General features: G+C 60.0%; 95 protein-coding genes and 29 pseudogenes. 52 read left to right on the top strand and 72 right to left on the bottom strand.

Going from position 1 to position 112,627, the window contains the following annotated elements; translation table 11 throughout:
- The first annotated feature begins 19 nt into the window (after window positions 1-19).
- Entirely contained in the window at window positions 20-466 is a 447-nt protein-coding gene (locus EN786_RS38870) for a hypothetical protein (RefSeq protein ID WP_246688789.1), read from the top strand.
- On the opposite strand, the pseudogene EN786_RS31245 reads toward EN786_RS38870, so the two are convergent.
- A pseudogene (locus EN786_RS31245) lies at window positions 371-1,144 on the bottom strand (IS481 family transposase); the annotation flags it as partial. The gene EN786_RS38870 and the pseudogene EN786_RS31245 overlap by 96 nt on opposite strands.
- A gap of 98 nt (window positions 1,145-1,242) precedes the next feature.
- Between EN786_RS31245 and EN786_RS31240 the strand changes: the two are divergent.
- The 4 genes and pseudogenes from EN786_RS31240 to EN786_RS31225 all read left to right on the top strand — a co-directional run.
- A complete protein-coding gene (locus EN786_RS31240; protein ID WP_348642255.1) occupies window positions 1,243-1,494 on the top strand; it encodes a group II intron maturase-specific domain-containing protein in 252 nt (83 codons plus the stop codon).
- Window positions 1,495-1,575: 81 nt separating this feature from the next.
- Window positions 1,576-2,063: pseudogene (locus tag EN786_RS31235) on the top strand (IS630 family transposase); the annotation flags it as partial.
- A gap of 16 nt (window positions 2,064-2,079) precedes the next feature.
- A pseudogene (locus tag EN786_RS31230) lies at window positions 2,080-2,311 on the top strand (IS21 family transposase); the annotation flags it as partial.
- 141 nt (window positions 2,312-2,452) lie between these two features.
- Window positions 2,453-3,200 (top strand): annotated as a pseudogene (locus EN786_RS31225) (IS110 family transposase); the annotation flags it as partial.
- 454 nt (window positions 3,201-3,654) lie between these two features.
- On the opposite strand, the gene EN786_RS31220 reads toward EN786_RS31225, so the two are convergent.
- Entirely contained in the window at window positions 3,655-4,443 is a 789-nt protein-coding gene (locus tag EN786_RS31220) for an IclR family transcriptional regulator (protein WP_135909380.1), read from the bottom strand.
- A 680-nt stretch (window positions 4,444-5,123) separates the two neighbouring features.
- Between EN786_RS31220 and EN786_RS31215 the strand changes: the two are divergent.
- A pseudogene (locus EN786_RS31215) lies at window positions 5,124-6,238 on the top strand (IS110 family transposase).
- 292 nt (window positions 6,239-6,530) lie between these two features.
- Here EN786_RS31215 and EN786_RS31210 read toward each other — a convergent pair.
- Both EN786_RS31210 and EN786_RS31205 read right to left on the bottom strand, forming a co-directional pair.
- Window positions 6,531-7,026: pseudogene (locus tag EN786_RS31210) on the bottom strand (IS630 family transposase); the annotation flags it as partial.
- A gap of 365 nt (window positions 7,027-7,391) precedes the next feature.
- Window positions 7,392-7,787: pseudogene (locus EN786_RS31205) on the bottom strand (transposase); the annotation flags it as partial.
- Window positions 7,788-7,806: 19 nt separating this feature from the next.
- Between EN786_RS31205 and EN786_RS31200 the strand changes: the two are divergent.
- A pseudogene (locus tag EN786_RS31200) lies at window positions 7,807-8,027 on the top strand (ISL3 family transposase); the annotation flags it as partial.
- 21 nt (window positions 8,028-8,048) lie between these two features.
- Here the strand turns inward: EN786_RS31200 and EN786_RS39355 are convergent.
- The 7 genes and pseudogenes from EN786_RS39355 to EN786_RS37935 all read right to left on the bottom strand — a co-directional run bounded on the left by EN786_RS39355 (window position 8,049) and on the right by EN786_RS37935 (window position 12,062).
- Window positions 8,049-8,234: a transposase zinc-binding domain-containing protein gene (locus EN786_RS39355; RefSeq protein ID WP_281405022.1), complete on the bottom strand. Its 186-nt coding sequence runs from the start codon at window positions 8,232-8,234 to the stop codon at window positions 8,049-8,051.
- A gap of 101 nt (window positions 8,235-8,335) precedes the next feature.
- A complete protein-coding gene (locus tag EN786_RS38865) occupies window positions 8,336-8,401 on the bottom strand; it encodes a recombinase family protein (protein ID WP_246688787.1) in 66 nt (21 codons plus the stop codon).
- Between the two features lie 193 nt (window positions 8,402-8,594).
- Window positions 8,595-9,002 (bottom strand): annotated as a pseudogene (locus tag EN786_RS38860) (recombinase family protein); the annotation flags it as partial.
- Window positions 8,983-9,156: a hypothetical protein gene (locus EN786_RS37940; RefSeq protein WP_189524327.1), complete on the bottom strand. Its 174-nt coding sequence runs from the start codon at window positions 9,154-9,156 to the stop codon at window positions 8,983-8,985. The gene EN786_RS37940 and the pseudogene EN786_RS38860, both read right to left, overlap by 20 nt.
- A 308-nt stretch (window positions 9,157-9,464) precedes the next feature.
- Window positions 9,465-10,142: pseudogene (locus tag EN786_RS38855) on the bottom strand (site-specific integrase); the annotation flags it as partial.
- Between the two features lie 98 nt (window positions 10,143-10,240).
- Window positions 10,241-11,158 (bottom strand): IclR family transcriptional regulator, encoded by a 918-nt coding sequence (locus EN786_RS31180; protein WP_135909378.1) that lies wholly within the window; start codon window positions 11,156-11,158, stop codon window positions 10,241-10,243.
- 742 nt (window positions 11,159-11,900) lie between these two features.
- Window positions 11,901-12,062, bottom strand: a complete 162-nt coding sequence (locus EN786_RS37935) for a hypothetical protein (RefSeq protein ID WP_189524326.1) — start codon at window positions 12,060-12,062, stop codon at window positions 11,901-11,903.
- Here EN786_RS37935 and EN786_RS39540 point away from each other — a divergent pair.
- From EN786_RS39540 to EN786_RS31160, 4 genes and pseudogenes are all read left to right on the top strand, one after another.
- Window positions 12,037-12,384 (top strand): annotated as a pseudogene (locus EN786_RS39540) (IS21 family transposase); the annotation flags it as partial. The gene EN786_RS37935 and the pseudogene EN786_RS39540 overlap by 26 nt on opposite strands.
- Before the next feature lie 96 nt (window positions 12,385-12,480).
- On the top strand, window positions 12,481-12,927 hold the full coding sequence (locus EN786_RS31170) for a transposase (protein ID WP_246688782.1): 447 nt from the start codon (window positions 12,481-12,483) through the stop codon (window positions 12,925-12,927).
- The gene (locus tag EN786_RS31165) at window positions 12,924-13,835 is read left to right on the top strand and encodes an IS3 family transposase (RefSeq protein WP_135909376.1); all 912 of its coding nucleotides are present in this window, start codon (window positions 12,924-12,926) and stop codon (window positions 13,833-13,835) included. Before EN786_RS31170 ends, EN786_RS31165 begins: the two co-directional genes overlap by 4 nt.
- Window positions 13,836-14,027: 192 nt before the next feature.
- Window positions 14,028-14,339: pseudogene (locus tag EN786_RS31160) on the top strand (sigma factor-like helix-turn-helix DNA-binding protein); the annotation flags it as partial.
- Between the two features lie 107 nt (window positions 14,340-14,446).
- On the opposite strand, the gene EN786_RS31155 reads toward EN786_RS31160, so the two are convergent.
- From EN786_RS31155 to EN786_RS31145, 3 genes are read right to left on the bottom strand one after another with little or no spacing between them, the layout of a single operon-like run.
- Window positions 14,447-15,442 (bottom strand): tyrosine-type recombinase/integrase, encoded by a 996-nt coding sequence (locus EN786_RS31155; protein ID WP_135909374.1) that lies wholly within the window; start codon window positions 15,440-15,442, stop codon window positions 14,447-14,449.
- Complete coding sequence (locus tag EN786_RS31150) at window positions 15,432-16,376, bottom strand: tyrosine-type recombinase/integrase (RefSeq protein ID WP_135909372.1); 945 nt, start codon at window positions 16,374-16,376, stop codon at window positions 15,432-15,434. Before EN786_RS31150 ends, EN786_RS31155 begins: the two co-directional genes overlap by 11 nt.
- Window positions 16,373-17,599, bottom strand: a complete 1,227-nt coding sequence (locus EN786_RS31145) for a tyrosine-type recombinase/integrase (RefSeq protein ID WP_135909370.1) — start codon at window positions 17,597-17,599, stop codon at window positions 16,373-16,375. The genes EN786_RS31150 and EN786_RS31145 overlap by 4 nt, the downstream gene beginning before the upstream one ends.
- 72 nt (window positions 17,600-17,671) lie before the next feature.
- Here EN786_RS31145 and EN786_RS31140 point away from each other — a divergent pair.
- Window positions 17,672-18,168, top strand: a pseudogene (locus tag EN786_RS31140) (IS21 family transposase); the annotation flags it as partial.
- 9 nt (window positions 18,169-18,177) lie between these two features.
- Here the strand turns inward: EN786_RS31140 and EN786_RS31135 are convergent.
- From EN786_RS31135 to EN786_RS37930, 3 genes are read right to left on the bottom strand one after another with little or no spacing between them, the layout of a single operon-like run.
- Window positions 18,178-20,262 carry a recombinase family protein gene (locus EN786_RS31135; protein WP_246688781.1) on the bottom strand — a complete coding sequence of 695 codons (2,085 nt, stop codon included), beginning with the start codon at window positions 20,260-20,262 and terminating at the stop codon, window positions 18,178-18,180.
- Window positions 20,252-20,524: a hypothetical protein gene (locus EN786_RS31130; protein ID WP_135909368.1), complete on the bottom strand. Its 273-nt coding sequence runs from the start codon at window positions 20,522-20,524 to the stop codon at window positions 20,252-20,254. Before EN786_RS31130 ends, EN786_RS31135 begins: the two co-directional genes overlap by 11 nt.
- Before the next feature lie 19 nt (window positions 20,525-20,543).
- Window positions 20,544-20,726: a hypothetical protein gene (locus EN786_RS37930; protein ID WP_189524329.1), complete on the bottom strand. Its 183-nt coding sequence runs from the start codon at window positions 20,724-20,726 to the stop codon at window positions 20,544-20,546.
- Between EN786_RS37930 and EN786_RS39535 the strand changes: the two genes are divergently transcribed.
- The 4 genes and pseudogenes from EN786_RS39535 (at window position 20,656) to EN786_RS31115 (ending at window position 24,112) form a co-directional block, all read left to right on the top strand.
- The gene (locus tag EN786_RS39535) at window positions 20,656-20,982 is read left to right on the top strand and encodes a transposase family protein (RefSeq protein WP_348642254.1); all 327 of its coding nucleotides are present in this window, start codon (window positions 20,656-20,658) and stop codon (window positions 20,980-20,982) included. The two genes, EN786_RS37930 and EN786_RS39535, sit on opposite strands and share 71 nt — an antisense overlap.
- A 67-nt stretch (window positions 20,983-21,049) precedes the next feature.
- Window positions 21,050-21,451 (top strand): annotated as a pseudogene (locus EN786_RS39530) (transposase).
- A 277-nt stretch (window positions 21,452-21,728) separates the two neighbouring features.
- Window positions 21,729-22,214 (top strand): transposase, encoded by a 486-nt coding sequence (locus EN786_RS39525; protein WP_292070640.1) that lies wholly within the window; start codon window positions 21,729-21,731, stop codon window positions 22,212-22,214.
- 1,301 nt (window positions 22,215-23,515) lie between these two features.
- Complete coding sequence (locus tag EN786_RS31115; protein ID WP_135909365.1) at window positions 23,516-24,112, top strand: hypothetical protein; 597 nt, start codon at window positions 23,516-23,518, stop codon at window positions 24,110-24,112.
- Between the two features lie 77 nt (window positions 24,113-24,189).
- On the opposite strand, the gene EN786_RS31110 is transcribed toward EN786_RS31115, so the two are convergent.
- Entirely contained in the window at window positions 24,190-24,375 is a 186-nt protein-coding gene (locus EN786_RS31110) for a hypothetical protein (RefSeq protein ID WP_135909363.1), read from the bottom strand.
- A gap of 638 nt (window positions 24,376-25,013) precedes the next feature.
- Here EN786_RS31110 and EN786_RS31105 point away from each other — a divergent pair.
- The 4 genes and pseudogenes from EN786_RS31105 to EN786_RS31090 all read left to right on the top strand — a co-directional run.
- Window positions 25,014-26,222: pseudogene (locus tag EN786_RS31105) on the top strand (IS256 family transposase); the annotation flags it as partial.
- 7 nt (window positions 26,223-26,229) lie between these two features.
- Window positions 26,230-26,451, top strand: coding sequence for a tyrosine-type recombinase/integrase (locus EN786_RS31100; RefSeq protein ID WP_135909360.1), 222 nt, complete (start codon window positions 26,230-26,232; stop codon window positions 26,449-26,451).
- Window positions 26,452-26,511: 60 nt separating this feature from the next.
- Complete coding sequence (locus EN786_RS37925; protein WP_189524325.1) at window positions 26,512-26,943, top strand: hypothetical protein; 432 nt, start codon at window positions 26,512-26,514, stop codon at window positions 26,941-26,943.
- 207 nt (window positions 26,944-27,150) lie between these two features.
- A complete protein-coding gene (locus EN786_RS31090; RefSeq protein ID WP_135909358.1) occupies window positions 27,151-27,615 on the top strand; it encodes a hypothetical protein in 465 nt (154 codons plus the stop codon).
- 546 nt (window positions 27,616-28,161) lie between these two features.
- Here EN786_RS31090 and EN786_RS31085 read toward each other — a convergent pair.
- Window positions 28,162-28,353 (bottom strand): annotated as a pseudogene (locus EN786_RS31085) (transposase); the annotation flags it as partial.
- Between the two features lie 246 nt (window positions 28,354-28,599).
- Between EN786_RS31085 and EN786_RS31080 the strand changes: the two are divergent.
- Window positions 28,600-29,686 (top strand): annotated as a pseudogene (locus EN786_RS31080) (IS110 family transposase).
- Between the two features lie 133 nt (window positions 29,687-29,819).
- On the opposite strand, the gene EN786_RS31075 reads toward EN786_RS31080, so the two are convergent.
- Together EN786_RS31075 and EN786_RS38850 are read right to left on the bottom strand one after the other, a co-directional pair.
- Window positions 29,820-31,148: an aspartate aminotransferase family protein gene (locus EN786_RS31075; protein WP_135909356.1), complete on the bottom strand. Its 1,329-nt coding sequence runs from the start codon at window positions 31,146-31,148 to the stop codon at window positions 29,820-29,822.
- A 228-nt stretch (window positions 31,149-31,376) separates the two neighbouring features.
- A pseudogene (locus EN786_RS38850) lies at window positions 31,377-31,485 on the bottom strand (iron-sulfur cluster assembly accessory protein); the annotation flags it as partial.
- Between the two features lie 344 nt (window positions 31,486-31,829).
- Here EN786_RS38850 and EN786_RS31065 point away from each other — a divergent pair.
- Together EN786_RS31065 and EN786_RS38310 are read left to right on the top strand one after the other, a co-directional pair.
- Window positions 31,830-32,588 (top strand): annotated as a pseudogene (locus EN786_RS31065) (IS256 family transposase); the annotation flags it as partial.
- Between the two features lie 236 nt (window positions 32,589-32,824).
- The gene (locus tag EN786_RS38310; protein WP_135909352.1) at window positions 32,825-33,244 is read left to right on the top strand and encodes a hypothetical protein; all 420 of its coding nucleotides are present in this window, start codon (window positions 32,825-32,827) and stop codon (window positions 33,242-33,244) included.
- 274 nt (window positions 33,245-33,518) lie between these two features.
- On the opposite strand, the gene EN786_RS31055 is transcribed toward EN786_RS38310, so the two are convergent.
- Entirely contained in the window at window positions 33,519-33,911 is a 393-nt protein-coding gene (locus EN786_RS31055) for a hypothetical protein (RefSeq protein WP_246688780.1), read from the bottom strand.
- A 754-nt stretch (window positions 33,912-34,665) separates the two neighbouring features.
- On the opposite strand from EN786_RS31055, the gene EN786_RS31045 reads away from it, so the two are divergent.
- Window positions 34,666-35,193 (top strand): helix-turn-helix transcriptional regulator, encoded by a 528-nt coding sequence (locus EN786_RS31045; RefSeq protein WP_135909350.1) that lies wholly within the window; start codon window positions 34,666-34,668, stop codon window positions 35,191-35,193.
- A gap of 212 nt (window positions 35,194-35,405) precedes the next feature.
- On the opposite strand, the gene EN786_RS31040 is transcribed toward EN786_RS31045, so the two are convergent.
- Both EN786_RS31040 and EN786_RS31035 read right to left on the bottom strand, forming a co-directional pair.
- Window positions 35,406-36,431, bottom strand: coding sequence for an alpha/beta hydrolase family protein (locus EN786_RS31040; protein WP_135909348.1), 1,026 nt, complete (start codon window positions 36,429-36,431; stop codon window positions 35,406-35,408).
- The gene (locus tag EN786_RS31035) at window positions 36,421-38,034 is read right to left on the bottom strand and encodes a hypothetical protein (protein ID WP_135909346.1); all 1,614 of its coding nucleotides are present in this window, start codon (window positions 38,032-38,034) and stop codon (window positions 36,421-36,423) included. Before EN786_RS31035 ends, EN786_RS31040 begins: the two co-directional genes overlap by 11 nt.
- A gap of 132 nt (window positions 38,035-38,166) precedes the next feature.
- Here EN786_RS31035 and EN786_RS31030 point away from each other — a divergent pair, with 132 nt between their 5' ends.
- Entirely contained in the window at window positions 38,167-38,511 is a 345-nt protein-coding gene (locus EN786_RS31030) for a hypothetical protein (protein WP_135909343.1), read from the top strand.
- Here EN786_RS31030 and EN786_RS37920 read toward each other — a convergent pair.
- Genes EN786_RS37920 through EN786_RS31020 form a run of 3 tightly spaced genes read right to left on the bottom strand, consistent with a single transcriptional unit; the run spans window position 38,508 to window position 39,827 of the window.
- Window positions 38,508-38,672 carry a hypothetical protein gene (locus EN786_RS37920; protein ID WP_189524324.1) on the bottom strand — a complete coding sequence of 55 codons (165 nt, stop codon included), beginning with the start codon at window positions 38,670-38,672 and terminating at the stop codon, window positions 38,508-38,510. The two genes, EN786_RS31030 and EN786_RS37920, sit on opposite strands and share 4 nt — an antisense overlap.
- A complete protein-coding gene (locus tag EN786_RS31025; RefSeq protein WP_135909341.1) occupies window positions 38,669-39,169 on the bottom strand; it encodes a thermonuclease family protein in 501 nt (166 codons plus the stop codon). Before EN786_RS31025 ends, EN786_RS37920 begins: the two co-directional genes overlap by 4 nt.
- Before the next feature lie 37 nt (window positions 39,170-39,206).
- Window positions 39,207-39,827: a hypothetical protein gene (locus tag EN786_RS31020; RefSeq protein WP_135909339.1), complete on the bottom strand. Its 621-nt coding sequence runs from the start codon at window positions 39,825-39,827 to the stop codon at window positions 39,207-39,209.
- A gap of 89 nt (window positions 39,828-39,916) precedes the next feature.
- On the opposite strand from EN786_RS31020, the gene EN786_RS31015 reads away from it, so the two are divergent.
- The 12 genes from EN786_RS31015 to EN786_RS30960 all read left to right on the top strand — a co-directional run bounded on the left by EN786_RS31015 (window position 39,917) and on the right by EN786_RS30960 (window position 52,991).
- Window positions 39,917-40,594 carry a transglycosylase SLT domain-containing protein gene (locus tag EN786_RS31015; RefSeq protein WP_135909337.1) on the top strand — a complete coding sequence of 226 codons (678 nt, stop codon included), beginning with the start codon at window positions 39,917-39,919 and terminating at the stop codon, window positions 40,592-40,594.
- A gap of 18 nt (window positions 40,595-40,612) precedes the next feature.
- On the top strand, window positions 40,613-40,927 hold the full coding sequence (locus EN786_RS31010) for a TrbC/VirB2 family protein (protein ID WP_189524323.1): 315 nt from the start codon (window positions 40,613-40,615) through the stop codon (window positions 40,925-40,927).
- A gap of 4 nt (window positions 40,928-40,931) precedes the next feature.
- Window positions 40,932-41,225 (top strand): VirB3 family type IV secretion system protein, encoded by a 294-nt coding sequence (locus EN786_RS31005; protein WP_066991233.1) that lies wholly within the window; start codon window positions 40,932-40,934, stop codon window positions 41,223-41,225.
- Window positions 41,222-43,624, top strand: a complete 2,403-nt coding sequence (locus EN786_RS31000; RefSeq protein WP_135909333.1) for a VirB4 family type IV secretion system protein — start codon at window positions 41,222-41,224, stop codon at window positions 43,622-43,624. The genes EN786_RS31005 and EN786_RS31000 overlap by 4 nt, the downstream gene beginning before the upstream one ends.
- Window positions 43,608-44,768, top strand: coding sequence for a lytic transglycosylase domain-containing protein (locus EN786_RS30995; protein WP_135909331.1), 1,161 nt, complete (start codon window positions 43,608-43,610; stop codon window positions 44,766-44,768). The genes EN786_RS31000 and EN786_RS30995 overlap by 17 nt, the downstream gene beginning before the upstream one ends.
- Before the next feature lie 9 nt (window positions 44,769-44,777).
- Complete coding sequence (locus tag EN786_RS30990) at window positions 44,778-45,512, top strand: type IV secretion system protein (protein ID WP_135909329.1); 735 nt, start codon at window positions 44,778-44,780, stop codon at window positions 45,510-45,512.
- Window positions 45,513-45,724: 212 nt separating this feature from the next.
- Complete coding sequence (locus tag EN786_RS30985) at window positions 45,725-46,732, top strand: type IV secretion system protein (protein WP_135909327.1); 1,008 nt, start codon at window positions 45,725-45,727, stop codon at window positions 46,730-46,732.
- Window positions 46,733-46,801: 69 nt separating this feature from the next.
- Entirely contained in the window at window positions 46,802-47,521 is a 720-nt protein-coding gene (locus tag EN786_RS30980) for a type IV secretion system protein (RefSeq protein ID WP_135909325.1), read from the top strand.
- On the top strand, window positions 47,518-48,321 hold the full coding sequence (locus EN786_RS30975; RefSeq protein ID WP_189524321.1) for a TrbG/VirB9 family P-type conjugative transfer protein: 804 nt from the start codon (window positions 47,518-47,520) through the stop codon (window positions 48,319-48,321). Before EN786_RS30980 ends, EN786_RS30975 begins: the two co-directional genes overlap by 4 nt.
- Before the next feature lie 81 nt (window positions 48,322-48,402).
- Window positions 48,403-49,794 (top strand): type IV secretion system protein VirB10, encoded by a 1,392-nt coding sequence (gene virB10, locus EN786_RS30970; RefSeq protein WP_189524320.1) that lies wholly within the window; start codon window positions 48,403-48,405, stop codon window positions 49,792-49,794.
- On the top strand, window positions 49,791-50,813 hold the full coding sequence (gene virB11, locus EN786_RS30965) for a P-type DNA transfer ATPase VirB11 (protein ID WP_135909319.1): 1,023 nt from the start codon (window positions 49,791-49,793) through the stop codon (window positions 50,811-50,813). Before virB10 ends, virB11 begins: the two co-directional genes overlap by 4 nt.
- 12 nt (window positions 50,814-50,825) lie before the next feature.
- Window positions 50,826-52,991, top strand: coding sequence for a type IV secretory system conjugative DNA transfer family protein (locus tag EN786_RS30960; protein ID WP_135909317.1), 2,166 nt, complete (start codon window positions 50,826-50,828; stop codon window positions 52,989-52,991).
- 228 nt (window positions 52,992-53,219) lie between these two features.
- On the opposite strand, the gene EN786_RS30955 is transcribed toward EN786_RS30960, so the two are convergent.
- The 4 genes from EN786_RS30955 to EN786_RS30940 form a co-directional block, all read right to left on the bottom strand.
- Window positions 53,220-55,178 (bottom strand): relaxase/mobilization nuclease domain-containing protein, encoded by a 1,959-nt coding sequence (locus EN786_RS30955; protein WP_189524319.1) that lies wholly within the window; start codon window positions 55,176-55,178, stop codon window positions 53,220-53,222.
- 293 nt (window positions 55,179-55,471) lie between these two features.
- On the bottom strand, window positions 55,472-55,885 hold the full coding sequence (locus EN786_RS30950) for a MobC family plasmid mobilization relaxosome protein (RefSeq protein WP_135909313.1): 414 nt from the start codon (window positions 55,883-55,885) through the stop codon (window positions 55,472-55,474).
- A 497-nt stretch (window positions 55,886-56,382) separates the two neighbouring features.
- The gene (locus EN786_RS30945; RefSeq protein WP_135909311.1) at window positions 56,383-56,793 is read right to left on the bottom strand and encodes a hypothetical protein; all 411 of its coding nucleotides are present in this window, start codon (window positions 56,791-56,793) and stop codon (window positions 56,383-56,385) included.
- Window positions 56,790-57,668 carry a ParA family protein gene (locus EN786_RS30940; RefSeq protein WP_135909309.1) on the bottom strand — a complete coding sequence of 293 codons (879 nt, stop codon included), beginning with the start codon at window positions 57,666-57,668 and terminating at the stop codon, window positions 56,790-56,792. The genes EN786_RS30945 and EN786_RS30940 overlap by 4 nt, the downstream gene beginning before the upstream one ends.
- A gap of 100 nt (window positions 57,669-57,768) precedes the next feature.
- On the opposite strand from EN786_RS30940, the gene EN786_RS30935 reads away from it, so the two are divergent.
- Window positions 57,769-58,200 (top strand): hypothetical protein, encoded by a 432-nt coding sequence (locus EN786_RS30935; protein ID WP_246688779.1) that lies wholly within the window; start codon window positions 57,769-57,771, stop codon window positions 58,198-58,200.
- A gap of 289 nt (window positions 58,201-58,489) precedes the next feature.
- Here the strand turns inward: EN786_RS30935 and EN786_RS30930 are convergent, their stop codons facing one another.
- From EN786_RS30930 to EN786_RS38845, 3 genes are read right to left on the bottom strand one after another with little or no spacing between them, the layout of a single operon-like run.
- On the bottom strand, window positions 58,490-58,837 hold the full coding sequence (locus tag EN786_RS30930) for a hypothetical protein (protein ID WP_135909307.1): 348 nt from the start codon (window positions 58,835-58,837) through the stop codon (window positions 58,490-58,492).
- Window positions 58,838-58,863: 26 nt separating this feature from the next.
- Entirely contained in the window at window positions 58,864-59,178 is a 315-nt protein-coding gene (locus EN786_RS30925; RefSeq protein ID WP_135909305.1) for a single-stranded DNA-binding protein, read from the bottom strand.
- Window positions 59,179-59,233: 55 nt separating this feature from the next.
- Complete coding sequence (locus EN786_RS38845; RefSeq protein ID WP_246688778.1) at window positions 59,234-59,503, bottom strand: hypothetical protein; 270 nt, start codon at window positions 59,501-59,503, stop codon at window positions 59,234-59,236.
- Window positions 59,504-59,838: 335 nt separating this feature from the next.
- Between EN786_RS38845 and EN786_RS30915 the strand changes: the two genes are divergently transcribed.
- A complete protein-coding gene (locus EN786_RS30915; RefSeq protein ID WP_135909303.1) occupies window positions 59,839-60,363 on the top strand; it encodes a helix-turn-helix transcriptional regulator in 525 nt (174 codons plus the stop codon).
- Between the two features lie 92 nt (window positions 60,364-60,455).
- Here the strand turns inward: EN786_RS30915 and EN786_RS30910 are convergent, their stop codons facing one another.
- Together EN786_RS30910 and EN786_RS30905 are read right to left on the bottom strand one after the other, a co-directional pair.
- Window positions 60,456-61,205, bottom strand: coding sequence for a hypothetical protein (locus EN786_RS30910; protein ID WP_135909301.1), 750 nt, complete (start codon window positions 61,203-61,205; stop codon window positions 60,456-60,458).
- Window positions 61,206-61,631: 426 nt separating this feature from the next.
- Window positions 61,632-61,955 (bottom strand): DUF736 domain-containing protein, encoded by a 324-nt coding sequence (locus EN786_RS30905; protein ID WP_135909299.1) that lies wholly within the window; start codon window positions 61,953-61,955, stop codon window positions 61,632-61,634.
- 562 nt (window positions 61,956-62,517) lie between these two features.
- On the opposite strand from EN786_RS30905, the gene EN786_RS39350 reads away from it, so the two are divergent.
- Both EN786_RS39350 and EN786_RS30895 read left to right on the top strand, forming a co-directional pair.
- Entirely contained in the window at window positions 62,518-62,640 is a 123-nt protein-coding gene (locus EN786_RS39350) for a hypothetical protein (RefSeq protein WP_281405021.1), read from the top strand.
- A gap of 10 nt (window positions 62,641-62,650) precedes the next feature.
- Entirely contained in the window at window positions 62,651-62,905 is a 255-nt protein-coding gene (locus tag EN786_RS30895; RefSeq protein ID WP_135909297.1) for a WGR domain-containing protein, read from the top strand.
- Window positions 62,906-63,101: 196 nt separating this feature from the next.
- Here the strand turns inward: EN786_RS30895 and EN786_RS30890 are convergent, their stop codons facing one another.
- From EN786_RS30890 to EN786_RS30870, 4 genes are all read right to left on the bottom strand, one after another.
- Window positions 63,102-63,392: a DUF982 domain-containing protein gene (locus EN786_RS30890; RefSeq protein ID WP_135909295.1), complete on the bottom strand. Its 291-nt coding sequence runs from the start codon at window positions 63,390-63,392 to the stop codon at window positions 63,102-63,104.
- Between the two features lie 809 nt (window positions 63,393-64,201).
- Window positions 64,202-64,513, bottom strand: coding sequence for a DUF736 domain-containing protein (locus EN786_RS30880; RefSeq protein ID WP_095482589.1), 312 nt, complete (start codon window positions 64,511-64,513; stop codon window positions 64,202-64,204).
- Between the two features lie 657 nt (window positions 64,514-65,170).
- The gene (locus EN786_RS30875) at window positions 65,171-66,034 is read right to left on the bottom strand and encodes a hypothetical protein (protein ID WP_135909293.1); all 864 of its coding nucleotides are present in this window, start codon (window positions 66,032-66,034) and stop codon (window positions 65,171-65,173) included.
- A complete protein-coding gene (locus EN786_RS30870) occupies window positions 66,034-66,960 on the bottom strand; it encodes an ArdC family protein (RefSeq protein WP_135909291.1) in 927 nt (308 codons plus the stop codon). The genes EN786_RS30875 and EN786_RS30870 overlap by 1 nt, the downstream gene beginning before the upstream one ends.
- Window positions 66,961-67,279: 319 nt before the next feature.
- Here EN786_RS30870 and EN786_RS30865 point away from each other — a divergent pair, with 319 nt between their 5' ends.
- Window positions 67,280-68,464: an MFS transporter gene (locus EN786_RS30865; protein ID WP_135909289.1), complete on the top strand. Its 1,185-nt coding sequence runs from the start codon at window positions 67,280-67,282 to the stop codon at window positions 68,462-68,464.
- Window positions 68,465-68,553: 89 nt separating this feature from the next.
- Here EN786_RS30865 and EN786_RS30860 read toward each other — a convergent pair whose 3' ends face one another.
- Complete coding sequence (locus EN786_RS30860) at window positions 68,554-69,141, bottom strand: hypothetical protein (RefSeq protein WP_135909287.1); 588 nt, start codon at window positions 69,139-69,141, stop codon at window positions 68,554-68,556.
- Window positions 69,142-69,648: 507 nt separating this feature from the next.
- On the opposite strand from EN786_RS30860, the pseudogene EN786_RS30850 reads away from it, so the two are divergent.
- A pseudogene (locus EN786_RS30850) lies at window positions 69,649-69,941 on the top strand (alkylphosphonate utilization protein); the annotation flags it as partial.
- Between the two features lie 13 nt (window positions 69,942-69,954).
- Here EN786_RS30850 and EN786_RS30845 read toward each other — a convergent pair.
- The 4 genes and pseudogenes from EN786_RS30845 to EN786_RS30830 all read right to left on the bottom strand — a co-directional run bounded on the left by EN786_RS30845 (window position 69,955) and on the right by EN786_RS30830 (window position 73,438).
- Window positions 69,955-70,203: a hypothetical protein gene (locus tag EN786_RS30845; RefSeq protein ID WP_246688777.1), complete on the bottom strand. Its 249-nt coding sequence runs from the start codon at window positions 70,201-70,203 to the stop codon at window positions 69,955-69,957.
- A 75-nt stretch (window positions 70,204-70,278) separates the two neighbouring features.
- Complete coding sequence (locus EN786_RS30840) at window positions 70,279-71,163, bottom strand: hypothetical protein (protein WP_135909283.1); 885 nt, start codon at window positions 71,161-71,163, stop codon at window positions 70,279-70,281.
- Window positions 71,160-71,636 carry a hypothetical protein gene (locus EN786_RS30835; protein ID WP_135909281.1) on the bottom strand — a complete coding sequence of 159 codons (477 nt, stop codon included), beginning with the start codon at window positions 71,634-71,636 and terminating at the stop codon, window positions 71,160-71,162. Before EN786_RS30835 ends, EN786_RS30840 begins: the two co-directional genes overlap by 4 nt.
- 93 nt (window positions 71,637-71,729) lie before the next feature.
- Window positions 71,730-73,438: pseudogene (locus EN786_RS30830) on the bottom strand (ParB N-terminal domain-containing protein).
- An 807-nt stretch (window positions 73,439-74,245) separates the two neighbouring features.
- Between EN786_RS30830 and EN786_RS30825 the strand changes: the two are divergent.
- The 3 genes and pseudogenes from EN786_RS30825 to EN786_RS38835 all read left to right on the top strand — a co-directional run.
- Complete coding sequence (locus tag EN786_RS30825; protein WP_246688776.1) at window positions 74,246-74,710, top strand: GNAT family N-acetyltransferase; 465 nt, start codon at window positions 74,246-74,248, stop codon at window positions 74,708-74,710.
- Window positions 74,711-74,865: 155 nt separating this feature from the next.
- Complete coding sequence (locus EN786_RS38840) at window positions 74,866-75,111, top strand: hypothetical protein (RefSeq protein WP_246688775.1); 246 nt, start codon at window positions 74,866-74,868, stop codon at window positions 75,109-75,111.
- 48 nt (window positions 75,112-75,159) lie between these two features.
- Window positions 75,160-75,342, top strand: a pseudogene (locus tag EN786_RS38835) (GNAT family N-acetyltransferase); the annotation flags it as partial.
- A 133-nt stretch (window positions 75,343-75,475) separates the two neighbouring features.
- Here EN786_RS38835 and EN786_RS30815 read toward each other — a convergent pair.
- The 7 genes and pseudogenes from EN786_RS30815 to EN786_RS30785 all read right to left on the bottom strand — a co-directional run bounded on the left by EN786_RS30815 (window position 75,476) and on the right by EN786_RS30785 (window position 84,978).
- Window positions 75,476-80,548, bottom strand: a complete 5,073-nt coding sequence (locus EN786_RS30815; RefSeq protein ID WP_135909279.1) for a lactate dehydrogenase — start codon at window positions 80,546-80,548, stop codon at window positions 75,476-75,478.
- 126 nt (window positions 80,549-80,674) lie between these two features.
- The gene (locus EN786_RS30810) at window positions 80,675-81,076 is read right to left on the bottom strand and encodes a DUF3085 domain-containing protein (protein WP_135909388.1); all 402 of its coding nucleotides are present in this window, start codon (window positions 81,074-81,076) and stop codon (window positions 80,675-80,677) included.
- A gap of 15 nt (window positions 81,077-81,091) precedes the next feature.
- Window positions 81,092-81,694, bottom strand: coding sequence for a DUF1419 domain-containing protein (locus EN786_RS30805; protein ID WP_135909277.1), 603 nt, complete (start codon window positions 81,692-81,694; stop codon window positions 81,092-81,094).
- 197 nt (window positions 81,695-81,891) lie between these two features.
- Entirely contained in the window at window positions 81,892-82,800 is a 909-nt protein-coding gene (locus EN786_RS30800) for a DUF3991 and toprim domain-containing protein (RefSeq protein WP_189524318.1), read from the bottom strand.
- A gap of 297 nt (window positions 82,801-83,097) precedes the next feature.
- Window positions 83,098-83,280: pseudogene (locus EN786_RS30795) on the bottom strand (IS110 family transposase); the annotation flags it as partial.
- 348 nt (window positions 83,281-83,628) lie between these two features.
- Window positions 83,629-84,663, bottom strand: a complete 1,035-nt coding sequence (locus EN786_RS30790; RefSeq protein ID WP_246688773.1) for a GlxA family transcriptional regulator — start codon at window positions 84,661-84,663, stop codon at window positions 83,629-83,631.
- Window positions 84,664-84,726: 63 nt separating this feature from the next.
- A complete protein-coding gene (locus EN786_RS30785; RefSeq protein WP_135909273.1) occupies window positions 84,727-84,978 on the bottom strand; it encodes a hypothetical protein in 252 nt (83 codons plus the stop codon).
- Window positions 84,979-85,001: 23 nt separating this feature from the next.
- On the opposite strand from EN786_RS30785, the gene EN786_RS38830 reads away from it, so the two are divergent.
- The gene (locus tag EN786_RS38830) at window positions 85,002-85,235 is read left to right on the top strand and encodes a hypothetical protein (RefSeq protein WP_246688772.1); all 234 of its coding nucleotides are present in this window, start codon (window positions 85,002-85,004) and stop codon (window positions 85,233-85,235) included.
- A 219-nt stretch (window positions 85,236-85,454) separates the two neighbouring features.
- Here EN786_RS38830 and EN786_RS30770 read toward each other — a convergent pair.
- The 3 genes and pseudogenes from EN786_RS30770 to EN786_RS30760 form a co-directional block, all read right to left on the bottom strand.
- Window positions 85,455-86,094, bottom strand: a pseudogene (locus EN786_RS30770) (formyltetrahydrofolate deformylase); the annotation flags it as partial.
- Window positions 86,091-86,396, bottom strand: a pseudogene (locus EN786_RS30765) (electron transfer flavoprotein subunit beta/FixA family protein); the annotation flags it as partial. The pseudogenes EN786_RS30765 and EN786_RS30770, both read right to left, overlap by 4 nt.
- Window positions 86,397-87,251: 855 nt before the next feature.
- Window positions 87,252-88,523: an aspartate aminotransferase family protein gene (locus EN786_RS30760; RefSeq protein ID WP_189524316.1), complete on the bottom strand. Its 1,272-nt coding sequence runs from the start codon at window positions 88,521-88,523 to the stop codon at window positions 87,252-87,254.
- 715 nt (window positions 88,524-89,238) lie between these two features.
- On the opposite strand from EN786_RS30760, the gene EN786_RS30750 reads away from it, so the two are divergent.
- Entirely contained in the window at window positions 89,239-90,882 is a 1,644-nt protein-coding gene (locus EN786_RS30750) for an MFS transporter (protein ID WP_135909267.1), read from the top strand.
- 111 nt (window positions 90,883-90,993) lie between these two features.
- Here EN786_RS30750 and EN786_RS39520 read toward each other — a convergent pair.
- Window positions 90,994-91,280 (bottom strand): annotated as a pseudogene (locus tag EN786_RS39520) (AsnC family transcriptional regulator); the annotation flags it as partial.
- A 111-nt stretch (window positions 91,281-91,391) separates the two neighbouring features.
- Between EN786_RS39520 and EN786_RS30740 the strand changes: the two are divergent.
- Together EN786_RS30740 and EN786_RS38820 are read left to right on the top strand one after the other, a co-directional pair.
- Window positions 91,392-92,594 carry a Gfo/Idh/MocA family oxidoreductase gene (locus EN786_RS30740; RefSeq protein WP_135909265.1) on the top strand — a complete coding sequence of 401 codons (1,203 nt, stop codon included), beginning with the start codon at window positions 91,392-91,394 and terminating at the stop codon, window positions 92,592-92,594.
- Between the two features lie 618 nt (window positions 92,595-93,212).
- On the top strand, window positions 93,213-93,518 hold the full coding sequence (locus tag EN786_RS38820) for an integrase core domain-containing protein (protein WP_246688771.1): 306 nt from the start codon (window positions 93,213-93,215) through the stop codon (window positions 93,516-93,518).
- A 341-nt stretch (window positions 93,519-93,859) separates the two neighbouring features.
- On the opposite strand, the gene EN786_RS38305 is transcribed toward EN786_RS38820, so the two are convergent.
- From EN786_RS38305 to EN786_RS30650, 15 genes and pseudogenes are all read right to left on the bottom strand, one after another.
- Window positions 93,860-94,288 carry a phytanoyl-CoA dioxygenase family protein gene (locus tag EN786_RS38305; protein WP_135909262.1) on the bottom strand — a complete coding sequence of 143 codons (429 nt, stop codon included), beginning with the start codon at window positions 94,286-94,288 and terminating at the stop codon, window positions 93,860-93,862.
- A gap of 495 nt (window positions 94,289-94,783) precedes the next feature.
- The gene (locus EN786_RS30725) at window positions 94,784-95,431 is read right to left on the bottom strand and encodes an AraC family transcriptional regulator (protein ID WP_246688783.1); all 648 of its coding nucleotides are present in this window, start codon (window positions 95,429-95,431) and stop codon (window positions 94,784-94,786) included.
- Window positions 95,432-95,976: 545 nt separating this feature from the next.
- Window positions 95,977-97,068 carry an NAD(P)-dependent oxidoreductase gene (locus tag EN786_RS30720; RefSeq protein WP_135909258.1) on the bottom strand — a complete coding sequence of 364 codons (1,092 nt, stop codon included), beginning with the start codon at window positions 97,066-97,068 and terminating at the stop codon, window positions 95,977-95,979.
- A gap of 174 nt (window positions 97,069-97,242) precedes the next feature.
- A complete protein-coding gene (locus EN786_RS30715; RefSeq protein ID WP_135909256.1) occupies window positions 97,243-98,370 on the bottom strand; it encodes a Gfo/Idh/MocA family oxidoreductase in 1,128 nt (375 codons plus the stop codon).
- A gap of 25 nt (window positions 98,371-98,395) precedes the next feature.
- Window positions 98,396-99,154 (bottom strand): ThuA domain-containing protein, encoded by a 759-nt coding sequence (locus EN786_RS30710; protein ID WP_135909254.1) that lies wholly within the window; start codon window positions 99,152-99,154, stop codon window positions 98,396-98,398.
- 95 nt (window positions 99,155-99,249) lie between these two features.
- On the bottom strand, window positions 99,250-100,281 hold the full coding sequence (locus tag EN786_RS30705) for an ABC transporter ATP-binding protein (protein ID WP_135909252.1): 1,032 nt from the start codon (window positions 100,279-100,281) through the stop codon (window positions 99,250-99,252).
- A gap of 16 nt (window positions 100,282-100,297) precedes the next feature.
- A complete protein-coding gene (locus tag EN786_RS30700; RefSeq protein WP_135909250.1) occupies window positions 100,298-101,128 on the bottom strand; it encodes a carbohydrate ABC transporter permease in 831 nt (276 codons plus the stop codon).
- Window positions 101,128-102,114 (bottom strand): sugar ABC transporter permease, encoded by a 987-nt coding sequence (locus tag EN786_RS30695; RefSeq protein ID WP_135909248.1) that lies wholly within the window; start codon window positions 102,112-102,114, stop codon window positions 101,128-101,130. The genes EN786_RS30700 and EN786_RS30695 overlap by 1 nt, the downstream gene beginning before the upstream one ends.
- A 102-nt stretch (window positions 102,115-102,216) precedes the next feature.
- Window positions 102,217-103,470, bottom strand: coding sequence for an ABC transporter substrate-binding protein (locus EN786_RS30690; protein WP_135909246.1), 1,254 nt, complete (start codon window positions 103,468-103,470; stop codon window positions 102,217-102,219).
- A gap of 1,585 nt (window positions 103,471-105,055) precedes the next feature.
- Window positions 105,056-105,432, bottom strand: a pseudogene (locus EN786_RS39515) (integrase); the annotation flags it as partial.
- Window positions 105,433-105,645: 213 nt separating this feature from the next.
- Window positions 105,646-106,197 carry a GNAT family N-acetyltransferase gene (locus EN786_RS30670; RefSeq protein WP_135909244.1) on the bottom strand — a complete coding sequence of 184 codons (552 nt, stop codon included), beginning with the start codon at window positions 106,195-106,197 and terminating at the stop codon, window positions 105,646-105,648.
- A gap of 183 nt (window positions 106,198-106,380) precedes the next feature.
- Complete coding sequence (locus EN786_RS30665; protein ID WP_246688770.1) at window positions 106,381-107,223, bottom strand: ABC transporter ATP-binding protein; 843 nt, start codon at window positions 107,221-107,223, stop codon at window positions 106,381-106,383.
- Window positions 107,220-108,020, bottom strand: a complete 801-nt coding sequence (locus EN786_RS30660) for an ABC transporter permease (RefSeq protein WP_135909242.1) — start codon at window positions 108,018-108,020, stop codon at window positions 107,220-107,222. The genes EN786_RS30665 and EN786_RS30660 overlap by 4 nt, the downstream gene beginning before the upstream one ends.
- A 90-nt stretch (window positions 108,021-108,110) precedes the next feature.
- On the bottom strand, window positions 108,111-109,061 hold the full coding sequence (locus EN786_RS30655; RefSeq protein ID WP_189524314.1) for an ABC transporter substrate-binding protein: 951 nt from the start codon (window positions 109,059-109,061) through the stop codon (window positions 108,111-108,113).
- 85 nt (window positions 109,062-109,146) lie between these two features.
- A complete protein-coding gene (locus tag EN786_RS30650; RefSeq protein ID WP_135909238.1) occupies window positions 109,147-109,923 on the bottom strand; it encodes an ABC transporter permease in 777 nt (258 codons plus the stop codon).
- A 572-nt stretch (window positions 109,924-110,495) separates the two neighbouring features.
- On the opposite strand from EN786_RS30650, the gene EN786_RS30645 reads away from it, so the two are divergent.
- The gene (locus EN786_RS30645) at window positions 110,496-111,137 is read left to right on the top strand and encodes a hypothetical protein (RefSeq protein ID WP_135909236.1); all 642 of its coding nucleotides are present in this window, start codon (window positions 110,496-110,498) and stop codon (window positions 111,135-111,137) included.
- A gap of 172 nt (window positions 111,138-111,309) precedes the next feature.
- Window positions 111,310-111,434: pseudogene (locus EN786_RS38815) on the top strand (IS701 family transposase); the annotation flags it as partial.
- A gap of 799 nt (window positions 111,435-112,233) precedes the next feature.
- On the opposite strand, the pseudogene EN786_RS30630 reads toward EN786_RS38815, so the two are convergent.
- Window positions 112,234-112,573 (bottom strand): annotated as a pseudogene (locus EN786_RS30630) (ISAs1 family transposase).
- Window positions 112,574-112,627 lie beyond the last annotated feature (54 nt).

Below are 112,627 nucleotides of genomic sequence, written 5' to 3'. Positions count from 1 at the left end.
ATATGCTGACGATGGCCTTGTGCACTGCCGGAGTGAACAGCAAGCCGAAGCCCTCAAGGCGGAGCTTGGTGCTCGACTGGCGGCATGCGGGCTTCAAATGCATCCGACAAAGACCAAGATCGTCTATCGCAAGGACCAAAGGCGCAGGGGCAAATACCCGAATGTCGTGTTCGACTTCCTCGGGTATAAATTCCGGCCGCGACGGGTGGCGAAGACACAGCGAGACGAGTTCTTCTGTGGCTACACGCCTGCGGCCAGCCCCACGGCACTGAAATCGATGCGAGCGACGATTAAAAGTTTGAACTGTAGAAGTTTGCACTTGATCGGACAGTCGGCGTCTGAGAATGGTCGGTTTTGCCTGTCCGATAGGATGATCCACGTCCTCGACCGCCAGATAGAGCTCGTACTCGTGATGCTCGGGATTGCCGCAATATTCGGTGCCGCGGTCGGTCAGCACCCGGCTTAGCTTCACCTCGTGGGCGTCGAAGAACGGCACCACGCGGTCGTTTAGGAGATCGGCGGCGGTGATCGGCGTCTTGCGGTCATAGAGCTTGGTGAAGGCGACTTTCGAATAGGTGTCGAGGAAGGTCTGCTGGTAGATGCGTCCGACGCCCTTCATGTTGCCGACATAGAAGGTGTCCTGGCCGCCGCAATAACCCGGGCATTCACTCTCGAACTCACCATGCGCCTCCTTGTCCAGCTTGGCCTTTTCCAGCGCCGCCAATTGGCTCTCGGTGAGCACGATACCGTCCTGGGCGACCTTGGCCTCCAGCGCCTTCAGCCGCTTCTTCATCGTCTCCAGATCGTGACGCTGCCACACCCCGCGGACGCCCGACGGCGAGACCGAGTTGCCGAGCTTGCGCATTTCGTTGGCGATGCGGGTCTGCCCATAGGCGGGATATTCCAGCGTCAGCTCGAGGATTATCGCCTTGACCTCGGGCGGCGTGCGGTTGGCCAACAGCGGCTTCCTGCGCGTCAGTTCCTGCAGCGCCAGTTCGCCGCCGGTCTCGTAAAGCTCCTTGAAGCGGTAGAAGCTCTCGCGCGAATAGCCCATCATCTTGCAGGCCTGGCTGACATTGCCGAGCTGTTTGGCCAGCTCCAGCAGCCCCACCTTGGCGCGGATGATCTTTTGGTCCTTGGTCATGTCAGTGTCCTTTCTAACGCCGAGGCTAGGCGCTGCGAACCCTGACCACTCCGCGCCCAGCCTCGGCTCAAGCTTCAGCCTAGGACACCGTCTGTCAGATAAAGTTTAAACTTTTACAGCTCAATCCGCTCCTTCGGGGATGGATAGCCTATTACGGCCGGTTCAGCCGTTCGGCCCTGTCCACTCTGGCTGATTACGTCAACCGGAAGCTCAGGGCGTGGATCATGCGCAAGTTCAAGCGCTTTCAGTCCCATAAGACGCGTGCCAGCCTCTTCTTGAGAAAGCTGGCACGGGAAAATCCCGGACTGTTCGTGCATTGGAAGGTGTTCGGAACGAATACGTTCGCCTGATGGGAGCGGTGTGAATCGAGAGGTTCACGCACCCGTTCTGCGAGAGGCCGGCAGGTGAAATTCCTCCGGCCTACTCACCCCGGCCTCTCCACAAAGATGGCGCGCCTGCGTGGAAGAGCGCCATGCGGTGAGCGCTGCCGGGCCGGCGTGCCGCGCGGCCATTGGAAGACCACCACCTTCACCGGCGCGCTACGGCTGACGGGCATGACCGCGCCCTTCGTCTACGACGGCGCCATGAACGGCAACGTGTTCCTGGCCTATGTCGAGCAGGTGCTGGTCCCGACATTGTCAGAGGGCGACGTAGTCATCATGGACAATCTCCCCGCCCACAAGGCGGCCGGCGTGAGAGACGCGGTCGAAACGGCCGGCGCGAGGCTCATGTTCCTGCCGCCCTACAGCCCCGACTTTAATCCGATCGAAAACGCCTTCTCAAAACTCAAGGCTCTCATGCGCGCCAAAGCCGAGAGAACCATCAACGCCTGTGGGACGCTGTCGGTTCGATCCTCGACCAGTTCACACCAGCCGAATGCGCAAACTACTTCAAGGCTGCAGGATATGACCCAGATTAAACAGGACGTGCTCTAGCCGCTCGACCATCTACTCTATCACTTCGGGCTGGCCTGGTCGGGCTTCGAGCACGCCCATGTCATCCTTGGCGGCGAAAGCTTCATGGCTCTGGCAGAGGGCCTGCAGAACGCGCTGTGGTCGGTCGGCGGTTCGCCGCTCTATCATCGCAGCGACAGCTTGTCGGCGGCCTCCCGTAACCTCTGTGCCCGACGCCAAGGTCGATCTGACGCATCGCCACGAGGAACTGTGCACCGCCACCGCCGAAAAGCGTGGGCGCCCAGCAGGACTGAAATCGATCAAGACGCCGGCTGATCACCGGAAACTCCACCCGCCAGATAGGCAAAATTGGATGCCCACTTTTGCGGAAACGTCGATGTCCATTGACATCAGTCTGGAGACAGGACCGCTCTCGCCTTGGCTCTACGCCGGCTTGGCTGAGGCGGGATTGCCAGCGATCTGCGTCGACACCCGGCATATGCACGCTGCGCTATCGGCCCGGATCAATATGACTCACCGCAACGACGCGCTCGGCCTTGCGCAGATGATGCGGGTCCGCCTGTTCAAGCCTGTCCACGTCCAGACTCCGGCAAGCCAGCAGCGTCGGCTGCTGCTGACCTCGCGCAAGCTCCTGCAGCGCAAGCCTACATCGAGAGCGACCTGCGCGACCAGTTGCGTAACTTCGGCCTGAAGGTCGGCATCGTCGGAGCCGCCGGCTTCGAACAGCGCGTGCGCGATCGTGTGCTCGACCTTCCCTTTCGTGGTCGCCGTGGTGTTGCCGCTGCTGGAGGCGCGCTCGGCACTGAGGACGCAACTGGCCAAGGACCGGTCGTCGCGCTCACCTATCGCACCTGCGTGGACAACCCGGCCGGTTCGGGCGATCGCAGTGAGACGATGCGCGTCGGACGCGTATCGAGGTGTGACGGCGCCATGATGCGCGCTGCACTTTATGAGGCAGTCCCCTCGTGCTACTGACGGGCACGCCTGGCCGCTGGAACCCGCTTATGGCATGGGGTCTGGCTGTTGCCAAGCCGCGAATCATGCAGAACGCGCCCGTGGCCGTGGCGTACAAGCTCGGGATCGTGCTGCATCGCATGTGGAGGGACGAAACGGACTTCCGCTCGTCGACGACAGTGGCCTGAGGTTGCCGCATCGGCATTACGCAACACCGAGCTCCTCCGGCACGGAGGAGGTCCCGACGGACGACGGGAGTGGGTGAGATCCGAGAAACTCGAGCGCCGGCTCAGCCGAGCGCGCGGCTTAGATGGCTCCGCCCATTCTCTCTGATCCCATCGAGTCGGCAACGGCCGACCTCGGAGAGAAGTAAGGGCTTCACATTCTACAAACAAATGGGCACGCCAACCCTTAAGCGCGCTTGAGGCATGGTCTATCGCAAGCTGCATAAATTCTGTGCTGGCATCGATCGAGGGGGAAATGTGAACTGTATTTTCTCGGTGCGCCTCTTGGCCGCGCAGCAATGATCGCCCGCGCCGCGGCAAGGCATCTGCTTGTCAGTCACGCGATCGAGAGCAGACTGTCTTGCCAACATTGGCAAAGTTGACTCTCCCCACATAGCCGGCGAATCGTGGAGAGGGACTATGCCGATTGCTCTACGTTGTCGTATCTTTGCCTTAAAGGCCAGAGTTCTCCAAGTTTGGCTGCTGTTGATAACACCGACGAAGCAACTTTTTCTTGCCGGTCTTGAGTTAACCGTGAACTCGGTCCAGCGACGCTGACGGTGCCGACCGTTTGGCCACCCGCCAAAGTGATAGGGGCGGCAATCGCAACGACGCCGGGCTCAGCTTCCTCAACGGAAATTGCCCAACCTCTTTTCTTAGTCAACGCCAGCTCTCGCATAAACTCTTCCACGGAGGTAATAGCCTTCTGCGCGTTGCGCCCGCGGTCATTGACGGCGATGCGAATTGCGTCTGTCGGATCTAGTGTCGACAGATAAGCCTTGCCATTGGCTGTGGTCGCCAAACTAACTCTCGCAACCAGCTCGGGTTGATATTTTAGACCATTCCGAGCGCCTTGGACCTGTGAAATCCAGGTCAACGTCTCACCTTGCACAACCGCCATACGAACAAGCTCGGCACTTTCGCTAGCCAACTCCTCCAACACTGGCTGGCAGACGTCAGTTAGGTGCGTAGCGCTCAGGAAGCGTTGTCCCAGAATGGCCAATCTGAGAGACAGCTTGTAAAAACCGGTGACCGGCTCCTGCTCAACCCAGCCTATTTCGCACAAAGTGGTGAGCATTCGGTGGGCGGCACTTTTTTGCAGGTCGAGCTTTTCGGCAAGTTCGCCGAGCCTCATCGCCGATGCTTCCGTCGCAAGCAGCTCAACGACAGCAAAACACCGCTCAACAAGAGAGTTCACAACCCGCATGTCAACCTCCTAACCGTTCGATTAACAACGATATTCTACTTCTAATGGTGCCGGTCAAGCGCATCCGGAAGGAGGTTACAACGCTCTACGGGGAGAGCAGGCGCGTCAATAATGACCAGAATGGTATTCCAATTGCGAATCCTTTCCTTATCCGTGGACAAGTCGGCGGTCAACGTCTACAAGTGTGGAGTAGAAGCCCGTCATGCAATCGTTCGTCCCTGCTGGGCTGAAAATTGACGTCATGCGCGCTACGGCGAAAAGCTGACGCACCGCTCTCTCGGTGGCCGCCGCTCCGTCATTCCGTAGATGCTGTATGGCAGCGAGTTCACCTCGAACGCCCCTGGGCGGATCAGAACCGCGTCGAATGGCATTAGATGCGCCCGGCAAGCCGATGCAGACGGATTTGTGGAATAGTCCTTCTTCTTATTCGGCGGCTTTTTCCACAGCCTTTGGCTTTCGGGCCTCGTTCGCCATCGGGAAGTCGCTGCTGCATAGGCAGCTTCTGCCTTTTCGCGGGATCGTTCTTGGGCGCGCTTGGCCGGGATGTTGTAGTCGAAGGCGGAGCCGCGCCTAGTCCCTATGATTACTGGGCGTGAGGGCGGCCCGTCATCCGATATGCAACGGTACGAGGGTTAAGCCGGCTGGCCGGCGCAGAGCCTCATGCATAGGAGACGGGCCGTATGGACCATATCAGATTTGTCGGTTTGGATATTCACAAGGAGCCGATCTCGGTCGCGGTGGCGGAGAGCGGACGCTCCGGCTCAGTGGACTATCTCGGCGAGATTGCCAATGATGCTGATACCATCAGCAAGCTGTGCGACCGTCTCGGGCGGTCCGGCAAGCCACTGGCGTTTTGTTATGAGGCCGGCCCGTGCGGCTATGGCGTTCATCGCCAACTCACGCGCCTCGGCCATCGGTGCGACGTGGTGGCGCCATCGCTGATTCCGCGGAAGCCTGGCGATCGGGTGAAGACGAACCGTCGCGACGCCACCATGCTTGCCCGCCTTCACCGGGCCGGAGAGTTGACCCCCGTCTAGGTGCCCGACGCCGATCATGAAGCCATGCGCGACCTGATCCGGCTGCGCAGCGTCGTGCGACAGGTGGTGACGCGAGCGCGCCAACATCTTCAAGGATTTCTGCTGCGTCACGGGCGCAAGCATGAGCGCGGGACGGCTGGCGAAAGGCTTACCGGCGATGGCTTTCGACATTGGCCTTCGATCATCCCGCTCAGCAGGTCGCATTTCAGGACTACGTCGATGCGGTCATGGATGCGGAACGGCGCCTCCAGCAGGTCGAGGAACAGATACTCAGCCTGCTCCCGGAATGGAACCAGCGCCCCGTCGTTGACGCCTTGCAGGCGATGCGCGGCATCGCGCTGATTAATGCCGTGGTGCTGGTCGCGGAGGTCGGTGACTTCACACGCTTCTCAAACCCACGCCAGCTCATGGCCTATTTCGGCCTGGTCCCCGGAGAACAATCGAGTGGTGAGACCGTCTGGCGCGGCGGCATTACCAAGACCGGCAACACTCATGCCCGGCGCGCGCTGGTCGAAGGCGCCTGGGCTTACCGGATGAGAGCGCGCATCGGCCGGCACAAGGTCGACCGGATCGAGGCGCTGCCGAAAGTCGTTCGCGATATCGGGTGGAAAGCGCAAGTTCGACTGTGCACCCGATATCGTCGGCTGAGCGCGCGCGGCAAGAATGCGAACGTCGTCAATGTCGCCATCGCACGCGAGATGGTGGGCTTCATCTGGTCGATCGCCTGCACGGTTCAATCCGCGCCAAAGGCGGCATGACCACTATTTGACAGACAGCCAGCAGGGGAGACCACAACACAGGATCAGCCTCGGCGCGATATGCGGCGCTGGAGGCGGGACAATGCCGGGGAGCCCTCGTCTCCACTATGAGCCTCGACGCTCGCCACCTAGACAGAGGCAGCCCCAACGAAACAAGGTCATGCGGCCCGACCCGCGGATGAGAGATTGTTGACCGACGTTCAAGTCCCGCCTCTTGCACCTCATATCCGCCGTACAAGTGACTCGACCGCCGATCGGATCGGCGGGCCAACCGCATTGCAAAAAACCCTAGTCAGCAATCATGAGAGTGGATTGCTTCCAACTCTTGGTGCCCGCGTTTGACTGCTGCGATGATCTCGTCGGGGTCTGCTTTCCAGACGAATGGCCGCGGTTCGTGATTGTGCTCAGTCATGAAGCGGTTGATTGCCGCCTGCAGGTCGACGACGGAGTCGAAGACGCCGTGTTTCAGTCTTCGTCGTGTCAGTTTGGCGAAGAAGCCCTCGACAGTTTGAGCCATGAACATGATGTTAGAACGAAGTGGAAGGTCCATCGCGGAAGGGACTGCCTTATCCGTCGGCAGTTGCGACTCAATCACGTTTTAGGAAAGGGATGAACTCCTGATGCCGGTGTCGCTGCATGTTGCGGCCGATCACCGAGCCGTCAAGAATATTGAGGGCAGCAAACAGGGTGGTGGTCCCGTGGCGCCTGTAATCATGCGTCATCGTACCACCTCGTCCCTTCTTTAAAGGAAGTCCTGGCTGGGTGCGGTCCAGCGCCTGGATCTGGCTATGGCGCGACAATCTGGATGAGACGAGTCTCACCTTGTTTGTCGCCGCGCAATCTGGCTCACATGGGGATTTGTGGGTCAAGATGTTCGATTCAGGATGCCATGGTAAATCTCCGGTCGTTGCTTCGTATCCAAGATCTGAGCCCGTTTGCGTGACCCGGCCCGTTTCCGATGCCGCTTCAAACTCACATCCGTCGCCGCTCCACATCGGCCGCACCAATATCCCGCTTGCGTCGGGCAAGGGCTCAGGAGCGCGGGACCATTCTCTTCTGCGGCTTTTTAAGCCAAGCCAAATTTCGGTCCGCTCACCTGGATCCGCCGGAGCTGATCAGGCCCCGGAAGATGAAAGGGGGGAAGCGTCTGTTTTCACGCGGCCGTTGTCTCGGCTCCTTCCAGCACAACCCCGGCGGTCACATATTTCCAGAAGGCGATCAGCAGCTTTCGCGCCAAGGCAACGATCAGCACTTTGCGGACTCGGCCACCATTGAGCTGTACGCGCTGATGAAACCACAGGCTCAGCATCGAACGGGGCTGATGCCTTACCCACAACCAGGCGAGCTGGATCATGGTTGTTCGCAGCCGCGGGTTTCCGGCTTTGGAGACGCCTTGTTCGTGCGCGACGGATCCGCTCCGCCAAGGCGTCGGTGCCAATCCGGCATAAGCGGCAACCTGCCGTCGGTTGGAAAAGTTTCGGAACAACCCCTCCGACCACAGGACACCGGCGAATTCCGGGCCAATCCCCTTCAAATTCTTTAACATTGCTCCTGGCGCTGGCGGGCGCCGCATTTTTGCCGAGCGGTTTGGCGCCGATATTCTGGCTCCGTTATCGCGAAGGACCGGACGTCTTGAGACGATCGTTCATCACTTGGGGCTCGCGCTTGGCGGCAGGCCGGCTGCGGCCTTTGCCGATCGCCTCATGATGCCGGTGTCTGCGATCTCGAACGCCGCAGGCCGGTGACATTGCTGCCTGATCGCGAGCAGGCGACATCGCAGGCATGGCTCATGGGCCACGCCAGCTCCCCATTACAGGATCTGCCCATACCAGGAGTTATAGGCTTGCCGCACGAGGCCGCAGTCGGTGCAGTGTTCGGCGTGACCGCCCAGGGCCGAGGTCCGGCACGCCTCCACCGCGGCTATGACCCGGCGCTCGACACGCCCGAGATGGCCGGCATGCTCGCGGCGATAATCAGACGAATGGCCGCAACGCAGAAGCCCTAGCCTTCGTGCTGGTCCTTAAGCAGGACGTCCCATTCCATCTGAGGGCGCCGCAGCCCGCGGCGCACGCGTTTGCGGCCCTCCTCATTGATGACCTAGCTTGTGGTGTGCCCGAAGGCATAGGCACCCGCATAGACCGGGTTGGTCAGAATGTTGTGCACGGTATTGCACGCTCTGTAGCTCGGCGAACTTCGCGAACACCAGCCTCAACGCATCCTGCACGCGCTGGTCCGGGTCCTTTTCGATCCGCTCGCGCCCGGTCTTCACATAGCCAGCGGCGACACCGAGGAACAGCGCGCCCCGGCGGGCTTTCTGCTTCAGTGCCTCTTGCGAGCGCTGACGGAACAGTGACAACTCGAGCTCGCTCACCGTGCTCTTCATACCAAGCAATAGCCGATCATTGGGATGCCGAGGATCGTGGATTCCGTCCTCGTCGACGATGACGGTCCCGACCAATCCACAGAACTTGATCAGCGTATGCCAGTCGCGGCCGTTGCGCGCCAACCGAGAGGCCTCGATCGCGAACACGGCGCCCGCATGCCCTTCGCAGATCGCCGCCAGGAGCCGCTCGAAACCTGGTCGATTGATGCCGCCGCCCGAGCGGCCGAGATGATCGCCGATGACCTCGATCGTGGCCCAGCCGAACTGCCGAGCGCGATCGGCGAGTCCGTATTGCCGGATTGTGCATAAGCTGATCGGCCGTCGACTGACGGATATAGACGAAGCATTGCGCGCAAGATGCTCAGCCGTGATCTTGGTCATTTGCGATCTCCCCGTTTGCAAGTGCCATCGCGATCTCGCGCAGCAGGGTCTCCATCAGCATCGTCAGCTCGATCTCCTGTGCCCGTGTCAGCACAACGCTTGGCTCGCCCAGTTCGAACAGGCTTGGCTGGGGACTTTCGAATTGGCGCTTCATTGCGATCTTTCTCCGTCGTTGAGTCGGACTGGGGAAATCCTAAAAGCGCATCGATCTCGGCGCGCAGAGATTGCAAGGCCCCGAGGGAAAACTGCGGCTGCGCCGACAGCTTGAAGTGCGTCGCCGTCTCGCGCGTCATCCAAGCCGGTATGCAGGCAAAGGAGCCGTCAGGCTGCGCAATGACCACCAAATCGGAACCAGGGTACGCATAGCGCTTCAGAATGAGCACCGTCTCACCGCAGCGCGGATGAAATGGATAGTAAGTCCGCCCTTCTTCAGGCTGTTGGCGGGCAGTATTTCGTTGTTTTGAGCAGCACCTGGATGATCCTTATGTCCGTGCCGGCTTCCAAAAGGTGGGTGGCGAAGCTGTGGCGAAGGGTGTGCACCGTCACCCGCTTCTCAACGGATCGGGCCGCGGCCATCGCGCCGGGGAAACAGCCATCGTCCCGGTTTGGTCAACCGCCAATAGACGCGCAAAATCTCCAACAGCTGCGGCGACGGCAACACATAGCGGTCCTTGCCGCCCTTGCCCTGCTCGATGCGAATGATCATCCGGCTGCTATCGATATCCGTCACCTGCAGACGCGCCGCCGCACAGGTGGTCATCAGAGCGACCCGGTTCCTCGTCCCCTTCACGGCCTGCAGAAAGCCGGCCACCTCATCGGCGCTCAGCACGACCGGCAACTTGCGCGGCGTCCGGGCGTAAGCGATCCGCTCAGGCAGATCAGATCATCCCAGCGTCACGCCGTAGAAGAAACGCAAGGCGCAAACGGTCTGGTTCAACGCGCCCCACGAGACCCTTCGGCCCACCAGGTGGGCCTGATAGGCGTGATAGGCGCGCACCTCTTCATATCCCAGTTGATCGGGTGATCGTCCAAACTGAATTTCGCCACGTGATGCACGTAGGATCGCTGGGTCTCCGGTGACAAATTGCGGATCGTCAGATCTTCAATCATCCGCTGACGCAGAGGGCTTATCTGGGCCATTTGGGGTTCTCCTGTCTGGAAGGTTGGCTCGACACCAAATCTTCTCAGACAGGGGCCTCCTCAGGCCAGACCCCCGCATCAGTTACCGCGGCAGCGGTTTAGTTCAATCTGACAGGACCCCTCTCGCGTGAATCCCCAAACCGACTCTGCGTTAATCGAAGATGCTCTAGTAAGGAGTCGAGGCGCCGTGTGGGCTCGGTACTAATCATCGCTTGCGCAACAGACCGTTGCCGCGAAGCCTGAATATCTCGCAGCGGCCAAAGCGTCGCAAGAGCGTCTGCTGCCACGGAGATCAACCGCGATATTTCCAGAATCCTTCCACCGTTCAACCGAAGGATTGGCCCGGCGACACTCACCGTACCGACTGCCGGTCCGTCATTTGGACGTATTGCTGCGGCTATCGATGTCACACCAAGTTCAGCTTCATCTACTGCCAAGGCCCAGCCCTGTTCTCGTGTGCATTCGCGTTCGCGTATGATGGCCTCAATGGTCCGAACGGCTTTGGGGCCATAGCTGCCGGGCCGCCCGAATCCGTTTTTCAGTACTGCTTTGGCTGCGGCTCCCGCGGTTAAAGTGGCAAGCCAGGCCTTCCCGTCGGCAGTAACCGGTAGGGGCACTTCTGCGGTTGTCTCAGGCTCATAGATTAGACCAGCCTTCGCGCCTTGCGCGCAGGCAGTCCAAGCCAGCCCATCCTGTTTGACGGTGGCCATGCGCACGAGTTCTTTGCTGTCTTGGGCAAGGCGATCCACGATACATTGGCAGATATCAGGGATTTCGGTTGCAACCATGAATCGCCGCCCGAGAATAGCAAGTCGCAATGTCAGGCGATAAGGGCCGGTTTTAGAATCCTGCTCGATCCAGCCGATCAAGCAAAGGGTCGTTAGCAATCTATGGACTGCGCTTTTCGGCAGATCGAGACGCTCGGCGATATCTTCGAGACGCAGGCTCTTCGCTTCATCCGCCAAAAGTTCGATCGTGGCGAAGCACCGTTCTATAAGAATATTGGAACCTTTCATAGTACACAATGTCCAAGGGGGAGAGAGATGGAACAAACTCCATACTATGATCTGGCCATCTTATCAATCACATGATCCAGTATATTCTAAAATATATTACTTTCTCATGGATACCTTAGCGGCAGAAAGGGAGTTGTGCGATGTAATAAGCTTGTAAATACGAACCGTTAGGTTCAAGACTGCTGCCCGGGAAGGGTTTGCCTGCGCGTCAATGTTTCCAAGTTTGCTGAATGAAGGCCGCTGTTCATGCTGATGATCGCGCATGGGAGGAGGCGGAACTGAAGGACGCCGGTGATCAAGCTCTGATGCGCGGGATCGGCTACCCATTCCCGATTGTGCGTCCGGGGCTGTTCCTATCTTACTGCGGGCGTCGGTGAATTTGCCGGCCACAAAGCGTCTGACGGGCATTCCCCTGCCGTGGTCCCGCCTCCGCCCATGCGCGAGGTATACACTGCCGCGGCGAGCGATCAGGGGAGCGTGCCTCCCTGGCGACGGCCCATGAAGCCGACTAAGTGTTTGATCCCGGGCTCACATGACGATGCTGAGGTCAAGAGGTGTGTTAGGGCGGCATCGTGTTGCTCCAATTGGCGGCGGAATCCAGAACTGGGCCCGATTGCGTGACACGGCTCGGTCAATCGAGCCTAGTCAAACTCACATACGGTCGCCGCTTGAGACGGCTGCACCAATATCCCGCTTGCGGCGGCAGGTGCGGATTCCGACGTGAAGCCGGCCGCCATTCCGATCAAACACCGGCCACCATTCCGATTTGAAGCCGGCCACCATTCCAATCAAAAGCCGGCCAGTTTTCGGCACCGAAGATTACCTCCTGGGTCAGCAACTTTGGCATCAAATGCCACGCGATGAACGGGGAGATTTTGATGCCGGCAAAGAGAAGGCTGACCATGAGACAGTTACGACAAATGCTGCGGCTTGCCGGAGCGGGACGAGCTCCCGCGAGATTGCCGTTGTGTTGGGAATAGCGCGCAGTACGGTGCAGGATAATTTGCAGCGCGCAGCGGCAATCGGATTGAGCTGGCCCTTGCCAGGCGGCTGACCGACGATGCGCTTGAGCACAACTCTTCACTCGCAACGGCGTCAAACAGGGCACGCGGCGACGCACGGAACCGCACTGGGCCGATCTTGCGGTCGAGCTCAAGAAGCCCGGCGTCACCTTGCTCATCCTGTGGGAGGAGTATCGCGGGTCGCATCCCGACGGTTATGTGCGTGTTTCGGTAATTGCCGGACACCCTTTTCGCTAAATCCCGGACAGTGATGGAGTGCACCCCTCGACTGAGACAAATAAATAGGGGACAGTTTCTGGATTGCAGGAACTGGAAATGGTTGGAAGAAAGCCGAGATTTAGCGAACAAGAGAAACTCTCCATGCTTTTGCGGATGCAAAACGGGGAGAACGTCAGCCGATTAGCTGATGAACTGGGTATTCACCGCCAACGCTTATATGCCTGGCGTGAGCAGCTGCGGACGCGTGGCAATCTAATGCCGAGCCGACCGGGGCGCCCAAAGAAGCGGCCTCCCGAGGCACCGCCAGATCGGCAAGCCTTGGCGGCAGGTTTTGCACTGTCGGCTGAACAGCGTCGGGCCGATGCGTTGGCGAAAGCCCGCCGCCGCATTGTCGAACTTGAACGCAAGATTGGGCAGCAACAGGTTGAACTTGATTTTTTTCAAGAAGCCTTGCGGCATGTCAGGGGCAATCAACAGCAGAAAGACGCACCTGGCGGTGCAGCGTCTTCGAGGTCATTCAAAAAATGACAGCCCATGTGCCGCAAGGCTCTCCAGGAATTGAACAGATGTGCCGTCTCACCGGCGTCAGCAGGGCTGGATACTACCGGCACTGGCGGCAGTCGGCGCCGCGGCAGGAAGAAACTGGTCTGCGAGATGTCATTCAAAGGCTGGCCTTGGCCAACCGGCACTATGGCTATCGCCGGATCGGCGCCCTTCTTGGCCGGGAGGGTTGGCAGGTAAACCACAAACGTGTGTTGCGGGTAATGGGGGAGGATAATCTCTTATGCTTGCGCACTCGGCCATTTGTGCCGCGCACTACAGATTCCCGGCACAGCTGGCGGGTGGTGCCGAACCTTGCCCGAGGCATGGAACTGACAGGCGTCAACCAGCTTTGGGTCGCCGACATCACGTATTTGCACCTTGCCGAGCAGTTCGCCTATCTGGCGGTTGTGCTCGATGCATTCAGTCGCAAGGTCATCGGATGGGCGCTCGAACTCCACTTGCGGGCCAGCCTTGCTGTCGATGCCCTAAAAATGGCGATCTCCGCACGTGTTCCGGTTCCCGGCAGTTTGATCCATCATTCCGACAGGGGCGTTCAATACGCTTGCACCAGCTATTCTGATATCCTCCATGGGCATGGGATCCAGCCGAGCATGAGCCGGGTGGGGAACCCTTATGATAACGCACGCGCGGAAAGCTTCATGAAAACCTTGAAGCAGGAAGAAGTCGCAGGATTGGCCTATCGCGATGCACCCGATGCGCGGCGACGTATCGCGAGCTTCATTGAAGATGTCTACAATCGGCAACGACTGCATTCAGCACTCGACTATCTCACCCCAGAGGAATACGAAAAGACCTTGTCGACACCGTCGGAAAATGCCGCATTTGAACTCACGAGCAGGGAATTGTCTCGCAATTTCTCTGTCTCACGATAGGGGTGCACTCCAGTGATTTCAGTAATTCGCGGACAGCGATTCCGCTAAATCCCGGACAGTTTTCGGGAGCGGATTTTACGGTCGGTTCTCGGCTGCGCCGTTCTGGCATTTTGGTCTCTCACGATGACGTTGAGAGGGGCCATGCCGAGACGGAAGCAAGCGAGACGAACGAGCGTGAGGGATATTTAAGCGATCTTGCGCCTGACCTATGAGCAGGGTCTTTCGGTGCGTGAGGTGTCGGAACGGCTGAAGATCAGTAAGACGACAGTATCGACCTATTTGCTGCGAGCGCGGGAGGCCGGGCTGTCATGCTGGCCTCTGCCGCCGGGCCACGACGACGCGGCACTTGAGCGGCTGCTGTTTGGCCGTGCCGGTCGTCCGCCGCAAGACCTGAGCGAACCGGACTTTGCGCTAATCGCCCGGGAGCTGAAGCGCAAGGGGGTGACGCTGACGCTGTTGTGGCAGGAGTATCGTGCCGCCCATCCCGATGGCTACGGCTATACCTGTTATGTTGCGGCCAAATTTATGTTGCGTCTCGGGGGGATGAGCCAAGGATCTCGGTGATTTCCTTGGCCCAAGCCACCACATAAGAAGAACGGCGAGGGAGTTCGCTACAGGGCTTTCAGGAATGCCATTAATGACGGCAGAGATCGCTGCCGTGGGGGCTCTTTCAAGCCGCTAATATCAACCTTGGCCAACGCCTTGGCCTTCATTTCCAGATCAACCTCGGCGTAGATGTGCGTGGTGTCCAACGACACATGGCCGAGCCAAGCGCGGATGGTGTTGATATCGACGCCGGCACGCAGGAGGTGGACGGCTGTCGTGTGACGAATCGTATGGGGGCTGACGCGCTTCGTGGCCAGGGTCGGCACGGTTTTGCTCGCCATGGCGGCATATTGCGTCACGACGCGGTGTATTCCGAACCGTGTCAAAGGTTCCTTCATCCGCCCCAGAAAGACTGCATCGCTCCTATCCCGATCGGTCACGAGGCGAGCCAGCGATATCGCCGTCGCTGGCCACAACGGGCAGACCCGGATCTTGTTTCCCTTACCATGAAGGCGCACTGACGGAGACGCGCCCAGCTGAAGATTGCCGACCGTCAACTTTGCTGCCTCATCGGCGCGCGCACCAGTGTTGTAGAGGAATAGCAGCAGGGCATGGTCGCGCGCTCCAAGACTCACACGCCTGTCGGGTTGGCCGAGGAGCGCATCCATCTCAGCTTTTTCGAGATAGCCGATCGCGGCCTTTGCCGTCTTCTTGAATGGTATCGCCCTTATCTCGGAACACCAGGCCAGGTTGACCCGCGAACGCATGCCGATGAAGCGTGCCAGTGAATGAATGGTCGCAAGCCGTTGGTTACGGGTTGCTTCGCTGCATCGGCGATCACGTTGCAGATGGTCCAGGAATTTGCGGACGATTGCCGGCGTCAGATCCTCCACCGTCATACGATCGATAGGACGACCTCCCTGCTTGCTTGCAAACGGCAGCAGCAGTGTAAGCGTGTCGCGGTAGTTGGCTTGGGTGTTGCGGGAAAGATTGCGTTCGGCAACCAGGTGCTCCAACAGGAAACGACGGATCCACGGACCAAGGAGGCTCTCATCCTTCATGGTTGGCCCCCATTGCGTATTGCGCAAAGCGCTGGCTGGCTGCATCGAGGAGATCCGGCGTCATGTGCAGATAACGCTGTGTTGAACGGATATCGATGTGACCAAGGTAGGTTGCGAGTTGCGGGAGCAATCGCTGCACGTCTTGGCCGGAGCGATACCAGGCAATCACCCGGTGCACGGCGGCCGTGTGACGAATATCGTGCAGTCGTGGCGGCCGAAGCTCGCCGACAGGACAACTGATTCCGGCGGCATGGCGGACATGCTGGAACCAGGAAATGACCCGCACGTAGTGCCACGGCCGGCCATCGCGCGTGGTGAACAACGGTGATTCTTGCCCGCGCGACAAAGGGAGAAGGCGCCGGCGTTCGATATGCGCAGCCAGCTCGCAGTTGAGCTTTGGTCCGATCGGCACAAGACGCGTTTTGAAGAACTTCGTGTCGCGGACAGTGATGATCTGCTCGGTCAGGTCCACGTCGTGCAGGACCAAGTGAAGCGCCTCGCCGATGCGCATACCGCTACCGTAAAGCAGCAGGAGAAGGGTACGATAAATTGCCGGCACCTGAGGACTGTGCCCAACCTTCAGGATCGAGGTCGCGTCGACCAGTCGACGTAGCTCTTCTGTCGAGTAGACGTACGGGGTCTGTTGCGGCGGCAGCTTCGGGATTGTTGTCGGCAGCGGCGAGAACGTCGCATGGCCGCGGCTGACGGCGAACCGGTAAAAGCCGCTCAGGACTTTGTAGCGCAGCATCCAGGCGGCGCTGAGCGAGCCGCTGCCTTGGAGAAACGCGGCTACCGTCTCTGGGGTAATCTGGCTGATCTCGGGATTGCCCAACACGCGGCAGAACCTGCGCAGCAGCACCTCGGCGGACTCGAAACGCATGCCCAATGACCGCTGCTTGGCCAGATAAACGTCGACGACATCGGTCAGCATCATTGCAACGCTCCCAGGTCGAATGCACCAACCTCGCGAAGAGCTGCCAAGTTCACCTTGGCGTAGATACTGGTTGTCGCCGCGCTACGATGCCCTAGGTGGTCTCCGATCTCTTTTATCGACAGACCTTCGGCAAGAAGCCGGGAGGCGCAGGCATGGCGCAGCGCGTGCCCCCCGCGATGGGCCGCTTCGATTCCAAGCGCGACAAATCTGCGGTTCGCGACATCATAGATGCTCCCCGCCTTCAACGGCCGACGGGGCGATTGCATGCAGAGGAAGACTTCCGGGCACGACGACGATGGTCGTATCGTGTCGATGTAGTGGGCGAGCGCCTCAGCAACAGACGAGACGAGCGGATAAATCTGCGGCTGGCGGCGCTTCAAACGGAAAAGCCGCAGCGTCCGACCGGCCCAGTCGATCTGATCGAGGCGCAATGCCACTACTTCCCCGCTGCGCATTCCATAGACCGCAAGCAGCAGCAGGATTGCACGATCGCGGATGTCCCGCGGCTTGTCGGTCTCGGCATCGGCCAACATGCGTTGCACGTCTGACCAGTCCGGGGCGTACGGCAGAGACTCCTGTCGGTAGAGTCGGGGGCGGCAAATCGATTCGGCTAGGCTGTCGGCGCACATTCCCCGCTTTCCTGCGTAGCGCAGAAATCCGCGCAGAGCCGAAGCGGTGTTGGCGACCGACACGCGGGACCATCGTCCCGTTGCCTGGGTAACGAAATAAGCGTCGATGTCCCCGGCCTGAAGATCCCCGAGGTGCCGGTTCGTCTGGTCGCACCAGCGCAGGAACCTACCGATCACACGGGTCCATTGCTCGAGCGTCGATGGTGTGAAGCCGCGCTCATCGCGCATCCATCTCACATACTCATCGAGTTGGCTCTGATACTCGAACCCGGCACTCGGTTCACGCCACCAACCGAGAAATCGAAGCCAAGGTCGTCCGATATCGATCACTCTTCGCACCGCGGTGACGGCTCCGTGGGCTTGTTGCCTCTCAATGGCGATCCGTCGAAGCGCCTCGATGTCGATGCCTTCCGAAGCGGCATCCGGGCCGAGACGCGTAGCAATCCACAACAGTTCGCTGCGCTTGGTTCTCAGAGAAAAGGGAGTGGCGCCGCGTTCCGCGCAGTGGCGAAGGTAACGATTCCGCTCTTTGGCAAACGGCGCGTCGTCATTGTGGTGGCCCGACGAGTGGCCGGCATCAGTCGTCTGATCCATAGCAAACCTCCATTGGAAAAGGCTTGCTAGCCAGCCATTAAGTTATGTTGCGTCAAGGACCCAACAACGGCCAGACGCCTGAGAAAGAAAAGGGCTTCCGCAACATAAATTTGGCCGCAACATAACGACTAATATGTTTGGCATAACACTTTAGCCGGTTCTGCGAGCACTTCGCCGCTTTCGAGCGCCGGACGAGCGCGACATTCCGCAATCGGCATGCGGCGGGCGCAGTGATGCAGACGGACTATGCCGGGCAGACGGTGCCGGTGATCGATCCGGCGACCGGCGTCATTTACACGGCGCAGATTTTTGTCGCGGTGCTGGGCGCCTCCAATCTGACCTTCGCCTTTGCCAGCTCCAGCCAAAAGCTGCCGGACTGGATCGAGGGTCAGGTGCGAGCGCTCGCCTTCTTCGGCGGCATCACCAAAGCGATCGTGTGCGACAACCTGAAGGCCGGTGTCGTCAAGGCGCTGTGGTTCGAGCCGACGCTGAACGCGACCTTTGCCGCCATGGCCGAGCATTACGACACCACCATCCTGCCGACCCGCAGCCGCAAGCCGCGCGACAAGGAGCAGGCATCACGATGCACCTTGTTGGAGTTGTTGAGCGACAATTAATCTGGGCGGACGACCACCATATCGACTGCCGGCGCCTTTTTCGAGTCTGACGTTGCCCGGCGGTTCGTACAGGTATCGATGGTTGGTGGCGTATCGATGGCGCTTGAGAATGCCCTTTCGCCCGAGTTGGTGAACGGTCGAGGCGCACACGCCGAGCTGTTGGGCTACTTCCTCGCCGGTCAGCATTCCGCTCTCCCGCAGCCGTTCGTACCGGTTCTTCAATCCATAGGTGCGGCGCACGAGTATGACCTTCTTCAGGGTGAAGGGTTCGCCGCGCCAGTTGCGATGCCCGAGTTCATTGAGGCGGGCGGCGATCTGCTGGTCGTTGGCGGTCTCCAGCAGCTCATTCATCAACGCCACGACCTGTGCCGGCGTCTTGCGTATCACTGAAATGGGCCGCGGTCTGGTCACCGATAGGCTCTGCGTGCGCCCGCCGCGCCAGCGGATATGGATGTTGACCTGCTCGTCGACGAGCAGCGTCACATCTTCGATGAGAAGGCCGAGCATGCGCTTGCGTTCGACGGCACCGGTGCGCTCGTCGTTCCAGATGCGCGGGAAATCGGCGGCCAGCGCCCTGATGCGCTCCTGCGCTGGCTCGTCCAGCAGCGAGCGGTCGGCCTCGTTCCGGCGCTCGTGCTCGCGCTGGAGCGCGTCGAGGTCGCGCAGCCGTGCGTTCCAGTCGGCTTCCAGCGCGTCGGCGTCCAGGCGGTTGTCCGGATCGACCTTCAGGTAGCGCCGGCGGGCCAGTTCAGCCTCGTAGCGGGCGCGTTGCAGCTGCGTGCCGCGCAGGGCCGCGGCCTGCTCCACGCGCTGGGTGATCTCCCGCTGCACGGCAAGCGCGACGTCGATCGCTGCCGGCGCCATCGCCTCCAGCAGGAGCGCACTCACCGCGTCGTCGACCGGTGCGCCGCGCACCCATTGGCAATGTTTGCCGGCGTGCCGCACGACGGCTTCGTTGCAGACATAATACGGGCGCAGCCGCCCTTCGAATGGCTCGTAATGGACGCGCATACGTGCACCGCAGCGACCGCACAGCAGCCGTCCCTGCAACAGACCGCTGCCCTGGCGAGGCATGCGTCCACGCAGGCCGGGTGAAAAGCCGGTGGCGTTCTGTTCCAGGGTGGTCTGATTGCGCTCGTACTCGGCCCAGGAAATGTAGCCCTCGTGGGCTTCTGGTATCAGAACCTGCCAATCGGATCTCGCCACGCGCAGCTGCACGGACCTGAGCTTGGCATTGTAGGCTTTGCGCGTGCGCCCATAGGCGAACGCGCCGGCATATCGCGCGGGTTGTGCAGAATCTGGAGCACGCGGGAATGGTCGATCTCGCTCCACAGAATCGACCTTGCCGATGCCGCGGCGGATACGCCGGGGAAAGAGGATCTTCTCGCCGCGCAGGCGGCGCACGACGGCGCAGGCCGAGCCGGTCTGGCGGAAGGTATCGAACAGGAGCCGCACCGTGTCCTGGATCTGTCGGTCGGGATCGAGCACGACCCGCGCGTCAGGGGTGTAGACCAGTCCGATCGGCAACGGCATCTCGAGCTCGCCGCGGCGCGCCTTGTTGAGAATGCCGCCTTGCAGCCGCGACTTCAAAATGTGCAGCTCGGCCTCGCTCATCGTGCCCTTCAGCCCGAGCAGCATGCGATCGTTGAAATAGGCCGGATCGTAGACGCCGTCCTCGTCCATGATGAGCGTGCGCGACAGGGCGGCCAGCTCAAGGAGACGGTGCCAGTCGGCATTGTTGCGTGCCAGGCGCGACACTTCCAGCCCCAGCACGATCCCTGCCTGCCCCATCGCCACTTCACTCACCAGGTGCTGGAAGCCGTCGCGGTCCTGCGACTGCGCGCCGGAGAGGCCGAGGTCGCTATCGATGACGTGGACACGTTCGATCGGCCAGCCCAGCGCCACTGCGCGATCGCGCAAAGCGTATTGCCGCTTGGTGCTCTCGGTGTTCTCGAACACCTGACGAAGAGAGGACTGACGCACGTAGAGGAATGCATCACGCCGCAGATGGTCGGCGCCAACCTTCATGGCGATGTCAGTAGACATGATTGCCTCGCGTCTCTGCTGCCAGCACCATGTTGGCGAGCATGTGCACGAGCTGGCGATCGTGCACGGCCGCCGAAGCCGTGGGCGGCGGTTCGGGCCGCCGATGCACCGACGGGGAAGGCTGAGGGGCCGCGATCAGCACCGCCAGTCCTTGCCAAAAGCCATGAAAAACGATGGCGCCCATGTCCTTGACGCAGGCCTGACCGCACAGGACGGCGGCGCGCAGCGTCTCGTAGAAATCCTTGCAGCCGTGCGGCAGCATCGGGGTGCGCGCATGGGGTTCACCGTTTTTTTTTACGGGCGATCGCGCGTTCGATGCTGCGGGGATGGACGCTCATACCGAGTGTCGAATGCAGCAGCTGCGCCAGGGATCGCGCCTGCAGCGGCAGCGCGATGGAACGGAGATCTGGGTCGACGAAACTGGCGCCGGCGGGCTTCGTCGTCGAGCATGCGGAGATCGACACGGATCGCGTATTTCTTGACGTGCGCGCTACGGCGCTTTCGGCAACGTACCCGTGCTGCGGGACCAGGTCACTCCGGACCCAGAGCCGATATCAGCGACAAGCCGCCGATTTGCCGATCGCCGGTCGGCGGGTTTTCCTGCGGGTAACGGCTCGCCGTTTCTGGTGCGACGCCGTTCTTTGCCGCCGCCGCATTTTTGCCGAGCGGTTTGGCGCCGATATTCTGGCTCCGTTATCGCGAAGGGACCGGACGTCTTGAGACGATCGTTCATCACTTGGGGCTCGCGCTTGGCGGCAGGCCGGCTGCGGCCTTTGCCGATCGCCTCATGATGCCGGTGAGCAAGGATACCCTGTTGCGTGTCGTGCGCCGCAGGACTGAACAGCGACCTGATGAGCTCGCTATCATCGGCATTGACGACTTTGCATTCCGGCGCGGTCAGCGATACGGGACGATTGTCTGCGATCTCGAACGCCGCAGGCCGGTGACATTGCTGCCTGATCGCGAGCAGGCGACATCGCAGGCATGGCTCATGGGCCATGCGTCCCATCACGACGGTCGCGCGTGACCGAGGTGGTGGATATGGCGAGGCGATCGCCAAGGCGTTGCCGCATGCCGATCAGGTGGCCGACCGCTGGCACCTGATGGAAAACGCCAGCCGAGCCTTTTCTCGACGCGGTTAGCAAATCCATGCGGCAGATCCGAAAGGCCGTCGGCAGCACCATCATAGATCCGAGGCTTCTCACCTATGCCGAACGACTACAGTATGAGGGATATCAGCGCCGGCAGGAAACCAACGAGGCCATTCTGGAATTGTCGAAGCAGGGCATTCCGATCAAGCAGATCGTCAAGCGGACCGGGCATAGCCGCAAGCTCGTCCGTAGCGTCCTGCGCGGCCAGCGCTGCGATGTGTTCCGCGTCCGAAAAGCTCGCTCGAGGAATGGCTCCCCTGGCTGGACAGCCGTTGGGGGCAAGGCGCTTGCAATGCATCGGCGCTCTGGCGCGAAATGCGTAAGAAAGGCTTTCATGGCCAGATCGGCGTCGCCTCTGAATGGGCGCGGCGCCGACGCCTTGCTGAAAGGGCCGATCAAAGCGCACTTGCCCGCACGCCGTCGGCACGAAGCATCCCCAGGCTCATGACGCTGGCGCGTGACGACCTGTCCAAATCGGACGCCGTGCTGGTCGCGGCAATCGAGAGCAATGTTCCTGACCTCGTCACCGCGCGAACGCTGATCGACGACTTTGAGCAGATGATCCGATCAAAGGCGATCGCAAAACTGGACGCTTGGCTCGAGGGCGCGAAGGCAAGCCTCGTCGGCTCCTTTGCAAACGGGATCCAAAAGGACATCGCCGCAGTCTGCAACGCCATTATCTCTCCGTGGTCGAATGGCCATGCCGAAGGCCAGACCACCAAGCTCAAACTCATCAAGCCCCAAATGTACGGCCGCGCCAAGATTGATCTGCTCCAGGCGCGCCTCGTCGGTGCAACTTAGGCTGTGGCCGCAGCGAGAGTGCGTCAGAGCCCCGATTCCACGGTCATTCCCCCAAAATTTGTTTCCTTGGATTAAACTCTCCACCAGTCTGCTCCAATCCGCCAGCCTCATGGAGGTGACGTTGACGTCAGTCTCAAATCTCACCTTTCGGAGATGGAAGTCGAGCAGTTCATGTAGTTAGGCCATTTTTTTGCATGGAGAACAGTCTAATGAGCGCCCACGTCCGGGTAAGTGCCGGTTCCGAGAAGGACAGAATTGAGATCGCTTGCTAGCGGGATTACGGCCCCGGAACCAAGCGTCAGTTTCGACCACTAGCGGCGCATCTCGGTGGATGTCGAACAAGGTGGCCAATAGGACTGCTCCTTCAGACGGGTCACATGCTTGCAATTGCGCAGACGGCGCACCGGTGGCCAACCGCCCTACACGACTATCTATGAAAGGTGTGGAAGTACTAACTATATTTCATAATATATTTTGTATATGTCCTCTGGTATTCATCGGCATCAGAACCTGCGGTTGGATACAAAGGTGCTCGGCATATCGAGGCCTTACGGATACGTTGGGAAGATGTGCGAATAGACGGCATGACCAAGCTCGCCCGTGATTCCCTGTATCGCAACCGTCGCTTTCGCGCCGAAGTGATTGGCCATGCGCGCTGGCGCGATCTCAGTACGCTGAACCTGCGCATATCGAGGAAATGACTGACACCTGCGGGATCATCGTTTCCCACAATACCATCCGAAATTGGGCAGAGTAATTCGATCGCCAGCTTGCCAGGTTTCTCGCCTGAAGCCTTCTCGCTGTTCCGCAGCTCCCTCACAGTATAGGTACGGGCCGTTCCGCGCCGGCGAAGGACCGCGCTCGCTTGGTGCACCGGTCTTCACGTCACCAGCGCCGGGTGGATCCGGAAGTAATCTTACTCTTTCGCCAGCATATGCCAGGTGAGGATCGCAAACTTGCGGGCACGGCGACCGAGACGACACGCCGAGGCGATTGCCCGGCATGGTCCAAGGAATGGCGAACAGGATTCCACCTCGGGGAAGCGGAATTGACGCGTCGTGCAACCGCGTTCGGTGCTGTCCGATGTCCGACGATGTCGGATACGCCACGTAGCAGACCCGATCTGTCGCTTGATTTGAAACGGTTTTCTCATTTGGCACAGTGCATGTGGGGTCATCCGGAAAACGTCACAGACTGAGGAGAAATCATCCCTTGATCATCTCACCGCAGAATACCGACACCGCGGGTCTCCCGGTCGCAGAACGATCAAAGATCACGGTGCTCGAAGGAGGCTTGGCAGCATGAAGACGGTTGCTTGCGTCCTCCGCTCCGGCGGCGAATACGCGCCGCGCCATGTTGTCCGTCTGTTGGACCAGGTGACCGAGCATTTGCCCGGCGCCAAGTTCCGTTGCTTCTCCGACGTCGACTTGCAGGGCATCGACGTAATACCGCTCCGGCACGAATGGCCGGGCTGGTGGGCGAAGATGGAGCTGTTCCGCCCCGAGTTGCAAGGCGACTGGCTGTTTTTCGATCTGGACACTTCGATTATCGGCAGTCTCGCTGATATGGCGGCCGTCGAGGGTCCGGTGATCATGCGCGACGTTGTCCAGCCGTGGCGGTTGCAAAGCAGCATCATGGCGATCCCGCAATCGATCAAGGCGGCGGTGTGGGGGGCGTTCACAGCCTCACCCGCAGACCACATGCGGCGGTTCGCTTTCGACGGCGATCAGGCGTTTCTTGAGAGCTGTCGGCGAGTCGATTGGCGCCTGTGGCAAGACATCTGCCTCGGTCAACTGTGTTCGTACAAGGCGGACGTTCAGCGCCTCGGCCGCGTCCCGGCCGGCGTTCGCGCGGTGGTTTTCCACGGCAAGCCACGACCATGGGAGGTTGGTTGGTGAAACCATTCGAGGAACGCGGCAACGCGATCATTCGACGCCTCCCACCTGAGGCAAAAGTGGCAGGAGTCGGCGTGCTATCAGAATATCTCCTCCGGCGGCGTAGCGATATCATGCTTTACATGGTCGATGGCTGGCGGCCGGCGCATCAGCAGCCGGAGCACCACCGCGCGACCGGAGACCTTCACGCCACGCACAACATTGAGCGCGTCCTTGCGCCAGGCTGAAAACCACGCATGGCACTGCCCCGGCCGCGCCGTGATCATTCCGATGACCTGCTCGAACCGGCTTCAGAATTTCCCTACGCTGCGCTCGATCACGTTTTCTCGATGCGGATCCCAGTTACAAGGGCGTCATGGCGGACTTGCAAACGTGGCTCCCTGAGGTGAGGCTGAGCGGTTGGATCGGCGGACATGATCCCCGATCCGAAGTTCCGGTTCGAGGTCACCCGCGCGGTCGATGAGTGGGCGGCGGCAACAGGCCGGATCATTGAGACCGATGCAAATTTCACGTGGTTCGCAACGGTCTAATGCCAGCACGCAACGTGCCAGCCGGCTGTATGAGCACGTCGCCTTCGATGAGTGCCAGCACGTTAGCGGCGGCTAGGGGAACGTTCGCCCAGCCCCTCCATGGTCTCCTCACATGGACCGGCTGCGACGAGATGGATGAAGTCACCTGCGACGGCTCGACGAGGGCTCAATCGAGATATCTTCGCCTATCAACGGCGACGAGGCCGTCCTCAAAGCCAGGCGGCACCGGGCACTGCAAACATCGTTCGCTAAGGGTGCGGAAGGTGCCGTCGAGAGTGGTTGGAATTGGGAGTTGGCGTAGTCTCCGGGGTGTTCGACCACGAATCATCCGGCTTAGAGCGCCGACAGGAGACTACGCCATGACAAGGACTACCATGAATGCGGAAGCCGTTCATCCTGAGGATGAGGCGACGAGCTATTTTTTCGACAACTAGTTTGATCCGATCGAAGTTGGCCTGCGCGAGCGGGTGCGTGCTTCATCGAGACGATGCTCGAGACCGAGCTGGACGCGGTGCTTGCCCGTCGCCGTTATGGCCGGTAGCCGGCGGCGCGCAGTGATGAGACCACCGGTGTCGCCGGCCACCGCCACGGGCGCCGGACGCGCACGCTGACAGGGACCTTCGGCACCACCGAGATCACGGTTCCGCGGGCCCGCCTTGATGCCGGCGAGGACAAGACGGCGGAATGGAAGAGCAAGGCCCTGCGCGCCTACCAGCGGGCGCACGATGGCCGCCGACGCGCTGATCGCGTCGAGCTACCTGGACGGCACGAACACGCGACGCGTGCGGCGCGCGCTCGCCGCGCTGTTCGGCGGCGCGATTGGCAAGGACGTCGTCAGCCGCACCTGGCGCAAGGTAAAGCCGGACTGGGACGCCTGGAATGCCCGCTCGCTTGCCGACGAGCCGATCGTGCGCCTGGTCCCCGACGGCACGGTGGTTCGTGTCAGGTTCGACCGCAAGACGACCTCGATCTCGCTGCTCGTGGTCATCGGCGTGCGCGAGGACGGACAGAAGATCCTGCTTTCCGTCAAGAACATGGGCGGCGAGACGGCCGAGGCCTGGCGGGCCATTCTCGACGATCTTGTCGGGCGCGGCCTGCGCCGACCTGAGTTTCTCATCGTCGACGGCGCGCCCGGACTGGACAGGGCGATCGCGGCCCTGTGGGATGGCGTGCCGGTTCAAAGATGCACGGTTCACAAGCATACGTATCTGCTCGCCCACGCTCCCGAGCGCCTGCACGAGGAGATCAGCGCCGATTACACCGACATGATCTACACGGCTACGCCGGAGGAGATCGAGATCCGCCGCAAGGCGTTCCTGCGCAAATGGCGGCTCAAGTGCCGCGCGGTTGCCAATAGCCTGGAGGAGGCCGGCGAGCCTCTCTTCGCCTTCACCCGGCTGCCGCCGAGCCAATGGAAAAGCGCCAGAACAACCAACGCGATTGAGCGTCTGCATGAGGAGTTCAAGCGACGCATCAAGACCCAGGCCGTGTTGCCTTCGGCCGAAACCGCGGCCATGCTGTTCTGGGCGCTGATGGCATCCGGCCAGATCTCGATGCGAAAAATCAACGGCTGGCAGACACTTCCATACGATTCGGCACACGACAGCCGTCCACCTCCTGCGTGCCGGCGTCGATATCAACACGATCCGCGCTTGGCTCGGCCATGTGTCGTTGGACACCACGCACATCTACGCCGAGGTTGATCTGGAAATGAAGGCCAAGGCGTTGGCCAAGGTTGATATCAGCGGCTTGAAAGAGCCTCCACGGCAGCGATCTCTGCCGTCATTAATGGCATTCCTGAAAGCCCTGTAGCGAACTACCATCGCCGTTCTTCTTATGTGGCGGCTTGGGCCAAGGAAATCACCGAGATCCTTGGCTCATCCCACGGAGACGCAACATAAATTTGGCCGCAAGATAACGACTGTAGCCATAACCGTCGGGATGCGACCCGCGATACTCCTCCCACAGGATGAGCAAGGTGACACCGGACTTCTTGAGCTCGACCGCAAGATCGGCCCAGTTTTGTTCTGTGCGTCTTCTCGTGCCCTGTTTGACGCCGTTGCGAGTGAAGAGCTTGTGCTCAAGCGCATCGTCGGTCAGCCGCCTGGCAAGGGCCAGCTCAATCCGATTGCCGCTGCGCGCTGCAAATTATCCTGCACCGTACTGCGCGCTATTCCCAACACAACGGCAATCTCGCGGGAGCTCGTCCCGCTCCGGCAAGCCGCAGCATTTGTCGTAACTGTCTCATGGTCAGCCTTCTCTTTGCCGGCATCAAAATCTCCCGGTTCATCGCGTGGCATTTGATGCCAAAGTTGCTGACCCAGGAGGTAATCTTCGGTGCCGAAAACTGGCCGACTTTTGACTGGAATGGCGGCCGGCTTCACGTCGGAATCCGCAGCTTATGTCATACATCCATCGAGCGTCGGTTTCCCGCGAACATCTGCGCGCCAAGACCGATCGCCTCGATACCGAACTGCTGATGCGCTGCGGGGCGAGAAGCGCCACTGCAGCATGGCAGCCATCCCAAGCGTCAATGAGGTGGATGCCCGAACCGGAACGAGACAACTCGTCCGCGAACGTACACTGATCGTCAACCGCATCAAGGCAATCCTCGCTCGCTTCGGCATTCGCGCCTTCAAACCCAATCTGCGCAAGGCTGCCGAGAAACTGGAGGCTCTGCATACGGCGGAAGGTATGCCCCTGCCGGAACGAAGCCGAGCCGAGTTGCGCCGTAATCTCGAACGGCTTCACCTGTTGCGTGGACAAATCCACGAGATGGAACAGGAGCGGTTGCGGCAGCTCTCGGTGGTTCTGGACACGGAGAAGGGTCCGCTCGCAATGGTTCGCCTTCTTTCGCGAATCATCGGTGTCGGTGTCGAGACTGCGGACATGCTGGTGAATGAGATTCTCTCACGCGGCCTGCGTGATCGGAGAGCCGTCGCTCGCTATGCCGGACTTACCCGGGGCGCCGGATGAGAGCGGCCAACGCAGGCGCGAGAAAGGTCTTGCGCGGGCCGGCAATGCTCGCGTCCGTTATGGCATGATCCTGTTGGCTTGGCGGTTCTCCCATACCGAAAGGACAGCGCGTTGGCGCACTGGTTTTGCGCGAGGACGGCCGATGGCCGTGGCGGTACGCGCAAGACGATGATCGTGGCTTTGGCGCGCAAGCTACTGATTGCATTCTGGCGACTTGTCAGGACCGGCGAGATCCCGACGGGAGTAGCCCTGCGTCCGGTATAAAGCATGGAGGAGCGTTCGACAGGACAAGCATTGAAGTTTGGCAGCTGCAATGGCGTCTGCCGATACGATCCGAGGTGGGTGGTGATCCCGGTCACTCACATGGCTTGCGATGCGCGCTGTAGAATGGGCTCACCGCCCGGAGCTTCGCCGCCGATGCGTATGGCTGCATCACGGTTTTCGATCCGGGAGGATCAACCGCATACAAGCTTGCAGCGCGTTTACAGCGCCTGATGGTTGATGGGGGACTGTCAGGAATTCTGTGCGCGAGGCCGTTTTCGTCACGAACCTTTCGCCGAAGACGACGGCGAATTGTGTCCTTGCCTCGAACCATTCGCGCGGCGGTCGTTTCCATTCCTCGGCCGCATGGTTCAAAACAAGATATAGCAGCTTCATGGCCGCATCGTCATTGGGAAAGTGGCCTCGGGTGCGAACGGCGCGGCGCAGCTTCGAGTTCAGCGCCTCGATGGCGTTGGTAACCGGTATGATCATGATGGTGCCATCCGATCCCCCGCTGGAGATGATCGATTTTTGGCGTATGGTGCGACCATCCGGGACAGGGGCACCGGGAGCACGCCAAGTGCGGGCAGGCCGATCAATTCGATGAGCTGCGAGCTCGCGTTAGTAGCTGGCCGCCCCTGCGACCTGCCCGGTTGCGCCGAGAGCGCGGATCCGTAGGTGTCGCGTCGCCCGCCGGCTCCCGACTGTTTGAGGAGGGAGCCGATGAGACGCGTGATTGGAATGGACATCCACCGCACCTTTGCGGAGGTGGTGGTTTGGGAAGATGGCCGGCTGCGCCATCACGGACGGGTCGAAATGACCCGGACGGGACTGGAAGCGTTCGCCGCAGTTTGCGACGGACGGATGAGGTTGTCGTCGAAGCTACGGGCAACGCCATGGCGGTGGTGCGGGTGCTTTCGCCTTTCGTCGACCGGGTGATTGTCGCCAACCCGATGCAGGTGAAGGCGATCGCCCATGCCAGGATCAAGACCGACAAGATCGACGCCGGGGTTCTGGCGCAGCTTCACGCCAGCGCGGTTTTCTGCCGGAGGTCTGGGTTCCCGATGAGTGGACTGAGCGGCTTCGCCGCCTCGTCGCGCGGCGCAACCAGGTCGTGCGCCGTCGCACGCGCGTGAAGAACGAGGTGCATGGCATCCTGCAGGCGCACCTCGTGCCGAAGTGCCCGCATGCCGATCTGTTCAACCGTGGGGGTCGCGCCTGGCTCGAGCGGCAGGTGCTTCCCGACGACGAGCGGGCCGCTATCGCTCGCCACATCCGCGAGATCGATCGCCTGGCCGAGGATCTGGCTGACCTCGATCGCGACATCGCCCGGGAAGCGGTTGATGATGTGCAAGTCCGGCGGCTTCAGACGATCACCGGCGTCAATGCCATCGTCGCGAGCGGTATCATCGCCGCCGTCGGCGACATCCGGCGGTTCCGCGAGCCGCAGAAGCGGGTGAGCTACTTCGGCCTCAATCCGCGGGTGCGTCAATCCGGTCTTGGCTTGGCGCAATATGGCCGGATCAGCAAACATGGGCGTTCCCATGCCCGCGCCATGCTGGTCGAGGCCGCCTGGGCGGCGGCGAAGGCGCCCGGACCGCTCAGGGCCTTCTTCCTGCGCATCCGCAACAAGCGCGGCCATCAGGTCGCCGCCGTGGCGGTCGCCCGCAAGCTCGCGGTGTTGATCTGGCATCTGCTGACAAAGGAGCAGGACTACTTCTGGGCTCGCCCGGCGCTGGTGGCGGCTAAGCAGAGGCAGCTCGCTCTCAAGGCTGGCGCGCCGGGCGAGCGCCCGCCCATGCTCTGTTAGCCCAAATCGATCGGTGAATTCCTCCGAAATCCTTTCAGATTTTCGGCCATTTAAAGATCGCTTCATTTTTAGTCAGCTTTGTTAAGCAATGTGAACCGATTGGCAATTATTGGGTTAAGCTTCGTATGACATGCTAACGATCCAACGCATGCTCGACAGCATCGCCGAGACGATCAGCAACTTCCGAGACAAGCTCGCGCGTCACGATAAGCGAGGGAGCAATAACAACGTGATCCCCTGAGCGGCCATCAATTGTTCCACCGCCAGCCTGAACTATCAGTCCCCGCTCCATGGCTGCATCGCGTATGCGGGCACTCGCGTTGAACGCGGGATCAAACGCTGCTTTCGTTGAGCGATCGGCGACGATTTCAATGCTTTGCAGCAGTCCGCGACCCCGAATGTCCCCCACATAGGGATTATTGCCAAATTTGCCCGCCAGTGCTTGGCACAGTTCGTCACCCATGATGCGAGCATTATTAACGAGACCGTCTCTCTCCACAATTTGCTGAACTTTCAAAGCGGCCGCGCAAGCTACAGCATGGCCAGAGTACGTGAAGCCTCCACGAAACGCTCCTGATCCATTCCGGATTGCATCGTGGATCTTATCTGTTGTCAGCACGGCGCCAATCGGCACAAAGCCGGCACCTAATCCCTTCGCAAGGGCAAGAATGTCCGGGGTTATGCCTTCGGCGGCGCATGCGTGCAAGTCGCCCGTTCGCCCAAGCCCGCATAGGACCTCATCACAGATCAGGACGATGCCATACTTGTCACAGATCTCGCGGATCCGCTTGAAATAACCCTTTGCCGGAGGCACCGCGCCGGAGGCACTTCCTCCCACGGTCTCGACAACGAAAGCTAAGACTGAGCCCTCCGGCTCCCGCTTGACCGCCGCTTCGAACTCATCGGCAACACGTAGCCCATACTCTTCGTCGGTTTCATCACTCCTACGCTCTCGGTAAGCATAGCATGTCGGAACATGCAGCACGTCAGGGGCGATATCCATGAACGGCGTTCGGCGCGCTATGTTGTGCCCAACCGCGAGTCCCTGCAGCGTAGCGCCGTGATAGCTGTTTCGCCTGGCAATGATACGCCGTCTTTTCATCTGCCCGGTCTCGACGGCGTATTGCCTTGCGAGCAAAATCGCAGTCTCGACAGCTTCCGACCCCCCAGAGACGAAGAATGCCCTAGTCAGCCCGGCTGGCGCGCGAGTGACGAGATGCTCGGCAAGGTCTTCCATCACATGGCTCGAGAAGACGCCAGCATGAAAGTAGGGGATTTTGTTTAGCTGCGTGTTTATGGCCTCGGTCACTTCGGGGTGCCCGTGGCCAAGCGCCGATACCACGACACCACCGGAGCTCACATCGAGGTAAGTTTTTCCGTCCTCGTCGACTAAATGCAACCCCTGTCCGGAAGCGACGAGAGGAAGCTTTTTATTGAGAGAACGATGGAATACATGTGTCATTAAGGTCACTCCGTAGTCCGATTGAAAATCGCGATGAACACCTACTTTAGATGCGCAAGCTTTTACGATATTGTACACAGAATTGTGTCTGGATCGATCCTCACTTCGGCGGCAAACTCTCGTCGTCAATTCTCCTCTGCGGTTCATAGAAGCTTGTCGCCTCAAACGAAGTGAAGATCAATGTTGCCTGTGATACTCCTGTGCGATTTGCAGCCTACGACCGCGGCAAGCGCAGCCACTGGCCTGAACAATGATGCGAAACCCTGCCGCCGGCTCGCAGGCTCGGGAAAGAGCGGTCTTGACGGGCGGCAACTGCATTGTCGGTGGAGGCAATCATGGGGCGATTTCTCCTCAGTGCGTGACGCATTTGCGGATGAGGGTGCATAGACCATGCCAAAGGAGAAACTTCTTTGAAAACAGCATGACGTCTCTAACACTGCGATGTCGGATATACGGCATCGTCGGATATTGGACAGTGCGCAACACGGTTGTAGGGACGTGGATTCGGCTTTCTCTGCAGAGCAACCCAGTCCGCATTCGTGAGAAATCAGCAGGGTGATAGTGTCCTGAAGGTTCTGCAAAAAGCTCTGGAGAGAGAACAGCCCTTGCCCTGAGGCGAGGGGCGGCCATGGCACGCTGGTGACGTTGCGATCACCGATTCCCGGTGGAAGGGTAAGTGCCATGACCAAGCGAGACGTTAGACTGAGCAGAGGCGAGTTGAAAGCGTTGCTGTTGTCGGATGAGGACAGCTTTCGCAGCGTTTTGCAGACTGTGGTGCATGAGACTTTGGAAGCCGAGATGACGGAGGCGATCGGGGCCGAGAAAGGCGAGCGGACGACGGAGCGGGTTGGTTACCGGTCCGGCTATTACGAACGCAAGCTTGTGACGCGGGTTGGCGTGCTGGAACTTCGCGTTCCGCAGGATCGGGCCGGCCGGTTCTCGACGGAGTTGTTTGAGCGTTATCAGCGCTCGGAGAAGGCACTGGTATCGGCGCTGGTCGAGATGTACGTGCAAGGCGTGTCGACGCGCAAGGTCAAGGCGATCACCGAGGAGCTGTGCGGCCATGCCTTCTCGGCCTCGACGGTGAGCGAGGCGACGGCGCGGCTGGATGAAGCGCTGAAGGCGTTCTTTGAGCAGCGGCTTGCCGAACCTTACCCGTACCTCATTCTGGATGCGCGCTACGAGCGGGCGCGCGAAGCCGACGTGATCGCCAGCCAGGCGGTGCTGGTGGCAATCGGGGTCGACTGGGAGGGCCGGCGCCAGGTGCTCGGTGTCGAACTGGCCAACCGTGAAAGCCATTCGAGCTGGCGCGAGTTCGTGGCAGGGCTCAAGCAGCGCGGGCTCGCCGGCATGGAGTTCGTCGTCTCCGACGACCATCCGGGGCTCAGGGCAGCGATCCGGGAAGTCCTGCCTGAGGCAGTCTGGCAGCGCTGTTACGTGCAATAGGAGGGGTCAAATCCTCACTTCGCTTGACAGCTGGCATGGTCGAGCGGGCTGCCAGCGGTTCCCTACGCTTCTTGGGGGGGCTCGTGACAACCTTCTTCGACGTCAGACTGTCGGACGTGTCGTGGCTGGCCGAGCTGCAGGCTGGGGAGGAATTCAATCGTGAGAGCCTGTCAACGACATGAATGGGGTCCGGCCCCTCGCGGACATTCGGCCTGCCATGGCAGCTTGCGATGGTGAGCCAACCCATTCCGATACACGTTTTCCGTGCTCGTCAATTCGCCAAGAGCGAGACGGTTGTGACCGAGGGGCTTGAAGCTGCCTTTGGAGGTTCGGCTTACTACCGCGATGAAGCGACCGAAGAGGCTTATCTAGCCGTTTGGGGAGCCCGAAACGGTTCGCGCTTCCGGAGGCAGCTGGGTGAGAGCGGGGCAACCCTGCAAACTGTCACCGGCGAACCGCCTTCCCGACTTGTCTGGTATAACAGCGGCCAGAAAGGACATCGTCCGTCCGTTAGCCAACCCTTTACGACATTGGCCCAATGTATATTGCAAACTGTTGGTTTTATTGGAACTGCCTCTAAGTTCCATAACATAGATTATGCGCCTTTTACAAGTAAAACGCTAGTATTTCTTAATAAATTTATGCGTTGACGGCTCATTCTGAAAGTCATTTTGTTCGTAATAGAACGACAATCACTTGCTGCAACAGTACTGCTTACTCTTCGACAGATCGATTCTGTCAACACCACCTCGCCGTCTGGTTAAGACTGGGCGGGAGACTATGAACTGTTCTGAACCGCCGGGGCCGGTGCCCCAGGTGAGACGCTATCGGCCTTCGCTCGCCTCCCCTCCCGGCGCACTCACTTGTGCGGCATGCAATAGACGCCCTCGGATTCCATAAGTACCGCGCCACCCTTCAACCCGCTCAGTGCGCCCACCCACGCTTGCGAAAAGTGCGGCTGGCATCCACGGCCGTCAGCCAAAGAACGCGATTGTCGGCCAATTCAACTTTAACTTCCTGCTGCAAAGGGCTCCCCTGCACGGTCTGTTGATAGTGACGTTTGATCCTGACATTGCTGGCCGGAAACTCAGCTTCGTTGCTGCCGTAGTTCAGCACAAATCCAGTGTGGTCCTCAGCCACCGAACAACTGCCATCGCGCTCGCACACGATTTTGGCTGCGGTCTTGCAGTCCCATTTCAGTGAAGCCGGCCACATAGGGTTGTCCACGTTTGATCGCGGCTTATCGCTCTGACCAGCCGCCGCGAACACTGCGCCTGTGTTCATAATCACAGTGGACAGGAGAAGCGCCTTGAACACTTCAAACCTCCCTGAATTGTCACCGTCATAGTACCTGGTCCTGGGTGATCGCCTGGCTCATGGCATGTTGAGATTAAACCAGCTTTTCTGGCGCACGCCGTTCGCGTCATCATACTCGATGACCCAGGGCTTTCCGCGCATCGGTCGAGGGATAGTGTAGTAGGTGGGGCCATTACCAAGGGAATGCCCTCGATCGTTTCCCGCGGTCTGGATTGTTGCCGCAACCACCTTACCGTCGATTTCGGTTGGACCGGACGTGATCCGTCTCTATGATGCCCGCCGAGGGCGTTGTTTTCGAAAACCACGGGCAGGGAGAGCCTATCGGCCGCGATGCGGCAGATGTTCCGTTCTTGACCTGAGCCCGGCCGATCGGATTCGGAGCTGCCAACTGCTTGCCAGCCAGACGGACAATCCTCATACTTCTCATTCTCGCCGCGCTGGAGTTGGCTTGCGGACAGGTCGGCCAATCAAAAACCCGGGGCTTCCATCGCCGCAATCAACTTGTAAATTCGCGGGTGGCACGAGGGGGTGCCTTGCCAGTCGCCGGAAAGACATTGAGAACCTGACAGCCCCATTCCGACGCTTTTGATTGGGATGGAAGAGCTGCGGCGCCCGCGATGGCGACGGCACCCCCTAGTAGGAATTTGAGTATGGTCATAGCCTTTTCCTCGCTGCAGATTTGACAGTTTACTACGGATGATCCGCGCGAAAAAGGACAGAGCGAAAAGGCAGGTTTGTGCGACTACATCGATTTATGAAACGAGACGACGCGGGCGTGGTCAACAACCCGTTGCGCGCCAACATTGCACTGACGCTTGAGCGGGAGAGAGCCACACGCGGCCTATCCCATATGCACATGGCCGAACTGTTTCGGACCGCCGAGGGCGAAAAACTGGCCTATCGAACCTACATTCAGACCGTACGTCAGAAAAATAATTTCACATTGACGACGCTGCAGATCATGGCAAACGGCTTGCAAGTGTCTTTTGCAGGACTGCTCGCCGGCCGTAAGAAAGTTCCGGAGTGGGCGCATCGGTTGGACGACAATGCAATCCGCAAGCGGCTGGCCCACATCATCGATATTGAGCGACAACGACGTACTTTGCATCGCTATGAGATGGCTGAGCTCATCGGCGTTGCGGAGGCGACATACATGAAACTCGAACGCGCGAGCGGCAACATCAGCGTCGACACGATTGCCGCGATCGCCAAGGCGTTGAAACTTGATCCAGCGACCTTCCTCTTTTCCGAAAAGACCCCGTCTGGCAGAGCCGACACCTAGCCGCCCCACGAGTGTCCCTAAGGGCCTATTATTCGCCCCAGCCGTCGCCGCCCATATGCCCCTGTCGGTCAGGCCTGGCCGCCGACTAGCGCTCCCCGCTGCGGCTATCGGGCCGCTGCTGTCATCGTCGGCTGTTAGCCTGTTGCAGCGCACTTTCGTGTCGTGACGCCTACCTGAGAATTGGCTGGTGAACTGACCGGCCAACGCCAAACTCATGCTCGCCGGGCCGACTTGTCAGCACACGACAGAAACCGTTTCAAGCTCAAACCGGCCAACAAAATGTAAGGCGGCATGGCAAGCGAATAGTGACCACAGTTCAATGCCAAAAGAGTTAGCTTGGCTCCGGCGTTCTCCAGCCTCTGCATGAACCTCGCCGAGAGCGCCGGCAACACCACTTTGTCTCTCTTGGCCAACACGACGTGAAGATCGAGATCAGGCCGTGCCAGACTATGTGTGTGGTTCTCTAAGTTAAGTGGGCCCCAGGCCCTTCTGAGATCGGTCAGCTCAATCTCAGGCTCAAGGCTATCGCGTATCGATCGTGTCGCGCGGCCCGTCCAGACCATGTCCGCTAGACTCCCCGCCGTCAGGAACAGCGAGGCTTTTGACACGGCCTGGTCGCGCGCAGCAATCAACCCCGCGACCCAGGACCCTAAGCTCATACCAAGAACCGAAATCTCTCCATAGCCTTCGCTTTTCAACCAACGTATGAGCTTTCGCCCATCCAACACTGCCTGCCTTACAGATTGGATCGTTCGACCGAGATTAGGGCTAAGCATATAGTCGGCGTGCACGGAGCCGGGACGGCTGCGTTCGAAGTGATAAGGCATAGCAATCTCGACAACCGTGACGCCACGCTGCGAGAAAAAGTTGGCAATCTGACGATTCCGGGCGCTTGCATTCCAATGGTGAAAAATCACCATCGCCTGATCGAACGAACCGCTTTCTGTGACTTTCGCCCAAACAACATTGTTCGGTTCGATATCAGTCGCAATGTCCGACGGAAATTTTAGCCAGCCATCTTTCCATTCAAAACGCTCATCGCTCTCACTCGGCTCATCGAAAAAGGCTGGATCAGCCACGGCCTGGTCGGCAAGGACACAAAACTCCTCGATGCTTGCAGTCTTCCCCGCGCCCGGAAAGGCGCGGTCCACGTCAAGGATGAAATCCGTTGTCTTCTTCCCTACCTCACCGCGTCGCGCACGCCGCTCATCCCAACGATCAAGCCAGCTATGATACACTGTGATTTTTTCCTAATTCGCTTGCTCGCCATCGCCCAAATCCGGGATCAAATAGGCCGTATGTCGCGAGCAGCACTCCAACGCCCAGCAGGATCGAAAAGCCATCAAATGCATCGATCAGCAAGTAGCCAGCAGCGAGTAACGCCACGACCGCCGACATCTTCCACAAAGGAACCTGAACCCGACTTCCGCCGCCTAAACGGATGGTCCCGTACACAAAAACAACACAGGTCGAAATAACGATAAGAAAGCTGCTGTAATGCGTCGGCATCCTATAGGCGATCCCGTCGCTCACGTCGTTGCCGCCATAGAAGGCTGACGACATATCGTCGACCAACCAAGCCACGATGTTTTCTCCACGCGATGTCAGGTAAGCACTCTGGAGCTTCATGACTATGGCGATCAGAACCCCCAAAACGGTACACCGAAAAAGTCCACGCATCACTCTGAGGCTGGCTTCGTTGTGCTCGTGTTGATAATCCACTTCCGGCCGATTACTCGCTGCTTCTCCAATTCTCCAAAGATCGTGGATCACCGTATAGAGCAAAATGAGACCTACGAAGAACAGATAAAAGCACAGGCACATGTATAGGTAAGCGAGTCCGGTGAATACGATTGCTTCTGGAACCGATATGACCTCAGGGCGCACAATCGCCAACGAGCCCCAATCCGTCGCATAGTTGCCACCACCTTTCATCAACGGGATCAATGACACGCCGATCCACTGAAAAAGACCGGCGAACAGCACACAAATCAAAAAAACAGCCCAATATGAATACGAAGAAGCTTCTACGCTGCGCGCCCAGGCATCGTCGCTTTCCATCTTATTGCGATTCCCCACAAGCTTTGGGCGGCCTTCATCTTTCCAAAAGGTCACTAGCTCGGTCACGAAGGCAAAAAACAGTGGCAAAAATGCCATGAAGACGAATGTCCAATTCGCTGTCCAAAGAAACCCAACCTGCTTGACGACGCCATCCGCCCGGCCATATGTCACGCTGTGAATCCCCATAATATATGACAAAAACCCAAGAGCGGTGACGCCCGCAAACACCGACGCCGGTAAATTCAGGGGAGATCCGTGAGTAAAAAACGCCTCCGATTTCCTCGCCAAACTAAAACGCCCCCTCGGCCCCTTGGCGTCGGTATCCCATTTTAGCTCTGCCCGAGACACTGTGTCGTCATCGAAGGTCGCAGCCAGTGCTGTATCTGGAATCTCCCGTGCAACGCTGCTTCCGGCTCTCTTCCATTCTCGTCGCTTGGTCGATAACCGCGATTGCGCCGCACTAAGCTCCATCTGCCATTCGCTGGTTGCCACCGGATCATCGCATCCAAAAACCCTCGCCAGCCAACGGATGTTGGCAGCGCTAATTCCCTTCTCGTTCTCTTGAAACCAAAGCTGCACTGTTCGTAGATCGACTCCAATCCGGTTGGAATCAATTTGTGAAATCGCTTCTGCAAGAAGCTCGGGCGTCCATGGGCCTGCAGGAAATCCATCTTTGCCCAATGGCCGACCCGCACCCGCAGCGGCCAATCGTTTGAATAATTCCTTGAAATCACTCCCGTCTCTCGGCGGCGGGAGAAATAACTTTCCGTTCTTGAACAACTACTTGCAGGCTCTGGTTTCGCTTCGTTTCGCTAGTCTTCGTATCTTATCGTGCCATCGTCGCTAATCAACTGTTTATCAACTCGATGCAACGGGCGAGCGGGCGGGGCGCGGATCACTCGGAGCAGGAAAATGGCTGTTGAACTGGCGTGCAGCAACGAAGGAGCGCAGGAGACGGACGCAGTCGCGGATCTGATCGCGGCGCACCGCCGCGCCATTTCAGAGGTGGAGTGTCTCGGGAAACGTTTGATGCACGCCGAAGAGGCCGAGGCGGAGCTGATCGGTCCGCGGCTTGACGCTGCGATGAAGAACGAGACGGTGATTCGACGCCAGGCAGCGATGGCGCCGGTGGCCGATTTCGGCGAGCTGAAAATGAAGGCCGCATATTTCGAGCGGCTCATGAACGACGGTTGGTGCGACGTGGATGCGGATGACCTGCATGAGCTGCTGCGATCTTTCGTGGACTTTCAAATCTAAGAAAAGAGGGCGGACATCCAAGAGGCGAACGCGTGCCAAGCGGCATAGGCCAACGCCGGTACCGCGATGATGGCGATGAATGCGACCGCCCCGGCTATCGCACCGTCCGTGCGGCCCTCGACAGGGTAGTAGTAGCGGCTCGATTCATGTTCGCGGTTCAACGGTCCTGCTCCTTTGGCCGTTTCAGCAGAAGTCTAATGGGATGTTGAAACTTCGTCGCCCAAAGACCATCAGCTTTCATCTTCGCGTTGAGCTCAGCCACCAGATAATTGCCGCTGACGGCGTTGCCTTTCGCGTCGGTGGCGGCGAACGCATAACCGGCCGCAATGAGGGCGGTCCCAACGTCGATCGTATTGCCGTCGAGTTTCGCGCCACACACCACAAAGGTCGCTTTGTCGAGCGCCATGGCAATAGGCTGACAAGTCACGGCCGTTGTCGAAAACAAGGCGGCAAGGTGGGCGAGCGAGAGGTTGCCGCAATCGAGCTCCTTGCCATTGGCATCCAAGGCGATCGTGCCGCGCAAGCATGATTGCACGCCATAAAGCCGGTAGAGCTTGCCGCGGTCGCGCCACGTATCTCCGGTGAGCAGTTGGACGCTTTTCGACACCAGGAAGGGAGCGGCTGTCGCGCTTGCTGGCGCGTCGCCTTCGGCGCTCACGGCGTGAGCACTCGCGAGTGTGATAAGCGCGGCGAGGCTAGTTCGCTTCATCGGTCTGGAACTGTTTGCCAAGATCGGAGGCATGTTCGAGATCCGGTCGCAGCGACTTGCCGTCCTTGTTGCGGCCGATCGCAGCCATATCGAAGAAGACCATGGAATCATCGTCATAAGAGACCGAATAGGGATCGTTGGCATTGCCGGCCCCGACGAGCGCAAAGCACGAAACCGCGTCCGGAACGCCGGGCTGGCTTTTGAGGACCAGCGTCTTGCACAATACGACGGATGCGCGGGTGTTGTAGACAGCGTCGTCGTAGTCCCGCACGGCCTTCGTGCAATCCCACTCCTCAGCCTTGTAGGTGATCTTGGGCTTCGGACAGGCCGCGAGGCCCCGCAGCCTATAGGTGATGCCGTTGATGACGCGTTCGGTCGCGGACTTGATCTCCACCGGCTTGGCTAGCGCTGTTACGTCGCGCTGAAAGAGCGCCCCGCGTGCGTCGTAGCGCTCGTAGACGAAGGTCTTTTCGCCAGGTTTGGCGAACTTCTGCAGATACGCGGTCGACGGCTGCTCGAACGGATGCGGCTCGTTCGTGCCCAGATCGGCGGCGCCTAGGACGGTGCTGTGGAGCAACAATGCCGCGACGAAGAAAAACTGCTTCATCGGAAAAATTGGCCTCGATCCTGCTTCTCGTATTGACACTTTACTTTGGCACCATGTACCCATAGTAAAATGTCAAAATCGGTAGCGCAATGAAAAACCGGATCGCGCTTGCGCTTTCTCTGTGTGGCGTCATGGCGCCATTCGGCGCACATGCGGATAACACGACCTCGACGCGCATCGCAGCGGCGTTTGCTCCACCGGCCCGCCCAGCGATTTCGACCTTTTCCGATGGTGATCACGGATCGACGATTGGCGGCGGGTGTGCGCCTACGGATCGCAGGCGGGCCGCGGCCTTGGTGCGCCAGGTCGCCGAAGAAGAGGGCTTCGATCCCGATCTGAGCGAGGCGGTTGCCTGGGCAGAAAGCGACATGGGCGGCAATCAAGGTCCGTCTCGCGCGGGCGCTCTCGGCATCATGCAGCTCATGCCGGCGACAGCGTCGCGTCTTGGTGTGGCCGACAGATGCGACGCGGGAGCCAGTATCCGTGCGGGCGTCCGCTATCTGAAAGCGCTTTATGAGGAGTTCCATGATCCGCTGTTGATGTTGGCGGCCTACAATGCAGGCGAGCAGAACGTTTACAAAGCCAACGGCATCCCCGTGAACGACGAGACCACGAAATACGTGGTCAAGGTGCTCAATCGCTGGAAGCTCGGCAAGCTGATTAAGGCTCCCATTCTCAACCCTGTTGATCATCGTCCTGCAGCCGCGACCGACGCGGTCGATGGCGTCGCCTGGCAAGACGGACACGTCATGGATTTTGGCAACTGAAAAAGGAGTGAGATGACGATGGATTATAAAAAGGCGGGCAAATTCGCCGTCCAGTTTATGGCCGCTGCGGCGATCGGAACGGCGCTCGCGCCGGCGAGCGCATACGCGCAGTCAGCCGCCCCGGTCGAGGGCGTACTGGAATGGTTCGTCGGTGTGCTGCAGGGCAGCATTGCTCGATCTTTCGGGATCATAGCAGTTTGCTTTCTCGGCTTCCTGGCCATGACCGGCCGCCTGGTGTGGATGATGGCGCTTTCGATCATCATCGGCATTGCTCTGGTCTTTGGCGCTGCAGCTCTGGTCGATTCCATCCGCTCCACCGCTGGAGGCGCGTGAGCCGATGGAGGACGAAGAGGTCTATGTCGAGCCGGTCAGCCTGCCCCTGACGCGCCCGCCGATGAAATGGGGTGTGCGCTACGAGGTGTTCGCGCTTAACGGCATGGCTGCCGTCATCGGATTCATCGCGACCAGCAGCTTCACGCTCGGCCTCGGCCTATTCAGCGCGACCCATCTGATCAGCGCCTATCTGTGCCAGCGCGACCCATACATCTTCCACATAGTCGAACGACGACTGTCGAAGCGGGGCGCGGTCGCAAACTCAGGCTTTTGGGGCGCGAGGAGCTATTCACCGTGACCGTGAATGCCGACCTGAAATTCGCGAAAGCGCGCAAACGGGAAAAACCGGTCGAGGCCCATGTCCCCTATTTGCGTCACGTCGACGACAATTTGGTGGTCACCAAAAGCGGCTTTCTGCTCGGCGTCATTCAGCTCAGCGGCCTGCCCTTCCAGACAATGGATCAGGCAGAGCTCAACAACCGCATGTTCAATCGCAACACGACATTCCGCAACCTCTCCACGTCCCGTTTTGCCGCCTATGCGACCATCATTCGGCGTCATGTGACGCCAGAGATCGAAGGGGATTTCGAAAACCCTTTCGTGGCGGAGCTCGATGCCCGCTACATGGACGAGTTGGGCTCGAAGAACCTGTTCGTAAACGAGGCTTTCCTGACGCTCATCCGCCGTCCGATGGTCGGGCGCGTCGGCTGGGTCGACAAGGCGCTCAACGCGTTCCGCATCAGCACGGCCGGCGAAGAGACTCGTGAAGGGGCCATGGCCGAATTGCACGATGTCCTCAATGGCGTCACCAAGGACTTTTCCGCCTATGGCGCGCGGCTCCTGGGCGTGGTGACGCGACGCGACAGCCTGTTTTCCGAACCTGCCGAATTCATCGCCAAGATCCTTGCCGGCGGCGCGGATGTAGAAATGCCGCTGCCGCGCATGAGCTTGGCGAGCGCCTGTGCGACCCGGCAAATCTTCTTCGGCAAATCCGCTCTGGAGATCAGAGGGGCGCAGACAAGCAAGATCGGCGCCATGGTGTCGATCAAGGAATACCCGCCCTTCACGGCACCCGGGTCGCTTGATGGTCTGTTGAGGCTGCCGCATGAATTCATCCTCACGCAGTCGTTCGCGATTGAAGATCGCGTGACGGCCATGCGCCGCATCAACACCATCTCGAACCAGGTCAGCGGTTCGGATGAGGCCGGAACCACGGTCGAGGATTCCGTGCACGCCGGCGCTGACAAGCTCGCCGGCGGCGAGGTGGTTTTCGGGCAGCACCACATGACCGTGATGGCGCTCGCTGCCGACGTACCAGGGCTCAACCGCTCCTTGTCCGACATCACCGCCGAACTGTCGCGCATGTCGATCGTCCCGGTGCGGGAAACGCTCAACACCGAACTTGCGTTTTGGGCACAGCTGCCCGGCAATTTCAGCTACATTGCGCGCCGCGCCCTGATCTCGTCGCTGAACTTCGCCGGGTTGTTCTCGGGCCACAATTTTCCCTCAGGCCAGCGTGAGGGACTGCACTGGAAGCGTCCGATCGCGCTCCTCGAGACGACCAGCCAGACCGCCTATTATTTCAACTTTCACGTCCACGACGTCGGCCATTTCACGGTTTTCGGTCCGACCGGTTCGGGCAAGACCGTCGTGCTGTCATTCCTGATGGCGCAGGCAATGCGGATTTCCCCGCGACCGCGATGCGTCTACTTCGACTACATGCGCGGCGCCGAGCTCTTCATCCGCGCGCTCGGCGGCCGCTACGAAGTCATGGAGCCGATGCAGGCCACCGGCTTTGCCCCCCTCCAGCTGGAAGACACCGCAGAAAACCGCACGTTTCTCGAAGGGCTGCTGCGCTACATCCTGACCCCAGACGACGGTTCGCTCGACGTGGCGGAAATGCGCGTGATCAACACGGCCGTCGACAAGGTCTACAAGATTCCGCGCCAACAACGCACGTTCGAGCTGCTGCCGGAGGTGCTGCGCGGCTCGCTGACGCCCGGGATGAACGATCTCGCGGCGCGCATTGAACCGTGGCTCGATCCTGGCGACAAGGGCTGGCTTTTCAATAACCCCGTCGATCTCGTCGATTTTTCGAAGCCGGTGGTCGGGTTCGACATGACCAAGATCCTGGCCGATAAAAAATTGCGCTCGGCCGCCCTGCTTTACATCTTCCATCGGCTGGAAGAGATCATCGACGGCACGCCGCTTCTCATGTTCCTGGATGAAGGCTGGAAGCTGCTCGATGACGAGGTGTTTGCCGCCTTCATCAACGAGACGCTGAAAACAATCCGCCGGCGCAATGGTGTCGTCGGCTTTGGCACCCAGACGGCCGAGGATGTGGTGAACTCGTCGGTCTCGTCCTCGCTAATCGAGCAGACGAAAACCAACATCTTTTTCCCCAATCCGAAGGCGAGCAAGAATTCCTACATGGCGCGCTTTTCGCTGACGGCGAAAGAGTTCGAGTTCGTGCGCCGCACCGCCAAGGAAACGCGCACGTTCCTGGTCAAGCACGACAGCGATTCCATCGTGGCCAAGCTCGACCTGTCGGGCATGCCCGACCTCATCAAGGTGCTGTCGACCAACGAAGCCAGCATCAAGGAATGCGAACGGCTGCGCGAGATTTACGGGCAAGAGCCGGAAGCGTGGCTGCCATACCTTTGCGGATGGGAGAACGAGCATGAAGAAGCGGCTTAGCAGCGTGATCGCCGCTGCCGCGATGATGCCTGGGCAGATGGCGGTTACCCCGGCGCTGGCCCAGATCGCCGTTATCGACGGTTCCAACCTGGACAAGCGCGCGCAGGACGAAGAGCACAGCACGAAATCGCAAGAAACCAAATCCGACGAAAAGGAGAAGAAAAAGAGCCTCGTTTGCACCTATACGAACAAGTACAGGTCGCAAATGTTCAACCGCTCCCCTGGCGAGGCGCTGAGCCGCGACGCCGAAAACGCAAAGCTCATCCGCTACTATGCGCAAAAATATGGCGTTCCGGAGGGCCTGGCGCTATCGGTCGCCTACCAGGAATCCCGCTTCGACAGCTGCGCCGGCTCACACACCGGCGTCAAGGGCGTCATGCAACTGACAAAGGGAACGGGCAGGCAGCTCGGGTTCGATCGCGACATCAACGAGCAAAACGTCGAGGGTGGGGTCAAGTATCTCGGCAAAGGCGTCGCGCAGTGTGGCGCCAGCAACTACAGCTGCCTGGCGAGCTTCTATAACGGCTCGAATGCCGCCGAACAGGCTGAGTGGGCTTCAGGCGTCGGCCGATGGCACGGCTACTTCGACAGTTACGTCTCCAGCGGAGAGGCGCCGGCGGCGTCCCCGCCGGCGATCAGCATCGTGACATCGAGCGGACCTGGCGGCGTTGCCCAAAGCGGCGCCCTCGATTCCCTCTCCAAGGCCGCGGCGGGCCTCAACACCAGCTCCGCACAGATGACGGCCAATTCCTCGCAGATCGACGCGCTTAGCGGTGGCGTCGGACAGGTTGAAGAATACAAGGACGCCTGGGAGCTGAACTCGTCCGCTCGAAGTCTCAATGCCGGCGTGACCGGCCGATACATCAGTCAGGCCTCTGACTTCACTGCCCTCCTCGGTCAGTTTCTTTCGTTGAACAACGTCGGAGCCTCGCAGACCGCGCGCATCATTGCCCCGCCTCAAGGAGGATCCCCAAATCCATTTTCATGCGACCCGGCCGAGCTTCAACGCCTACGGATCGATCAAAACCAATGGCTACCTTGTGCCAGCCAGAACTCGCACACCGCTTCCGGGAACGCACAGTCGGTGCAGATCAACGCCGATCCAACCGGCGCGGCGCGCGCGATCGAAGCAATCCAGGAATAGGAGGCTAACGTGAGAAAAATCGCTTTCGCGGCATGTGTAACACTTCTGTCCAGCGTCGCTCATGCGCAAATCGCCGTCATCGACAATGCGAATTTGGACATTGCCCGCCAGAATGCGGACAACACCAATTCGATCATGGGCTCCAACAAGGACATCCTCGAGAAGAGCAATCAGATCCTGCAAGCCCTGACGGGCAGCCGCAACGGCTCTCTCGGCATCGGCCAAATGGGCCTGGGCGGCAACATGTCGATTGCGCAGGCGCCGAGCTTTGGATCGATCCTCAATGGCGGCGCCCTCTCCTTCGGCGGGCTGTCGCCGCAAATCCAGAAGATCGCCGGAGCGGTGATCAACGGCCTGCAGCTGGTCAAACAGCTCCAGCAAATCACCGGCGATGGCAGCAGTGCCGTCAACACTGCCTATAGCGGCAGCGTCAACGTCGCGTCGCTGTTGAGCGCCCTCACCTCGCAGGCCTCCCAAGGGGTCGCGCAACGCGAACAGTCGTTGCAGTCGGCCAGCGGCCAGATCGGACAGGCCGAGGACGTCAAAGGCTCGGTCGATCAAAACACGCGCATGCAGCTTGAGAACGCGCGTGCGGTCAACGAGCTCATCGGCGTGCAGAATGGTGCCGTCGCCGCGCTCAACGAGGAAATGAAGACGCGGCTTTTGCGGCAAAGCCAGGTGCAAAAGCTGATGACGCCGACGCAAATCAATCCGTTCCAGAATTTTGGCACAAGCGGGAACTGATCGTTGACCGTGTGTGCGAAACTGATACCGCCTTGGTGGCGGCGGGCCGGTGTGGTCGCCGTCGCGGTCGCGATTGTCATGGTGAGTGGTTGCGCCCGGCCAGCTCGCGAGCTCAAGGCGCCCTGCGCGCCGCTGGCTTATGTGGGCGATGCGAGCTGCGGGCCCTTGAAGCCGGTCAACGCCCCGCCCTTCGATCGTGTTGTCGAGGCTGAATGAACGGCCTGGCGACAAGCATTCTGGGAGGCATCGACGACGTCGGAAAGGGCTTTGTTTCCAGCGTCTACATGCAGCTTGGCTATGCGCTAGGGGATGTATACGCGCTCATGCTTACCGTCTACATCATCTGGTGGGGTTACTCGATCCTCAGCGGCCGCGAGACGATCTCCCCGATCGAGTCGGCATATCGCCTCGGACGCGCGGTGGTCATTTATCTGTTGCTGAATGGCTGGGGCACGTTCTCCGAGACGATCTACAAGCTGGTGCAGGCCGTGCCGAGCGAAATCGGCAAGATCATCGTCGGGGCCGTCTCGCGCGCCACCGGCAACCAGCTCTCGGATCAGGATGCGATCCCGGCCCTGATCGATAACCTCTACCGCGGTGCCCAGGACGTTGCCAATCAGGTCTACAGCGGCACCTTTTACGACATATTCGGCGCGCTGCTTTCCACCATCGTGCTTCTGGCCGCCATCATCTTTTCGGCGCTGGCGATCGCCGCAATCATCGCGGCCAAGATCATGCTGTTCATCACTTTGGCGCTGGCGCCGGTCTGGATCGTGCTTTGGCTCTACCGGTGGTCAACGCGAATGAGCGAGGGCTTCATTTCGCTGACCACCTATCTGATCATCCAGCAAATCCTCATATACGGCTTCCTGGGCTTTTATTTTTCGCTGGTCAATCTTGCCTTGAACACTGCCACGTCGGGAGGCGCCAGCGTCGACAACAAGATGTCGATGGTCCTGCCGCTCGTCCTGGTCACGATCATCGGCATCTATGTGCTCATGCAAATCCCGGCGATCGCCTCGATCCTGAACGGCGGCGGGTATCTGAGCACAGTTGGCGCATACCGCTCCTTTGGCAACGTGCCGGGCAATGTTGCCCGCTATTCCGGAGCGCGGTTCGTCGCGAACCGGTGGCAGCGGCTGAAAACATCCCGCACCAGCGAGGCGGCTCGATCATCCATTCAGCAAGCGGCGCGCGATAACGCGAGGCCATTGGCATAGACCGCTAGCATTCCCTTAGAAGCGCGGCTTCAGGCTGCAGTGGGAGTTTGGCAATGAGGCTAAAGTAAAGTGACAGAAACACAGGCAAGCATCCCCGCCGAGACCGGCAAACTCGTTGACGAGCGCTACTACCAGGCCGGTGCCACATGGGAGGACGACACACACCGGTCTCTGAGACGTTCGCGCACGCTGGCCTGGCTTATCAGTGCCGTCGCGAGTGTCGTTGCGAGCCTGTCGTTGCTGACGCTCGTGCTCATCCTTCCGCTCAAGCAATTCGAGCCCTATGTGATCGAGGTCGACAAGACGACCGGATATCTCGAAGTTGCGCGCGCGCTGAAACCCGGCGATCTGTCGCAGAACGAAGCGGTCACGGCCGCCAATATCGTCCGCTATATCCGCGCCCGCGAAACCTATGACGCGCGCGAGATCAAGCAGAACTACGATCTGGCGCAGCTTTATTCGACTGGAACGGCGGCCAGGGATTTGACTTGGGCTTACACGCCGTCCAATGCGCAATCGCTCGACAAGGTTTACGGGCGCAACGTCACCATTTCCGTCGACGTCAAGTCGGTTTCACTGCTCAACACCACGACCGCTTCGGTGCGGTTTTCGACCACGACGCGTCGCGAGAATTCTTCCACGACCGACAATTGGGTGGCCGTGGTCAAGTTCCGTTACACGACGACGCCGATCAAGAACGAATGGCGCTTCGACAATCCGCTTGGCTTCCAGGTGATCGAATACCGTCGCGATCAGGAGTCGGCGCCAACGGCCGGGAGCGCGCAATGAAGACCCACATTGGCGCCGCCCTGTCGCTGCTGATTTTGCTCGGCTCGACCAGCTACGCTGCCGCGCGGGACTATCGTATCCGCTACGTGCCTTTCGACAACGACAATGTGACGACGGTCAATGCCGCGCTCGGCGTCTCCACGATGATCGAGCTCAGCCCGTCCGAAGTGATCGAGACCGTTTCGGCCGGCGACACGAAAGGCTGGTCGATCGTGCCCAAACGCGGCTCGCGCTTTCTCTTCATCAAGCCGCTCGAACGGGACGCCTGGACGAACGTCAACGTCATCACCGACCGACGCGTCTATTCGTTGCTGCTCAAAGCCACGGACAGCGATCGCGACCGTGCGTCCTTCCAGGTCCGGTTCAGATACGCGGATGAGGATCAAGACGCGCGCCTGCTTTCCGAGGCCCAGAAAAGTGCTGCCGATCCCGAACTCAAGAACCTCAACTATGCCGATCTCAACTACAATTACGTCTATGTCGGCGACGATGGCCTGAAACCGCGCGTTGCGTTCGACGACGGCACCAAGATGTTCCTCGAGTTCACCGGCGACATTCCGGCCATCTTCGTCGTCGACGAAAAAGGTCAGGAATCGCTGGTCAATCAGCGGACCCAGGGAAAATACACGATCGTCGACAAGATCGGCCGGCAATTCACGCTGAGGGCCGACGGCAAAACGCTCTGCCTCTACAATCGAGCGCGGCCGTCGAAGTCGGACCCTGTCTCCGACGTCTACGGGCCGAGGAAGCTGGTGCGCGGGGCCGGCCCCTTGTCCTCCCCGAGCGCGACGGGACGATAGATGAGCAACATCGACTATAACGAGCTTGATGGCGGCCCGAGCGTCGCCAGACGCTATGCCGGAATAGGCACAAAAGTCGCCATGGTCGCCGCAGGGCTGATTGTGGCGATCGCGCTGATCTGGATCAACTGGCCCCGCGAGCCGCGCTCTCGCGATGCGGCCTCGGACACTAATGACAATTTCAACCCGCCTGAATTTCGCCCGCCGGCGCTGGCCGAGACGCCACAAGAGGCCGACAAAACTATCGACCAGATCGTTGTTCCGCCGCCCGCGGAAGGCGAAGCCAACAAGCAGCAGGCCGACAACGTCGATCAGACGGTTGAGCAGGGCGCCGATCTCGATGCGCAGCGGCGCGCCATCGAAGCCCAATTGGCAGTCGAGCAGGCGCGCCGCAAAGCCGAAGAAGAAGAGGCCCGCCGCAAGCAAGCAGCCGACGAGGAGGCCCGCCTGAAGGCCGAGGAGGCTGAGCGGCAAAAGGCGATGTGGGAGCGCCTGCGGTCGAACCAGATGATTACGAGTGAGCAAGCAAACTCGGCCGCCGGGCACGACCAGCCGGCCCAGGCGCAAATCGCCGCTGACGGTCAGCTTGTTCCGGTTCCGGGCGCCGACAACGATGCGAACAAGGCTTTCCTCGCGCAATCGGAAACACATTCGAACGCGATGGCGAAGGCGCGGGTTTTCCGCCGCACCGATGCATTGATCCCTGAAGGCACGATGATCGGCGGATTTCTGGAAACCGCCGTCAACACCGATCTGCCCGGCATGGTTCGCGCGGTGGCGCGCGAAGACGTCTATTCGCTCGACGGCCGTCGCATTCTGATCCCGAAGGGGTCTCGGCTGACCGGCGAATATCGTTCGGGGATTGCGCGCGGGCAAAAGCGTGTGTTCATCGTTTGGAACCGCGTCATCCGTTCCGACGGCGTCTCGGTCGACATCGCCTCACCTGGCGCCGACCGTCTCGGACGGGGCGGTCTCGGCGGCCGCGTCGATACGCATTGGCTTGAACGCTACGGCAATGCGATCATGCTTTCCGTCGTTGGCGGCGTTTCGGAGTACCTGTCCTCCCTCGCCGACAATGGCAGCGACAGCCAGCAACGGCAGGTGACGACCCTTGACCCGGTCACGGGGCAGACGGTCACGACCACCTATGGCGGCTCCGGTTCGCAACGCGACGCCCGCAGCATCGCCTTCGACAAATCATCGACGGCGCTGCAGCAGCTGGCACAAGAAGCGTTCCGCGACACACAAAACATCCCGCCGACGATTTATGTCGACCAGGGGACGCCGATCGTCGTCTTCGTGCGCCGGGATCTGGATTTTTCCGAGCTCTATGCGGATCCGGTAGAAGAGGAGCTGGCTCGACTGAAGCGCGGCGGCAAGCCGGCAAAGGCGGTCGATCCGACGCCGCTCTTCATGGCGCCGACGTCGGGGGCTGATCCCTATTATCCAGGCTACGGGACTCCGGTGAGATGAATGTGCAGCCTGTGCCGAACCCTTGGGCGCGCGCACCGGTGCTGCGCGCCGAACTGGAACCGATCTGGCCCTACATGGAGGAAGAAGCGGTTTCTGAAATCGCCATCAACCGACCCGGCGAAGTTTTCATCGAGCGCCTGGGTACAAAGGAGATGGAGCACGTCGTCAAACGCGAGCTCACCAGAAACTGGATCCGCTCGGTCTCGGTTGGCGTCGCTTCGGCCACCAACCAGGTCGTCAACGAGGTCACGCCGGTACTGTCGGCAGCTCTCCCCTCAGGCGAGCGCTTTCAATGCGTGCTGCCGCCGGCGGCCCCCGATGGCGGCGCGATCTCCATCCGCAAGCAGGTCATCATGGACATGACCCTTGGCGACTACGCCAAGATGGGCGCCTTCGAACAGACCGAGATGGGCAGCGGCCTGGCGCTCTCGGCCGAAGAAAAGCAGCTCGCCGAGATGCTCAACGACACCTCGCCGTTGAAATTTCTGCAATACGCGGTTCGCAATCGGATTTCCCTCATTGTCTCCGGCGGCACGTCGACCGGCAAAACAACCTTCCTCAATGCGTTGTTGAAGATCATTCCCTCTCATGAGCGCATCATAACCATCGAGGATACGCGCGAACTCAAGCCGGCGACAGCCAACACCGTGACGCTGCTTGCCTCGAAAGGCGACCAGGGCCTTGCCAGGGTTACGCCGCAACAGCTGCTCGAGGCGTCATTGCGCATGCGGCCGGACCGGCTGCTGCTCGGCGAGCTGCGCGGTGCCGAGACATTTTCCTTCCTGCAAGCCATCAACACCGGCCATCCTGGTTCGTTGACAACCGTTCACGCCAATTCGGCCCGCTCCGCCTATGAGCGCCTGGCCCTCATGGTCATGCAAAGCAATGTCGGGCTCTCTCGCAGCGAGATCCTTGACTACCTCCGCGAGGTGATCCCGGTCGTCGTGCAAATGGTGCGCGGCGACGGCGGACGCCGCTCGATCAGCGAAATCAAATTCACGAAGGCTGAGACGATCTAACGAGGACGCACAATGGAAAAGATCGCTGGCAGGATTTTCCTGGCGTTGATGGCCATGGTGCTGGGCACGTTGCTGTTTGTGGTCGCATACGCGGCGACCGACTGGTACAGGACCGGATCGCATTTTCTCTTCGACAGCCTGAATGCGGACCCGCGGCCGGTCTTCGGCTACGCCTGGACGGACCTGAAAGCTGGAAGCTTCGCAAAGCTGCAATACGCCGGCGCCGCGGCCCTATTCGGCTTCGTCCTGCCGCTCGCGATCGCATTCTTGATGCGGCCGCCCAAGCGCAACGACGCGAAATTCATGTCGATGGCCGACGTTCGCCGGGCTGGCCTGCTGAAGCCGAGGGGCATCTTCATCGGACGCGCCGGCGGCAGACTGGTCAACGTCTTTGCCCCGCACCGCGATCGGCGCACCGGCAAATTGCGCCTGACGCGCCCCAGAGTTCGCGGCGGCAAGAAACTTTGGATCGACGGCGATGACGTCGGCGGCTTCGTCATTGGACCGCCCAGATCGGGCAAAGGCGCGGCGCTGATCATCCCCAACGCGCTAATGTGGCCACATTCGCTGGTCGTGCTCGATCTGCGCGGGGAGACCTATGAAGCGACAGCCGGCCATCGGGCCACCTTCAGCGAGGTCGTCCGCTTCGCGCCGGCCGACCGCGACGGCAACACCGCCTTCTATAATCCGATGGATTTTATTTCGCTTGATTCAGCGCAGCGGGACATCGACCTGCGCAACATGGCGGCCGCGCTCTTTCCGCGGCCGCCTGCCAACGCCGATCCTTATTGGGTCAATGATGCGCGCCTCCTCTTCACCGGCATTGCCTCTTACGTCATGGAGTCCCCGCGGATCGCCGACGAAAATCGAAGCTTCGCCACCATCCTCAAGATCATGAACGGCGCCGACGAGCCGATCCTGGAGTTCCTGGCGAGCTTGCGCGACACCCGCCGGCATGAAGTGTCCGATTTTACGCTGCAGACGCTTCTCCCCTACGCGGATATGGCGGAGAAGCAGTTTTCCGGTCTCTATGCCGGCGTGCGCACCGGCATGGCGCCCTTCCTGAACGAGCGGCTTATGCGGGCGACCTCCCGGAGCTCCTTCGACATCCGCAATCTCAAGACCGAGCGGGTCTCGCTCTATCTCGATTTCCGGCGCGAGCAGATGGCTTCGCTGGGCCCGCTTTTCAATGTGCTCATCACGCAGATGATGAACTTCATGTCCGAATCCATACCACGCCCCGGCGAGCACCAGGTGCTTGTCCTGCTCGATGAATTTCAGAACCTCGGCAAGCTTGAGAAGGTGACGGACATGGCCACCGTCCTTGGCGGCCATGGCGTGCCGATGTGGTTTTTCGTGCAGTCGCTCAAATCGGTCGACGAAATCTACCGCAAAGAAAGCCGCGAAACGCTTATCAACGCTGCGCGGGTCCAGATCTTCTTCGGCGCCCAGGAGACCGACGATCTGCGCTACGTTTGCGAGCAGATTGGCGAAACGTCCGAACCCCAGAAGGACGTCACCAGGACCCAAGCGAGCCTTTTCGACACCTATTACACGCGCTCTGTTCACAGCAAGCAAGTTCGCCGGCCGCTGATGCGTCCGGACGAAATTCGCACCATGGACAAGAGCAAGGTCGTCATTCTGCCGCGCGGCGACAACGCAATCCTTGCAACCCGGAATTTCTATTTCGCTGATCGTGATCTCTCCAAGCGGGCTTTCATGCCCCTACCGGAAAGGGCGAACGCAAAGCACGCCAAACCTATCGCTGCCGCCGCTGCCCTCCCCTCTCCGTCCGCCCAGTCGATCGTGCCGACTGGGCCACGCTACCGCTCCGGCATCACACGGTCGCGGCTGCAGCGCGGTGCGACGTTTGCTGCAAAGGTTGGGCGTGCCGAGCCCCCAGTCGCTCGCCGTCGCCTGCCCGCCGCGCAAAAGAATGAGCTTGAGGCGAGCCTCATCCCGCCGGCAGCGGCGGCGCCCGCAGCGGCCAATGCCGTCGATTTTTCGGCTTTGGCGGCCCGGGCGGCGGCAACCAGGATCTCGCCGCAAAAAGAGGCCGTGATTGCGGCCATTCTCGCCGAGGCTAAATCTTTCCGTTCGCAGTCGACTGACTCCGAGACATTCGACCGCAATTTAAGCGTCGTCGCGGAAGCATTGCCGGATGTCGTGGACGAGTGATCCCGTCCGACAACCGCCGGTCGGAGGTCGTTGTTGGTGGGGTCCAACAAGCTCCGTTTCAGCTGAGAAGAGTTCACTGTAGGCGGCAAAGACCCGGCCATTGGGTTTGGCGGCTCGCGGTGGCCGCACATAAAACAGGGCGCGTGAAAAGGACTCACGCTCCCTGTCTAAGGGCTTGAATTAAGCATGCCTTCTCCGAAACCGGGCCCACCTTCGAAAGACATGTGCTTAGCGCTCGTATTCGTCGCCCTGGCTGCGCTGTGTCTTGCGGTCCTGATCGTCGACCTGCCGGCCCTTTTGCTTAGCTAAGTTTTTCTGCTGCTGAACGCGTTGCCGCGCCTTCTCGGCATGTCGCGCCGAGGTCTCGGGCTGACGCGTGTCTTCTCGGCCAGGCAAATCGCGGCCGCGCGCCTCTCTTTCAGGCGCGGCTTCGCCGGCCCCGCCTGCGCCCTTTTGCTGCTCGAACTGGAGGCGGGCCAGTCGATCGTGCATCTTGTCGTTCACGCCATCGCGGTATTGCGCGAAACGTGTTTGCTCGGCGTTGGGAAGCGTGTCCCGCATCTGATCCAACGCCTGGTTCACACGCGCCATCTTCTGCCGCATTTCCAAAGGTGTCTGCGCCATTTCGGTAGCTCCTATCAGCCTGGTCAATTCTTTCATGCCGGGATGGGACAAGAACGACGGGTTCCGCCCCAGTCCGCCGCCACCTTTGGAAATGGCAGGGGTCGGCCTCTCGCCTCCCTCACGCGCATGAATCCGGAGGACAGTGTGGCCGATCGTCTCGGTTGCAGTCAGCGCTTGACCGGTGATGCCAGCCGACCGCATCACGGCGGCCGTCTGCTGCCACACGGCGGCGATCGCTCCGCCATTGGCGACGAGCAACCCGCTATCCATTCGACGCTGTCGCTTATCCTCCACGCGCGCGACCGTCTTGTCGCTCACCTGGTAGCGCGGATCGTGCTGCGCGCGTTTGTAGGCGCCCGCGTGTTCCTTCGTATAAGGTCGGCCCATTGCGTGGTCGTACCGGCGGGTCGCGACCATCGCAATGCCGTGTTCGCGCGCCTTTTCCGCGTAGGCTTCCCGCCAGGCATGGAGATCCGCCTTGTAGAATGTCAGCCGCTCGCCGTCGGCCGAGCGCGCCTGCACCATGGCGTGGATATGGACGTGCTTGGTCTCGGCATGGTGTGCGAGCACGAATTTGTGCCCGGGCGCCCGCTCCTCGAGCACGGCCCGCGCGGCCGCCAAGACCGCTTGCGCGTCCGTGCCAGCCCGGGCCGAGAAAAGCAGGTGATAGGCATTGCGCCGCTCCCGGCCAGAAAGTTGTGGCCGCCATTCCTCAAAAATCGCTGCGGCCGCCTTCGTCGGCTGTTTGCTGGAAACCGTCTGACCATTCGCCTGGCGAACCTGCTTGTGCGCCCGGATAAACTTTTGCAGAAAATATTGCGCCTTACGCTCGTTGCCGACGGCCGCCGTCACTTCTGCTGTCGCGCGGATGCCGGCCTTCCCCATGGCTTCGCCCAAGCCGGCTTCGATCTTGTCGAGCGCTTTGCTGCGTGAATTTGCCCGCCCGGCCCCGAGAATCTTGGCAAGTGGTCCGGCGCGTTCTCCCGTGTGACCATAAACGGCGACGCTGTCGCCCGTGCGAGCATAGACGAACGGCTTTGATCCGACGGCCGCGTTCAAAGCCTCGCCAAGCGCTTCGTCCGTGACGTCGCCGGCGAGCTCGAACCGCACCTCGATGAAATTCGTATTCTCAAGCTGCGCCTGGAATGTCTCCGTGAATTGGTGCAGGAAGCCGCGACGGTCCTGGGCATTGGCAAGCCCCTGTCCGCTATCGGTGAAGATCTCGATATCGCGCTTCTCGCCCTGTTCATTGGCGCGTGTGCCGATATAGGCAAGCAAGGCGCCCGCCTGTTTGCCATTGGCCGCGCTCGACAGGACCTTGAACACCGCCGGCTGCGCGCCGGCGGCATAGGCTGCTCGCGCCGCAACCGCTCTCGCCTCTCGCGTTGGCCGCGCGAAGTGTCGAGCGGACGGGAGCGCGCCCGACCTTCCGCCGCCCCCGCCACGGCGCCGCCATTCTTCTTCCTCTTCCTTGACGAAGGCGCCGAGTGTGAGGCCGAAAATCGCTACCGCCCCATTTGCGTCGCTGGATGAATGCAGACTCCCACTGGTGCCCACAGACATCGGTATCGCGCTGAGCGGTCCTCCTCGACCTGAGGACGAAACAGGTGCCTTTGCGACGCGGGAGCTCGCTCCCGGGTGCCTCGCACTCCCCATCGACGATTGCATGCCAGCCATAGGCGAAGCCACGCGGGCCTGGGTCACGCCACTCGCACGGATGTTCATCGCTTGACGATCGGCCGTCTCCCGGCCAGCCGATTGCAAAAGCCTATCCTCCTCAAGCTCCTCGAGGTCGCCAGCGCCCGGTATGCGCAAATAGCGTTCGATTTCGGCAGCATATCCGGCGAGACGACCGCTCATGCCTTGACCTCACTGCGCTTGCGCGGCCTAGCAATCATCGCCTTCAATTCTTCGCGGAACCGACGCACGAGCTCGCCAACGGCGATCAAGGCGCGCTCGAGGTCTTCGTCATACGCCACCCGGCCCTCGTTCATCGCGCGGACCGCCTGATTGAAATTCACACCGACGCGGCGAAGCTGGTCGGTGGCCTCCTCAATGGAAGGTCGCAGTTCCCCCGTCGCCGCCGGTAGAAACCCCGCCTCGGTCCGAACAAGGCGGCGAACGACTTCGCTGACCGTCACCGACTCCACGTCAGCCATGGTGCGCAGCCGCTCCAGTTCGACGCTTGAGAAGCGCACATGCAGGACTTCGCCATAGCGCCGGGATGCGTTCCGACTTTCTGTTTGGCCACTGTTGGCTCTCATCTTCAAGCCCGCTTGCGGGCGCTAAGGCCGTTGGGCCGCGCCGTCCTTTTTTCGTGTGTAACACAAAAAAGGCTATCCTGCCAAAGACAAAAAACAACATCACCAAAACATCTTTGCGGGTGTACGCTACATCACCCCAGCTTTCATTTCCAACTCATCAGCACATGCTCGCACGGAAACATGTTTCCTTGTGGACATCTTGCATCGTCAACTTAGCGACAAGCCAACGTTGCGACATGTTTCTGTCTCAGCATGTTACCTTGCTGCGGCATCATCATGCTAACATGGAGACAGCTCGCAAGGAGCAGGGAACATGAGCTCGTGCGATCGGGATCGCCGCGACCCCCGCGGGCTACGTAAGACGGATAAGCAGAGCCACGCGACCGAGGCCGACGGGCACGGCCGATTGCGCCGGGCCAAGCATCGATGGCCCGGCCCCGGTCGCGTGGCCTCGAGCGTTCTCTGCAACCCTCACCGCGGCGGATGCCGCGGGGCGGGCTGACCTAATCGTTCGGGAGCTTGTGCTTATGGGTTCTGATGTAGTCCTGCACCGCTTGGCGCAGCAGCTCGGTCATGCTGTGGCCGTTGCTGATCGCTAGCAGCTTGAATTGGCGCTGTTCGCCGGCCGTAAGGTAATAGCCGCAGCGCACCATTTCCTCTTCGCGAATCTTCTTGCCGGCAACCGGATCCTTCTTCTGGCCCTGTCGCAGCATTTTGCGGAAGTCCGGCCGAGCTGACGCTGGCGCAGCTTCCACCTCCGATGCCGCCGCGGATGCGGCGGCAAGCGCCTGAGAGGCGGGATCGGACTTGGGAGCGATAAACATGCTCGGAAGCGCCGGCGGCTCAGTGGAGATCGCTCGCATCATCCGAGCCTTCTTGTCGTCTTGCGTGTCCCGGGTGCTGTTCTCGTTCATGCGGCCTTCCTGATTGCTTCGGTGAAGGTCTTGAGGACGTCGTCGAAGACCCCTTCACTTTCGGCAATCGCCTTCGCGTCGGGCTGATCTGGGCTGTAGAGTGTCTGACCGCTTTGCAGGTCCCGATAGGCGACACGGTTTTGCAGCGCATGGTCGGCGATCGGCGTGCCGTTCGCCTGAATGATTGCGCGCAGTTCGCTCAAGGCTCTCGCCTTCGCATCGATGATGGTCTGTTTTGTTAGGACAAACACGGCTGGCAGCGGCCGGCCGCGTGTTTCGACCGCAAGCGGAATGTAGTGGTCGGTGATCTGGATTGCGGCGGTCACGTCATCGAGCGCGAAGAAGATCGGCACCACGACGATATCGGAAGCAAATAGCCCGGCCATGAGATTGTCGTTCGTGGTGCCTTCGGTGTCGATCAGCACCACGCTGCGCTCGCCATTGTGCAGTTCTGCCGACTTCAGGATCTCGCGCGGCGTCGTGGCGCTGACGAGCTGGAGTGTCTCGGGACGATTGCCGGCCTCCTTGAGCATCTGGGCCCACCGGCTCATGTTCTGGCGAACGTCGCCGTCGATGAGTGTCACCGCGTAGCCGCGCTTAAGGGCGACGGATGCCAGCGCGCGTAGCAGGGTCGATTTGCCAGTGCCACCTTTGGCGATAGCGGCAGATATGATCATAGCTCGGGGGACCTTCGATGAACCGCTTTTATGCCAACCGCCTCCCCGGCAATTGTCATACCCGAACCCAAAGTGTAGTGTCAATTTACGAGCGATCAACCGGACAGGACAGTGATGTTCAGGGCAGCTTTGGCCGAGATCTCGACGCGCGACGGCTGCGAGGCCGCGCTTGATGCGGCAGCCGCCACGCTGGCGCATTACAGCGCGCTTGCCTCCGTCGGCATGATGCGCCAGCGCGAGCTGATCTTGATGTTGCCGAACAGTGAGGCGTGCGGAGCGGATGATTAGGGCAGTATTGGTGGCCGTAGCGGCGGCGGCGAGCCTCGGCGCCGCCGCTCCAGGTGATCGGTCCAATGGGACGAGCAGCAATCCGATGTGGCCCGCGGGGCTGCGATGGGATTGCGCCACAGCAGCAAAAATCGTGTGTGAACGCGACGGCTCCTGCAAGGTCGCAAAAGGGGATGCTTCATTCCTGCTCAATTACGACAACAACAACGTCGAGTTTGCCAGCGGCGACGTCCGCATCAAGCGGCATTATCAGCAAACGGTGCAGGCAAGCCCTCTCCAAAGCGAGGTCAAGGTGGAGCTTGCCGACAATCGCGTCATCTGGCTGACGGCGGTGGACGCCAGTCGCACCTATTCCGACGCCTGGGTGGGTGCCCTCACTGAATTGAAGGGTGGCGCCGTCCTTCTGGAATCCCAAGGCGTCTATTGCACCCCACATAAATGAGCGTCGCGAACCGGGTCCCGCGCCAAGCGCTGCACGGCTTCTGTACAGCCGGAACCGCCGGCGGCCCGTTCTCTCCGGCCTCCGCCGTCCCTACGGCGCTATTGAGGCGCGCTCCGGCTCCGGCTCTTTGGGCATGGGAATTGCAGCGACACAAAAGAAAATCCTTCGATGGACCCGATGGCGGGTCGAAGAGTCCGGTGCCACCAGCGGCGATCACTGCAGGAAGGGTTTCGAGGGTTTGCTGATCGACCCGGGAACTGAGCCGAACCAGACGTTGGCATGCAGACGATCATTGAAGCTGCATCGCTTGCCAGCCATCGGGTCCCCTGGAGAACGCGACAACGCCATCGCCTTCACCTTTCCAGGCAGTGCGAAGCTTGTACTTCACGGTGCATTGCACGCCGGGTCCCACGGCGTTCTTCGAGCACTCTCCGATGCGCAACGTCGCTTGATCAGTGTTCTTTGCTCGCCGGAAAGCATCCAAAGCCTCGGCCGGCGATGGAATCTCAAGGCCGGCCGCGGCCAGATTCGCACACAGCGCCGGCTCGGACGCAATCGCCGCGGAGAGCTGGTCTTGTGTGGGATAGAGAGCCAGCGTGCCGCCTATGCCGACCAATGTTCCGGATGCCGCCGCCATGATAAGGGTCCCCGCATTGAACATGATCACGGCTTCGGAAAAACGTTGAACGTCGACGCGATAAGGTCCGTCGTATAGACGGTCTCGCCGTTGCGTTTGAAAGAGTTGTTGCTGATGCGGCCTTCGACGAAGACGACATCGCCGGGCTTGGCGTTCTCCGCCACCCAGGCGGCTTGCTTCTCCTCCAGGACCGTCACCTGGACCCAATCAGTGGCTTCCTTGGGATAGCCTTGTTCGTCGCGCCAATTGCGATTGGTGGCAATGTTGACCTTGGTGCTTTTGTCGAAGGGCGCGACCGACCCGACATTGCCATGAATGGTGAACCTGTTGACGCTTTTCATCGGGGTAACTGCCTCTTTTCCTACCACTAATTTAGCCGCCCGGGGTGACTCGGGATCATGGTCTGCTAAGGTTGAACCAGGTGCGCTGCCGCAGCCCGTTCGCGTCGTCGTAACCGATGTAGTAAGGCTTCGCGCGGCGCGGGCGCTGAATGTCGTAATAGGTGGTCGTTCGATCGTTATGTGCTCCGCTGGAGACATGAGTAAGCTGGACCGGCAGGGTGCGGTCGCCGAGCTGGATGGTTCCCGTCGGACTTCCGTCTGCCTGACCATGCCGCGCTCCAAAGTTGGCAGGCTGACCGAGATTGCCAGCCGCGATTCGGCACATGCTGGCCTGGCCTTGTCCCGGCCGGTCGCTAGTCGGTGCGTAAGGCATCCACCCCTGCGGGCAGGCCTCGTACGGATCGTAGCGGGCCGGCGGATGACAGGAGGGCGTACCCTGCCAGTCACCAGACAGACAAAGCAGGACCTGGCAGCCCCACTCGGATGCGAATGCTTGGGAGGGAACAGACCCGGCACCCGCGATCGCGGCAGCGCCCATAATCAGACATTTGAGCATGGTGATGGCTCTTTCTCTCTGAAACGTTTTTGACACTTTACTATGGATTTTGCTCAAAGAAAAGGGCAGACCGAACAGGCGGGTTCGTGCGAATACATAGATTCATGCTGCCAAACGAAGCGGGCGAGGTGAACAACCCGCTTCGGGAAAATATCGCCTGGTTCCTCGAAACCGAGCGCCGCAGGCGAAAGCTTCGCCATCAACACATGGCGGAACTGTTCAAAACGTCGCCGGGTCAAGGACTCGCATACCGCACCTACATTCGCACCATGAGAAAACGAAACAACGTGACCCTGCGCACGGTCGAACAGATGGCCCAGGCGCTTGAGGTGTCGATCGCGACACTTCTGGTCGGCGGCGCCGAGGTGGAACCATGGGCGCACAAGCTCACCGAAAAATCGATCCGCGCGCGCCTCGCCGCCATCATCGACAGCGAGCGCAAGCGCCGCAACCTGGTCCGCTATCAAATGGCGGAGCTGCTGGGTGTGTCGGAGATCACTTTCACCAAGCTCGAGCGCGCGAGCGGCAATATCAGTGTCGACACGATCGCCGCCGTCGGCGAGGCGCTCGGCCGCGATCCGGCAACCTTCCTGTTTCAGGAACCCGGCATCCAGCACCAACCGGCTTGATGTGGCGCGACCGATCCCCAAGGCTGCTTCAAAAACAGCCTCGTGCCGCCTTTAGGGGATCCGCGGCAAGCGTGGTTTTGGCGGCTAAGGCGTCAGACGGTCGGCGATGCGTGACTGGGGAATGGCTTCGGCCCGTCCGGCGGCCAGTCGGATCGGCTGCCAAATGGTCTTCCGCTCTGTTTATTGCGGGAGCTTCCTGTGGACGCCGCTTTTTTGAAGGCAGTCGGATAAAAATTAAGGCCGAGATTGGGCCGAAATTTCGCGATCCAGGCGATCTGACGCCGATGCACGACAACAATGTGATTTGTCAGGTTCCTGGCTCGCCATTGTCTGCGCTCGGTGACGCGCAGCAAGCCGAGCCTGCCGGCTTTGCGCAGCGCATTGCGCACCGTGGTCGGCCCGACGCCGGCCCGATCGCCGATTTCCTTAACCGATCGATCGCATCTGCCATGCTGCCGGCAATCGCACATAACAATGTAAAGCGCCGCGCTCTCCCCTTCGGTGAACGCGCCGGCGAACTCGGGCCGGACAGCCTGCATGCGGCCGAGACGCCGCTTTCGCTGCCACCGTACGGGATCTCGGGGGCTGTGGGCAGCCTCGCGCCGGCTACGCTCGCTGCGCGGGCGTTGCGGATACCAGAAGCGAGGCAGCGCACGACCATCCGCGCGGTCCTTCTTGAGGTTGGCGCGTTGTCGGTCAGCCTTCTCGCAGAGCCGCTCCGCTTCATCCTCGCCCAACGATTCGTCGCCGTAGAGCTTCCATATCTGGCGGCAAAAATCGTCCAGCTCGGGCAATGACCGAATGTTCGTGAGCCATAGGCTCAGCGTTGAATAGAGATCCATTTCTTTCCTCTCGCCAGGCCGTGCAAAGCCGTGGCGCGGAAGCGCAATTCTCTTGCAATGTCGGGAAAGACGGGCTACGGTCTCACAAAATCTTCGGGCGAGATCAGGAGCGCCAACTCCTGTAGCCTATTCCCTGGAAAAGCCGGCCTCCGCGCCGGTTTTTTTGTGCTCGATTTTTCCTCCGTTCAGACTCACTCGGCATGATTGCAAGGGGGAGCATACAAAGTAAAGTATCAAAAAATCCGCGAGCGGGTCATTGAGATCGCCGCCTGACAGACAAGAATCACGCGGGGATGCCTGGCGTTCGTATTTCTTACGGTTTGCCCGAAGCCGCCCCATGGCGCGTCCAGCTATCGATCTGAGGCGCTGAGTAGCTGGGCGATCTGAATGACGCCCCGCTGTTTGCGGGGCGCCATTCGGTGTTCGTCAGTCGCCGTTGCGACGATTCGGCCGAGACCAGATGAGGCTGTAGCTCTGACCGCCTTCGTCGGCGACGAGGTTGGCGTAGATTGGGGCGGTGAAGCTCGGATCGTCGAGCTTGAGGCCCAGATAGGCGCGGCCCTCGTTGGACTTTTTGGACCAGCCGGCACCGAACTCGACTCGACCAACGAGCACGCGGTGGCTGGGTGCGTTTTCGCCGCTGGCGCGCGTATCGGGGACGATCCGGACCTTCTTGGCCTGGAGGGAAAGCGTGATGATCTCGCCGTTGAATTCTTCGCCGGCCAGCTGGAAGTTGCCGATAGTAGCCATGTTCGTGTGCTCCTGACTGGTTTGTCCGAAGCCGCCCTGTGCGGCCTCGATAGCGGTCGTGAGACGACGGTCCGGCCGACTGCATCCACTGGGCCGCAGCGGAGCGGAGGACGGCGGAAGCCGAGCTTGTTGTCCCGCGAGGAATGCGGCGAAGCCGCAGGGGAAGAAGGTCGGCGAAGCCGTTGCAGGCAAAGGCCGGGCCGGCGTCAGACCAATCTTAAGAGAGGCCGTTCAGGGAGGGTCCGGGCATCGAAGAACGATACTGGAGATATCGGAATGTCCGCCATGCATCCGGCACAAGCGGCACGATCGATGCCGCCACGAAACCAGAGGCACGAGGTCTAGGCCCTGTCCGGTCGCCGCTCAAACGGCCGCACATGATCCCGCAACGCCGCCAAAGGTTCAGGCGATGAGAGCAGTCTTGATGACGACGATTAACCCCCGCAAGGGGCCGCCCACCTGGTTCCGGCGGTCTGATAGGCTCGGGGGCCGAATTGCTGCGCGCTTACGTCGTGACGGTCCGACGCGTGCGCCTTCGATCATGCACAGTGCGGCGACGAGCTTGCTGGCCACCGCGGTGATCATGACCTTCCTGAAGCGACCGCGCGGCACCCATAACCGCAATGAATCGGTCGAGCCGGTTGGATTCAAAGAACTCGTTGGACGCCGCTTCCAAGCCAAGTGAGACTGCGGCCATGGAAAACGAAGAGGCACGGCCCGTTCATCTTCGACGCATCGACCCTTCGCAGAACATGCGGCGGTTTTATGTGGTTGCGATCCAACCGACCTTGTTCGGCGGAGCATCCGTCATTCGCAACTGGGGCCGCATCGGGACCAGCGGCCAATCGATGATGGAAACCTTCGATGCCGAAGACAGTGCGGCCACCGCATCAATGAAGCTTCAGCGTGCCAAGCGCCGGCGCGGATATCGCGACTGTGATCCGGACTAGCGGCTGGCGACATCGCGCAAAAGATCGCAGGCCCGAAAGGCCAACTCGATGCCTCAGCGGCCAGCCGATCGCCATAAGCACTGTCATCCCTGTTTGCCGGAATTACCGGCGATGATGGAGATTCTTCCGCTCTTGTCCGCGATCGGTGAAAATCTGAACGGAATGCCCCCAAGCTTAACTACAACCCAACCTGTCCCTACGCGCGCCGCTTTTTGCAGGCGGCGATCCACTGCATGGCGGAGATTGGATCTTCTAGGATGGCGACCTGCCTGGCGAAATCGATAAAAGCATGGTGTGCGGCGCTTAACGGTTTGTGCCCATCCTCTGCGTCATAGCAGGCCTGAAGGGCGGTCTGGTGGATCAGATCTCTTTGATCCTCGGGCCAGTCGCTGAGGAAATCGATGACGTCCGCGAGGCTCGCAATCTCTTGCACGATATAGGTCGCACGCTTCACGAAAATGGGGCTGCCGAACTCCTCCGCATCCATGCGCTCCTCCCAGTTCACGAACCACCGCTTTGGACGAGCATTCCGCCCGGCAACCATCGCAAATGTGCTGTCCGGACCGAGACGGTTCAAGGGGCGCGATGGAAGATTTCTCGTTGGCGCAGGTGCCTGGGGGACGGTGGCAGGATCAGGGCATCAAACGTGCGTAGCAGAATGTTGCGGCGCTGTCAGTACGCGGCCCAGCCGACGACGAACATGATGAGATCAGCCATCTCCGATCGTCGTGTCAATAAACGGCTCGTCCAGCAGGCCGCAGGCCAGCGCGCTGCTCTAGATGGCGCGCAGGATGGTGAGTAGGTCAAGGAGATTGCGGGCGATGCGATCAGTGGCAACGGCTAGCACCTGGTCGCCGGGCCTGAGGCTTTTAAGCATGGTTTTCAGCCTCGGCCACTCGGCATCCTTGCCGCTGAGAAGTCACCAAATTAAATCGCGGTCGTGGGAGCCTCACACAGTGAGGTTGCAGAGTGGCTGCTCACGCGCGCCTCTCTCCCAACCCAAAGCAAACGAGGGCGTACAGTCAGTTCGGTGCTGGAGAAAGTTCGTGGCCCTGAGCCCGGTTTCACAGGGCGGCAGTAGGAGCGTCAGCATAGCGCCGCCGCAGGCGGACGCGGGACCGACAGCCCCGGGCGCCATGTGGACTGCGCCGACCTCATGCCAACTGCCGTGGTTCTCCGTTATGGACGGCGAGGAGCAGCACCCCCGAAAGGCGGCGCTTGGTACTCCTTCTGCCTGCCGGCGTTCGCTTGGAAGGCCGAAGGCCCCGCCTTGCGGCGGAGCCCTCGTCGAGGCGATCAGTCCCGGTTGGGGCGAGACCAGATCAGCTGCAGGCCTTCCTCGCCTTCCACCTCGATCAGGGTGGCGTAGATCGGAGCGGGGAAGCTCGGGTCGTCCAGCTTGACCGAGAGGTAGTCGCGCTCGGTTTCCCTGGAGACCTTCTGCCAGGCCGCACCCAGCTCGACATTGCCCGAGAAGATGCGGAAGTGCGGGCCCTTGTCGGAGGGGCTCTCGATGCGAACCAGCTTGGCCTTGACGTTGAGGTTGAGCGTCTTGATCGTGCCCGCAAAACCGTTGCCCGAGGAAGTGAAGGTGCCGATGGTAGCCATGATGTCGTCTCCGTGAGTTTCTCGGGCCGCGACCATCGCGACCTCGATGGCGGTCGACAGACCGGAGGCGATCGGCCCGCACCCGCAGGGGACGCAACGCAGTGGAGGGCAGCCAGGGTGAGGCTTTCTTGTTCCGCGCGGAATGGCGGCGCAGCCGTCAGGGGAAGAAAGTCGCGACCGGCTGTTGCGGGTTTGAGAACGAGGCGTAGCGAAGCGAAGACGGCCTTCGGTCAGACCAGCCACATCGAGGACGCAGGTGGTGCGCCCTTCCATGAAACCGCCGGCCAGACGACAGGCGAATCCTATCGGCATGATCAGCGCAACCGCAGCCACGGTGAGGCGTCATCAAACACGTCCCTCCCCGTCAGGCACCATCGCATAAGGACAGACCGTCCAACCGAAAAGGGACGCCACCGCCGCCTCCTGTCCGGTCAAAGGACGACTGGCCTAATGGCGAAAGTCCGGGTCCGGCGTCTGCCCCTTCAAGATGGATGGCCGCTACACTGTCATGGAAGTATCCATCTCGGGCTAGACGTCGGCACGGGCCGGCTGATCCGACTCGGCCCGCCGGGGCTATTACCGGAACTGACCGGTGCCACGGCGGCCGACTGCGGGGCGCCGGTGCGCTGAGCCACCGACGTGTGCCAGGCGGGACGATTACAGACCGCACATGCCCTCGCATTCGTTCGGCCAGAGGTCGAGCTGGCCGTGGTCAGCCGCCGTAGACAAATCGGCTTCATCGAGGGGAACGCCGGAGCGATGCAGGAAGACCTCGCCGCGTATGCCACGCAGGCCGGTGCGGATCGCCCGATCCACCTCCACGGCATCGTCCCACGCCGCCGGGTCGTTGTTCCGCATGGATCGCCACATGGCGTCACTGTGGAAGGGGCAGCCGATGCACGCGCTCTTCGGCGGTTTCGGATAGCCATGGCTTTTCAGCCAATCGAGACAGTCCTTCCGGGTCATGCGGCTCTCGATGAGGGGAAAGCGGTTGAGTTGCCACGCTGCCCGGCTCGGCTTCATGCGCACCACCTCGTCCATCGAGATTCCCAGCCACTGGTGAACGACGGGGTATGTCGGGGAACGTTTGCGTGTGAGACCAGCCAGTTCCCGCACCTTGCGGCGGATCGGTTCGATCTTGCTGGTGGTGGTGCATTGTCGCCGTATCATGCCGATCGAGATATTACCGCGGCGGTCGACGGTGCGGGTGAAAGCCGGGATCGACGCCCATCTCTTGCCGTTGCCAGCGGCAATCAGGCTCTCCCGAAGATTGCGGGCCGACACGATATGCACCGGGAACGGCAGGACGTTCGGCGACATCAGCCAGCGCAGATGCTCGTAGACTGCGGCAGGCTCCCAGCCCGTATCGGCGAAGATTGCACAATCCAATGGGCCGAAATGCCCATGGGCGGCCATCAGTGCGAGCGTGGTGGACTGGACCCCTGCCCCGAGGCTGAGCACACGAAGGCGGATGGGGGATGGCTCCACGCCACCCCCGGCAACGATCGGAGAATGCAACATCACGCAGCCTCCGCGATCTGTGTCGCATTCGGCTGGAGATCATGCAGATAGTTGACCGCACGCTGGGCATGGGCCGCCGCGGCAAAGATGAATCGCTTCTCGTTCCTGAGAATTTCGAGCCAGCTAGCCAGGTAGCTGGCATGATCAGGCCGCGGCTCGAGCTCTGGCACGATGCCGAGGTCAGCTGCTAGAAAGCAGCCGCCGAGGTCGGCCACGAGCTCTTCGTGAGCCCGGAACTCGCGATTCTTGTGATAGCGGGAGAGGTTGCGATCAAGCCGCTTTTCCGACCCGACCCAGTGGGTCATTTCGTGTCCCAGGGTCGCATAATAGCCGGGCCTGTCGCGGAAACTCTCGAACGGCGGCATTTGCACAATGTCGAGAGCCGGATTGAAATACGCCTTGTCGCCACCGTGGCGGATGACGGCCCCGGTATTTGCGAAGAAGGCATCCGCATGTTCGATCCGCTCCACCGGATCGGACACCGGCGCGGGATTGCCGTAGTACTGCGCGGGCAAGCCGTCGATCTGGTCGGCACAAAACACCGTATAGGCCTTGAGGAACGGAATCCCGCGCTCGACCTCTTCGCCATGGGCATCGGTTTCGGTGCGTACGATGCGGCTGGCATAGACAACCATCGAGCCGGTCTCGCCTTTGCGGACCTGACCGCCCAGCTCGACGCTCTGCTTGAACGTCATCCAGGTTGGGGAAACAAAACCCCTCGAAACGGCCTCCGACCAGAGAAGCAGGGTGTTGATCCCCTGATACGGCAATCCATTGTGGCGCAGCGGGCGCGTGATACGCCCCGTGGTGTTCGCCGCGCTCCACGGCTTCACCCACGGACGCACGCCCTTTTCTAGGTCCGCGACGATGCGGTCGGTGATCTTCGTGTAGATATCGACGCGGGATTTGTTGCTCTTCCTGTCCATCTTCCGGACCTCCATTCGAGGCCGCGCCAATCGCGGCCGTCACGAGGTCCGACAGCGCAGGACCGCAGGTCCGGGAACCCGCAGAAGGGCAATCGGAAGAAAGGACACGTCGCGTAAGGGCCGCAACGTTAGTGGAGGACGGCGAAGCCGTTTAGCGGAACGAGGACCGGAGCAGGACCACCATTCGTGACGGCCGCGGTTGGCACGGCCGCATCAGGTGGTCTACCTGCTTTTTCTCATCTATTGCTTTTTGGGCCCAGGGTGCTGCTAGCGAATCGAGTGCCAGGCGCAGCAATGTTGATCAGGGCTGGAATACCGCGTGAGAGTTTTTGAACGACCGCTATTCATTGCATTTTCGTGCGCTTCTTTCTTTATCGTTGGTGTCGGAATCGTTCTGCCTGCCTGGATAGCTTTCCATGGTGGCGGCTCTCGACTGGTGGGACTGGTGTTGCTTTCATCCAGTGTGGCGGGTCTGTTGCTTGCGCCGGTCGCAGGTCATCTGGTCGATCGGCACGATCGGCGGACCGTCACAGTGGCAGGGCAGATGATCAGGGCCTTAGGGCTGCTCCTTCTCGCTCCCACCGGAATTGTCGCAGAAACTCTGTCGCCAGTCCTTCTCATCTTCTCCGGCGTATTGGGAGCCTTCGGGTTCGCGCTTCTGGCGGGATCGCTGAGTGGTATTTTGCAGGCGATTGTCCCGCAAGCCCAGCGCATGGGATTCGCCCTTCGGCTCTCCCTCTTCAACCAGGCTGGCATAGCGATCGGAACAAGTGCTGCCGGACTTGCCATCGACAGGCTCGGCAGTCCCATGTCTGCCCTGTTGTTCGCACTGGTGGCGCTGGCCTGTCTTCCCATGCTGAAGATGATCACGTCGCATAGCGGCAATGTTCAACCGTCGCAGCGGCTAAGCCTCATGCCCGCTTCGAGGCAGGCGCTAAGTTATTTGCTCAACAATCCCCACAGCCTTTCCGCCGCGGTAACTGTCGGCCTAGCCTTTTCCGTGATCCAGATCACCAATCTGCTCCTTCCAGGTTTTGTGAACCGATCACTCAGCGGAGACAGCGGACTGTTCGGCCTGCTCGAAATGGCAGCCGCTGCCGCTGGAATGCTCGCGTTGGTAGTCGTCGGCATTGCGTCAATTGCCGAACGCCTCCGAAATCTCACGCCCACAATCCTGATTGCCGCGGCTGCCTCCCTGATTCTGTTCTCCCTGGCTACAAGTCCGGCAGTCGCCGTTGTTCTTTATTGCGTGGCTGGCATGCTCTGGAACGTGGCCCGAGCGGCAGCCAATGGCCATCTTCTGACGGTCGTGGACACCACGACGATCGGCCGCGTGCAAGCCTTCACGACCCTGCTTACAAGTGGTTTTGGCCTTGCCATATATCTGCTGCCGACAATGGTGCCCGGAGCCTCCGAGGCAACCCTCTTCATGGTGTGTGGCTCCGCCATTGCGGTCTGCGTTGGCGGCTCGTCCCTCTGGAGCAAAGCTCAGGAGCGGCGCTAATCCTGGGACTTGCTACGTCACATGAGTTTGTCGCAAAAACCCGTCGTACGAAGAAGGCCGGGCGGAGCCGAAGCCCCGCCCGGTGGCAGTCAGCCCAGAGCCGCCATCTGGAGATCGGCCGCCTGCCGGCTGACGCCCTGGCCGGGGTTCTCGACCTGTCGCTCGTAGGGCCTCCAGCTCTCGCCGACGATGTGCTCGTAGGCGGCGACGGCGCCCTCGGCCGCCATGCGCAACGCGTGAGCTTGAAGGCCCATGTCGGCGGCGAACTCGCGCTTGCGCTGGGCCTTGCTGTCGAAACCGACAGGACCGTCGAGATCCTCGTCGCGGGTGTCGTTGGCGAGCCTGGCTGTGGCGTCCTTGGCCTCGGTGACCGACTTCGAGTAGAACTGGCCTGCTCCATAAGCGGAGCCGACATAGGAGCCGACGATCCTCTGCAGGTGGATCTGCATCGCCTTGTCGGAAAGTCCCTCGGAGAGTGTGTCGGCGCCATCGACCAGGCTGCGCTCGTGGAATTCGCGGATGCCGTCGCTGTCGAGGACGGGAAGGCCGAAGCTTTCGGAGATGAGCGTGGCCTGGTGGCCGTCCGGGCAGCAGAGCCGAACCATTTCGAGTGTCGTGCCCTTGCGGAGCTGGACGACGCGGGCTTTGGTCCTGGTGGAGCGGGTTGAACTGGACATTAGCTTTCCTTTCTAGCGATGCCCTTCAGGTGATCCGGCCCTTGCCGGTCTTCCCTGCGGGTGCGGTCGAAAGGAACCGGCGGAAGCTGGACGCTTCAGGGTCCGGGACCTGCCAGGCGAGCGAGGTCGGCTTGCGGAAAAGCGGGGGCCAGTCCTTCACTGGTCCCTGCGCAGGACGCGGGCCGGCCTTGCCGAGATCGGCGGGTTCCGGCCGCTCCGCGGCGCGACAGCGGCCTTGAAGCGGCCAGCCGCCGGTTCAGACCGCAGCAAACCCGCCGGAAAGACCGGCAAGGGATGAATTCGGACATCGGCATACGGGAGGAAATGCACTGTTCAATTCCCGCCGCCACACGATCCGCCTGCCCGCTAGCTGCGCGAGGGACGGCGTTGAACTTCGGCTCCTGCCGGTATCGGAGATGTGCGCCGGTCCGCTGCCGCGGATCAGATCTTTGGCCTGCTCCCACGTCGGACTGACAGCGCACTGCATTCAATCCGAGGCGAGATCAGAACGACGACTACGTCTATGACGACGCGACAGGGAATGGCGACCAGCGTCGGGATGGCCGCTATTGCAGCTATTGCCGGAAGCATCGAAGCGCGATGCGCCGGCAAGGTGCTGGCCGACGGCGACTCCGTCGCCCTCGTCAAGGACCTCAAGGTCAAAAGCGCGGGGCAGAGCCTGAAAGGAGGGCACGGTGATCAAGTCGATCCGGCTCACCGACAATCCCGACGAAATCGACTGCCGGCATGACGCGATCAAGGGGCTGGTGTTGCGAACCGAATTCATACGCAGGCGCTGAGCAGATACGAGTATCAGGCGCGCAGCAGGTCCGGCGGGATTCTGTCACGCAGTGCTGCGATCGCAGCGTCCTGCCTTGCCAGTTTGCGAGATAGCGCATCGATCTCGTGCTGCCTTTCCTGGGTGATCGCGGCAAGGTTCGATCGATACCGTTCCAGAAAGGTCCTGGCATCGGCAGGTTTTAGGCGTCGGTGGCCGGTACGCTGGGGCTTGAGCTGCGGAATGATCGTCGTCATCCGCCTTATGATCTGCCGGTCGATCATATCAAGCTGGCGCTGTGTCTGGCGCCGTGCCTCTTCCACTGCGAAAGAGTTGCGCTCGGCGATCGGGGACAGACATTATGTGTCCCTCCCCTGCCAATCCATGAAGCTCGATGGCCCGCCATAGACACGATGGCGCGCAACATCGATGACGAATCCAAACCGGCCGACATGGTATTCGTCGGTCGGAACGAGAAAGCGACGTTCCTCAGTGCCCGGTCCACGCTTGCCGCCAGGGGTCGCGATAACCTCGGTGAACCCGGCTTGGTTCTCGCAACGGATCGCCGACACCACGACCCAGTCATCGGTATGCCTCTCGAAGAATGCCCGCTCGTCCTTTTTCGCAGATTGGCCGGGGTCGAGCACCCTGCCGTGGATCGCCTCCCAGGCGTCCGGATACCAGTCGCGGATCGTCTTTTCCGCACACGCCATCTCGAAGTCCGTGAAGAGCTGCGGGAAGGCTTGGGCGACGGCCGCCCAATGGCAGTCCTCTTCATACCAGCCGCCATTGGCACGGAGCATGACATGGACTTTGCGATTTCGCTCCGCCGACAGATGGAACCCGCCATGGCCTGCCGTTGAGTGAGCCACGACGCCCGCGGCATAGACGGTCGCTCCCTGCGACGTTCCCCATGGCGTGTGGGCGCGGGAATGGATCTCGCGACGGCCGAGAGCCGAGCGCTGTTGCTGGTGGAGAGCGTTCTCCTCGACATGCGCGCGAAACGCCGCCTCGTCGGCAAGCTCGCCGGCATGGCCGTAGAAATCGCTGCGCGTCCATTCGGCCATGGGCCGGCGGATACGCCAGCCCGTGACAAGATAGTGCCGGCCGTCCCGGGCCGGAACCATGGCGAACGCCGTTTCACCGACAAGCGCAACGGGATAGCTGTCGGCGCTGCGGCCAAAACAAACCCCCGGATAACCAGAGGCCTCGTCGTCTCGTATCCGGGGACTGGCCGCGCTCATGCCGCCGCCCTCCCCTCGACGGTAGCCGCGGCCACGGCATCGGCCGTGATCTCTTGCAGAACGGCTCGCGGATAGCCGTGCTGCGTCAGCCATTCCTCGGCATCCGCACGATGGCTGGCGAGATAGACCAGTTCGGCGTCTTCGCCGTCGCGGTCGAGCACCAGGACCGAGCCGATAGCGGGCCGCTCCTTGACCGCGAAGTTGAGATCGCTGTTCACCGAAAAGCTTTGGTGAACGCGCAGGACGATGGTGCCCTGACTGCCACAGTCACCCTTATGCAAGGTAATGGACGCCGGCAACGTGGTGTTGCCGACGCGAATTTCGGCCTGCTTGCGGATCAGCCGGCCGCCGCTGTTGCGGTTCTCCCAGGCGGCGAGCTCGTAGCGATGTCGTTCGGGCGGGCCTGGTGTTCCATCGCGATAAGTTACGATCGAACCGAGTGGAACAAGGTCATAGATCAATTGAGCCGACATGATGGGTCTCCGGTGTTTAGGGTGAAAACGAAACCGCCGCCGGCGAGGTCACCGGCGGCGGTAATGCGATCGGAAGGAAGAAGGCGCGTGCTGCTACTCGGCGGCCTCGCGGAAGCCTTCAGCGTCATCGCCGGCATAATCGTGCGGCGGCTCGACGACCGCGTCGCCGTCGAGCTCATCCTGGTGGTCCGGCGTGCCGTCGTCCTCAGGCTGTTGCCTGGCCTCGTTCATCTTCAGCCAGGAGGTCAGCTTTTCCGGAGTGGGCGCAAATAGCGCCGACGGGTGGACTAAGCGGCCTTCCTTGAAATGCTCGGCCAGGGCCGCACGGGTGTCCTTGACCTTCTGACGGGGCAGGACGGATGTATCCGCGCAGGCGGCTTCCAATGCCTGCCGCGACAGGCATGACAGGAAGTCCTCCGTCCCCATGTTCGGCAGGTAGTGGTCGGCGGCGATGACGGTGCCGGCGACACGGGCGACAACGCCGCTGTCCGAGCGATTCTCCCTGCAGGACAGAACGTCGATCAGCAAGGACCGCACGGCAATGCGCAGCGTGTCCATGTCGAACGCGAGCTTGCCCTCCTGGTCGAACAGGCGCGCGGCATGTTCGCCGAGGCCCGCGGCCCCGTAACAGGAGATGTCGCGGGCACCAGATGCCACTGTCACATTCTGGCCGGCGAAGGCGAGGACGAGCAGGGCCATCAGCGTGTCGTCCTCGATCGGTGCGCGCGACAGCGCCTCGTGCAGTGCGTCGGTACGCAGGTCGCCGATGATCTCTATGCCTTTGCGCGTCACCTCCGGACGTGGCTTTGCCGTAACGACGATATCATCGCCATCGGCCTCAAATCAGCGCCATTCTTGCCCTTGGGCTTTTTGGCCGCCGGCATGCGGTACGCGACCGACTGCACCTTGCCGTCGCGGTCGAGATACATGGCGGTGTGATCGGACTTCGACGGCTTGCCGTACACACGCTCGGCCTTGGGCGGCAGCTTCGGCTCGCCCCACTGACCGGCTTCCACGATCACGCCACGCTTGGGCAGAGTGTTTGTCATCCACTCCTGCTGCGCGCCAAGGAAGGCCTCGACATCCGTCGTATAGCGGCTGTCCTCGTCGGCCGGCGCGAACAGGTCCTCGCCCCAGGCAATGCCGTAGGCGTGAGCGAGATCGTCACCAAAGCTGGCGTCGCGCGCGTGCATGCGGCGCTTCGTCAGGCCCTGCGCCACGCTCCACCACGACACCTGCGGTTCGGCCTTGGACGGCTTGTGCTTCTTCCAGACCTCCTTCTGCTCATCAAGCGAAGCCGACGCGATGGTGCGCAACTGCTGCTCGTTGGGCATGTCGCCCTTGGCCATCTGGTCCAACATGGCCGGCAGAACGTTGGCGAGCAGGCGCAGCTTTCTGATCTGGCGGACGGGAAGCGCTAAAGCGAGGGCGATCGCTTCCTCGGTCCAGCCGAGCGCGACCAGCCGCTCAATCGCGCGCCATTGGTCGACGGGATTGAGCTGCTCATGCGCCAGCGCCTCGGCCAGCGACCGCATTGCACCACCATCCTCGGCGCGCTCGATCACCAGCACGGCGATCTCTTCCGAACCCGCCGCAATCGCCTGCCTCACACGACGATGTCCGGCATCAATGACATAGCCGTTGCCGCCATCCGCTTCCGGCGCCACGACAGGTGGCTGCACGATGCCGACGGCGCGAATGGTAGCCAGCAGCAGCGCGTCGGCCTGCGGGCTGGACTTCGAGCGTCGCGCCTTGTCCGGGTTATCCTTCAGCGCACGCGGATCGACAAACTTCAGTTCCATGGAGATGCTCCTTCAAGGGGTTTGAGGACACCGCCGTTCGCGGGTCCTTCCTCGTCTTCTTCCCGAAGACATCCCCCGGCCCGCGGAGCGGACGGGCCGGTGCAACTGCGGCCGAGCATCCCTGCCGGGCAGATCAAGCGGGGCTCTTGAGCCCTGCGCAGAGCGATCGGCCGGGATCGCGAGGGGCGCGGTTGAGCGCCAGCGTCAGCGGCCCGCCCGATCTGCGGTCAAGCCTTTCTTACCTTCCCCTATTTCCTCATTTCAGCCGAAATCTTTGTTGGAATTCGCTTGCTTCCAGTCGCAACTATGTGAAGCGTCGGATCAGACAGCGGCGCAGAGCACTGGAGACGCGCACGTCGTGCCCGCATCACCCCCGGACAGCCGTATTGCGAATGGCCAGTGTTGCGTCGGCGACCCTGGCGCCTCGTCTGATCGATATGGACGAAACGCTAACCTATCATGGGCGGTCTGGCTGCCAAAACCTATGCGGCTCGCGAGAACTTGCAAGCGGCGGGAGTGAAGGTCATTCCAGTGGCCGCCGCGGGGCCGGGTGGTGCGACCAGATGCCCGCAGGCGGCCGTTAGCGGCGTGATCAAAGAAATAATGGCTGCTTCTTTTCCGCCGTGGTGGGGGAACACAGGCTCACGGGCATTTCTGGCACGGCGACGAGGAGCGCCTTGGCATAGGGGGCCGCATTTCAAAGCATTACGGCTCTCAATCGCTGGAATTCGCCAAGGCACGCGAATATCCACAGTTATTCCATCTATGAGCCGCGTTAACATCACCTTCGAACCGCTTGGGACGGAAATGCAGAAGATGCCACCCATATCCACACGCCGCGCCGAAGTCACGGATGCCGCAACCGTCGCCCGCTTCGTCCACGCTCTCCTGGACAAACTCTCGGGCGGGAAGGCCGCCGACATTGAGACCGTCACCCAACACGCAGCGACAGTTCTTGCCGATGCGGGCGTCATTGCGGTGATTGCCTCTGCGAACAAGAAGCCGGTCGGCGTAATGGTTTTGAACGAATGCGCGGCGGTCTATGCGGGCGGCAAGTTTGGAGAGATCTCGGAGCTGTATGTCCGCCCCGATTTGAGATCGCAGGGTATTGCGCCTCGCCTGATCGCAGTTGCTCTTGCAGAGGGACACGCGCGCGGATGGACGCGGCTGGAGGTCGGCGCACCGGAACAACCGAAATGGAAACGCACTTTCGATTTCTACTTGCGCAATGGTTTCGAGGAAGTCGGCCCCCGGCTTCGCCGTATGATTTGACCGTGTTGCATTCAGCTTAAGGCTTGCTCAAAGCTGCTGTCGCAGAATCTTGAGTTTCGAGCGTCGCGAAATCTGCGTTCAACAGATGGAAAATTTGGAAGGTTGTCGACAAGGGAAGTAGCCGATTCATCTCATAATTTTTGGAGGTGCAGCCCATGAACAGCGCTGAAAATGACAGCGGGATCGTTTTGCGCCCAGCTCGTACTGGTGATGGTCAATCGCTGTTCGACGTGACGGTGCAATCGGTTCAGGGGCTTGCCCAAAATCATTACAACAGTGAACAGCTGACAGGGTGGCTGGGCGATCGCACTGTCGACTACTACGAGGATAGGGTCGCACGGTCATCGCCGAGGAGAATGATGAGGTGTTGGGCTTTGTTGACTCAGATCCTGGCGAGGTGACGCGCCTTTTTCTGTTGCCCAAGGCAGCGGGCCGGTGGCAAGCGACTACTCAAAGTGGGCGTAGAGAATGCGACCAAGGAATATTCAGGGCCGATTAAGATAGAGTCCACGCTAAACGCGCAAGCTTTCTACGAGCATCACGGTTTCAAGCCTATCCAAAGAGGTTACTTCTCTCATGGTGTCGGAGGAGAGCCGATCGAAGTGGTTCTGATGGAAATGGCACAGACATAGTGCCGAGTTGCCGAAGCATCTTGGGAGTTCTCGGCTGCTCTCGCGCAATTCCTAACATTTGCGACAGGGCGCGATGTTGCATCAGCGGTGCTGGTTGCGAAACTTAGGATTCACACCGCCGTTGGCCCTGCGGTCACCTGATATCCGCCGCAAGTGTCTCTTCCACCTCCGCGAGCTGCCGGCGCTTCTCGGCCAGCTCGTCGGCGAAAGCGAACTCGCCCTCCCCGCGCGATTGGTACGACGCGAGCCTGCGGCGCGCATTCTCAAGACGCTGGCGATAGCGTTCCTGCTCGCCCTCGAAGCCGGCCAATGCATGCTCGAGCCGGGCGATGGCGCCAAGCGGCGAGGTGGTGACCGGGAGCTCGATTTCATGATCGGCGCCGGTGCGCATCAGCATGGTGGCATAGCGGTAGCCGTCCTTGCCGAACCGCTCGCCGGAATATTCGAGTTCAAAGCCGCCGAGGGACGCGATAGTGGTTTCGCCTTGCTGCTGAAGCTGCACGAGAGTCAGGATTTCCTTCATCAGCGCACGACCGGCGCGTTTGCGCTCCGTGAACGCGTCGCCCCCGACCACCATGCTGAACCCATGGCCGGTCGTCGGCACCAGGCGCTCGATATCCTTCCCGACTTCGCCGATGCGCCGGGTCGAGTATTCGATATCGCGCTCGGCATCGCGGATCTGCCGTCGAACGGCGTGCTCATCATCAATGTGGGCCGCGCGAAGGCGCTCCAGACGGGCAATGTCTGCCTCCAGACCTGCCTTCTGCATCAGACGCGGATCGCCCGAGGCGATCGCCTTGGCCATCGCGAACTGGTTGGCCTGCCCCTCACCCATATCCTCCAACCGCCGGATGGACGTGTCTCCGGAAAGGGCGGCCGCGATGAACCGGGCCTTGCGCTCGTTGTTCTGCCACATCTGCGCGTCCATCGATCCTTCCGTGGCGTAGGCGAAGATATCGATGACATCGTGCTGGTTGCCCTGCCGCAGGATACGGCCTTCGCGCTGCTCGATCTGGGAGGGAAGCCACGGCACGTCGAGATGATGCAGCGCCTTGAGGCGGAGCTGCGCGTTCACGCCGGTGCCCATCGTGTCGGAGGAGCCGACCAGGAACCGGACCTTGCCGGCCCGCACATCACCGAACAGGCGCTGCTTGGCTTGCACCTTCTTGAAGTCCTGCATGAAGGCAATTTCCGATGCCGGAACGCCCCTGCGGATCAGTTCATCCCTGATCCAACGATAGGCTGAGAAGCCGCGGCTTTTCTCGACGCCGATCGTGCCGAGATCGGAGAAGTTCATCTGCGCTGCGCCCGCAAGCTCGAACGGCTTGCCGTCGGCGCGGACATAGCTGCTTTCCGCTGTTTCCTGCCAGATACGGAAGGCATTGCCGATGAGAGCGTTGAGCTTGTTGTCCGGCTCATCGTCATTGTCCGGATCGACCAGCCGCAGATCGATCGCGGCGTGCCGGCCATCGGTGATGACTGAGAGCAGGATGTCGTCACCAGGTTCTGCCGGACGGTCACGCTCCTCAATGGCCTTGATGCGGGCGTCGAGCACCGTCTGGTAGCGCTTGAAGGCCGCGGACGGCTTGGCGGTGATGATCTGACGAGCGCCGGTCGAAAGCGCCGGCACCTTCACATATTCCCGCAGGTCTTCCGGCATCACCACATCCGCGAAGGAGCGGAACATGGCGATCAGTTCCGGCACGTTGACGAAGGTGGCGAAGCGCGTCACCGGCTTGTATTTGCCGGATGGCTGCAATTCGAGTTCAGTCGTGACGTCGCCGAAGGTCGAAGCCCAGGCGTCGAACTCGTGCAGGCCCCGCCGCTGCAGTGCCTCGTAACCGAGATAGCGCTGCACCGAGAACATCTCGCCAAGCGTATTGGTGATCGGCGTACCGGAAGCCAGCACGAGCGCCCGGCCCGGATTCTTCGTGTCCACAAACCGGGACTTCACATAAAGGTCCCAGGCCCGCTGGGAGCCGTTCGGATCGACGCCCTTGAGCGTGGACATGTTGGTGGCGAAGCTGAGCTTCCTGAACTCCTGGGCTTCGTCGACGATGATCTGGTCGACGCCGATCTCGGAGATGGTCAGCAGGTCGTCCTTGCGGGTCGCCAGCGCCTCCAGCCGTTCCCTGAGCCCCTCCTTCAGCCGCTCGAGGCGCTTGCGCGAGACGCGGTCGTCGCTCTCGACCTTGGTCAGCAGCGTCTCGTAGAGCTCCAGCTCTTGCCTGATCATCTGCTGCTCGAAGGCGGACGGCACGCCGATGAAGCGGAAGGCGCTGTGCGTAATGATGATCGCATCCCAAGCGGCGGTCGCCGCCCGCGACAGGAAGCGATGTCGTTTGTCCTTGGAAAAATTCGTCTCATCGGCGACGAGGATGCGGGCGGTCGGATAGAGCGCCAGAAATTCGCGCGCCGCCTGTGCAAGGCAATGGCCGGGAACGACCAGCATGGCCTTGGCGATCAGGCCAAGCCGGCGCTGCTCCATGACGCCCGCGGCAATCGTCATGGTCTTGCCGGCGCCGACGGCATGAGCAAGGTAGGTCGAGCCGGCCGAGACGATTCGCCAGATGCCGCGTTTCTGGTGCCCATAAAGAGAAAAGGCGCCGGAGGCGCCTGGAAGTTGCAGGTGATCCCCGTTGAACCTTCGGGGGGAGATGTTGTTGAAGCGGTCGTTATAGACCCGCGCCAGCCGGTCGGTCCGGTCGGGTTCGGACCAGATCCAGTTCTGGAAAGCGGTCTTGATCTTCTGCAGCTTTTCCTTGGCAGCTTCCGTGTCCACAACATTGAGCACGCGCTTTTCAGCATCGCCCTCATTGATCGTGTCGAAGATCTGCGGCACCCGGCTGTTCAGCGCGTCGGCTATGAGTTCGCCGGCATGACGGCGATCGGTGCCCCATTCGGACGTGCCGGCCGCCATCCATCCCAATTGCCGGGCCTCGACGGTCCACGATGCCAGCTCCGGCATATGATGGATCCTGATCTCGGCACCCGTCGTCTCCTTGACGAAGGCGACAACATCGGCGGCGGGGATCCATGGCGCGCCGAGACGCGCGGTGATATCCGAGGGACGAAGATCGGCCGGCTGCACGCCCTGCAGCGCGGTGACGTTGCGCTCATAGGCGGGATCGAGCGTCGCGGCCGCCTCGGCAACCTTCAGCCTGTCACGGACTGAGCCGGAGAGATAGGCGTCGGCGGTCTGCCAGGAGCCGTCCGCGGGATCGCGGAAGATGGCGCTGCCGAGTTCGGCGATGACATCGTCGACATCGCGATGCAGCAGCTCGGCGATGTGGTCGGGATCGACTTGGCCGCGTTCGTTGAGCACGACGGCAAGCGCATCGGCAGCACTTGTGATGATGGGTGCTGCGGGCGGAGCGATGACGCGCTCGGTGAAAATCGGACCCGGCCGGGCGGTATTGGTCTCGAGATCGTAGTCTTCGATGGAGGCGACCAGCCAGCAATCGGGATCATCAAGGAAGGGCTGCAGGTTTGGCCGGCGATGCGTCTCGCGGACCTCCCCGGTCTCGGCGTCCTCGCTGGTGGAAACGACGGTCGTGTTGATCGGGCCGAAGGCGCGCACAAAACTCGACCAGGCGATGCGCAGCTTGACTTGGGCCGGCTTCCAGGGCCGGTCGAGCTCCTGTGCCTTCAGCAGCTCGCGCACGGCATCGCGGACCGGGATCAGCTTCCTGATGATGCGGACATGCTTTTCGGGGATGCCTTCGGCGGTGCGGCCCTTGCGTACGGTGATGGTCACAGCAGCGCCATCGATCATCTGCGCAAGGGCGGTATTTTTCGCGACGAAGAAACTGCCCTCGCGCACTCCGGAGATTTCCGGCAGGGCATCGACAACATCGGCACTGTCCTCGGCGTCACGATCCATCTCGTCCGGCTCGCCGTCATAAATGGCTTCCGGAAGGAGGGAGATCGCAGCCGTGAGCGCCCGCTCCAGATCGACACCGGGATGAGGCAGGCAGGAATAGGCCTCGCCGTAAGGCCCCGAGATAGTGGCATGCGTGCCGAGCACGAAATCCGGGTGGCGCGCGAACCAGCGGTTCACGCGGATCGCGCCTTCATCCTCCATCGCCTGGCGGACTTCCTCGATGTCGAGCCAGGAGAGATCACCTTCGGGCTCGGTCACCTTGCGCTTGCGGAAAAACAGCACGTCGACCACGACGTCCGTGCCGGCGTCGGCGCGGAAGCTGCCTGCGGGCAGACGGATGGCGGCGATCAGGTCCGCCGTTTTGGCGATATGCTCACGCGCGCAAGAATCCACCTTGTCCAAAGTGCCGGAGCTGGTGACGAAGGCGGCGAAAGCGCCCGGCTTCAACAGGTCGACGGATCGGGCGATGAAGTAATCGTGAAGGCACAGGCCGAGCGAACGATAGGCCCGATCGGAGCGCACCGTGCGATCGGAAAATGGCGGATTGCCGATGGCTAGGTCGAAACTCGCCGGCAGCTCCGTGCGGGCGAAGTCGCCGGTGACGATCCGTGCCCGGGGCTGCAACAGCCTTGTGATGCGTGCCATGACCGGATCGAGTTCGATCCCGGTGACGTGTGACACATCGCGTAGCGCTTCGGGCATCAGCGCCGGAAACAGGCCTGTGCCGATGCCGGACTCGAGCACACGGCCGCCGCGCCAGCCGAGCCGCTGCAGGCCTGACCACATCGCGCGGACGATGAACTCCGGCGTGAAGTGGGCATACTGGGTGCAGCGGGTGAGCGAGGCGTAGTCGATCTCGCCGACGGCATCCTCCAGGGAAGAGCCGATCTCGTCCCAGCCTTTGCGGAAGTCGACCTCGCCGGGGCGGCGGAAGACGCCATTGGCAAGGTCGGACGCGCCGAAGCCGGTGAAGCGGATCAGCCTCTCCTGCTCCTCGAGCGTGGCCGGGCGCTCGTCCGCTTCGATCTCGGCGGCGAGCCGGATCGCAGCGATATTGTCGCGCGCGCGCTCCTTCCAGCCCCGCGCCAGGCCACGGCGATCGGCGAGCTGGAAGTTCAGGCCGCGCGCCCGGCAGGCCGTGGATGGCCGCCGTACGACTGCCGCGACCGGCATCGCGGGCGCCGGCGACGACGGATCAGGATCGTCGTCGCCGTCGGGCTCGAGCTCGCCAGTATCGCCAAAGGCCGTCACGCCGAGGCCGAGGCCGGAGGAAAGCGCGGTGTTGCCGAAAAGGTCGATGGTGAAAGGGTCGTCATGCGACATGGCTGGATCTCCTGAATAAGGGCGCACGTCGCCGTTCCGCTGGAAGGCTCCAGCCGGCCGGACGTGCGCGGGATGTGGGGGATTGGGATGTTGGACGGCCGCCGGACGGGGCCCCTCGACGGATCGCTAGTCTCGCTCGATCACGAAGAGCTGCATCGAGTCCTGCAGGAACGCGATGCGCAGATGCGTGCAGCCGGGACTGGCTGCGATCAGGGCCTCAAGGCCTTCAGCGTCGAGAAAATCCACGCCGTCATCGCCGCCGAACGTCCGGCGTTTGATCTCGAACCAGTCGTCGTTTCTACGGGGATCGCATTCCTCGGCGTAGGCGACGAGCGGCTTCGCCCCCTTGGCGAGTTCGCCGTTGGAGCATAGATAGACGCCGTGGTCTCCGACGAGCCAGAGACCGGGCTTCCGGTTGTCGGCGGCGGATCGTCCGAGGTGGGGATCGCGGAACCCGCCATTGGCTTTTGCGTCGGCAATCCCGCGAGCGATGACCTCGCGGACGGCGCCGATGGGAAACGTCAACATCATCTCACGCCTCCGTCACGCCGCGATCGCGTCTGGGAGATAGCGCAGATGCACGGGCAGCTTCGCCGCGATCTCCGCATCCGTAAGGTCGTCCAGCAGCTTCAGCGTGGTGCCCTGTCGGCCGCCATAAAACATCACCGTGCGCTTGCCGCGGTCGCGTTCCGGCCAGCGCTCACCGGCGTAGCCGCGATAGTCGTCGTGGGTGCTCGACCAGATATGCTCCAGGCGCTCCTCGCGGGTCATCGCCCGAACGGGACGGGTTTCGCGTTCGACGATCGCATCGCGCATCCGCTCAGGCGAGCCCTTTTCGAGCAGGTCGCAATAGCCGTGGAAATACCGCATGCGGCCATTGATGTTCAGGGCGTAGAAGATGCTGGTGATGCGGTCAGTGAGAAACTCACGCAGCGCGAACATCTCGCCTCGCATCCAGAGCGGCGGCAGGATCTCGAACATGTAATCGTGCTCGGCCTCTGATATCTCGAACCATTCGCCGCGGTACAAAGCACTGGCATCGTCCTGGAAACGATCAGGACGCTGAGCGTGGCGGTCGAAGATACGAAACATCTGCCGGCGGTCGGCGATGCCATGATAAACCTTGCGGACGGACAAGAGGGTCATGGGTGGGCTCCTTTCAGCCTCGTCGGGCTGGAGCGCGGCTCATCCACTCGATGTCGCCATCCTCTTCCGCCCTTCCTGACCCCTCCTCCGCGGCCGCCTCTCCGTCCGGCCGGGTCAAGGGCCGCGAAGCGGGCGCAGCTTTACCCTTGACGCGGCCGGCGGGCATGCGGCAGCCAGGCTTCTTACTTCCTCTTTTCTCACTTTACCCGGTTCTTCACCCTTGCCTTGAGTTCGGCGTTCCAGTCCTCCTCGTCCGGCCGGAGACGTTCAAAGCCGCCGCCAGCCTCGCGGGCGACCGCTTCGAGGCGAACCGCGTAGGTGTCGCCCTGCGCGTTGTTGTCCGTGGCGGCGACCAGCAATAGGCCCTCCCGCGCCGCCAGCAGCCGGATAGCCGCATCGGTGACGGGAGCCCAGCCGCCCCCGGTACTGACATAGAGGCTATCGCGGCGAGTGCTCTCGAGCGCGGCGAGGCTCATGGCGTCGATCGCGGCCTCGGTGACGCAGAGGCGGAGCGCATCGCAGGGGCCAAACCGAAACAGCACCTTCGCGCCGCCGGTCGAGAAACCGCGCCATTCCGGACCGCGTTCCTCCCAGCCTGTCACGACCCCCTCCCCGTCCCTGTGAGCGGCCCACATGCTGCCGCGAGGGCCCTCCCGCAGCAGATCATGACGGATGGCGGCGCTGATCACGGCTTCCGGAAGATGGCGGTCGTCGCGCAGGTAGCGCCATGTCGTCGATCCCGGCCAGGGCTTGCGGCGGCCGCTCCAGCGTTCGGCGACGCCGAGATCCGGCCCGCGCTTCCGGGCCTGCCTCTTCCACACAGGCTCGCGCGGCTCGTGGCCGACCAGCCGGGCGACCAGCAACGTCGCCTCCGCGAAACCGACCCCATGCAGATGGGTCATCAGCGAGAACACATCCCCCTTCGCGTCGGAGAGCGGATCGAACCAGCCTTTTCCGTCATGGATCACGATGACGATCTGGTCGCCGTGCCGGTATTTGACCGCACGTCGGGTACTCTCCTTCAGGTCGATCGAGTAACCAGCGTGATCCAGCGCGGCCGCGCAGGCCACCCTTTGTCGAAGTTCATCGAGTTCGTTCTGTTCCATGTCCCTCTTCGTGCGCCGCAGGCGCCCGCCTTCCTTCAGGTTTTCTTTCCCGCACCTTGCGGGACGCCTTCCGGATGCCGCGAAGAGCAAAGGCGGCAAGGGCGCGGCTGGCAATGTGTGTTTTTGCACCTCGCGCCTGCCCGCGGGCCAGCCGCGGCGCAGCTTCCCTTGCCGCCGCAAGCTCGCAAGTGGCACCTCCGGGAGGAGGAAGCCGGCTCAATGAGCCGGCCCCTGTTCAAAGGGATCGTATTGCATCAGCCGAACGTCGTGACCCAGTGACATAAGAACCCGGGCCTAGTGGTGCCCCGTCGCGCAAGCCTCGATGCCGATCAGGCAGGGCGGCAAGGCTTTGAAGACACCCAGCGACATCATCGCGGCGAAGCTTGCGACGGATAACGACAGCATCAGCGCCATTGACCCCGTGGACCTGAGAAACACCTGCTTGGCGACATCCAGACCAATTGTGGTAATCTTCTCCATGGATGGCTCTCCCTCACGTGGCTTTCGACAGCCACACTTTGGCACACTGCGATGCCGGGAGCGGAGGCCGCCCTAGGTCAGAAAGTGCAGGGCGAATGGCATCGTCGATTTCCGGTTGGCGCGGCTGCCCTTCTTGACCGTCGCGATTGATTGATCGAATTTATTGATCGAGTTCCGGAAAATCCTGGAGACAGATACCGGAAACCAGAAGTTCTCCGCGCCCGTAGCATATGGATGCCGATCAGTGCATGTGGGCAGGATGAACTCGCCCAGCATATCGATTTCTAATCTTCGACCTCCATATCTTCCTGAGACTCCGAAGCAAATCACGAACGGCCGCACCACCTTTTAAGCCGCGTGGTCTAAAACCCTATTAAGGAAGCTGCTATTTGCGTACAAAGAAGGTTCTGTGGTGCCAGCGATCGCTCTTTCACATTTGCTGTTGCGTGCTTGATTGGGCGACATGCCGATTATTTGGCGAAAGCAATTCGAGAAGTGCGATGCCGAAACGAACCCACAAGCAATGGCAATCTCCACGACCGGCATAGCAGTTTGGATTAGTAAAAACTTAGCGCGCTCAATACGCAATTTACGATAATAAAGCACTGGTGAGTGATTGAGGTGGAATCGAAAAAGGCGCTCGACCTGGCGGCTTGACAAGCCGACTTTCGATGCAAGGATTTTTGTGGGCAGCGGCTCCTCTATGTGCTTTTCCATTTCACCAATCACTTTTATGACTATCTCATTCGATATTTGATGGCGGCATGAAAAAGGCAATCGCTGGCGTTCCTGTGATTTCCGCATACGATTAACGAGGCCGAGTTCGCAAATACTCGCTACCGTGGACTCGCCGAAGGTTTGCTCAACCAGTTGCAGCATCATATCAAACGGTGCCGAGCCGCCAGCGCAGGTCCAGATATCGCCATCAATGGCATATATGTTTGTGTTCACGAGCAGACTATTGAATGTCTCAGTGAAACCAGGCTCCTTTTCCCAATGGATTGTGCAGCGTCTGTTTCCGAGTAATCCTGCTCTCGCAAGGACGTAGGCGCCGGTACCGAGAGCGCCAACTAAAATTCTTCGCTGCCTACAGTCGCGCAACCAAGCTTCTAGGGATTTGTTGAAATATTGCTCTACGTTATCGTCGGCACAAACAATTGACATGGACGGGCGATCGGCCTGAAATAGGCGCTTGCGCTCTGCTTCCAGGCAAGAATCGGCCAAGAGCGAAGATCCGCAGTTTGCCCGAACAACCATTCCTGTCTCAGAAATCAGCCGCCAGTCATAGGCTCTATAGCCGAGTACGCGATTGGCGAGCCTTAGCGCCTCGATTGCCGAGGATAGTGCCAGCATAGCGAAGCCCGGAACAAGGTAAAACGTCAACACGGTAGGGCCTTGAGACGACCCTAGTGGCCTCGATAGCGGCTGCTGTCTCCCGACCATGCTTTATTCTCCAATTTGCGCTGGACACTTTTCTTTGTTAGCCAAGATCGGCTGGTTCACCCGCTGAAACGGATCTACGTCGAAACGCAGTCCGAAAAAATGAAGGGCGCCGCATTTCGCTACTTTGCTTGTCACGCTCGCCTGAGCTGCGCCCTGCAGCGCCACCATGGGCTTTCCGACAATATTCGACCGACCAATCACGAAAGCATCTTTGCCTGCGAGATTGTTGCCCACCGCAGCCTGAATAAGAATCATGCATCCTGGCGGGCGTGCAGGGCGTGAAATATCTGGCCTTCGAATCCACTGTCAGCCGCCCGACATTTTCGGGGTGGAAGCCGTCGACATCCTTGTACGGCGCGACCGCCGCCTCAATGACTCGCATCATGTCGATATGGCGCGGCATCGGCAGTTGCACGAGCATGCCGTGGACGAAATCGGGCGACGAGATCGACGACCTCGTCCTCCTTGGCGTCGGTCGGCAGCTCGTGTGTGTGAGAACGAAAGCCGCATAGAGCCGCGGACCTGACCTTCGACCGCACGTAGATATGGCTAGACCGACGACGATCACTGCTAGATGCGGGGTCACCGCCGTTTCGGCTATGAGAACCCGTGTTCGGCTGCTTACCTCATCGAGGATTCCACGGCTGATTGCCCTCCCCGACAAAATGTGCGCCCGGCACTCGGAGGTGGTTTTCATCACGGCGTCTCAGCAAATTGAGAATACGATTGTTTTTATTTCGGTTGAGCATAATCCGCCGCTCCAGATGCAGTTTGGCGGCCCGTGCAAGGACGCGGCTTTCGATGTCGCGGCCCGTCGCGCCGAAATCCTCCACGCTCATTCGCGTGCGTTACACGCTCGGTCTCCTGATCTATTATGGGACCTTCGTCGAGGTCGGGCGTAACGCAATGCGCGGTCGCGCCGATGAGCTTCACTCCGCGCTCGTATGCCTGATGATAGGGTTTTGCGCTTTTGAAGGAGGGCAGGAAGAAATGATGAATGTCGATCATCTTGCCGAACAGGCGAGTTGACAAGTCGTCAGATAAGACTTGCATGTACCGGGCCAGGATCACGAGGTCCGCGCCAGTTTCGCGTGCGAGATCCATCAGCTTCTGTTCCTGCTCGGCCTTGTTGTCCTTACATACCGGCCAGTAATGATAGGCGACCCCTTCCCGCTCGGCGACCCCACGGCTGTCTTCGTGGTTAGAGACGATCGCGACCACGTCCGCGTTCAGCCAGCCGACTTTGATCTGGTAGAGCAGATGAAGCATCGCATGGTCGAACTTCGACACCATGATGATGATCTTCGGCCTACGGCGCGCGTCGACGGTGTGAACACACAAACCGAAGCGGTCGATTGCCGGTTTGAGCGCAGCACCTTGGCGACGCCCAGCGGCTCGGTCTGCTCGTCGGTCTTGACCTGGATGGCGCGGTCGGCACCCATGGCGAGGGCGGTGCGCAAGGTCTCCTGCGCCTGCTGCGGCCCGATCGAGACAACGATGATCTCCTCCGCCTTGCCGGCCTCCTTCAGCCGGATCGCCTCTTCGACAGCGATCTCGTCGAACGGGTTCATCGCCATCTTGACGTTGGCGAGTTCCACCGCCGAACCGTCAGCCTCGACACGAACCTTCACATTCGCATCCACAACCCGCTTAACGGCGACAAGAATTTTCATGGTGTTTTGCTACAAGCCGGGTGTTTTGCTACAAGCCGGAAGTTGTCACGATGCCGTCGCCGCGTCCGAGCGAACATGCCGTAATAGATCGAATTGGGGGCTAAGAGCATCTCTCCGTGATAGGCGCAAATCGGATCCGAGCCGTCGCCTGGCGGCCATATGCGTATTTGCGTCGTCGCGCCGCCGACGGACGGCATCGGCGATCCTTTGATCGACGCTGCACAGATTCCAGGCACTTTAGCCGGTCCGAAGAGAAGGAGCGAGCAGTATTCCACGTCGTGCTCTTAACAATGGTATTCCAAGTAGAACAGAATTTCGCAGTTGTCAACCCCTTGTTCCGTCGAGAATTTCCCTGCGAGTCGAGCTCCAGAGCTCTTTGCCCGGGCTGCGCGGAGCATCCCTCCCGACGCTCATTCGGCAGTTGCAGGCGGCGTTCGGCGCCAGACGAACCAAGCGGATTGTGAACTTCTTGCGCCGCCTATAGACCGCGACGCGGCGTCGTATTCGGCTTGGCGCAAAAGGTGCGCACCATACCGACCGCTTCGGGCGGCGGCCTCGGCTCCAAGATCGACGTTTCAACAGCGCTGATCGGCTTTGTTGCGCTCAAGATCGGCAAGCGCCATCCCGCCTAAAGGCGACAAGGTCCTCGAAGGTGCGTTCAACACGGGCACCTATGCGAGCTTCGGGCCACGGTGCGTTCCAGCGCGCGCCTGCGGTCTATGCTTCACCACATATACCCGGCCGTCGGCGCGCCATTCATACCAACGGCGAGGACTCAGGCGCATTCCGCAGCTTCGGCATAGTACCGTCTACGCGTTTTCCTTTAAGTCCAAGAGGCTTCCTCTTGGTTAGACGCTAGGCGGCCCATTTCTGACGCGCCATTTCGGCCAGAATGGCGTCGGCAGCGTCGGCAGCGTCCTGAATGTCGGACGAGGTGTGAGCGGTGCTCAGAAAAAAGGAGGCTCGATTGGTGACGCGAACGCCGGCGTCGAGCATCCTAGCGACAAACTCATCTCCGGCGTCCCGGTCGACCAGTCGCAGGTCCTGGAGATTCTGAATCCGGCGTTCAGGGGGTGCGAAGAAGAGGCCAAAATGCGCGCCGTACCCCTGAACTTGGCCATCAATCTCATGCCGTTTGAGGGACTCCTCTAATCGCTCGATCAATTGGTTACCCATCGCGTCCAAGGTCTTGAGAGCCTGCCCGCCGCGGGTACAGGTCTGCTCCAAAGTCGCCAGACCAACGCTAAGAGCCGTGCAATTGCCACTGTAGGTGCCACCGTGCATCACGCCCTTGGTCAGCATTTCCATCACATCAGCACGGCCTGCGACACAACCCATCGGAACGCCGGCCGCCAGGGCCTTGCCAAAAATAGCAAGGTCTGGAGTGACCCCGAACTTTTCTTGAGCCCCACCGGGCGCCAGCCGAAAGCCCGTGATTACCTCGTCAAAAATCAGAAGGGCGCCGCTCGCAGTGCAGAGCTCGCGGACCTTCTCGAGGTATCCGGGGCTTGGGGTGATGACGCCGTTATTGCACATAACGGGCTCCATGATTACGCCCGCAACCGATTGTCCTTGCCAGTTCAAGCACGCGTCGATTGCGTCGAGGTCATTCCAGGGCAAGACAATTACGTCATCGTAACTGGACGGGGTCATCCCCAATGACTCGGGCTGCGTCTGAACCGCATTTCGACGCTCGGCCTGGGCAAGCGGCGGCCTGATGTTGACGGCCAGACCATCACCCCAGCCGTGATAGTGCCCCTCGAACTTGATGATCCTCGGCCGTCCTGTAAACGCCCGGGCAAGTCGGACCGCGAGCAGGTCGGCCTCGGTCCCTGTATTGGTGAACCGCACCAGTTCGGCGCAAGGGACCGAGTCTACGATCTTCGCCGCCAGCTGGGCCTCGAGCGGGCTTTGTCCCCCGAACAGCTGGCCAGTCTCAAACGACTCAATGATGGCAGTCTCGATCGTCAGCGGCCGGTGACCAAGGATCATTGGCCCCATGCCCATGACGTAGTCGATGTAACGATTGCCGTTGACGTCAGTCAGCTCACTGCCTCGCGCGCGCCTGAATAACAGGGGAGGCCGTTTTCCGAGGAGCCTCGCATTGCTGCTCACACCTGCAGCCATGACCTTTAGTGCTTCCGACAGCAGTTTCTCCGACTCGCTGTACCTGCAGGTTGCTGTTCCAACGCTTGTTCCGTCAGGCATTGTGGTTGACCTTCTTGGCTACGTCGGGGGAGTCGGATGGAGTGCACCAGTTCAAAAGCACGGCTGGCGCGAAGAACGCGTCGGTCCTCATATCTAGGAGCCACAATCTGGAGAGCTACGGGTAGACCGTCGGGAGCTCGCGCCGCGATACGCGCGCCCGCCGCATCGGTCAAAACAAATGCGCCCCAGCGCGGAATCGAGCGCTTCAACGGGGGAGAACTCCCGGGGTTCAAAGCCCTTCAAGAGATCCGTTGCGGAATAACTCGCCAGGTCGGCCATCACTTTCTTCCGTTCGCGCGTATTGCTGGATGCTCTGCGAGGGTACAGTCGGCCCAAAGTCTGTGATGCATTTCGGACATGAGTCCTCGATCCATTACAGCTCTGGGTAGTCGGGGAGCTTACCAACGAGGGTATTAATAGAACAACGTTCCATGCAGGACGTTATGTCACATAAGAGCTTGAAAAACACAAGGGGCTCATTCAAAGATGCACCTGGGGAAGTCGACAATTCCGGAGAGGATCCGTAACGCGCGCGAATCGCGCAAGTTTGCGGTCGTCCCTGTGCGCCGACGAGGTTGGCCGGACACGTGGCAGCCGTGAATTAAATAATCGGCTCGTCGAAGGTAAAAAACGTATGCAGCACGAAGATCCTCATCCGTCCGCTCCAACGATGCTTGCCCCGCTTCGAAACCAGGTATTTCGTTCGATCTGGATATCTACACAGATATCCAGTCTGGGATGGCTCGTGCAAACCGTCGCCATCAGTTGGCTGATGGCCACCATTTCGGCTTCCGACCTGATGGTCGCACTCGTGCAGGCCGCATCCACATTGCCGGTGTTCTTCCTCTCAATTCTCGCCGGAGCCATCGCCGATAATTTCAGCCGTCGATGGGTGATGCTTGCGGGGCACTGCTTGATAGCATTGGCATCAACGACGCTGATGATTTCGGTCGGGCTGGGATTTGTTAGTCCCTGGCTCATACTCGGATTGGGTTTTCTAGCCGGCTGCGGCTTCGCCCTAAACGATCCGGCCTGGCACGCTTCCGTTGGCGATATCCTTCACAAGCGCGACATTCCGGCTGCGGTGACACTTCTGTCTGTCGGATACAACATTGTGCGCAGCGTTGGTCCGGCTTTGGGGGGCGTGATCCTGGCCTTCTTTGGACCGCTGGCCGCTTTCGCCTTGGCCGCGCTGAGTGATCTGGCGCCTCTAAGCGCATTATGGCGCACGAAATGGAAAGTTCGCACTTCGCCTCTCCCTCGTGAGAGAATGACGACGGCGATTCACGACGGGTTGCGCTTCACCGTGATGTCCTTGGAGATCAGGGCGGCGATCGCCCGTGCAGCCCTTTTCGGGCTCGCTAGCATTTCGATCCTCGCGCTGCTCCCGCTCGTCGTGCGGGATCAGTTGAAGAGCGGGCCGATCGTCTACGGCATTTTGTTGGCCGGCTTCGGAATGGGGGCTTTCATCGCGGGCATGAGCAACGGATTCCTAAGGAGGATCACGTCCCAAAACAGGCTGGTAGCATTCGCTTCTGTCGCCTGTGCAGCATGTTGCCTTTCCCTTGCACTTACATCGTCGGTCTCTGTGGCGGCAGTTGCGCTATCGCTCGGTGGCGCGGGTTGGCTTATCACCTGGACGGGCATCGACGTGTCGGTGCAACTGGCAAGCCCAAGGTGGGTCGTCGGCCGCACGCTCTCGATCTACTACGCATTGAGCGCCGGCGGTATGGCTGCCGGCAGCTGGATCTGGGGTTCTGTCGCACAGAACTACTCCTTGACCTGGGCTTTGGAAGGCGCCGCAATAGCCCTGTTGCTGGTCGCAGCTGCGGGAATAGTGTTGCCGGTGCGGCCTTGGGAAGAAACCGATCAAGAAAGTTCGGATTTTCGCGCACCGGACCTAGCACTCGATCTCAAGCCCAGGAGTGGCCCGATCGTTGCCAAAGTCGACTATTCCATATCCGAGAAGAATATCGACGCCTTTCTCGGCTGCATGCGCGAAAAGCGCCACGCCCTTAGCCGTGCCGGTGCGCGAAACTGGACGCTGCAGCGCAACCTCCAAACGCCTTCTCTTTGGACAGAGACATTCCGCACGCCAACTTGGATGGACTTTCTTCGCCTGAATCATCGGCTCACGGCAGCGGACAAGGAAGTAGGCCAGAACCTCCTCGCCTTGCATGATGGAGAGGTTACTCCATACACAATGCTTTCGATCGAACGAACGACCGAGGCAGCTCGTACCCGTGGCTCAACAATCTTTTCTCGTCCTCCGAGGTGACGTCATGATGAAGCTGTTAGCCGATGAACAGGCGCGATCACCCCTTGGCTTTCCAGAGCACAAAGGTTCGCACGGTGCCCCCTCTGCAGGAAGCCTCGCATCGCGGTCTCGACGTTGTTCCTCGAGACGGTGACGATTCAGCACCACTTCCACCATCACGAAGATCACGCCGCCCGTGAGGATCGGACTCAGCCGCGCGCAATGCTTCAACAATTTCTGCAGCTTCGAGTATACGGAGGCGCTCCGAACAAGCCGACGCCGAAAGATGACGCTTCGCGAGTTCGCTTTTCGAAATCCGACCATCCGATTGAACTCTCCGAGAGAATCCAGAGGTCCCAAGCGTCTAGAACAGCGGTCTTCCTTCCCCCTCGCGCACAATGCGCAAAACTGTTCGCGATGTCCTCGCACACCTGTCGCGATGTCCCCAGTCCAAACAGAGGGGAGGGTCGATCCGACGGGCCACTCTCCCCTCAAGGGGGAGGGGAATCTCAGCAAAACGGAGAAAAAACATGGTCGGCGCATCGAAAGCGGAAACGGGAGGCGGCCCGATCCGCTACGGCATGGTCGGCGGGGGGCAAGGCGCCTTCATCGGCGCCGTGCACCGGATCGCGGCGCGCATGGACCATGAGTTCGTGCTGGTCGCCGGTGCCCTGTCATCCGACCCGGCGCGTGCCAAGGCCTCGGCCGAGGAGCTTGGGCTCGATCCGGCGCGCAGCTACGGCTCGTTCGCCGAGATGGCCAAGGCCGAGGCCAAGCGGCCGGACGGCATCGAGGCGGTGGCCATCGTCACGCCCAACAATGTGCACGTGCCGGCGGCGAAGGCGTTTCTCGAAGCCGGCATCCACGTCATTTGCGACAAGCCGCTGTCGACGACGTTGGCGGAAGCGAAGAAGCTGGCGGCATTGGTCGAAAAGACCGGCAAGGTCTTTGTCCTCACCCACAACTACACCGCCTATCCGATGGTGCGGCAGGCGCGCGAGATGGTGGCCAAGGGGCAACTCGGCGACATTCGCATCGTGCAGTCGGAATATCCGCAGGACTGGCTGACCGAGGACCTTGCCGCCACCGGCCAGAAGCAGGCGGCTTGGCGCTCCGATCCTAAACAGGCCGGCGCCGGCGGTGCGCTGGGCGACATCGGCACGCATGCCTACAATCTCGCACGCTTCGTCTGCGGGCTCGAGCTCGATGCGCTTTCCGCCGATCTCGACGCCTTCGTGCCGGGGCGGCAGCTCGACGACAATGTCAACGTCGTGCTGCGCTTCAAGCCGGTCGGCAAGTCGCACCCTGCCAAGGGCATGTTGTGGGCGAGCCAGGTGGCGCCCGGCCACGAGAACGGGCTGAAGCTGCGCATCTACGGCTCGAAGGGCGGGCTTGAATGGGTGCAGGCTGACCCGAACTATCTGTGGTACACGCCGTTCGGCCAGCCGAAGCAGTTGATCACCCGAAATGGCGCCGGCGCGCTGCCCGTCGCCGGGCGTGTCAGCCGGGTTCCGTCAGGCCATCCGGAAGGCTATCTCGAAGGCTTCGCCAACATCTACCAGGAGGCGGCCCGCGCCATCCGCGCGGCGCGCCGCAAAGGCAGCAAGCCGGCTAAGGATGTTATCTTCCCGACCATCCAGGACGGCGTCGAAGGCATGGCCTTCATCGAAGCCTGCGTGAAGTCGTCGAGGAAGAACGGAGCCTGGACGAAGCTCTGGAAAGACTTGCGGTAAGCCTGTGGGGAGGTGATGTCGAAGAGAATCGGCATAACATTTCTTGTGAACTACCATCAAGACTACCGGCGTCGACGGTGTCTAGACCCGGTGTTTTCCGGCAGGCCCGCCCATTGTGGAAAAGCTTGGCGGGTTGCTCGACCGCATATGACGGGGTGCACCGCGGTGTTCCCATGGGCGACCTCTCGATGAATTGATCTCTGCCGATCCGCAACCGCAAGACCGGGACAAATCCCATTTCCGCCCCGCATCCCGATGAAGACGGTGGCCGATGTACTGGCGTTTCCCGCTCTAATCTCGCTGAGCGGATGAAGGGCAATTCCAAGCCTCGCAGGCCATATTTGAAGGCGATGACGCTGAACTGCTTCCTCCCATTCGCAGGCTGGTCGATGCGCGGCCGACTAATGGCTATCGGCGGATCGCCGCCCTTCTCATTCGGGAAAGGCGAGCCGCCGATCAGCCACCCGTCAACCGCGAGCTTCTCCGTCGGATCATGGCTGGAGCACCAGCGCAGTACCACGACCTTGCCATCGTGGACCCGGCCCTTCCGCACGGCGGTGTGGTTCTCCAGCAGCATGGCATGGTTCTGCCGGAATATCCGTCTCCGATGTCCGCGACATGATGCTAGAGACCGTGGAAAAACGCTTCGGTGCAACCAGCGCGCCAAGCGCGACTGAACATCTGTCCGACAATGGCAGCGCCTACACCGCGCGAGACACCAGACTGTTTGCCCAGGCCCTCAACCTGATCCCATGCTTCACCCCGGTCGCCAGCCCTCAATCGAATGGCATGTCCGAGGCTTTCGTCAAAACTCTAAAGCGAGATTACATACGCATATCACCCCTTCCGGACGCTGAAACCGCGCTCCGGCAGATCGATGGATGGATCGACGATTACAATGAAATCCATCCCATTTCGCGCTGAAGATGGCTTCCCCTCGGCAGTTCATCAGATGCTTACGTTCATCAAAGCATCAAAGCATTATCTCAATAGCTGAACTGTCTGGCGAATTGGGGAGCACTCCACCCACGAACGCCGTCAATCACGCAAGGCGTCTATCCTCCGATTGACACGGCGTCACTACTCCGCGGTCGCTAATTAGGCGAACCCAATGCCATGGCGGCCGCCTTCGGCAAATGCGGTGCAAACGGGTCGCGCGCCTGGCAGCAATTCTACCACGAACCCCAGGTAAGTCTTTCTTCTTGGCCACCGGCATCATCACCCCGTTGTCCATGCCCATCATAGTTACAGTGTCCGCAGAGTCTTCATTGTCGACAGCCAAAAACAACCTCGGTGCCGAACACTGGCTCCCCATAAGGCAGATGGGTCTTGCCCCGAGCCAAAATTTGACGGTAGTTGCCCGACTCTCCCTCATAGTCGTTGTGATCCCATGGCACCCACGACCGGGCGTTGCAATAGTGGCCGACAAAGGAACGGCGATAGCGGTCTGCCGTTCGATTCGGGTGCGAGCGGTGGAACAAATGGGAGTGGAAAAAGAGCACGTCCCCCGCACTCAGCGGCACCGGGATCGGCGGCGGATAGTTCGCGACGATTTTGGACAAGCTATTCACGCCGTCGGCGAGATGGCTGACGTTAGAGACGACCGTCAAATCTCGGAACGAGTCTACGGCGTGAACGTTGCCGCCTCTAACTTCTTGCGTTGGGTAGATCGGTTCATGGTTCGATCCCGGCACGACCCAAAGGCAGCGTTTTCTTCGTCTGCGTCTTCAAGCGCGATCCATGCGCCGATCACAGTGTCTGGATGGGTCTTGATTTAATACGCATCCTGATGCCACCCTTGTCCGCCGCGACCAGGCGGATTCAGGAATAGCATCGATTGCAAAGCATATACATCCGGCCCGAAAGCATGTGAACGCGGGCGGCTTGGGCGCATTCCCCTTTCAGAGGGTCCTTATTGGAGACAGTGGCAGTCTTTTGATCCTTGTCTCCTCCGCCAGACCGTATAGTGCGGCTATGTCTTCTTTTGATAATAGCCCTCTAACAATCAAATAACCATTCCGATGATAATGAGCGTACTGCTTCACACTGACCAAATAACGATCATTTCGGCCCCGCGACATAGGCATATAAAACTTCGCCATCGGTTGTCTCTCCGTCTATTGCTTCTCCTTCATTCTTTATGCGGGCGGCAGCGCCCCTCAATGGAGGGAAAACGGAAAACGATGTGTTTATTTGATATCGCTATCAATCGAAATATGACGGTTAAGGGGATAGCGGGTTTCCAGATCAACCGCGGCGGCACCATGGCGAAACTGCGGATCCTTGCACCGTTCGATGTAGTCGGAAGCCGTGATCCCGCGGATTTGCTTGTACATTTTGGAAAAGTGGTGTTCGTCCCGAAATCCGACCCCGTAGGAAATTTGTTTGATCGCCCACTTTCCGTTCGTCATCAGCTGCTCGGCGCGCAGAAGTCTGCGCTCGAGCAGCGCCCGCTTCGGTGAGATGCCGATGGAAGCGACGAACATCCTCGTAAAATGCTCGTGCGACCAGCCGGATTTCCGGGCGATCGCTTCGATCGTCAAAGGCTCCGCTAGGTGTTCCTCCATGTAGGCGATTGCTTCAGCTATCTGAATCGGCAGCGGATGCTCCTTCTCCCTCGAGGCGGAATCCGAAGTTGCGCAAAGTTCCTCCAAAATAGCGTCCAGCAAGACGGTGATTCGCTTCTTCCAATACGGCGGCTGATTGTTGGCCACTCGGAGAATTTGCTTGATCAGACCGGGTACGAGGTCGTTGCTGTCTACAGAGAGCACGTTCATGTTCAACAGCGGCATGAGCCGGGATTCGGCGTGGCGCAGCGGCGAATAGTCGAAATGCACAAACAAATGCCGGACGTCCTTCTCTTGGGCGAACCGGTAGAGGTGGCTTTCTCCCGGGCGGCTGAAGACGAAGCAGGGAACGTTCAGTCAGAAGAGCTTACCCTTCAGCTCGTATTCGGTTCCCGTACCGGCCGGAAAATAAACGAGCTCGTAATCCGGGATCGTACGCGGTCCAAGTTCGAAACCGGCTTGATGACGATGTCACCGACGTGATGGACGACAGGCCGGTCGCCTGCTCCTTCAATCATAGTTAGCTGATCTTCGGATTGAGCAAATGCGGACGCGGCTCGGGTGGCCACACGCCGAGTGGGGGAGCCGGGAGTGATTGACAACACGATGGCTGTCTAGGGCTCGCTGCCCGCAGACCGGGCAAGCTTCAAGCGCGAGCGCCGTGCGAGCTACTTCTCCGTCTTTTGCCCAAAGCTCGCGCTGCGTGAGCGGAGAAACGAATTCGATGGCTCAGCTTCGATCTCATCCGCCTGTCCCGGTGCGCACGCCTCCAGTCCGTACTTCCCCTCGGACCACTACGCCACCGACTCCGCCATTCATACCGACGGCTCGGCTGCCGGTGCCTTCCGCGGCTTCGGCGTATTGCCGCGTACCCCCATATACATGCTCTCATCAGTCCGCGTTGCTTCAAAGCGGCGCGGCTGTCCCTCGATCGCCGCGAGGCAGTCCAGGCAAGCATCGTAGAAGCAGCGCTCATGCTGGTAGAACGGGGCTCCAGCAATGTGCGGCGTTGGCAGCACGTTGGGATCGAAGCGGAATGGCGCGTCCGGGGGCACCGGCTCGGCGCCGAAGACGTCGATAGCGGCCCTAAGGCCGCGCTTGTCGACTGTATCCCACAGCGCCGGTTCGTCAACCACGCCCATGCGGCTCACGAGTACGAACAGGCCACCGATGGGCAGAGCGTCGAAAACCGATTTGCCGATCGCGCGCAGCGAGGATTTTAGGGGTGGAATGCCTACGACGAAGACCTCCGAGGCGGCTGCGAGCTCCTCGAGCGAACCCGTATAAGTTAACCCAAGCCGTTCCGCCCGGGACGAGTCGAGCATCGGATCGTAGGCAGAGACCTGGCAGCCGAAACCGTTGATCAACTGGTGATACCGCCTGTTGATTGCGCCGTAGCCAGCGAGCCCGACCTTCTTGCCAGCGAGGTCGCCATGGACATACGCTAGCGGGTCTGCCTCAGATGGCTTCCAGCCGCCCGCCCGCATGAGTGCAACCGCTGTCGGAATATCGCGCAACAGATTGAGTGTTTGAGCTAATGCAAATTCCGCAATGCTCGGCGACATCGAGCGCGAGGTGTCGATCAAGACGATTCCGCGCTCGGTGAGTGCATCGACCGAAACGAAACTGGAAAAACGGTTGTCGAAAGTTCCCCCGATTGCCTTTAAGCGAGGCGCACCGTCGAGCAAAGCGCGATCCATGGTGATTTCCGGCAGCAACCACGGGGCAACCAAAAGCAAATCGGCATCAGACAGGGCAGAAAGCAGTTCGTCCCGCCACGACGGGCTGCCGAGCGATATCGTGATGGTGGCCCCTTTGGACTTCAGTAGTGCGGCGCCGCGTTTGATCCATTCCAAGCTGGACGGGCTGTTGGAAAGGATGACACTCTTCACATGTTCCGCGACCATTTCGATAGGCCTTTCCTTGGTAGCATTCTTGGTTGCAATTCGAAAGCGACTTGCACCTCGGTTGTCGAGATTGGAACGCAACCCTTATGGGCTGCAAAGTGGCTTGCTATTATGGTCGGGCTGAGCGCTGGCGGCGCAGCCGGGCTATGATAAGAGCCAACAGTTGGCTGTCGGCTAGCCAGGCTTGGAGCGTTTCTGATAGGGGCTGGCGTCGGCCCCGTCTAGAATCAGAGCGAGGTGCTCATGTTGGTGGGTGCCGGCATCCCGCACACCGAGCTCGATGCGCTGGCGCTCCGTCTGGATCGCGAGGTCCACCACCCTCTGCAAGTTTGCGGCGTACCTAAATCCTGGTTCGACATTCTCTCCGGTCTCCACAGCTTTTACGAAACACGAGTAGATGTTCGTCGCCATCTCCTCGACGGCAATCTCTCGCCACACTCCGCTATGGACGTTCTCTCCTAAACATGCCCGCAGAGTTGAGCCTTCCGATGTACTGAGCACCTCCAGAGCCCCTTTGTCCCCAAATAGCCTCAACTTCAACTCGTTCGTATAACCAGTAGCCCAGCGACTGGCCTGAATAACGCCAATGGCGCCATTCTCAAGCTCCACCGTTACTGCGAGGCTATCGTTTGCGTCTAGCTCGTACTCGCCAACACGGTTGTCTCGAACCTTTTCGAAGGCTTTCAGTCGGGCGAACACTCGCTCGATGGGGCTGTCTGCCGCAAAGGCGGCACAGTCTAGAACATGAATACCAAGGTCACCAAGAACGCCGTTAGAACCGTGTTTCGTTGAAAGCCGCCAGAGCGATTCCGGCTCATTTCTCCAGTTGCTGCAAACTAACCAGCTCTGCAGAAAGGACCCATCCAGGTGCAAGACACGGCCGATCTCCCCTGAAAGCACAATCTCGCGCGCTCTCTGCAAGGGGGCATCATCACGAAAGCTAAAGTTCACCATTCCAATAAGACCAGCACGCTCTGCCGCCGTGGCCATTTCTCGAGCCTGCTCGTAATTTTCAGCGAGTGGCTTCTCGCAGAGTACGTGCTTGCCAGCAGCAATTAGAGCCATGGTTGTCGGATAATGGGCGCGGTCCGATGTCACATTCGCTGCCGCGTCGAACTGGCCCCAGGTAATCGCCTCTTCGAGTGAGGCGAAGGTGTGCTCGATGTTGTACTTGGCTGCGTACGTTTTGAGGCGCGCTGGGTCTACGTCCACGGCACCTACTATCTTGACCGCTGCGATCTTCCCAAATTCGATCGCGTGGCGGTTTGCTCTTCCGCCTGTGCCGACAATGAGCAGTCGCATTTATTCCTCCTGCCTTGCTAAGCTATTAGAATTTCGGATTGTGATCGACGATTGGCTCTAGCGCATTCTCGACGGGTACATGCGGCGACTGATGGACCCTCGAATAGGCGATTTGCGGAGTGTGCGCCCACTTAACCGCGTTGCTCAGCACCTTATGTACCACTTGATCGTGATAGGTCGGATAGGTCTCGTGACCCGGTCGGAAATAGAAGATGTTTCCAGCACCGCGACGCCATGTAAGTCCTGACCGGAAGACCTCGCCTCCTGAAAACCAGGATATAAACACCGTCTCAAGCGGCTCCGGTGCAGCAAACGGCTCGCCGTACATCTCCTCATGCTCCAAGGTAAAATATTCACCCAGCCCTTCAGCAATGGGATGACGCGGATTGACTACCCAAATGCGCTCGCGCTCTGCTGCCTCACGGTAACTCAACGTGCCCGGCGTCCCCATCAGCCGCTTGAACAGTTTCGAATAGTGAGCGGAATGGAGTAGAATAAGACCCATTCCCTCCCAAACTCGGTTGACAACGCGATCCACGATCTCGTCGGCGACTGCCTTGTGTGCGGTGTGTCCCCACCATACGAGAACGTCGGTCGAGGCTAGCCGGCTCTCAGTCAAACCATGTTCCGGTTCTTGGAGCGTCGCCGTCGTGGCCCTTATTGCCGGATCTGCGTTAAGAGCAGCGGCGATCGTACCGTGCATCCCGTCCGGATAGAGTTCGCGGACACCGGGCTTATTTTGTTCGTGCACATTTTCGCCCCAAACAACGGCGTTAGTAGTCATACTCAGTCTCCTGTGATTGGTCGTCGGCCGCCGGTCGCCCCGAATTTCCAGGCGAGCGGCACCTTGAAGCCCGTTTTGGTGGCTCGGTGGACGACCTATGCCGCCCCTTGCAGCGCGATTCGCCCGATTGCTTGCCCCTGTGCATCGAAGTGATGTACATGATCCTCGATCGGCGAAATTCGGACCGTCTTGGCGACCTGATGCTTCGAAGTGCTGTTCTCTCGGACGATGACCGGCTGATTCGCCGCGGATCCGATGTCGGCGTAGACGTAGCTGTCCGAGCCAAGCACTTCAGAGTGAACGATGGTACCAGTCCATTCGCCGTGTTCGGTTATGTTCAAGTGCTCGGCCCGGATACCAATCGTGTGCACATTACGCTTCTTGGCGGGCTCTCCCGAGAGGAAGTTCATCTTCGGTGAACCTATGAATCCTGCAACGAAAAGCGACTTTGGACGCTCGTAAAGCTCGATTGGGGTGCCGATTTGCTCGACTAAGCCGTCTCGTAGAACGCAGATCCGGTCTGCGAGTGTCATGGCTTCAACCTGATCGTGAGTCACGTAGATCATGGTGGTATTTTCCATGCTCTGGTGCAGCCTGGCGATCTCGATACGCGTCTCCACACGCAGTGCCGCATCGAGGTTCGAAAGCGGCTCGTCGAAGAGAAAAACTCTTGGATTGCGGACGATTGCACGACCGATCGCTACTCGTTGTCGCTGCCCGCCGGAGAGCTGGCGCGGAAGCCTCTTGAGATAAGGAGTAAGCTGCAGCATCTCGGCTGCTGTCTCTACCCTTCGCCTCCGCTCCACTTTACTTGCGCCTGCAAGCTGCAACCCGAATGACATGTTCTCGAAAACAGTCATATGCGGGTACAGAGCATACGACTGGAACACCATCGCTATACCTCTTTTGGATGGGGCGAGGTTGTTGACAATTTGGCTGTCAAACGCGACGGTCCCTGAACTGATCTCCTCAAGGCCAGCGATCAATCGAAGCAGAGTAGACTTGCCACAACCCGACGGTCCTACGAAAACCATAAACTCGCCTGAGCGGATTTCCATGTTCACGCCTTTGATCACTTCGACGGCACCGAAGGACTTGCGGACTTCATTCAGTTGCAACTTGGCCATAATCTCCTCCTAGTCTTCAGCCCTTGACGCTGCCGGCTGTCAGGCCGGAAATAATGCGGCGCTGAAAGATCAGCACTAGAACCACGATTGGTGTCGTGACGACCACGGATGCGGCCATTAGATTACCCCAAGGAACTTCGCGCTCGCCGCGGCCTGTGAACGAAGCGATTGCGACAGGAACTGTGCGCTGTGAATCGGACGAGGTAAAAGTAAGCGCGAATACGAACTCGCCCCAAGCGCCGATAAAGGCCAGCAGCCCGGTGGTTACAATCGCAGGCCACATCAATGGCAAGAAAACGCGCGTGACGATTACCCAGGGTGAGGCACCATCGACAATCGCGGCCTCCTCGATTTCAATGGGAAGGTCGCGCATGAAGGCCGTCAGCACCCAAATGGTGAACGGCAGCGTAAAAATCAGGTACGAGGAGATCAGAGCAAACGGCGTGTTGTAGATCCCGGCCCAGCGGATGAGCTCGAAGAGACCCGCGAGCACTGCCACCTGCGGGAACATGGATACCGACAAGATCGTCATGAGGAGTAACGAGCGTCCGCGGAAGCTCACCCGCCCTAATGCATAAGCCGCCGTAAGGGAGAGGAGAAGTGAAAGTCCCACAACCGACGAAGCTACCAGGACCGAGTTAAGTAAACTTCTCACGAATGTCACGCTCGAAAAGATTGCTACGTAATTCTTGAGATTCAAAGAAGTTGGCCAATAGTCCGGCCGAAACAGATCAGTACCGGACTTGAAACTAGTCAATATTGCGTAATATAGGGGAAAGATTGAAAGGGCAAAAATCACAATGACAAGTGCGTAGAAGGCGATCCGCTTAACGAAGGAGACGAACATCAGCGTCCCTCCCCCCCAAGGTTGACCCGGCCGACCCAAATGTAAGCGACCGCGATGCACGCCAGGATAAGAAAGAGCACGGTCGAGGCGGCACAGCCGTAGCCGAATCGGTCAAAGCCGAACAAGTACTGTTGAGTGAGTATGGACATAGTCGCAGTCTCCGAACTGCTAGGCGTCATCACGTAAATTAGATCAAAGACACGCAGCGCATTTAGGATTCGGAAAATTACCGCGACCATTACCGCCGGACGGATTAGTGGCAGGGTTACCCGCCAAAATACCTTCAACGGGTGAACGCCATCTATCTTCGCTGACTCGTAGATATCGTTGGGAACAGTCTGCAGCGCAGCGAGAACGAGAAGCGCTGTAAAGGGCGTTCCCATCCAGACCGCAACGACAAGCACAACAGGCATCATTGTGTCAGTATTAGCCATCCAGGCGATCTTATGGTCGATCACTCCGAGATGCAGCAGGATGTCGTTAATTATGCCAAACTGGTCGTTGAACATCCACGCCCACATATTTGCTGCCACAACGCCTGGAAGCGCCCACGGCACTAGAATGGCTGCGCGCACAATTGCCCGTCCAGGAAACTGGGCATTTAACGTAAGAGCTACGATAAGGCCGAGCACCGTCTCCCAAAGAACTGAAATCGCTGTGAACTTCAGAGTGTTCCAAACAGCGTGCCACCAAACGGGATCGGCGAGTAGTCCGCGGTAGATCGTGCGTCCACTAGGTAGTGTGCTCCAACCGAGGTAGTTCTGGAAACCAATAAATTGTGTTTCGGCGAAGTTGCCGAGGGCGGCATTGGTAAGGCTGAAATAGATCGTTCGGGCCAGCGGCCATACGGCGACAAGCGCCAACACCATTAGGGAGGGTGCCACGAAAACCCACGCCGAGCTTACACGCTGCGCATGTAAACTTGACTTAGTAGGTGGGTGGCGCCCACCGGCAGTCGGCGTTTCCACAACAAAAATATCGGCCATTACACTAGACTTCTCGATTTCTGGCTCAGATGTAAGAATGGCAGCCTTGCGCGGCCGCCATCCTTGAAACATGAGCAGACGAGCTGCTCCGCCGGGGGAGCATCACCAACCGCTGCCTTTCAGATCGGTGAGCTGGACCTCAAGCTGCCCAAGATTGTCGGCAGCTGTACCCTTGCCAGCGAGCGTGTTGTTGACGGCGATCCAGAAGTTGTTAGAAGCCTCGTTGTACTTGGTCTTCATGATCGGCGACGGTCGCACCAGCCCCCCTTCAAGCCCCCCTCTCATAGTGGGAATAAAGGGCATGGCAGCTACGATGTCTTTGTCGTCAAAAAGCGACGAGCGCGTTGGAATTGATCCAAGCTCGAGTACGGCAGCTTTCTGCACTTCCCCGGAAGCCAGGAACTTGACGAATTCGATCGCCTCTTTCTGGTGCTCGGAATATATTGATACTGCGTTTCCCTTCACACCCACAGTAGGTGCCGATTTTTCGCCGGGGTCGGAAGGCAATGGCACTACATCAAACTTGCCCTTGATTGGGCTGTCGGCTTCGTTGCCGAGTCCCCAGACATAGAGCCAATTGCGCATAAACACCGCATTGCCCGCTTGCCAGATGCCGCGCGATGCTTCCGAATCGTGGGCAGGAACCCCCGGCGGGGAGATCGTGCCTATCCACCCTTTGGCCCGATCGATGGCGGCGGCCGCCTTCGCGTTGTTAATTGAAATCGTCCCATCTGGCTCCACGATGTTTCCGCCGCCGGATGAATTAGTCCATTCCAGAGCATTGCAGGTCAGTTCTTCAGCGCCCTTTCCTTGGAAAAGATAGCCCCACATGTCCGGATTACCGGCGGCGCGTTCCTTATCCTGGATTTCTTTGGCGGTTGCCGTCAGCTCATCCCAGGTTTTTGGCGGCTGCTTACCGTATTTTTCCAGCAAGTCCTTGCGATAGAAGAGCAGCGCCCCATCGGACTCCATCGGCATCGCGAGGAGCTTACCGTCGACTGACAACGCGGTAACAACTGAGGGAAAGTGCTCGCCAATCACATCCTTGGTTGGGTCAGTGAGGTCAACCAGGTTGTTAACAAATCCCGGCAGCCAGATGTTATCCATACGTAGAACGTCAATGCTCTTGTCTCCCGCCGCGAGCCAAAGGCGGTACTGGCTTACCTTGGCCTCATCTCCGGACGGCAAGTGTATGAGATTGACCTTGTTACCTGTGAGCTTCTCAAACTTGGCGATCTCCGCCGTATAGAAGTCAAACCCCCAGCCGGTTGCAAACGTCAATTCGGCGGCGCTGGCAATATTGGCGACGAACGCCATCGCGGCGCCGAGACCTAAGGCCTTCACGAAAGATTGCATTGTCCCACCTTCACATTTTGATTGCTTGGTAAACGCGCTGCTTTGGCAGCGTATAGCGGGAGGCAAAAGCGCCAAAAGCTAAATGCCTCCGGACGTTTTATGGAATGAATGTTCATATGGAACGTCATTCTACAAGAACTTAGTTCCGTGTCAATAGGCTTATCAGCGCCGCGCCCCTACGCGATGGCGTGGGGAGCCAACGCAGCATCCTGCCGATGCGGTAGTGCGATTGAAGAGATTGTCGTTTCGATTTCCGTGTTCAGCCGGCATTTGAGTTCGAAAAGTTCTCAAGAGACAAACACCGCAAGGAGTCGTCAGTACTAGCTGCTTGGCAGCAACCAAAGCATGCAATGAGTGCAGTGCTTCCGACGGAGGTATTTGGAACCATTTCGAACTTCTCGACGACTGTCTAAATACGGACCAAGCTCTGAACAGAGGAACTATTCTTCCAGCGGTGGGCAAGATAGCCGGCGCCGAGGGGACCTGCTCTGTGACGATAACCTTTTTCGGGCTTTCAGCCGTTCATGCGAAGGCCTCCAATCTTGACCGCGCGGTCGTGACGACTGGATCGATATTCGTTCCAAATAGCGCTATCGCCACTCAACGGGGCGATTCGATACACCAGCTGGATGTTAAGATAAGCACCTACCCGCGAGTAACCCGGTCACGAATGGTCAACGGTGGGAGAGAATGGAGGGCGTTTGATCGGCTTTTCGAACGGGGCTTGTTGGTCGGTCAATCGATAACGTCACTAGAGGAAGCTCTCCCCCGTGCAATTGGAGAACACGGTCTTCCAGTTGCTTATCCTCTGTCGTGAGACGATGGTTGAGGCGGTAGTCTGTCCAGGTCGCGTGCGGAACGTTTCTGTCCATTTCACAGGCTTCTGAAAGTTGCGCTGAAGCGTCCAGTGCCGGGCGCCGACGCGGCTTGTGTACATGCCGGCGCACGCGCATCAGGTCCGGGAAACCCTCGACATTCTTTTCAGGTATCCGAGACCTTGACGACGATGGGACCGTTTCTCTGCTTCAAATTGAGAGCGACTGCCGGGCGTTGAATTCCTCCAAAAGGTCAGACTCGGCGCTCGCGAAGAGGAAAAAGTACGCCGCTGAAGCGACCACCAGCAGGGCGCCAGCAGAGCCTCCAGCGCCAAGTTCAGGGAGTACAGCCATGTGCTGCGATCCGGACAGGCCAGGATCGCTTTCAACCTCGGGCCTGGTGAGAAACTGAAGCTGTCGCTTGTCGCATCGCTTGCTCGGGATCGCAAGCACGCGTTGAATCTGAGCGCTATGGGCCGGCTCCTCGAACGACGCATACCTGAAGAAAGACCGAATGGCCGTGAGGCGGAGGTCTCACTGAGGCGGATCGCCGTGTCTCGAGGTCCTCCAGAAATGCGCCGATGCAGGCGCGTCCAAATCCCGCAGTGTCAGCTGCGACGGAGACCTGCCAAGGCGTGTTTGCGCAAATGCAAACAGGAGCCGGAAGGTCTCCCGGTAGGAGGCGATGGTGTTGGAGCTTACGCCTCGATGTCGCATGAGCCGATCGGTGAACCACCGCTCGATCAGCACGGCCAGATCGTTCGAGGCACTCATGAGCGAACCTCCCACCGCTTATCCAGCAGTCGCGCGGCATGGTCATTAGCTCCGGCGCGGCGGATAGATACCAGTAGGTGTCGCGAACATTGGCGTGGCCGCGAAAGGTCGAGAGGACCGGCAGTTCCCGCTCGACATCTTCGCCCGCACGATACCAGTTGGTCAGGGCCTGGACGGCGAAACGATGAACGAAGATTGTGAATCCGCGGACCATTGCGCTGCCCCCGCTGCCGCAGACCGATCTGTCGCGACAGCTGCCAGAACACCCGGTGCACGTATTGGTGCAGCAATCTGCCGCCCTGCGCCGGCGCCGCTCGACCGACGTGATCACTTCGATCTGATGCTTCGTCACAGGGCTACTTGTAGTGCTTGCACTAGGACTTGCAGCCTTCAGCCTACCTCAGCAAGCCGCCCGTCACCGTACGTCACCGTGGGGATACAAATTTCCGTTGCTAGCAAAACAGCCGCCGAGTCCGAAATGCCTGAGCGCAGGGACTAAATTGAAAGCCCGGCAGGAGACTAAGCTACCTGCCGGGCCGGTGCGCCTTGGGAGGGCGTATAAAAGATGCGACACGAAGATGCGCGGCTAATGTTTCTGGCGCCAATCTTGATACGTGAGCCTGTAAAGGACTTGGCGCCGCAAGGGATCATCGGCTGCCTTGAGTGGATGGTCGAAGTCATCGTTTGGATCGTGCGACATGCCAATGCGTTCCATAACCCGTCGTGAGGCGACGTTGTCCACTGCGGCGTTCGCGACGATCTGGTTCAACTTTAAACTTTCGAACCCGAAGTCAAGAACTGCAGTGGCGGCCTCGGTTGCATATCCATGCCCCCAGTGATCTGGACGCAACCTCCAAGAGATTTCAACGGCTGGAGTGAAATGTTCTTGATAGGAAACGTCAATAAGACCGCAGAAGCCGATGATCCCTGCAGCACCCAAACGCTCGATTGCCCAAAGCCCATAGCCATGCGTTTTGAAATGCTCGCGCTCGGCCTTTATCCAGGCGTCAATCGCTGCCCGATCGCCGAATTTCGTGAGGTACTTCCCACCTTTAGGATCGTCAACCATTTGAGCGATCGGGTCGACATCTTCGTCCATCCATTCCCGCAGCTGAAGGCGTTTTGTCCGCACGTCCATCAGTAGGTCCTCGTCCCGCCGGCGATATCAAAGATCGTTCCAGTTGAGCAGCCGCAGTCGTTCGAGGCCGGCCGCGCGGCCTTGCAAATAGCCGTAACATCTATGTTGGCCCGTATTTTTAGGCTAAGCTCCATCGACCGTGGCCTCGAAGCGATCTGGGCTCCGTCGCAAGTCGCTTCTGCCTCATTTGAAGCGATAAACGCCCAGCGCTTCGAACGTCTTATAAATTTCGTCGGCATACTTGGCGAACTCGGGATACTGGCCAAGGTAAGCCGGTCGAGGCCTCGGCAGATCAATCCGGATTTCTTCAACGACTCTCCCTGGGGAGTTCGACATCACCAAAATCCGGTCCGATAAACCGATAGCTTCCTCAATCGAATGGGTGATGAACAAAACGCTTTTACGCGTCTCCAACCACAGCGTCTCAAGGTCGTGGCGGATCTGCGTGCGCGAAATGGCGTCAAGTGCACCGAACGGTTCATCCATCAGCAAAACTGCGGGATCATGCACTAACGCGCGAGCGATGGCGACGCGCTGCTGCATTCCACCCGACAACTGCCGCGGATAGCGGACCTCAGCTCCGGTCAACCCAAGTTTCCCGAAGAGCTCAATTGCACGCTTTTGAGTTGAGGCGCGGTCAAGTCGTCGAATTTCTTGTTGAAGAAGCACGTTCTCCATCGCAGTCCGGAATTCCAGCAGCAAGTGATCCTGGAAGACAATTCCAACATCAGTCATAGGCTTGTTAAGGACTCTCCCATTGATCTCAACTGACCCTTCCGTTGGCTGAAGCAGGCCCGCAATGATCAGCATAAGCGTGCTCTTGCCACACCCGGAGGGACCGAGGATGCTTACAAACTCTCCCTCGCCGATTTCGACGCTAACCGGCCCTAGCGCCCGGAACCCTCCGTACGTTTTGGTGACATCAGATGCGTGTATTGATTTGCGAGTCTCTCGCGCCATCGCGAAACCCCTGAGCTTTGCCTCGCTTGTAGTTACCTGCTGCGGAAAGCTAACCACTCCGGTCATTGGTCATTCCTCCAGGGCATTGTCCACTTTTCAAATCCGAGTAAGATTCCAGTCAGCAACATTGCGAGACCAGCTGTCGCCATGATTCCGGCGAACACGAGCGCGACGTCCATGTAGCCCGCCGCCGACAATATGAGAACTTCGAGGCCTTGGTTTGCGCCAACGAGTTCCGCAGTTATGCACCCCGAAACCGCATAGACCATGCCGATCTTCATGCCTGAAAAGATAAACGGCATTGCAGCCGGAAGTCGAATGTAACGAAAAGTCTGCCATGAGCTCGCGCCCATCGAGCTGGTAATCAAATTCAAACGTGGGTTCATAGCTGAGAAGCCTGCGATACTGTTCACCAGAATCGGAAAAAACGTCATGACAGCGGTCAACGCAATGCGGGGCGTGAACCCGAAGCCAAACCACACTATCAGAAGGGGGGCGGTGATCGTTTTAGGTATGATTTCGAAGAACACGATAACCGGCAATAGGCTTCGCCTCAGCGAGGGGAATGAAGCTATCGCCAGTCCGAGCGGCATGGCAATAAGCGTTGCGATACAAAAGCCGCATACAACAACCCAGCCCGTGGCTGCAAAATTATAAGCGAGATCGTTTCGATCAGTAACGAATCTGCCCATGAAGTCAGATGGCGCAGGGACAAGGTACTTTGGCACGTCAAACCAGTAACTGCCGAACTGCCAGGCGGTGACAAACAACACCAATACCAAAGCCGGGGGAAGAATCCGCTCGATCCCTGTCGTCATGTAGGGGTTCGCTTTTGTGGGTTGTCCAGCGAGTGCGTTAGCCATTGATGTACTCTTACTGTAAATTTAGGTCTCGATGTAAGCCTCGATTAACGGTGGCGCCGCCGTACCCGCGCCACCGTTGTGCCTGTCTCGTTACGGACAGGGGATATTTTCAGTAGGAAGGTAGTCTTCGGTATGCATGGCCCCAACGCCGTCGCCCAGATCGAGAGCTTGGCCAGTACTCTTCCAGAGTTCGGCAGGTGCCCTACCCAAACCTGTCGAACTCGGGAGGCAGAGTAGGGACAAGGTGTATTTTTTCAACGAGACCGATACCCGGTCTTTCTTTCCTGAGTTAGGATATTTTTCGAAGAGCGCATCGACGGCGGCGTCAGGATTTTTGGCAACTGCAGCGTATCCCTTGAGAGTAGCATCGATAAACTTCTTATAGAGATCAGGATTCTGCTTGAGCTTATCATCCCGAGCGATGAGACTCATGCCGACTGTAGGGACGCCTATGTCGGCGTAATACATGATCTTTGTCTCGACACCCATGAACTCCATCGGAACCATTTGGTCGCCCGGTGCGTCCGAGACCGCGTCGACCTTCTTCTCATTCAGAAGCGCGATAAAGCTTGCGTCATCAGCAAAGATCATGTTGATCGTCGACTTATCGATCCCGTTCACCTTCACCATCGCTTCAAAGAGAGGGATGTTTGCGGAAGCAGGGCCGATAGCGAACGTTTTCCCCTCCAAATCTTTCGGTTTCGAGATGGGTGTATCCTTGAGAGAAACGATTCCGAAGCCATTCTTCTGATAAATGGGCGCAATGATTTTGACTGGCGCCCCTTTTGCGGCTATCCCGAGCGCAGATGCACCGGAGGCAAGTCCGACATCTGTGTTGCCGGCAGCGACGAGTTGGGAGGTCGATCCCGACCCCTTTCCGGATTCGATTTCGAGGTCGATTCCGGCATCTTTATAATAGCCAAGAACATCGGCGTAGACGATTCCAATACTAGAATCGTCTGGCGTCCAGTTGAGGGTCACCTTGAGTTTTTCCGCGGCCACTGCTGGCGAGATTGCAAAAGCCACAAGAGTCGCAGCCAAGCACCCTAACCTGGTGATGCGCTGAGAAGAATTCCCGTATCCAAGCATTGTATTCCCCTTTCTTAAGTTAACACTGCTGATGTTGCTAACCATGATCGCGATATTTTCGCGTTACTTGTTTTTCTACGAACTGACTGACGGCGTTGAGCGAGACGCCGACAACAGATGTTATCAGCACTACTGCGATGACTTGCACAGGATCTCGATATCTAACGCCTTCTAGAGCGGCAAATCCCAGCCCTTCATTCGCGGCGACCAGCTCACCGACAACTGCGGTCGTAGTGGCAAGCGCCAATGAGATACGAAAGCCGCTCATCAGATAGGGAAGCATTGTCGGCCAATCGATGTATCGAAAAGTTTGGAGCGCGTTTGCTCCCATCGTCCGTGTGACGAAATACAGACGGTCCGGGATGCTTCTTATTCCCGAAATGGCGTTCACCAAGATAGGGAAGAAGACACTGAAGCCCACCAAAATAGATGTCGGAGTTAGGCCGTATCCAAACCAGATAACCAACACGGGCACTATCGCGATCTGCGGCATGGACTGCAAGAAAACGACAAAGGGATAAAATGCTCGATCAAGCAACTGTATTTTCGCGAGCGCAAAGGCTACGGGGATGGCAGCGGCGGCCCCACTGGCAAAGCCCACGGCTATGACCTTAAGCGTAGAAGCGGTCATGGTGAGGAAATACACCGGCTTAGAGAAAATCAAACCGAGGACTTGCTCCGGACCTGGAAGGATGTAGTCAGGAATCTTCAAAAACCGGACTGCAGACGACCAAACCGCAATGAGGACCAAGAGCCAAAATAATGTGACCAGCCAATCTGGTACACTTATCTTCAACCTCAGAGGCTTCGCCAATCCAGTCACTCCTATTTGGAACACGTCAACATCTGGAATGTCGTTCCAGCATATATCTCCCACACCCTGAGTCAAGCCGAAACACCGATGCTTTCGAAAAATGAAAGTTTCGCCGACTCAACGATCACGTTCGGGACCCAGTGTTTCTTCTCGCAAAAGGGTCTGACACACTCTTTCTGACGTTGGCTCATATTACATCGATTAGCCTGCAGGGGATCCAGCTTTGCGCGTCCAACGTGTAAACGGGCCCGTTGCCGTACCACCGCAGCAGCGTGTCATTGCAATGATACTCTGTTGCCGGTGGTGCTGCGACGAAGCTGCGTCAAACCGATCCTCTCAGTATTGTCGGCATCGATGACTGGGCCCTCCGCCGCAACCATCGCTACGGCGCCATTGTATGTGATCTGGAGCGGCGGCGGATCGTGATACTGTCGCCGGATCGGCGCGACCAAGGTTGATCCGGACCTGCTCACTTGCGCCGAGAAGCTGCAATATGAGGGCTACCTGCGGCGCGAGGAGACCAACGTCGTGATCATGAGGCTCGCTGGCGAAGGCGTTCCATCAAGGAGAGCGTGCGCCGAAGCGGCCACAGCCGCAACCTCGTCCGCCAGCTGATCCGTGGTGAGCGGACGGATGTGTTCCGGGTTCGGCAGAGTTCGCTGAATGCGCAACTGCCATTGCTAGACGAACTATGGGCTTCCGGCTGTACGCCTGCAGGCCAAAGGCTCTCGCGGTTCCTGCGCGTGGTCGCAGAGTGGTCAACCCGCCGACGGCGGGGCGAACGCGCTTCCGATCATCAAATTCAAAAGGTGCCCTCGGCCAGGACGATCGCGCGGCTGATGACGACAGTCCGGGACCATCTGACCAAGTCCCACACGGTGGCAATCGCCGCGATCGAGACAGGAGGTCCTGTCCTGGTCGAAGCACGCTGCCTGATCGACAGGTTCCATTCGATGGTCCGCAAAAGGATCGAGGCGATCCCCTGCAGCGTTGATGCCAGCACGAGTGTCATCGCGTCCTTCGCCAGCGGTATCACTAGCGACCGCGCAGCCGTCCGCGCCACGACACCGAACCTTGGTCAACGCCAGACAGTGGGCCAAATTATGAAACTCAAGCTCGTGAAGCGCCAGAGTGTATGGACGCGGAAAACTCGACCTCCTGCAAACCCGACTGATCGGCGCTGCATGAACGAGAACTTCATCGAAATTGCCTGAGACCCCTTCCTTACTCGTCAAGTCCCTTTCGAGTGATCATCCCGCCCCTGGGATTATGCTTCTGTCCGTGGTCAGCACGAAGACTGCCACATCATGCAATCAGATCCTTAAGCCGGCAGGTCAATCTGCCCCGCCCGGCTCGATCGTGCCGGTGTGCGCAATGGGTGCCTACAGGACCAAACCCGAGATCGCGCTGGCCGAGATCGACCGGGGTTCGCGCAATCGGCGTGTCTTCGGCTGCGTGCCGGATATGGCTTGAGTGCCCCCTTTCGGCAGGCGCTCACCAAGCGCGGCCTCACCTAAGCGGGCTCCTACACCCGGTGCGCTCGTCAGCCGGTGACAGACAGGATCGGCGCGGGCAATCTTCAGCATCGCGCTGTGCAGCCGGGTAAATTCGTTCCACATGCAGCCCGTGCTGCAAGCATGTCGTGGCCTTCGATGAGATCGCGCATCCGCGCCTCGAAACGCCCCCCGGCTCACCTCGCCAACCTTGAGCCCGTAACCGCGTAGGATTCCGCGGATGCTGAGCTCCACGTCGAGCAACTTGCCCTGCAACGGCTTCCGGGCTTACCAGCAGTCCCCGCACCTCCTGGGCATCTGCAGACTTGGCGTGCACAGGACGGCTACCAGCCTCTGCGCAGCAACTGCGCGATCCCCGGGCATCCTTGCGATCCGTCTCACTGGCATCGCCGACAGTGCTGCCTCACATGCCGTGTCTGCAGCAACTCGGCAAAATGCTGCAACGGTGCTCTGGCTCGCTCGCCACCTTCGTCTCTCGCACGATCTTGCCCGATGAAACGACCACGCAAACGCTGCTCTGTTCCAGCGACACATCAAGTCCTGCATAATAGTCCGTGAGTTCCTCGCTTGGTGCTTGGGGCCGACACAATCGGCCCCCGTTTCAACATCATCACTCTGAGGGACAGGCGCCTTCCTGCTATGCGAGGAGCGCCGGCCCATTGCGGCATCTAGAGGGCTGAAATGATCGGTGCCAAGAAGGCACAGAAAGTTGTGCCGAGCGGAGACGACGACGAAGCGTGGGCGTTTGCTACGCCGTTGCTTCGCCTGCCTAGACCTTCCAAAGCGCGAAGGCCCGTTAGGGCCAGGGCAACGAGTCCAGGTTACGGGGTTGGAGAGCTGCCATCAGGTAGTCGGTATCCCAGGTTGCGAGTTTTCGCTTTCCTTTGATGGATTGTTTTCCGGGCATGGCTCGGATGAGGTTTGAGGGCGAGGTGGCGGACCATGGCCATGTTTGTGGCGCCGTGGCCGCGGCGCAGGCGGGACTGATCCTCCTTGAACTGGACATCGAGAACCCAGTGTAGCCCGTTCTCGATCCCCCAATGGGCTCGGGCGGCCTCGGCGAAGGTTTTTGCGGTGAGGATGCGAGAGGAGATGTAGCATCGCCGCTCGACCCTGACCTCGGCGCCGGTCTCGATGCGGGTCTCGACCATGGCGATGGTGCTGAGGCCCTTGAAGCGCGGCTCGTCGGG

Source organism: Mesorhizobium sp. M4B.F.Ca.ET.143.01.1.1 (genome assembly GCF_004792275.1).
GTDB lineage: Bacteria > Pseudomonadota > Alphaproteobacteria > Rhizobiales > Rhizobiaceae > Mesorhizobium > Mesorhizobium abyssinicae.
Note: the sequence above shows the minus strand (reverse complement) of the source record. Positions and strands in the feature narration are given on the sequence as shown.

What these genes read in the sequence shown, in the direction of transcription:
- virB10 (WP_189524320.1), top strand. Translation starts at nt 48,403, where the DNA reads ATGGTCGCCGCAGGGCTGATTGTGGCGATCGCGCTGATCTGGATCAAC.
- EN786_RS30785 (WP_135909273.1), bottom strand. Translation starts at nt 84,978, where the DNA reads ATGATTCTTATTCAGGCTGCGGTGGGCAACAATCTCGCAGGCAAAGAT.
- EN786_RS30715 (WP_135909256.1), bottom strand. Translation starts at nt 98,370, where the DNA reads ATGCGACTGCTCATTGTCGGCACAGGCGGAAGAGCAAACCGCCACGCG.
- EN786_RS31075 (WP_135909356.1), bottom strand. Translation starts at nt 31,148, where the DNA reads ATGACACATGTATTCCATCGTTCTCTCAATAAAAAGCTTCCTCTCGTC.
- EN786_RS31150 (WP_135909372.1), bottom strand. Translation starts at nt 16,376, where the DNA reads ATGATGCTGACCGATGTCGTCGACGTTTATCTGGCCAAGCAGCGGTCA.
- EN786_RS30710 (WP_135909254.1), bottom strand. Translation starts at nt 99,154, where the DNA reads ATGACTACTAACGCCGTTGTTTGGGGCGAAAATGTGCACGAACAAAAT.
- EN786_RS30875 (WP_135909293.1), bottom strand. Translation starts at nt 66,034, where the DNA reads ATGTTGCATTCTCCGATCGTTGCCGGGGGTGGCGTGGAGCCATCCCCC.
- EN786_RS30925 (WP_135909305.1), bottom strand. Translation starts at nt 59,178, where the DNA reads ATGAAAAGCGTCAACAGGTTCACCATTCATGGCAATGTCGGGTCGGTC.
- EN786_RS30960 (WP_135909317.1), top strand. Translation starts at nt 50,826, where the DNA reads ATGGAAAAGATCGCTGGCAGGATTTTCCTGGCGTTGATGGCCATGGTG.
- EN786_RS30870 (WP_135909291.1), bottom strand. Translation starts at nt 66,960, where the DNA reads ATGGACAGGAAGAGCAACAAATCCCGCGTCGATATCTACACGAAGATC.
- EN786_RS38820 (WP_246688771.1), top strand. Translation starts at nt 93,213, where the DNA reads ATGATGCTAGAGACCGTGGAAAAACGCTTCGGTGCAACCAGCGCGCCA.
- EN786_RS30840 (WP_135909283.1), bottom strand. Translation starts at nt 71,163, where the DNA reads ATGAGCGCGGCCAGTCCCCGGATACGAGACGACGAGGCCTCTGGTTAT.
- EN786_RS30860 (WP_135909287.1), bottom strand. Translation starts at nt 69,141, where the DNA reads ATGTCCAGTTCAACCCGCTCCACCAGGACCAAAGCCCGCGTCGTCCAG.
- EN786_RS30835 (WP_135909281.1), bottom strand. Translation starts at nt 71,636, where the DNA reads ATGTCGGCTCAATTGATCTATGACCTTGTTCCACTCGGTTCGATCGTA.
- EN786_RS30805 (WP_135909277.1), bottom strand. Translation starts at nt 81,694, where the DNA reads ATGACCCTCTTGTCCGTCCGCAAGGTTTATCATGGCATCGCCGACCGC.
- EN786_RS30815 (WP_135909279.1), bottom strand. Translation starts at nt 80,548, where the DNA reads ATGTCGCATGACGACCCTTTCACCATCGACCTTTTCGGCAACACCGCG.
- EN786_RS30810 (WP_135909388.1), bottom strand. Translation starts at nt 81,076, where the DNA reads ATGTTGACGTTTCCCATCGGCGCCGTCCGCGAGGTCATCGCTCGCGGG.
- EN786_RS31220 (WP_135909380.1), bottom strand. Translation starts at nt 4,443, where the DNA reads ATGCGGGTTGTGAACTCTCTTGTTGAGCGGTGTTTTGCTGTCGTTGAG.
- EN786_RS31110 (WP_135909363.1), bottom strand. Translation starts at nt 24,375, where the DNA reads ATGATCACGGCGCGGCCGGGGCAGTGCCATGCGTGGTTTTCAGCCTGG.
- EN786_RS39525 (WP_292070640.1), top strand. Translation starts at nt 21,729, where the DNA reads ATGCGTAAGAAAGGCTTTCATGGCCAGATCGGCGTCGCCTCTGAATGG.
- EN786_RS38310 (WP_135909352.1), top strand. Translation starts at nt 32,825, where the DNA reads ATGGTGAGCCAACCCATTCCGATACACGTTTTCCGTGCTCGTCAATTC.
- EN786_RS30760 (WP_189524316.1), bottom strand. Translation starts at nt 88,523, where the DNA reads ATGGCTGCAGGTGTGAGCAGCAATGCGAGGCTCCTCGGAAAACGGCCT.
- EN786_RS30940 (WP_135909309.1), bottom strand. Translation starts at nt 57,668, where the DNA reads ATGCGCCAGCGTGGCGGCTGCCGCATCAAGCGCGGCCTCGCAGCCGTC.
- EN786_RS30700 (WP_135909250.1), bottom strand. Translation starts at nt 101,128, where the DNA reads ATGTTCGTCTCCTTCGTTAAGCGGATCGCCTTCTACGCACTTGTCATT.
- EN786_RS31010 (WP_189524323.1), top strand. Translation starts at nt 40,613, where the DNA reads ATGGATTATAAAAAGGCGGGCAAATTCGCCGTCCAGTTTATGGCCGCT.
- EN786_RS30695 (WP_135909248.1), bottom strand. Translation starts at nt 102,114, where the DNA reads ATGGCCGATATTTTTGTTGTGGAAACGCCGACTGCCGGTGGGCGCCAC.
- EN786_RS30665 (WP_246688770.1), bottom strand. Translation starts at nt 107,223, where the DNA reads ATGACCGGAGTGGTTAGCTTTCCGCAGCAGGTAACTACAAGCGAGGCA.
- EN786_RS30955 (WP_189524319.1), bottom strand. Translation starts at nt 55,178, where the DNA reads ATGTCTGTGGGCACCAGTGGGAGTCTGCATTCATCCAGCGACGCAAAT.
- EN786_RS31015 (WP_135909337.1), top strand. Translation starts at nt 39,917, where the DNA reads ATGAAAAACCGGATCGCGCTTGCGCTTTCTCTGTGTGGCGTCATGGCG.
- EN786_RS30690 (WP_135909246.1), bottom strand. Translation starts at nt 103,470, where the DNA reads ATGCAATCTTTCGTGAAGGCCTTAGGTCTCGGCGCCGCGATGGCGTTC.
- EN786_RS30895 (WP_135909297.1), top strand. Translation starts at nt 62,651, where the DNA reads ATGGAAAACGAAGAGGCACGGCCCGTTCATCTTCGACGCATCGACCCT.
- EN786_RS31165 (WP_135909376.1), top strand. Translation starts at nt 12,924, where the DNA reads ATGACAGCCCATGTGCCGCAAGGCTCTCCAGGAATTGAACAGATGTGC.
- EN786_RS31020 (WP_135909339.1), bottom strand. Translation starts at nt 39,827, where the DNA reads ATGAAGCAGTTTTTCTTCGTCGCGGCATTGTTGCTCCACAGCACCGTC.
- EN786_RS30985 (WP_135909327.1), top strand. Translation starts at nt 45,725, where the DNA reads ATGAACGGCCTGGCGACAAGCATTCTGGGAGGCATCGACGACGTCGGA.
- EN786_RS30880 (WP_095482589.1), bottom strand. Translation starts at nt 64,513, where the DNA reads ATGGCTACCATCGGCACCTTCACTTCCTCGGGCAACGGTTTTGCGGGC.
- EN786_RS31030 (WP_135909343.1), top strand. Translation starts at nt 38,167, where the DNA reads ATGGCTGTTGAACTGGCGTGCAGCAACGAAGGAGCGCAGGAGACGGAC.
- EN786_RS37935 (WP_189524326.1), bottom strand. Translation starts at nt 12,062, where the DNA reads ATGGTCAGCCTTCTCTTTGCCGGCATCAAAATCTCCCCGTTCATCGCG.
- virB11 (WP_135909319.1), top strand. Translation starts at nt 49,791, where the DNA reads ATGAATGTGCAGCCTGTGCCGAACCCTTGGGCGCGCGCACCGGTGCTG.
- EN786_RS31180 (WP_135909378.1), bottom strand. Translation starts at nt 11,158, where the DNA reads ATGAAAGGTTCCAATATTCTTATAGAACGGTGCTTCGCCACGATCGAA.
- EN786_RS30800 (WP_189524318.1), bottom strand. Translation starts at nt 82,800, where the DNA reads ATGGAACAGAACGAACTCGATGAACTTCGACAAAGGGTGGCCTGCGCG.
- EN786_RS31005 (WP_066991233.1), top strand. Translation starts at nt 40,932, where the DNA reads ATGGAGGACGAAGAGGTCTATGTCGAGCCGGTCAGCCTGCCCCTGACG.
- EN786_RS31145 (WP_135909370.1), bottom strand. Translation starts at nt 17,599, where the DNA reads ATGGATCAGACGACTGATGCCGGCCACTCGTCGGGCCACCACAATGAC.
- EN786_RS30670 (WP_135909244.1), bottom strand. Translation starts at nt 106,197, where the DNA reads ATGGACGTGCGGACAAAACGCCTTCAGCTGCGGGAATGGATGGACGAA.
- EN786_RS30890 (WP_135909295.1), bottom strand. Translation starts at nt 63,392, where the DNA reads ATGGATGCGGAGGAGTTCGGCAGCCCCATTTTCGTGAAGCGTGCGACC.
- EN786_RS30750 (WP_135909267.1), top strand. Translation starts at nt 89,239, where the DNA reads ATGCAGCACGAAGATCCTCATCCGTCCGCTCCAACGATGCTTGCCCCG.
- EN786_RS30945 (WP_135909311.1), bottom strand. Translation starts at nt 56,793, where the DNA reads ATGAACGAGAACAGCACCCGGGACACGCAAGACGACAAGAAGGCTCGG.
- EN786_RS30905 (WP_135909299.1), bottom strand. Translation starts at nt 61,955, where the DNA reads ATGGCTACTATCGGCAACTTCCAGCTGGCCGGCGAAGAATTCAACGGC.
- EN786_RS39535 (WP_348642254.1), top strand. Translation starts at nt 20,656, where the DNA reads ATGGAACGGAGATCTGGGTCGACGAAACTGGCGCCGGCGGGCTTCGTC.
- EN786_RS30930 (WP_135909307.1), bottom strand. Translation starts at nt 58,837, where the DNA reads ATGGCGGCGGCATCCGGAACATTGGTCGGCATAGGCGGCACGCTGGCT.
- EN786_RS31135 (WP_246688781.1), bottom strand. Translation starts at nt 20,262, where the DNA reads ATGTCTACTGACATCGCCATGAAGGTTGGCGCCGACCATCTGCGGCGT.
- EN786_RS37940 (WP_189524327.1), bottom strand. Translation starts at nt 9,156, where the DNA reads ATGAAGCGCCAATTCGAAAGTCCCCAGCCAAGCCTGTTCGAACTGGGC.
- EN786_RS30995 (WP_135909331.1), top strand. Translation starts at nt 43,608, where the DNA reads ATGAAGAAGCGGCTTAGCAGCGTGATCGCCGCTGCCGCGATGATGCCT.
- EN786_RS30975 (WP_189524321.1), top strand. Translation starts at nt 47,518, where the DNA reads ATGAAGACCCACATTGGCGCCGCCCTGTCGCTGCTGATTTTGCTCGGC.
- EN786_RS30660 (WP_135909242.1), bottom strand. Translation starts at nt 108,020, where the DNA reads ATGGCTAACGCACTCGCTGGACAACCCACAAAAGCGAACCCCTACATG.
- EN786_RS38845 (WP_246688778.1), bottom strand. Translation starts at nt 59,503, where the DNA reads ATGTGCCGAATCGCGGCTGGCAATCTCGGTCAGCCTGCCAACTTTGGA.
- EN786_RS30915 (WP_135909303.1), top strand. Translation starts at nt 59,839, where the DNA reads ATGCTGCCAAACGAAGCGGGCGAGGTGAACAACCCGCTTCGGGAAAAT.
- EN786_RS30720 (WP_135909258.1), bottom strand. Translation starts at nt 97,068, where the DNA reads ATGGTCGCGGAACATGTGAAGAGTGTCATCCTTTCCAACAGCCCGTCC.
- EN786_RS30740 (WP_135909265.1), top strand. Translation starts at nt 91,392, where the DNA reads ATGGTCGGCGCATCGAAAGCGGAAACGGGAGGCGGCCCGATCCGCTAC.
- EN786_RS31130 (WP_135909368.1), bottom strand. Translation starts at nt 20,524, where the DNA reads ATGCTGCCGCACGGCTGCAAGGATTTCTACGAGACGCTGCGCGCCGCC.
- EN786_RS38840 (WP_246688775.1), top strand. Translation starts at nt 74,866, where the DNA reads ATGAACAGCGCTGAAAATGACAGCGGGATCGTTTTGCGCCCAGCTCGT.
- EN786_RS31090 (WP_135909358.1), top strand. Translation starts at nt 27,151, where the DNA reads ATGGCAGCCATCCCAAGCGTCAATGAGGTGGATGCCCGAACCGGAACG.
- EN786_RS30705 (WP_135909252.1), bottom strand. Translation starts at nt 100,281, where the DNA reads ATGGCCAAGTTGCAACTGAATGAAGTCCGCAAGTCCTTCGGTGCCGTC.
- EN786_RS31115 (WP_135909365.1), top strand. Translation starts at nt 23,516, where the DNA reads ATGAAGACGGTTGCTTGCGTCCTCCGCTCCGGCGGCGAATACGCGCCG.
- EN786_RS30845 (WP_246688777.1), bottom strand. Translation starts at nt 70,203, where the DNA reads ATGATCGACCGGCAGATCATAAGGCGGATGACGACGATCATTCCGCAG.
- EN786_RS31045 (WP_135909350.1), top strand. Translation starts at nt 34,666, where the DNA reads ATGAAACGAGACGACGCGGGCGTGGTCAACAACCCGTTGCGCGCCAAC.
- EN786_RS30910 (WP_135909301.1), bottom strand. Translation starts at nt 61,205, where the DNA reads ATGGATCTCTATTCAACGCTGAGCCTATGGCTCACGAACATTCGGTCA.
- EN786_RS30825 (WP_246688776.1), top strand. Translation starts at nt 74,246, where the DNA reads ATGCAGAAGATGCCACCCATATCCACACGCCGCGCCGAAGTCACGGAT.
- EN786_RS31155 (WP_135909374.1), bottom strand. Translation starts at nt 15,442, where the DNA reads ATGAAGGATGAGAGCCTCCTTGGTCCGTGGATCCGTCGTTTCCTGTTG.